Below are 115,343 nucleotides of genomic sequence, written 5' to 3' on the forward strand. Positions count from 1 at the left end.
GGACTGGCCGTGGTGGTCTGCTCCGCCTGGTTCAGCGCGCCGCTGGCGGTCCCCGTCCTCGGGGCCGTCGTGGCCGCGGCCGTCGCCGTGGAGGAACGCCACCGGCACCGCTGACGGGCGGTGCCCCCTCGTCGCGAGGTCGGCGCTCCGGCGCCGCACCTCTGTCCGTCATGCCCTGTCATGCCCTTGACACCCCTGCTCGTCGCTCGGAAAGGAAAGGCCATGTCCCCCATCCCCCGCAGATCCCTGCTCAAGGCGGCCGCCGTGGCCGGCGCCGCCGCCCAGTTCAGCTGGGCCCTGGGAACGCAGAACGCCTCCGCCGCACCCCGGGCCGAAGCCGCCGGCGCGGACCTGGTGACCCTGGACTGGCTGGAGGACGGCGGCCTCGGCGCGGCCCCCGGCTCCACCGTCGGTGTGCCCTGGCCCAGGGGAGCCCACCAGGAGGACCAGACCTTCGCGCTGACCGACACCGACGGACGGCCCGTCCCCGTCCAGTCCTGGCCCCTCGCCTACTGGCCCGACGGCTCCCTCAAGTGGACCGCCCACGCGGTGGCCTCGGGCACCGGCAGCCTCACCCTGACCGCGGGGGCGCCGGCCGCGCCGGAGAAGCAGGTCACCGTCGACCGGCGCGGCGGCACCATCGACGTCTCGACCGGCGTCATCACGGCCCGGATCGGCACCTCCGGCACCACCCTCGTCAAGTCGGTCGTGCGCGGCTCCACCGAGATCGCCCGCAACGGACGCCTGGTCGTCCTGCGCCAGCCCGAGGCCGAGGACGGCGACCAGACCACCGTCCGCACCGAACGCTTCGACGGCGCCGTCTCCGACGTCACCGTCGAGCAGGAGGGCCCGGTCCGCGCCGTCGTCCGCGTCGACGGCAAGCACCGCAGGGGCAGCCGCGGCTGGCTGCCGTTCTCCGTCCGCCTCTACTTCTACGCGGGCGCCGACTCCTTCCGCATGGTGCACACCATCACCTTCGACGGGACGCAGGAACCCGGCAGGGCGAGCGGCGACTTCGTCCGCGGCATCGGCGTCCGCTTCTCCGTCCCGATGCGCGACGAGTCCTACGACCGGCACATCCGCATCGGCGGCGAGGGCACCGGTCTGCTCCGCGAGGCCGTCAAGGGCATCACCGGACTGCGCCGCGACCCCGGGATCGCCGTGCAGCAGGCCCAGTTCGAGGGGAAGAGGCTCCCCGACCCCTCCACCTGGGACCAGCGGGTCACGACCCGCCTGCAGTACATCCCCGAGTGGGGCGACCACACCCTCTCCCAGCTCTCCGCCGACGGCTTCACCCTGCGCAAGCGCACCAAGAAGGGCCACGGCTGGATCGCCGCGGGCGGCGGCCGGCGCGCCTCCGGCTTCGGCTACGTCGGCGGGGTCAGCGGCGGCCTCTCCTTCGGCCTGCGCGACTTCTGGGAGAAGCACCCCGCCCAGCTCGACATCCGCGACGCCCACACCGACGAGGCCGAGGTCACCCTCTGGCTCTGGTCGCCCGAGGCCCAGCCCATGGACCTGCGCTTCTACCACGACGGCATGGGCCAGGACACCTTCCCCGAACAGATCGAGGGCCTCAACATCACCTACGAGGACTACGAGCCCGGGTTCGGCACCCCCTACGGCATCGCCCGCACCTCCGAACTCCTCTTCTGGGCCAACGACTCCACCCCGAGCGCCGAGAGGCTCGCCGAACAGGTCGAGGCCGTCCGCGTCCTCCCGCAGCTCGCCGCCCCGCCCAAGCAGCTCATCGGGGCGGGTGTCTTCGGCAAGGGCCTCTACTCCGAACCGGACCGCTCCACCCCGGCCAAGGCGAGGATCGAGGACCACCTCGACTTCCTCTTCACCTACTACAAGGACCAGGTGGAGCAGCGCCGCTGGTACGGCTTCTGGGACTACGGCGACATCATGCACACCTACGACACCGTCCGGCACCAGTGGCGCTACGACGTCGGCGGCTACGCCTGGGACAACTCCGAACTCTCGCCCGACCTGTGGCTCTGGTACGCCTACCTGCGCTCCGGCCGCGCCGACATCTTCCGCTTCGCCGAGGCGATGACCCGCCACACCGGCGAGGTCGACGTCTACCACCTCGGCAAGTGGGCCGGCCTCGGCACCCGCCACGGCGTCCAGCACTTCGCCGACAGCGCCAAGCAGCAGCGCATCGCCAACACCACCTACCGGCGCTACTACTACTTCCTCACCGCCGACGAACGCGTCGGCGACCTCATGCACGCATGCGTCGACTCCGACGAGACCTTCCTCGCCCTCGACCCGCTGCGCAAGATCCGCACCGAGCCCTACACCCCCGACCGCAACGCCCTGTCGGTCGGCTTCGGCACCGACTGGAGCGGACTGGTCTCCGCCTGGCTCACCGAGTGGGAACGCAAGGGCCCGAAGTGGGAGAAGGCCAGGGCCCGCGTCCTGTCCACCATGGAGACCATCGCCGCCCAGCCCAACGGCTTCGTCCAGGGCAGCGGACTGTACGACCTCGACACCGGGAAGTTCGCCGTCGCCGAGACACCGAAGGTCGAGGTCTCCCACCTGTCGGCCGTCTTCGGCCTCAACGAACTGTGCGCCGAACTCATCGACCTGGTCGACATGCCGGAGTTCGCGGAGGCGTACTACGACTACTGCCGCTACTTCAACGCCACCAAGGCCGAACAGGCGGCACGCTACGGCAGCAACTTCGGCAGCCTGATCCTCTTCCAGGGCCACTCCCGCCTCGACGCCTACGCCGCCGTGCGGACCGGCGACGCGAAGCTGGCCGCGCGGGCCTGGGAGAAGTTCTACAACTCCGACGGGTACAAGGAATCCGCGCCCTGGAAGACCGAGAAGGTGAGCGGACCGACCGCCCTGGTCGCGGGCACCGAGGCCACCTGGGTCTCCACCAACGACACCGCCCTCTACGGCCTCGCCGCCATCGAGAACCTGGCGCTGCTGGGGGACCGGATGCCGTGACGGCACATCCCGGGCGCGGGCGGGCACACTCCGTCCATGGACTGGAACCACTACCGCTTCCGCACACGGTGGACCCTGCCCGCGCCCGCACCCGTCGTCTACCGGACCCTGGCGCGGATCGAGGACTACGCCCTGTGGTGGCCCCAGGTGCGCGACGTCACCCGGCTCGACGACACCAGCGGCAGCCTCCGCATCCGCTCGCTCCTCCCGTACGACCTGTTCCTCACGATGCGGGAGGGGCGCCGCGATCCGGCGGCCGGGGTGCTGGAGGCCGGCATCTCCGGCGACCTCGAGGGCTGGGCCCGCTGGACCGTCACCGCACGGGAGGCGGGCGGCTGCCTCGTCCGCTACGACCAGGAGGTGGACGTCCGCAAGCCGCTGATGCGGCGGCTCGCCGTTCCGGGGCGGCCGGTCTTCCGCCTCAACCACGCGGTGATGATGCGGGCCGGGAGGCGCGGGCTGGCCCGCCACCTGGAAGCGGTTTGAAGGAAGCCCGCCCGGACCTGTATTGTTCAGTGCGTTCCCGGGCGATTAGCTCAGTGGGAGAGCGCTTCGTTCACACCGAAGAGGTCACTGGTTCGAACCCAGTATCGCCCACCGGGAAAGCCGGTCCGTCCCCGACGGACCGGCTTTGTTGTTCCCGCACCCCGACCGGAGCGCCAGGAGCGCCCCGATGCCCCGCTACGCCGCCGCGGGCAGCCCCGGACGCAGCGGCCAGGCCGGGTCCACCACCTCCTCCGCGCCGTTGCGCGCGAACCACGCCTGGAGCCCCCGGGCCTGCGCCGCGTGCCACACCGCCTGGAGGGTGTGCAGCTCGCCGGGGGACAGCCGCTCCAGCCGGGACGCGAACCGCCGCCCGACCGCCCGGGTCACCTCCAGCGCCGCCACCGCGTCCGCCCCCGCGTCGTGCGCGTCCTCCAGCGCGACGCCGTAGTGCGCGCACAGGTCGGTGAGGGTGCGGCGGCCCTTGCGGTAGCGGTCCAGGTGCTTGTCCAGCACCCACGGGTCCAGCACCAGCAGCGGCGACCGCTCGAACCAGCGGTCCAGCGACGACGCGCGGTGCCGGCGCAACTCCCGGTCCAGCAGCGTGAGATCGAACGGCGCGTTCATCACCACCACCGGGCGGCCCACCGCGGCCTGCTCGGCCAGCGCCTGGGCCACCTCGTACATCACCGGCGCCGGCCAGCGGCCGTTGCGGTGCAGGTGTTCCTCCGTCAGCCCGTGCACCTCCGTCGCCGCCGCGGGCACCGGCACGCCCGGATTCACCAGCCAGCGGGTGATCCGCGGCCGGGCGCCCGGGGCGTCCTGGACGACGACCGCGGCCGACACGATCCGGTCGGCCTCGACGTCCACACCCGTCGTCTCCGTGTCGAAAGCGGCCAGCGGCCCTTCGTACCAGCACGCCATACCCACCAACCCCTTGGTCACCATCGGCAGTTGACGCACCGTCCACTGCCCGAACCGGTGATACCCGGCCTGTTTGCGCCGTACGCCGGAAGGAGACAACAGGAGTACGGGTCCTCGCAGTTCAGCGGCCCGCACCGGGGACACCACTGTTCTGGAAGGCTGTTGGCCATGGCCATCGCGCAGCCCGAACGGGGCGGGCTGCTGCCCGAGCGCACGCCACCCTCTCGCGGCACCCTCGCCACCACCGCCTGCATGGAGACGTTGCAGGTCGGCTACCTCCACGCCGTCGCGGCGGCCGCCGGCTGCTCGCTGTCCCAGCCCTTTCCGGACAACGGCATCGACTGGCACGTCAGCCACAGCGCCGCCGGGCACACCGTCGACGACGAGGTCACCATCAAGGTGCAGCTGAAGGCGACCTACCAGGTCGCCCCGAACCCGCCGGGCCGCTCCTTCTCCTTCACGCTCGACAACGCGCACCTGGCGAAACTCGCCCGCACCCCGGTCTCGGTCCACAAGATCCTGGTCGTGATGATCGTGCCGCGCGCGCAGGACGACTGGCTGCGCGCCGGCCACGACCGGCTCGACCTGCGGCACTGCTGCTACTGGACCAACCTGGCCGGACACCCGCTCACCGGCCGCACCCGCACCACCGTGCGGATCCCCACCGCACGCATCTTCGACGACCGGGCGCTGTGCGAGATCATGACGCGGGTCGGGACGGGAGGAACACCGTGACGCACCGCCCGACCGGGGAACCCCTGAGGTCCGTACGCCCCCACCCCGCCGACGCCGTCCTCGACGGCCGGCCGCCCGAGGCCGCCGACATCGACCCCGCCGTGCTCACCGCCCTCCTGCACCGGCACGGCTGGCGGCGGCGCGGCGGCGCCGCCGGACGCTACGGCCGCTGGACCCCGCCCGGACCGGGCACCGGCACCAGCCTGCTGGTGCCGGAGAGCCGCGCCTTCCCCGACAGCGAGGACCTGCTCACCGAGGCCCTGCACGCCCTGTCCCGCAGCGGTACGGCCTCCGCCCGCGAGATCCTGCTCTCCCTCGCCGTGCCCAGCGACGAGATCCAGTGGTGGCGCGACATACCCGCGGGCCCCGGCGGCGCCACCCCCTGGACCGCGGAGGAGCGGCTGCGCTCCGCCGCCCGCAGGACCCTGCTCGCCGCGGCGCTCGCCACCCGCGCGCGGGCCGGGTTCCACGGCGCCCGGCACCGCCGCTCCGCCGCGGCCGTACTGGAGAGCGTCCTGGTCGGGCCCGCACCGGGCGGCCGTCTGCTCACCGCGTTCGCCCCCGTCACCACCGGCCGCTCCCTCGCCGTCCGCCTGCACCACGCGCTGCACGCCACCCGCGAGGCCATCGACTACCGCCGCGCCACCGGCGGCATGGACGCCTTCGACACCGCCGTCGCGGTGGGCGTCAGCCATGAGCTCACCGAGGCCCTGGTCGCCCTGGTCCGGGGCACGGAAGGCGCCCGGATCGGCGTGGCCTGGGCCCCGGCGGCCGGCGTGCCCGAGGGCTGCTCGGCCGCCCCGGAACCCGTCGAGTTCTCACCCGGCGACCTGCCCGTCCTGCGCGAGGCCGGCCGGCGCTACCGGCACGCGGAGCCGTCCGTGACGGTGCGGATCACCGGCGCCGTGGTGCGGATGCACCGGTCGGGACCGCGCGGCGAGGGCATGGTCCGGCTGCGCGTCCTGGCCGGTGCCGAGGTCGGCCACGTCCGGGTCGTGCTCGGCGAGGAGGACTACCGCATCGCCGGGCACGCGCACCTCGTCGGGCTGCCGGTGCGGGTGCGCGGGCGGCTGGAGAGCCGGGGCGGCTTCCGCCGCCTCACCGGCGCCGGAGAGCTGGCCCCGGTGCAGGTCGACGAGGCCGAACGGGACCGGCTGCTGAAGGCTCTCCAGGAGCACCTGGACTACTTCGGCGAGGCCTGCGGCCCGGACTGCGGAGACTGATTTCGCGGAGGGCGCTCCCGGGTCGGTACGATCGCACCCATGCGTGCGCTCCGGTATGGCGCCGCACTCACCCTTCAGTCAGGAGAGACCGGTGTCAGACGTCCGTGTGATCATCCAACGCGATTCCGAGCGGGAAGAACGCGTGGTGACGACGGGCACTACGGCCGCCGAGCTCTTCGCCGGCGACCGCTCGGTCATCGCCGCGCGCGTGGCCGGTGAGCTCAAGGACCTCTCCTACGAGGTCGAGGACGCCGAGACCGTCGAAGGCGTCGAGATCTCCTCCGAGGACGGTCTCAACATCCTGCGCCACTCCACCGCGCACGTCATGGCCCAGGCCGTGCAGGAGCTGTTCCCCGAGGCCAAGCTGGGCATCGGCCCGCCGGTGCGGGACGGCTTCTACTACGACTTCGACGTGGAGAAGCCCTTCACGCCCGAGGATCTCAAGGCCATCGAGAAGAAGATGCAGGAGATCCAGAAGCGCGGCCAGCGCTTCTCCCGCCGCGTCGTCACCGACGACGCCGCCCGCGAGGAGCTGGCCGGCGAGCCGTACAAGCTGGAGCTGATCGGTCTCAAGGGCTCCGCCTCGCACGACGACGGCGCGGACGTCGAGGTCGGCGTCGGCGAGCTGACGATCTACGACAACCTGGACGCCAAGACCGGCGAGCTGTGCTGGAAGGACCTCTGCCGCGGTCCCCACCTGCCCACCACCCGGAACATCCCGGCGTTCAAGCTGATGCGCAACGCGGCCGCCTACTGGCGCGGCAGTGAGAAGAACCCGATGCTCCAGCGCATCTACGGCACCGCCTGGCCGTCCAAGGACGAGCTGAAGGCGCACCTGGAGTTCCTCGCCGAGGCCGAGAAGCGCGACCACCGCAAGCTGGGCAGCGAGCTCGACCTGTTCTCCATCCCGGAGCAGATCGGCTCCGGCCTCGCCGTCTTCCACCCCAAGGGCGGCATCGTCCGCCGGGTCATGGAGGACTACTCGCGGCGCCGCCACGAGGAGGAGGGCTACGAGTTCGTCTACACCCCGCACGCGACGAAGGGGAAGCTCTTCGAGACCTCGGGCCACCTGGACTGGTACGCCGACGGCATGTACCCGCCCATGCAGCTCGACGAGGGCGTGGACTACTACCTCAAGCCCATGAACTGCCCGATGCACAACCTGATCTTCGACGCGCGCGGCCGGTCCTACCGTGAACTTCCCCTGAGGTTCTTCGAGTTCGGCACGGTCTACCGCTACGAGAAGTCGGGCGTGGTGCACGGCCTGACCCGGGCCCGCGGCTTCACCCAGGACGACGCGCACATCTACTGCACCCGCGAGCAGATGTCCGAGGAGCTCGACAAGACCCTCACCTTCGTCCTGAACCTGCTGCGCGACTACGGCCTGACCGACTTCTACCTGGAGCTGTCCACCAAGGACCCGGAGAAGTTCGTCGGCAGTGACGAGGCCTGGGAAGAGGCCACCGAGACGCTGCGCCAGGTCGCCGAGAAGCAGGGCCTGCCGCTGGTCCCGGACCCGGGCGGTGCCGCCTTCTACGGCCCGAAGATCTCCGTGCAGGCCAAGGACGCCATCGGCCGCACCTGGCAGATGTCGACCATTCAGCTCGACTTCAACCTGCCGGAGCGCTTCGACCTGGAGTACACGGCCGCGGACGGCTCCAAGACCCGACCGGTCATGATCCACCGCGCGCTGTTCGGCTCGATCGAGCGCTTCTTCGCGGTGCTCCTGGAGCACTACGCGGGCGCCTTCCCGGCGTGGCTGGCGCCGGTGCAGGCGCTCGGCATCCCGATCGGCGACGCCCACGTCGAGTACCTGGAGAAGTTCGCGGACGCCGCCCGCAAGCAGGGCCTGCGCGTCGAGGTCGACTCCTCCTCGGACCGCATGCAGAAGAAGATCCGCAACGCCCAGAAGCAGAAGGTGCCCTTCATGGTCATCGCGGGCGACGAGGACATGGCCAACGGCGCCGTCTCCTTCCGCTACCGCGACGGCTCGCAGGAGAACGGCATCCCCGTCGACGAGGCCCTCGCGAAGATCGCCAAGGTCGTCGAGGAGCGGACCCAGGTCTGACCGCACGGAGTGACTGAAAGGCCCCCGGGCGATCCCGGGGGCCTTTTCCGCGGGCCCCCGGCCACGCCATATGCTGCACGCATGACGAGTGAGCCGGAGCAGCAGTGGGGAGTGGGCACGCAGGACGCGTTCCAGCGTCTGTGGACGCCCCATCGGATGGCGTACATCCAGGGCGAGAACAAGCCCAGCGGCCCGGGTGCCGACGACGGCTGCCCCTTCTGCGCGATCCCGGCCAAGTCCGACGAGGACGGCCTGATCCTCCGGCGCGGTGAGCGTGTGTACGCGGTGCTCAACCTGTACCCGTACACCGGCGGTCACCTGATGACGGTGCCCTACCGGCACGTGGCCGACTACACGGACCTCACCGCGCAGGAGACGGCGGAGCTCGCCGAGCTCACCAAGCAGGCGATGACGGCGCTGCGCACGGCGTCGGGCGCGCACGGCTTCAACATCGGTATGAACCAGGGCACGGTCGCGGGCGCGGGCATCGCGGCCCACCTGCACCAGCACGTGGTGCCGCGCTGGGGCGGCGACACCAACTTCATGCCGGTGGTCGGCCACACCAAGATCCTGCCGCAGCTCCTGGCGGACACCCGCAAGATGCTGGCGGACGCCTGGCCGACGGGCTGACCGGGGCGAAGGCCCGCACCGGCCGGCCGAACCGGACGCGGGCCCCGGGGCATCCGGCCCGTCCGGCGAGCGCGGACGGGGTCGTTCAGGCCGACGGGGGTGCCGGAGGCGAGACCCCCGGCACCCCCATCTCGACCTTCACGAGGCTCAGGCGTCGTAGACGTCGGCCTTCTTGGGCGCCGCGTCCTGCACCGCCGTGCTCAGCGACGACGACCGCGCACCGAACTTGGCCGTGTCCACGCCGTTCTCCTCCAGCACCTTGATCGCGGCGGAGTGCACCACCCGCAGCACCGGAGTCGCCGCACGCAACGCGTCGTCCGCCATGAACCGGTGCCGCCACGGCTTGTCCGCCCACGCGTGACGCAGACCGAACGGCTCGGGCAGGCTCAGCTTGCCGCCGAGCCAGTACAGCAGCGGCGGGTACCAGGTCAGCGGCGCCCGGGCGGCCAGGCGCACCACCTCGTCCGAGTCGACCAGCGGGAGCTTGACCTTCCGGGTCTCCCAGAACCGGATCGACTTCTGGACCTCCTTCTCCTTGGCCGCGGGACCACTGGTGAACAGCGAGTGCACCGGCCCCAGCGCGTGCCCGGTCACCTCGATGCGCAGCGTCTGGTGCAGCACGGTCACCGTGATCAGCATGGTGATCACCAACTGGCCGTCCCACAGCGTCCACTGCACTCCCAGGTAGTGCCGGTCGCCCGCGCCGAACTGCTGCTTGTTGCAGATCTCCTGCACGGCGTGCGGCTTGACCTGGTACGCCTCGACGTCCGTGCCGTCGGGACGGGACACCGACCCGGCGTTCTCACCGATCGGGGTGACGATCCAGTGGCGCACCGACGGCTTGGGGAAGCCTCCGGTGTGCAGCGGCCCGCGCTCCAGCATGCGCAGCTGGTCGTGGATGGCCCGGACGACGTCCCAGCTGCGGAACGGGTTGATCTCCCGGCCCGGGTCCGCCGGCACCAGGTCCTCGGCGAGCTGCCAGCTGCCCCAGCGCGTGCCCATGCCGAGTATGCCCTTGGGCCCGGCGTAGAACACGGAGTTGGACTGCTGCTCGGCGCTGAGCCGGGCCAGGGACTGGCGCAGCGCCTCGGCCGCCGTCTCACCGGGGCTGCTCGGCACCGCCTCGGGCACCTTGGCGCCGACGCTGCTGCCGGAGAGCAGGCTGCTCCAGCGGTCCCGCAGGTCGTGCGCGGTGCGCTCGCAGATCCGCTTGGCCCAGAACCAGCCCACCACCGGGGCGATCACCGACGCCCGCGCGTACCAGCCCCAGAACCCGTCGAACGGCATGCGGATCAGGAACAGCACGGCGAGCCCGCCCACCGCGACCAGCAGGGTGGTCGCGAGCATGCCGGCCCGCTTGTCCTCGCGCTTGGCCATCGTCGTGCGGATCTGGAAGACCAGCAGCCACACGAGGAGACCGGGCAGGAACAGCAGCCCGCACAGGACCATGATCGCGCTCAGCCAGTTGTCGCGCTCCCGGCGGATGCGGTGCGCCGCGAGCGCGTGCTCCACCACCACCTGCGGCTGGGTGCCGAAGGACTGGATGAGCGGCGCGCGGCCGGAGCCCAGCATCCGGTCGATGACCGCCCGGGAGAACGCCTCGCCCAGGTTCGGCCGGAACAGCGCCAGCCGGGGCTTGCTCACCGCCGATTTGTGCCATTCGTTGTTGGCCTTGAGTATCTCCTCGGCCTCGTTGTCCCGATAGGCGGCCGAGGCCAGCGCGAACGTCGGCGTCTGCCCCTCGTCGCCCGTGCGCGGTACCTGCGGACCGAAGAAATCCGCGTAACCGCTCTCAACGGTCATTCCCGCCCCCGATCGCCGCGACTGTCGTCATGCGGCCTTCCCGACTTCCGTACTGTGCACACCTGTTGATCAGGTATTCAGCGTATCCGCAGCCGTTGTCGTCCGTCGGTGGAAGGCCCAAGCCGCCCCCAGGTGCGGAGTGAAGCGTTCCGAAGTCGTCCGGAACCGAGGCGCGTGCGCGGGCGCCCGCCGGGTCTCCCCGCGGGCGCCCGGCGCAGGCCCGGGCGGGGCCGGCGCGGCCTACGAGGCCTTGCGCGCCTCCTCCTTGACCCGTTCCGCGACCTGGGGCGGCATGGGCTCGTGCCGCGCGTACCGGCGGCTGAAACGGGCGGTGCCGTGCGACAGGGACCGCAGGTCGACGGCGTACCGGCCGATCTCGATCTCCGGGACCTCGGCCCTGACGAGGGTGCGACCGCCGGGCGACTGCTCGGTGCCGAGCACCCGGCCGCGTCGCCCGGACAGATCGCTCATCACGGCGCCGACGTAGTCGTCGCCGACCAGCACGCTCACCTCGGCCACCGGCTCCAGCAGATGGATCCTCGCGTCCGCGGCGGCCTCCCGCAGGGCCAGCGCGCCCGCCGTCTGGAACGCGGCGTCGGAGGAGTCAACCGAGTGCGCCTTGCCGTCGAGGAGCGTCACCCGCACGTCGATCAGCGGATGCCCCGCGGCGACCCCCTTCACGGCCTGGGCGCGTACGCCCTTCTCGACCGACGGGATGAACTGCCGCGGCACGGCGCCGCCCACCACCTTGTCCACGAATTCGATGCCGGAGCCGTTGGGCAGCGGTTCCACCTCGATCTCGCAGATGGCGAACTGGCCGTGCCCGCCGGACTGCTTGACGTGCCGTCCGCGCCCGGCGGCCCTGCCGCCGAACGTCTCCCTGAGCGACACCCGGTGCGGTACGACGTCGACCTGGACGCCGTAGCGGTTGCGCAGCCGCTCCAGGGCCACGTCCGCGTGAGCCTCGCCCAGACACCACAGCACCACCTGGTGGGTGTCCTGGTTCTGCTCCAGGCGCATCGTCGGGTCCTCGGCCACCAGCCGGGCCAGGCCCTGCGAGAGCTTGTCCTCGTCGGGCTTGCTGTGCGCCTGGATGGCCAGCGGCAGCAGCGGATCGGGCATCTCCCACGGCTCCATGAGCAGCGGGTCGTCCTTGGCGGACAGGGTGTCCCCGGTCTCCGCGCGGCTCAGCTTCGCCACGCACGCGAGATCGCCCGCGATCACGTGCGACACCGGCCGCTGCTGCTTGCCGAACGGCGTGGACAGGGCGCCGATCCGCTCGTCGACGTCGTGGTCCTCGTGGCCCCGGTCGGCCAGCCCGTGCCCGGAGACGTGCACCGTCTGGTCGGCGCGCAGGGTGCCGGAGAACACGCGGACCAGCGAGATCCGGCCCACGTAGGGGTCCGAGGAGGTCTTCACGACCTCCGCGACCAGGGGTGCGTCGGGGTCGCACGGCCGGAGCTCGCGCGGCCGGCCGTCGACCGTGGTCACGCCCGGGGTGCCGTGCTCCAGCGGGGTCGGGAAACCGCGCGTGATCAGTTCCAGCAGCTCCACCGTGCCGAGCCCCTGGCGGGCGCCCTCGGCGGCCGGGGCGGCGGCCAGGACGGGGAAGAACGCCCCGCGCGCGACCGCCCGCTCCAGGTCCTCGATCAGCGTCCTGACGTCGACCTGCTCGCCGCCGAGGTAGCGGTCCATCAGGGTCTCGTCCTCGCTCTCGGCGATGATCCCCTCGATCAGCCGGTTGCGCGCCTCCTCGATGAGCGGCGACTGCTCCTCGTCCGGCTCGGACTCCTTGCGCTCACCGGTGGAGTAGTCGAACAGCTTCTTCGACAGCAGTCCGGTCAGGCCGGTCACGGGCGCGTGCCCGTCGGCCCCGGCCGGGCCGTGCAGCGGCAGGTACAGCGGCAGCACGGCGTCGGGGTCGTCCGCGCCGAAGGTCTCCGCGCAGACCCGCGTCATCTCCTCGAAGTCGGCGCGGGCCGCCTCCAGGTGCGTGACGACGATGGCGCGCGGCATGCCGACGGCCGCGCACTCGTCCCACACCATCCGGGTCGAGCCGTCCACGCCGTCCGAGGCGGAGACGACGAACAGGGCCGCGTCCGCCGCCCGCAGACCGGCCCTGAGTTCCCCGACGAAGTCGGCGTATCCGGGGGTGTCCAGCAGATTGACCTTGATGCCGTCCCATTCGACGGGCACCAGCGACAGCTGGACGGAGCGCTGCTGCCGGTGCTCGATTTCGTCGTAGTCGGAGACGGTGCCGCCGTCCTCCACGCGGCCCGCCCGGTTCACCGCTCCCGCGGTCAGCGCGAGAGCCTCCACCAGCGTCGTCTTGCCCGATCCGGAGTGGCCGACCAGCACCACATTCCGTACGGACGCGGGGTGGTCGGCCGCCTGTGCCCTGCCGGCGGCTCCGGGGTGTGTGTGCGCCTTGTCGCCCATGATCCTGCCTCCCGTGCACGGTGAGGTCACTGTGGGCGCGGACCCGCGGAATCCGCGTGCGGTGCGGCTCCGGCGACGCCCGCGGTCATTCGAGCTTTCCACTCCCGTCACGGCGCGTCCATACGAAGGACGTGATCCCGGCGTTCGGCCAGCTCACGGCGGTGCGGGCCGTCCCGGCGGCGGGGCTCGGCGGCGGCGCCCGGGTGCCCCGCCACCGCCCCCGCGCCCGCGTGGCTACGATTGGGCCCGCCGGGTGGCCAGTGGGGCCACGCGGCCCACCGACCGTCGGGAAGGCCATGCTGAACAAGTACGCGCGTGCATTCTTCACGCGTGTCCTCACACCGTTCGCCGCGTTTCTCATCCGGCGGGGGGTCAGCCCCGACACGGTCACGCTCATCGGCACCGCGGGTGTGGTCGCGGGCGCGCTGGTCTTCTACCCCATGGGCGAGTTCTTCTGGGGCACGGTCGTCATCACGCTGTTCGTGTTCTCCGACCTCGTCGACGGCAACATGGCGCGCCAGCTGGGGCGTTCCAGCCGCTGGGGCGCCTTCCTCGACTCCACCCTCGACCGGGTCGCCGACGGGGCGATCTTCGGCGGCTTCGCCCTGTGGTACGCGGGCGGCGGCAACGACACCGTCCTGTGCGCGGTGTCGATCTTCTGCCTGGCCAGCGGCCAGGTGGTGTCGTACACCAAGGCGCGCGGCGAGTCGATCGGTCTGCCGGTCGCGGTCAACGGGCTGGTCGAGCGGGCCGAGCGGCTGGTGGTCTCGCTGGTCGCGGCCGGCCTCGCGGGCCTGCACGCGTTCGGTGTGCCCGGCATCCAGTACCTGCTGCCCGTCGCCCTGTGGATCGTGGCCGTCGGCAGCCTCGTCACGCTGATCCAGCGCGTCGTCACCGTGCGCCGGGAGTCCGCCGAGGCGGAGGCCGCGGAGTCGCAGGAGCCCCAGGGGAGCGAGGCCGCCAAGTGAGCGCCCAGGAGCGCCTGACCGACGCCCTCTACGGCGCCGGCTGGAGCACGGTCAAGCGACTTCCCGAACCGGTCGCCGTCCGCCTCGGCCGGACCATCGCCGACCTCGCCTGGAAGCAGCGCGGCAAGGGCGTGCTGCGGCTGGAGAGCAACTACGCGCGCGTGGTGCCGGACGCGGGCCCCGAGCGGCTCGCCGAGCTCTCCCGCGCGGGGATGCGGTCGTACCTGCGCTACTGGATGGAGTCCTTCCGGCTGCCCGCCTGGAGCGCCGAGCGCATAGCGGACGGCATCGACGTCAAGGACCTGCACCACCTGACCGACGGCATGGCGGCCGGCAAGGGCGTGATCCTTGCGCTGCCCCACCTCGCCAACTGGGACCTGGCCGGCGCCTGGGTCACCACCCGGCTCGGCATCCCGTTCACCACCGTCGCCGAGCGCCTCAAGCCGGAGACGCTGTACGACCGGTTCGTCGCCTACCGCGAGGGCCTGGGCATGGAGGTGCTGCCGCACAGCGGAGGCTCCGCCTTCGGCACGCTGGCCCGGCGGCTGCGCGACGGCGGGCTGGTCTGCCTGGTCGCCGACCGCGACCTGTCCGCCTCCGGCGTCGAGGTGCGGTTCTTCGGCGAGACCGCCCGGATGCCGGCCGGCCCCGCCCTGCTCGCCCAGCAGACCGGGGCGCGGCTGCTGCCGGTGACCCTCTGGTACGACGACTCGCCGGTGATGCGGGGCCGGGTCCATCCCCCGGTCGAGGTCCCCGAGTCAGGTACGCGGGCCGAGAGGACGTCTGTCATGACACAGGCGCTGGCCGATGCCTTCGCCACGGGGATCGCCGACCACCCGGAGGACTGGCACATGCTGCAACGGCTGTGGCTGAAGGACCTCGACCCCGCGCGGGATCAGGCGACGGCCCCCGGGCAGGACCGGGAGGGCACCTCGTGAGGATCGGCATCGTCTGCCCGTACTCCTGGGACGTGCCCGGCGGCGTCCAGTTCCACATCCGCGACCTGGCCGAGTACTTCATCCGCCTCGGCCACCAGGTGTCCGTCCTCGCCCCGGCCGACGACGACACCCCGCTGCCGCCGTACGTCGTCTCGGCGGGCCGCGCGGTGCCGGTGCCGTACAACGGCTCGGTGGCCCGGCTGAACTTCGGTTTCCTGTCGGCCGCGCGGGTGCGGCGCTGGCTCCACGAGGGCGCCTTCGACGTGGTCCACATCCACGAGCCGACCTCTCCCTCGCTGGGCCTGCTGACCTGCTGGGCGGCCGAGGGGCCGATCGTCGCCACGTTCCACACGTCCAACCCGCGCTCCCGCGCGATGATCGCCGCGTACGCGATCCTCCAGGCCGCCCTGGAGAAGATCAGCGCCCGGATCGCGGTGAGCGAGTACGCCCGCCGCACCCTTGTCGAGCACCTGGGCGGCGACGCGGTGGTCATCCCCAACGGCGTCGACGTCGACTTCTTCGCGAAGGCCGAGCCCAGACCGGAGTGGCAGGGCGACACCATCGGTTTCATCGGCCGCATCGACGAGCCCCGCAAGGGCCTGCCGGTACTGATGAAGGCCCTGCCGAAGATCCTCGCCGCCCGCCCGCAGACCCGGCTGCTGGTCGCCGGCCGCGGCGACGAGGAGGAGGCGGTCGAGTCGCTGCCCCGCGAGCTCCGCCCGCGCGTGGAGTTCCTCGGCATGATCAGCGACGAGGACAAGGCCCGCTTCCTGCGCAGCGTCGACCTGTACGTGGCCCCCAACACCGGCGGCGAGAGCTTCGGCATCATCCTGGTCGAGGCGATGTCCGCGGGCGCGCCGGTGCTCGCCTCCGACCTCGACGCGTTCGCCCAGGTGCTCGACCGGGGCGCGGCGGGTGAACTCTTCGCCAACGAGGACGCGGACGCGCTCGCCGAGGCGGCCCTGCGCCTCCTGGCGGACCCGGAGCGCCGCGCGGAGCTGCGCGAACACGGCAGTGCCCACGTCCGCCGCTTCGACTGGTCGACGGTCGGCGCGGACATCCTGTCGGTCTACGAGACCGTGACGGCGGGTGCGGCGGCCGTGGCGGCGGACGACCGCGCGACGGGCCTGCGCGCCAGGTTCGGGCTGGCCCGGGACTAGGACGACGCCGTCGCCGCGCGGCGAGGCAGCCGGGGCGGGAGCCGGCGGGAGGGCGCCGCGGAGCGGCGGGCCGCCGCTGGGAGGGGGCGGGGGAGCGGCCCCCGGCTCGGAACCGGGGCCCGGCGGTACTAGCCTTCCGCCCGTGACCGCAACCCTCATCTGGATCCTCGTCGCCCTCGTCGCCATCGGCCTCTACCTGAGCTGGACGGCGGGGCGGCTGGACCGGCTGCACGCCCGGATCGACGCCGCCCGTGCCGCGCTCGACGCGCAGCTGCTGCGCCGCGCCTCGGTGGCGCAGGAGCTGGCGACCTCCGGAGTGCTCGACCCGGCCGCCTCGATCGTGCTGTACGAGGCGGCGCACGCCGCGCGGCAGGCGGTGGAGGAACAGCGCGAGGTCGCCGAGAGCGAGCTGAGCCAGGCGCTGCGCGCCGTTTTCGCCGACGCCCAGCAGGTGGACGCGGTCCGGGAGGCGCCCGGGGGAGAGGACGCGGCCCTGGAACTCGCCGAGGCCGTGCGCAGGGTGCCGATGGCCCGCCGCTTCCACAACGACGCGGTGCGGGCCGCGCGGGCGCTGCGCCGGCACCGCAAGGTGCGCTGGTTCCGGCTGGCGGGACACGCGCCCTTCCCGATGGCCTTCGAGATGGACGACGAGCCGCCGGCCGCCCTGATCGAACGGGCCGCATAGGGGCCGTTTCCGGCCACGCCCCGCGGATGCCGCCGACCGAAAAGGATCCACCGCCTTCCCATTGGCCCTTGCTGTGGACTGCTCCGCTCACGTTTCCTCGGTGCTGCAGAAACCCCCTCTTTCCCCTCAGCGAGGTCATTCGTGTCCAGCACGCTCACCGAAAACCAGGGTCCCGAGACCGGCACCGCGCGCGTGAAGCGCGGCATGGCCGAGCAGCTCAAGGGCGGCGTGATCATGGACGTCGTCACGCCGGAGCAGGCGAAGATCGCCGAGGACGCCGGCGCCGTCGCCGTCATGGCCCTGGAGCGGGTCCCCGCCGACATCCGCAAGGACGGCGGCGTGGCCCGGATGTCCGACCCGGACATGATCGAGGGCATCATCGACGCCGTGTCCATCCCGGTGATGGCCAAGTCCCGCATCGGCCACTTCGTCGAGGCCCAGGTGCTGCAGTCCCTCGGCGTCGACTACATCGACGAGTCCGAGGTCCTCACCCCGGCCGACGAGGTCAACCACTCCGACAAGTGGGCGTTCACCACCCCGTTCGTCTGCGGTGCCACCAACCTGGGCGAGGCCCTGCGCCGCATCGCCGAGGGCGCCGCCATGATCCGCTCCAAGGGCGAGGCCGGCACCGGCAACGTCGTGGAGGCCGTGCGCCACCTGCGCCAGATCAAGAACGAGATCGCCCGCCTGCGCGGCTACGACAACAACGAGCTGTACGCCGCCGCCAAGGAGCTGCGCGCCCCGTACGAGCTGGTCAAGGAGGTCGCCGGGCTCGGCAGGCTCCCGGTCGTGCTGTTCTCCGCCGGCGGTGTGGCCACCCCGGCCGACGCCGCGCTGATGCGCCAGCTCGGCGCCGAGGGCGTCTTCGTCGGCTCCGGCATCTTCAAGTCCGGCGACCCGGCCAAGCGCGCCGCCGCCATCGTCAAGGCCACCACCTTCTACGACGACCCGAAGATCATCGCGGACGCGTCCCGCAACCTGGGCGAGGCCATGGTCGGCATCAACTGCGACACCCTCCCCGAGGCCGAGCGCTACGCCAACCGCGGCTGGTAACCCCTCATGACCGAAGCACCCGTCATAGGCGTCCTGGCTCTCCAGGGCGACGTACGGGAGCACCTCACCGCCCTGGCCGCGGCCGACGCCGCGGCCCGGGAGGTGCGGCGCCCCGAGGAACTCGCCGAGGTGGACGGCCTCGTCATCCCGGGCGGCGAGTCCACCACGATCTCCAAGCTGGCCGTCCTGTTCGGCCTGATGGAACCCCTGCGCGCGCGTGTACGCGACGGCATGCCCGTCTACGGCACCTGCGCCGGCATGATCATGCTGGCCGACAAGATCCTCGACCCGCGCTCCGGGCAGGAGACCGTCGGCGGCATCGACATGATCGTGCGCCGCAACGCCTTCGGACGGCAGAACGAGTCCTTCGAGGCCGCGGTCGACGTCAGGGGCGTCACCGGCGATCCGGTGGAGGGCGTCTTCATCCGCGCCCCCTGGGTGGAGTCCGTCGGCGCCGCCGCCGAGGTGCTCGCCGAGCACGACGGCCACATCGTCGCGGTCCGCCAGGGCAACGCCCTGGCCACGTCGTTCCACCCGGAACTCACCGGGGACCACCGCGTGCACGGCCTGTTCGTCGACATGGTGCGCGCGAACCGGGCGGCCGAGTCCTTGTAGGATTCCTGCGTTCGTTGCAGAGATGGGTTACGCGAAGGAGACAGGCAGATGTCCGGCCACTCTAAATGGGCCACGACGAAGCACAAGAAGGCCGTGATCGATGCCAAGCGCGGCAAGCTCTTCGCGAAGCTGATCAAGAACATCGAGGTCGCCGCGCGGATGGGCGGTGTCGACCTGGAGGGCAACCCCACCCTCTACGACGCCGTCCAGAAGGCCAAGAAGCAGTCGGTGCCGAACAAGAACATCGACTCCGCGATCAAGCGCGGCGGCGGTCTCGAGGCCGGCGGCGCCGACTACGAGACCATCATGTACGAGGGCTACGGCCCCAACGGTGTCGCGGTGCTCATCGAGTGCCTCACCGACAACCGCAACCGCGCCGCCTCCGACGTCCGTGTCGCGATGACCCGCAACGGCGGCTCCATGGCCGACCCGGGCTCGGTGTCGTACCTGTTCAACCGCAAGGGCGTGGTGATCGTCCCCAAGGGCGAGCTGAGCGAGGACGACGTCCTCGCCGCCGTCCTGGACGCGGGCGCCGAGGAGGTCAACGACCTCGGTGAGTCCTTCGAGGTGCTCAGCGAGGCCACCGACCTGGTCGCGGTCCGCACCGCCCTCCAGGACGCCGGCATCGACTACGACTCCGCCGAGGCCAACTTCGTCCCGACCATGCAGGTCGAGCTGGACGAGGAGGGCGCCAAGAAGATCTTCAAGCTGATCGACGCCCTGGAGGACAGCGACGACGTGCAGAACGTCTTCGCCAACTTCGACGTGAGCGACGAGATCATGGAGAAGGTCGACGCCTGACGTCGCCGAGGGCTGCAACGGCTCGACGGGCCGACGGGACGTTCCCGTCGGCCCGTTCCCTTGCCGGGCGTTGTCGGTGGCACCCGATAGCCTGCACAAACAGGCGATCGAAAGGCAGGGCTCGGCGTGCGCGTACTGGGGGTGGACCCGGGGCTGACCCGCTGCGGCGTCGGCGTCGTGGAGGGTGTCGCGGGCAGACCGCTCACCATGCTCGGCGTGGGAGTGGTGCGCACACCGGCGGACGCCGACCTCGGCCACCGCCTCGTCGCCGTCGAGCAGGGGCTCGAACAGTGGCTGGACGAACACCGGCCCGAGTTCGTCGCCGTGGAGCGCGTCTTCAGCCAGCACAACGTGCGCACCGTGATGGGCACCGCCCAGGCCAGCGCCGTCGCCATCCTGTGCGCCTCCCGCCGCGGCATCCCCGTCGCCCTGCACACCCCCAGCGAGGTCAAGGCCGCCGTCACCGGCTCGGGCCGCGCCGACAAGGCGCAGGTCGGCGCCATGGTCACCCGGCTGCTGCGGCTCGCCGCACCACCGAAGCCCGCCGACGCCGCCGACGCCCTCGCGCTCGCCATCTGCCACATCTGGCGCGCCCCCGCCCAGAACCGCCTCCAGCAGGCCGTCGCCCTGCACACCGCGAAAGCGGCCCAGCCGCCCACCGCCCCGCACGCATCGAAAGGCCGCACCACATGATCGCCTTCGTCAGCGGCACGGTCGCCGCCCTCGCCCCCGACGCCGCGGTGGTCGAGGTCGGCGGCGTCGGCATGGCCGTCCAGTGCACGCCGAACACGCTCTCCACGCTCCGCGTCGGACAGCCCGCGCAGCTCGCCACCTCCCTCGTCGTCCGCGAGGACTCCCTGACCCTGTACGGCTTCGCCGACGACGACGAGCGCCAGGTCTTCGAGCTGCTGCAGACCGCCAGCGGCGTCGGACCCCGGCTCGCCCAGGCCATGCTCGCCGTGCACACCCCCGACGCCCTGCGCCGAGCCGTCTCCACAGGGGACGAGAAGGCGCTCACCGCCGTCCCCGGCATCGGCAAGAAGGGCGCCCAGAAGCTCCTCCTCGAACTGAAGGACCGCCTCGGCGAACCCGTCGGCGCACCCGCCGTCGGCCGGCCGGTCACCACCGGCTGGCGCGACCAGCTGCACGCCGCCCTCATCGGCCTCGGCTACGCCACGCGCGAGGCCGACGAGGCCGTGTCCGCCGTGGCCCCCCAGGCGGAGGCCGCCGGGGGCACCCCCCAGGTGGGGCAGCTGCTGAAGGCGGCCCTGCAGACGCTGAACCGCGCCCGATAGCCCTACGGAGAGCCGAGGCATACGCACATGAACTGGGACGACACGACCGACACGCCCGCCGGCGACCGGCTCGTGGGCTCTGTCGCCGACCGTGAGGACCAGGCCGTGGAGGCCGCCCTGCGCCCCAAGGACCTGGGCGAGTTCATCGGCCAGGAGAAGGTCCGCGAACAGCTCGACCTGGTGCTGCGCGCCGCCCGCGCGCGCGGCGCCACCGCCGACCACGTGCTGCTCTCCGGCGCCCCCGGCCTCGGCAAGACCACCCTCTCGATGATCATCGCCGCCGAGATGGAGGCCCCCATCCGCATCACCTCGGGCCCGGCCATCCAGCACGCCGGCGATCTCGCGGCGATCCTCTCCTCCCTCCAGGAGGGCGAGGTCCTCTTCCTCGACGAGATCCACCGCATGTCCCGGCCCGCCGAGGAGATGCTCTACATGGCGATGGAGGACTTCCGCGTCGACGTCATCGTCGGCAAGGGCCCCGGCGCCACCGCCATCCCCCTGGAACTGCCGCCCTTCACCCTGGTCGGCGCCACCACCCGGGCCGGCCTGCTGCCGCCCCCGCTGCGCGACCGCTTCGGCTTCACCGCCCACATGGAGTTCTACGAGCCGGCCGAGCTGGAGCGGGTCGTCCACCGCTCGGCGAGCCTGCTCGACGTGGAGATCGACGCGGCCGGCGCCGCCGAGATCGCCGGCCGTTCCCGCGGCACCCCCCGCATCGCCAACCGCCTGCTGCGCCGCGTCCGCGACTACGCGCAGGTCAAGGCCGACGGGGTGATCACCCGGGACATCGCCGCGGCGGCCCTCGCGGTCTACGAGGTCGACGCCCGCGGCCTGGACCGGCTGGACCGGGCCGTGCTCGAGGCCCTGCTCAAGCTGTTCGGCGGCGGACCGGTCGGCCTGTCCACGCTCGCCGTCGCGGTGGGGGAGGAGCGTGAGACCGTGGAGGAGGTGGCGGAGCCCTTCCTGGTCCGGGAGGGCCTGCTCGCCCGCACCCCGCGCGGACGGGTCGCCACCCCGGCGGCATGGGCCCACCTCGGCCTCACCCCGCCCCGCGCCCACTCCGCCGGAAACGGACAAGGGGACCTGTTCGGGGCGTGACGGCGAGGACGATGGCCCAGGCAGGAACCCCGGTGCCATGCTGAGCGTTGTTCCCTGCGCGCGGACTCGCTTAGACTCCGCCGATGCCACCGTTGTCGGCGGCATCGCATACCCCCAACCATCAGGCCGTTCACCATCGCGGTCGTGTGAAGGAAGTTCCGACCCGTGAGTCTCCTGACCCTCCTCCCGTTCATTGTGCTCATCGGGGCCATGTTCCTGATGACCCGGTCGGCCAAGAAGAAGCAGCAGCAGGCCATCGACATGCGGAACCAGATGCAGCCCGGTTCCGGAGTCCGCACCATCGGGGGCATGTACGCCACGGTCAAGGAGGTCAACGAGGACACGGTCCTCCTCGACGCCGGCCCGGGTGTGGAACTGCTGTTCGCCAAGAACTCGATCGGCGCCGTCCTCACCGACGACGAGTACAACCGCATCGTCCACGGCATCGAGCACGACCTGAAGTCCGACGCCGACGTCGTCCCCGACGACGCCTCCTCCCTCACCGAGACCGACGACTCCTCCGACGCTGCCGCCGCCTCCGACGACACGCCTGTCGACCTCGGCAAGAAGGACGCGGCCGACGAGCCGGCCGACGCCGACACCACCGACGACGCCAAGGCGGACGCACAGTCGAAGAAGTCCGACGGCGACTCCGAGGCGAAGTAGTCGTGTCCCGGGGCGCGCGGGTACTGCCCGCGCGCCCCTGGACATGCCCAGCTCGCACGGAATCCCGACACCATGTCATGGCCACACCCGCCCCCTGACCCGGGGCGAGGCGGCCCGAGAGGGAGTACGAGAAGGTGGCAGCACCTAAAAAGGGCGGGAACGCGGGCGCCCAGAGCAAGCCGTGGCGCTCGCTGGCCCTGATCCTGATCGCCATCGTGGCGCTCACGGGGGGCATGTTCGCATCCGGGCACACCACTCCGCGGCTCGGCATCGACCTGGCCGGCGGTACGAGCATCACCCTGGCGGCGGTCCCCGAGGCCGGCCAGGAGTCCGCGATCAACAAGACCAACATGGACACGGCGGTCTCCATCATGGAGCGCCGGGTCAACGGTCTCGGTGTCTCCGAGGCGGAGGTCCAGACCCAGGGCACCCGCAACATCATCGTCAACATTCCCAAGGGCACGAACTCCAAGCAGGCCCGGGAACAGGTCGGCACCACCGCGAAGCTCTACTTCCGTCCCGTGATCGCCACCGAACTCGCCGGTGGCGGCGCCGCCCCCACGCCCAGCGCGACCGGCGAGGGCTCGGAGCAGGACACCGGCGGGGACAAGGCGACCGACAAGGCCACGGAGAAGGCCACCGACGGCTCCTCCCCGTCCGCCTCCGGCAGCCCCTCGGCGAGCACCACCACCCAGGGCCGTGCGCTCACCGACGCCCTGAAGGCCGACGAGACGCCCTCCGCCTCCCCGAGCGGCGCTGCCGACGACAAGGCCAGCCCCACCCCCTCCGCGACCGGCGGCACCTCCGAGAGCGAGCTCCAGGCCCAGTACGCCGCGCTCGACTGCACCAAGGAGGACGTCCGCGCCACGGCCGGTGACGGCGCCAAGTCCACCGACTCCACCGTGGCCTGCGGCCAGAACTCCCAGGGCCAGTGGCAGAAGTACATCCTCGGCCCGGCGGCGGTCGACGGCACGGAGGTCGACAAGGCCCAGGCCGTCCTGAACACCCAGACCGGTGCCGGCTGGACCGTCACCATGGACTTCACGGACAAGGGCGCCAAGAAGTTCGCCGACATCACCGGCCAGCTCGCCCAGAAGCAGTCCCCGCAGAACCAGTTCGCCATCGTCCTGGACGGCGAGGTCGTCTCCGACCCCTACGTCAGCCAGGCGCTGACCGGCGGCAACGCCGAGATCTCCGGCAACTTCACCCAGCAGTCCTCGCAGGAACTGTCGAACATGCTGTCCTACGGTGCCCTGCCGCTCTCCTTCCGCGAGGACAGCGTCACCACCGTCACCGCCGCCCTCGGCGGCGAGCAGCTGGAGGCCGGACTGATCGCCGGCGCCATCGGCCTCGCCCTGGTCGTCCTCTACCTGCTGGTCTACTACCGCGGCCTGTCCTTCATCGCGCTCCTGTCGCTGCTGGTGTCCGCCGCGCTCACCTACGTGATCATGTCGCTGCTCGGCCCGACCATCGGCTTCGCGCTGAACCTGCCGGCCGTCTGCGGCGCCATCGTCGCGATCGGCATCACGGCGGACTCGTTCATCGTCTACTTCGAACGGGTCCGGGACGAGATCCGCGAGGGCCGCACCCTGCGCCCCGCCGTGGAGCGCGCCTGGCCGCGCGCCCGGCGCACCATCCTGGTCTCGGACTTCGTGTCCTTCCTCGCCGCCGCCGTGCTCTTCGTCGTCACCGTCGGCAAGGTCCAGGGCTTCGCGTTCACGCTCGGCCTGACCACCGTGCTCGACGTCGTGGTGGTGTTCCTCTTCACCAAGCCGCTGCTGACGCTGATGGCCCGCCGGAAGTTCTTCGCGAGCGGCCACAAGTGGTCCGGCCTCGACCCGCAGGCCCTGGGCGCCAAGCCGCCGCTGCGCCGCACCCGCCGTCCCGTCCGCCCGGCCGCCGGCCCCGTCGACCCGAAGGAGGCGTGAGAGATGTCGAAGCTCGGCAACCTCGGCGCCCGACTGCACCACGGCGAGGTCGGCTACGACTTCGTCAAGAACCGCAAGATCTGGTACGGCATCTCCATCCTGATCACCATCACGGCCATCGTCGGCCTGGCGGTGCGCGGCCTGCACATGGGCATCGAGTTCCAGGGCGGAGCGGTCTTCACCACCCCGAAGAACATGAGCGTCTCGGTCGCCACGGCCGAGGAGTACGCGGAGGAAGCCTCCGGGCACGACGCCATCGTCCAGAAGCTGGGCGACGGCAGCATGCGCATCCAGGTCGCGGGCATCGACACCAACACCTCGGACAGGATCAAGGACACGCTCGCCGAGGACCTCAAGGTCGACGCGGAGCAGATCAACGCCGAACTGGTCGGTCCCAGCTGGGGAGAGCAGATCGCCAACAAGGCCTGGCAGGGCCTCGGCATCTTCCTCATCCTGGTCGTGATCTATCTGGCGATCGCCTTCGAATGGCGCATGGCGGTCGCCGCGTTCGTCGCGCTGATCCACGACATCACCATCACGGTCGGCATCTACGCCCTCGTCGGCTTCGAGGTCACACCGGGCACGGTGATCGGTCTGCTGACCATCCTCGGTTACTCGCTGTACGACACGGTCGTCGTCTTCGACAGCCTCAAGGAACAGACGAGAGACATCACCAAGCAGACCCGCTGGACCTACAGCGAGATCGCCAACCGCTCCATCAACAGCACCCTGGTCCGGTCCATCAACACCACGGTGGTCGCGCTGCTGCCCGTGGCGGGCCTGCTGTTCATCGGTGGCGGTGTCCTCGGCGCCGGCATGCTGAACGACATCTCGCTGTCGCTGTTCGTCGGCCTCGCCGCCGGCGCGTACTCCTCGATCTTCATCGCCACCCCGCTCGTCGCCGACCTCAAGGAGCGCGAGCCGGCGATGCGGTCGCTGAAGAAGCGCATCCTCGCCAAGCGCGCCCAGGCCCCGGCCGGGGGCGAGCCCGAGGACGCCACGGTCTCCGACGGCGACTACGGCGACGAGCCCGAGGACGCCGCACCCGCCGTCGTCGGCCCCCGCGACCAGTCGGCCTCCCGCGGCCGCGGCCGCGGCCGTCCCTCCGGGAAGCGCCGATGACCGGGATCGCGGACCTGCTGCTCAGCCGCATCCGGGACGTGGCGGACTACCCGGAGCCGGGCGTGATGTTCAAGGACATCACCCCGCTCCTGGCGGACCCCGCCGCCTTCACCGCGCTCAGCGACGCCCTGGCGGACATCGCCCGCGACACCGGCGCCACCAAGGTCGTCGGCCTGGAGGCCCGGGGCTTCATCCTCGGCGCCCCGGTCGCCGTCCGCGCGGGCCTCGGATTCATCCCCGTACGCAAGGCGGGCAAGCTCCCCGGAGCCACCCTCAGCCAGGCCTACGACCTGGAGTACGGCTCCGCCGAGATCGAGGTCCACGCGGAGGACATCTCCGCCGACGACCGCGTCCTGGTGGTCGACGACGTCCTCGCCACCGGAGGCACCGCCGAGGCGTCCGTCCAGCTCATCCGCAGGGCGGGCGCCGAGGTCGCGGGCCTCGCCGTCCTGATGGAGCTCGGCTTCCTCGGGGGCCGCGCCCGGCTGGAACCGGTCCTGGCCGGCGCCCCGCTGGAGGCGCTGCTCACGGTCTGACCGGCCGGGGCACGGACGCGGAGCCCCTCACCCCACCACGCGGGCGGACCCGGAGGAATCCGGTGTCCGCCCCGTGCGTTTCCGGGGTAGACGGTCCTCACACGGCTCCGCAGGCGATCCGCAGGCCAGGGATCGCTACCATGGGGTCTCCGGAGCCTCGACCGGGGGACCCGGATCGCGCACGAGGAGTCCTCTTGCCAGACGAGGCCCAGCACCTGACCGCCGCCAAGCCCGAGTCCGCCTCGGCGGCCGCGGCGAAGCCCGCGCCGACCACGCCCCAGGCCAAGAACGACCCCCGCGGGCCGGTCCAGCACGCCCAGGCCGCCCCCGTCGACAAGCCCGAGCAGCCGCGGCCCAAGCCGGCCCCGTCCGAGCGCTCCGCCCCCGTGGTCCGCCCGAACACCGGACAGCCCGCCCGCTCCGGCTCCTCCAACCGCGTCCGCGCCCGCCTCGCCCGGCTCGGCGTCCAGCGCGCCAACCCGTACAACCCGGTGCTGGAGCCGCTGCTGCGGATCGTCCGCAGCAACGACCCCAAGATCGAGAACGCCACGCTGCGCCAGATCGAGAGCGCCTACCAGGTCGCCGAGCGCTGGCACCGCGGCCAGAAGCGCAAGAGCGGCGACCCGTACATCACGCACCCGCTCGCCGTCACCACGATCCTCGCCGAGCTCGGCATGGACCCGGCCACCCTGATGGCCGGACTGCTGCACGACACGGTCGAGGACACCGAGTACGGCCTGGAGCAGCTCCGCCGCGACTTCGGCGACACCGTCGCCCTCCTCGTCGACGGCGTCACCAAGCTGGACAAGGTCAAGTTCGGCGAGGCCGCGCAGGCCGAGACCGTGCGCAAGATGGTCGTCGCCATGGCCAAGGACCCCCGCGTCCTGGTCATCAAGCTCGCCGACCGCCTGCACAACATGCGCACCATGCGCTACCTCAAGCGCGAGAAGCAGGAGAAGAAGGCGCGCGAGACCCTGGAGATCTACGCGCCGCTCGCCCACCGCCTGGGCATGAACACCATCAAGTGGGAGCTGGAGGACCTCGCCTTCGCGATCCTCTACCCCAAGATGTACGACGAGATCGTCCGCCTGGTCGCCGAGCGCGCCCCCAAGCGCGACGAGTACCTCGCCATCGTCACCGACGAGGTGCAGCAGGACCTGCGGGCGGCCCGCATCAAGGCGACCGTCACCGGCCGCCCGAAGCACTACTACAGCGTCTACCAGAAGATGATCGTCCGCGGCCGTGACTTCGCGGAGATCTACGACCTGGTGGGCATCCGCGTCCTCGTGGACACCGTCCGCGACTGCTACGCGGCCCTCGGCACGGTGCACGCGCGGTGGAACCCGGTCCCCGGCCGGTTCAAGGACTACATCGCGATGCCCAAGTTCAACATGTACCAGTCGCTGCACACGACGGTCATCGGCCCCGGCGGCAAGCCCGTCGAACTGCAGATCCGCACCTTCGACATGCACCGCCGCGCCGAGTACGGCATCGCCGCGCACTGGAAGTACAAGCAGGAGGCCGTCGCCGGCGCCTCCAAGGTCCGCACCGACGCGCCGAAGTCCTCCGGCAAGGACAAGGACGCCATCAACGACATGGCGTGGCTGCGGCAGCTCCTCGACTGGCAGAAGGAGACCGAGGACCCGGGCGAGTTCCTGGAGTCGCTGCGCTTCGACCTCTCCCGCAACGAGGTCTTCGTCTTCACCCCCAAGGGCGACGTCATAGCGCTCCCGGCCGGCGCCACCCCGGTCGACTTCGCCTACGCGGTCCACACCGAGGTCGGCCACCGCACCATAGGGGCCCGGGTCAACGGCCGCCTCGTCCCGCTGGAATCCACCCTGGACAACGGCGACCTGGTGGAGGTCTTCACCTCCAAGGCCGCAGGCGCCGGCCCCTCCCGCGACTGGCTCGGCTTCGTCAAGTCGCCGCGCGCCCGCAACAAGATCCGCGCCTGGTTCTCCAAGGAGCGCCGCGACGAGGCGATCGAGCAGGGCAAGGACGCCATCGTCCGCGCGATGCGCAAGCAGAACCTGCCGATCCAGCGGATCCTGACCGGCGACTCCCTGGTCACCCTGGCGCACGAGATGCGCTACTCGGACATCTCCGCGCTGTACGCGGCGATCGGCGAGGGCCATGTCTCCGCGCAGAACATCGTGCAGAAACTGGTCCAGGCGCTCGGCGGCGAGGAGGCGGCCACCGAGGAGATCGACGAGACGGTCCCGCCGGCCCGCGGCCGCTCCCGCAAGCGCCGCTCCAGCGCCGATCCGGGTGTCATCGTCAAGGGCGTCGAGGACGTGTGGGTCAAGCTCGCCCGCTGCTGCACGCCGGTGCCCGGCGACCCCATCATCGGCTTCGTGACCCGCGGCAGCGGGGTGTCCGTCCACCGCAGCGACTGCGTCAACGTCGACTCGCTCTCCCGCGAGCCCGAGCGGATCCTCGAGGTCGAGTGGGCGCCCACCCAGTCCTCGGTGTTCCTGGTCGCCATCCAGGTCGAGGCACTGGACCGCTCCCGGCTGCTGTCGGACGTCACCCGCGTGCTGTCGGACCAGCACGTCAACATCCTCTCCGCGGCCGTCCAGACCTCCCGCGACCGGGTCGCCACCTCCCGCTTCACCTTCGAGATGGGCGACCCCAAGCACCTCGGGCACGTCCTGAAGGCCGTACGGGGCGTGGAGGGCGTCTACGACGTCTACCGGGTCACCTCCGCCCGCAACCGCACGTAGCGCACACGGAAGGGGGCTCCCGCACCACGTGTGCGGGAGCCCCCTTCCGTGTGACCGCGTGATCAGCCGCCGAACTCCTGGAGGCCCTTCAGCGCCTGGTCCAGCAGGGCCTGGCGGCCCTCCAGCTCCCGCTCCAGCTTCTCCGCCTTCGCGGTGTTGCCCTGCGCGCGAGCCTGCTCGATCTGGCCCTTCAGCTTGTCCACGGCGGCCTGGAGCTGACCGGTCAGACCCGCGGCACGCGCGCGTGCCTCCGGGTTCGTCCGGCGCCACTCGGTCTCCTCGGCCTCCTGTAGGGCCCGCTCCACGGCGTGCATCCGGCCCTCGACCTTCGGGCGGGCGTCCCGCGGCACGTGGCCGATGGCCTCCCAGCGCTCGTTGATCCCGCGGAACGCGGCCCGCGCGGCCTTCAGGTCCGTGATCGGCAGGAGCTTCTCGGCCTCCCCGGCCAGCTCCTCCTTGAGCTTGAGGTTCTCGGCCTGCTCCGCGTCACGCTCGGCGAAGACGGAGCTGCGGGCGGCGAAGAAGACGTCCTGAGCGCCGCGGAAGCGGTTCCACAGGTCGTCCTCGTGCTCGCGCTGCGCGCGGCCCGCGGCCTTCCACTCCGACATCAGCTCGCGGTAACGGGCGGCCGTCGGCCCCCAGTCCGTCGAACCCGACAGCGACTCGGCCTCGGCGACCAGCCGCTCCTTGACCCGGCGGGCCTCCTCGCGCTGCGCGTCCAGCTGCGCGAAGTGCTGCTTGCGCCGCTTGGAGAACGCCGACCGCGCGTGCGAGAACCGGTGCCACAGCTCGTCGTCGGACTTGCGGTCCAGCCGCGGCAGACCCTTCCAGGTGTCCACCAGCGCCCGCAGCCGCTCCCCGGCCGCCCGCCACTGGTCGGACCGGGCCAGCTCCTCCGCCTCGGCGACCAGCGCCTCCTTGGCATGACGCGCCTCGTCGGACTGCTTGGCGCGCTGCGCCTTGCGCTCCTCGCGACGCGCCTCCACCAGCTCCACGAGCGCGTCCAGCCGCTTCCTGAGGGCGTCCAGGTCACCGACCGCGTGATGGGCGTCGACCTGCTCGCGCAGATGCCCGATCGCGGTCTGCGCGTCCTTGGACGACAGGTCGGTGGTCTTGACACGCTTCTCGAGGAGGCCGATCTCGACAACCAGGCCCTCGTACTTGCGCTCGAAGTAGGCCAGCGCCTCATCGGGAGAGCCGGCCTGCCAGGAACCGACGACCTGCTCGCCGTCGGCCGTACGCACGTACACGGTCCCCGTCTCGTCGACGCGGCCCCACGGGTCGCTGCTCACAGCGCCTCCTCCACATGATGCCGTCGAGGGGGCCTCGAAGCTCCCCCGGGCATCGTCCACAGTTTCGTCACGGCCAACATAGGCGACCGACGGGATGCCTGTCCGCATCCCGCGCGACCGAAATTTCGCAGTTGGGGGTCAGGATGAGGCGACGGTCGCCTTGTCGATCACGACCGTCGCGTTGGGCGCCCCGTCGCCCGCTCCGGTGCTCTCCCCGGCGTCGGCGATCTTCTTCAGCACCTTCATGCCGGACTCGGAGACGGTCCCGAACGGTGTGTAGCTGGGCGGGAGCTGACTGTCCTGGTAGACCAGGAAGAACTGGCTTCCGCCACTGTCCTTCTGCCCGGTGTTGGCCATGGCGACCGTGCCCGCCGGATAGATGTTGTCCTTCAGGCTTTTGTCCTTCAGGTTCTCGTCCGGGATCGTGTAGCCGGGGCCCCCGGTGCCGGTGCCCGTCGGGTCACCGCACTGCAGCACGTAGATGCCGTTGGTGGTGAGCCGGTGGCACTTGCTGTGGTCGAAGTAGCCCTTCTCCGCGAGGAACGCGAAGGAGTTGACGGTGTGCGGCGCCGCCGACGCCTTCAGCTCCACGTCTATCGCGCCACAGGTCGTGTCGAGCTTCAGGGTGTACTTCGCCGACTTGTCGATGGACATCGCCGGCTCCTTCTTCCAGGTCTCCGACTTGACCTTGCCCTCGGCGGGCTTCTCGCACGGGTCCGGCGCCTTGCTCGGCGCCGAGGCGCTCGGCGTCACCTCCGCGTTCGCGTTGGTCTTGTCGTCGTCCTGCTTCAGCGTCCCGGTCGTGTACAGCGCGAGGCTGCCCACGAGGACGACACCGAGCACGGACGCGACCACCGAGTTGCGGATCCGAGACTTGCGCCGCGCCTCGGTGCGCCGCTGCTGCTGCCGCAAGAACTTCTCCCGGGCGAGCTGACGCCGCCGCTGTTCCTGGCTGACCACCGGGTTCTCTCCTCATGCGTCTCGTGTGCCGGCCGGTACGCGTGCGTGCGTGCGGTGAGCCGACCGCCTGCGTGTGCCCCGTACCGTATATGGGTTCGCTGAGGAAACGGCAGCGCCGGTAGGCTCTGACCACGGGCGCAGCCCCGTCGCAAGCCTCCCGTATCGACACAACGAAGGACGATCGTGCTCATTGCCGGGTTCCCCGCCGGGGCCTGGGGGACGAACTGTTATCTCGTCGCCCCCGCCGCCGGTGAGGAGTGCGTGATCATCGACCCCGGCCACCAGGCCGCCCCCGGAGTCGAGGAGGCGGTCCGCAAGCACCGGCTCAAGCCGGTCGCCGTCGTCCTGACGCACGGCCACATCGACCACGTCGCCTCGGTCGTCCCGGTCTGCGGAGCGCACGACGTACCGGCCTGGATCCACCCCGAGGACCGGTACATGATGAGCGACCCCGAGAAGGGCATAGGCCGCGCCATCGGGATGCCGCTCATGGGCGAGCTGACCGTGGGGGAGCCGGACGACGTCCGCGAACTGACCGACGGCACGAAACTGGAGCTGGCGGGCCTGGAGCTGACGGTCGCGCACGCGCCGGGCCATACCAAGGGGTCGGTGACCTTCGGCCTGCCCGAGGCGGCGGACATCCCGCCGGTGTTCTTCTCGGGCGACCTGCTGTTCGCCGGCTCCATCGGACGCACCGACCTGCCCGGCGGTGACATGGCCGAGATGCTCGACTCGCTGGCCCGCGTGTGCCTGCCGCTCGACGACTCGACCGTGGTGCTGTCCGGCCACGGCCCCCAGACGACCATCGGCCGGGAGCGCGCCACCAACCCGTATCTGCGGCAGGTGGCGTCCGGCCCGGGAGCGGATGTGGACGCTCCCCGACGAGGAATGTGACGAGAGACCTCCGTGAGCACCTTCAAGGCCCCCAAGGGCACGTACGACCTGATCCCGCCGGACAGCGCCAAGTACCTCGCCGTCCGCGAGGCCATCGCCGCCCCGCTGCGCGGCTCCGGCTACGGCTACATCGAGACCCCCGGCTTCGAGAACGTCGAACTGTTCGCGCGCGGTGTCGGCGAGTCCACCGACATCGTGACCAAGGAGATGTACGCCTTCGAGACCAAGGGCGGCGACCGCCTCGCCCTGCGCCCCGAGGGCACGGCGTCCGTGCTGCGCGCCGCCCTGGAGGCCAACCTGCACAAGGCCGGCAACCTCCCGGTCAAGCTCTGGTACTCCGGCTCGTACTACCGCTACGAGCGCCCGCAGAAGGGCCGTTACCGCCACTTCTCCCAGGTCGGCGCCGAGGCGATCGGCGCGGAGGATCCCGCCCTGGACGCCGAGCTGATCATCCTGGCCGACCAGGCGTACCGCTCGCTGGGCCTGCAGAACTTCCGCATCCTGCTCAACAGCCTCGGCGACAAGGAGTGCCGCCCGGTGTACCGGGCCGCGCTGCAGGACTTCCTGCGCGGCCTGGACCTCGACGAGGACACCCTGCGCCGCGCGGACATCAACCCGCTGCGCGTCCTGGACGACAAGCGCGAGTCGGTGCAGAAGCAGCTGACCGGCGCCCCGCTGCTGCGCGACTACCTGTGCGACGCCTGCAAGGCGTACCACGAGGAGGTCCGCGAGCTGATCACGGCCGCGGGCGTGGCCTTCGAGGACGACCCCAAGCTGGTGCGCGGCCTGGACTACTACACGCGCACCACCTTCGAGTTCGTCCACGACGGCCTCGGCTCGCAGTCCGCCGTGGGCGGCGGCGGCCGCTACGACGGCCTGTCCGAGATGATCGGCGGCCCCGCGCTGCCCTCCGTCGGCTGGGCCCTCGGCGTCGACCGCACGGTGCTGGCCCTGGAGGCGGAGGGCGTCGAGCTCGAACTCCCCGCCACCACCAGCGTGTTCGCCGTCCCGCTCGGCGAGGAGGCCCGCCGGGTGCTGTTCGCCAAGGTCACCGAGCTGCGCAAGAACGGCGTCGCCGCCGACTTCGCCTACGGCGGCAAGGGCCTCAAGGCCGCCATGAAGGCCGCCAACCGCTCGGGCGCCCGCTACGCCCTGGTGCTGGGCGAACGCGACCTCGCCGAGGGCGTCGTCCAGCTCAAGGAGATGGAGTCCGGCGAGCAGACCGCGGTCGGCATCAACGAGATCGTGGCGGAGCTGGAGTCCCGGCTCGGCTGAGCCCTCCCCGCGACCCGCCGAGGCGCCGGATGCCCGCCGAGGGCACCGGCGCCTTCGCCGTCAACGCAAGCATCCCGGTTCCCCCGGCCGGATGATCTCGGACGGAACGTCTGTACGGCCGTCCCCCGCGCACCGGCCGAAACCGCACGCCCACGGGCGACCGCCCGGCCTTGCTTATGTCCGCACAACGGCGCATCCACAGCCCCGTACGGCACAATGGCCCTGCCCGAAGCAGGTCCCACCCACTCGTGACGGAATCGGCGTGATGAGCAAGACGACTGTCAGGGACGTCGACATGGAGCCCGAACCCTCGCCCTCGCCGCAGCGCTCCGCCGCCGCGCCGCGCACGGAGGGCGCGAGCCGGGCGTTCGCCCTGCTCCTGGTGATCACCGGCGCGGCCGGTGTGCTCGCCGCCTGGGTGATCACGCTCGACAAGTTCAAACTGCTCGAGGCCAAGGTCAGGGGCGAGACGTTCGTCCCCGGGTGCAGCCTCAACCCCGTCGTCTCCTGCGGCAGCGTGATGGAGAGCGACCAGGCCGCCGTCTTCGGCTTCCCCAACCCGATGCTCGGCCTCGTCACCTACGGCATCGTGGTGTGCGTCGGCATGAGCCTGCTGGCCCGGGCCCGCTTCCCGCGCTGGTACTGGCTCACCTTCAACGCGGGCACGCTCTTCGGCGTCGTCTTCTGCGCCTGGCTGATGTTCCAGTCCCTGTACCGGATCAACGCCCTGTGCCTGTGGTGCTGCCTGGCCTGGGTCGCCACGATCGTCATGTTCTGGTACGTCACGTCGTTCAACGTCCGCCAGGGCTTCCTGCCCGCCCCGGGCTGGCTGAAGGGCTTCTTCGGCGAGTTCACCTGGGTGCTGCCGGTCCTGCACATCGGGATCATCGGCATGCTGGTCCTCACGCGCTGGTGGGACTTCTGGACCAGCTGATCGCCCGTCCCCGGGCTGTCGGTGCGGTGCCTTAGGGTTTCAGCGTGGAGCCCGACCTGTTCACCGCCGCAGCAGAAGAACGCCAGGAGAAGGATCCGACCGGCAGCCCCCTGGCGGTCCGGATGCGCCCGCGCACCCTCGACGAGGTGGTGGGCCAGCAACACCTGCTGAAGCCCGGCTCCCCCCTGCGCAGACTGGTCGGCGAGGGGGCCGGGGGCCCCGCGGGGCCCTCCTCGGTGATCCTCTGGGGCCCGCCCGGCACCGGCAAGACGACCCTCGCCTACGTGGTCTCCAAGGCCACCAACAAGCGCTTCGTCGAGCTGTCCGCGATCACCGCCGGCGTCAAGGAGGTCCGCGCGGTCATCGACGGCGCCCGCCGCGCCTCCGGCGGGTACGGCCAGGAGACCGTCCTCTTCCTCGACGAGATCCACCGCTTCAGCAAGGCCCAGCAGGACTCCCTGCTCCCCGCCGTCGAGAACCGCTGGGTCACCCTGATCGCCGCGACCACCGAGAACCCCTACTTCTCGGTCATCTCCCCCCTGCTCTCCCGGTCCCTGCTGCTCACCCTCGAACCGCTCACCGACGAGGACGTCCGGGGCCTGCTGAAGCGCGCGCTCACCGACGAGCGGGGCCTGAAGGGCGCCGTCACGCTCCCCGAGGACACCGAGAACCACTTCCTGCGCATCGCCGGCGGTGACGCCCGTCGCGCGCTGACCGCCCTGGAGGCCGCCGCGGGGGCCGCCCTCGACAAGGGCGAGCCGGAGATAACCCTGGCCACCCTGGAGGAGACGGTCGACCGGGCGGCCGTGAAGTACGACCGCGACGGCGACCAGCACTACGACGTCGCCAGCGCCCTGATCAAGTCGATCCGCGGCTCCGACGTCGACGCCGCCCTGCACTACCTGGCCCGCATGATCGAGGCCGGTGAGGACCCGCGATTCATCGCCCGCCGGCTGATGATCTCCGCCAGCGAGGACATCGGCCTCGCCGATCCGAACGCACTGCCCCTCGCCGTCGCCGCGGCCCAGGCCGTCGCCATGATCGGCTTCCCTGAGGCCGCCCTCACCCTCAGCCACGCCACCATCGCCCTCGCCCTGGCCCCCAAGTCCAACGCCGCCACCACCGCGATCGGCGCCGCCCTCGACGACGTGCGCAAGGGGCTGGCCGGACCGGTGCCGTCCCATCTGCGGGACAGCCACTACAAGGGCGCCACCAAGCTCGGCCACGGCCAGGGGTACGTGTACCCGCACGACCTGCCCGAGGGCATCGCCGAACAGCAGTACGCGCCGGACGCCCTGAAGGACCGCGCGTACTACGAGCCCACCCGGCACGGCGCGGAGGCGCGGTACGCGGACGCGGTGGAGTGGACCAGGAAGCACCTGGGGCGGAAGCGGTCCTGACCACCCTGTAGACTTGCCCGAAGTGCTGCGTCCCGTGTCCGGCTCCGGTCGGCGCCTCAGGCGGGACATCCAGCCGGATCGTTCGATCCAGGAGCGTCGCGCACCGTCGTAGGTGTCGCGGGCAGCCCACCACCACCCGTCAGTCCCGGGAGCGGTCGGTGGGCCGTTCGTGTGCTGCACGTATGTGCCCAGACCAGGGGAGCGGCTGCCTGACACGTCCTTCGTGGACCTGTCGGGAATTCCCCCGGCTGCGGATGCGACCTCCCGTAACCCTGAGGCAGCCGAAGAGGAAAAGGAAAAGAAGTGGCGAACCAGTCCCGCCCCAAGGTCAAGAAGTCGCGTGCCCTCGGCATCGCGCTGACCCCGAAGGCCGTCAAGTACTTCGAGGCCCGCCCCTACCCGCCGGGCGAGCACGGCCGCGGCCGCAAGCAGAACTCGGACTACAAGGTCCGTCTGCTCGAGAAGCAGCGTCTGCGCGCGCAGTACGACGTGTCCGAGCGCCAGCTCGTCCGCGCCTACGAGCGTGCCTCGAAGGTCCAGGGCAAGACCGGTGAGGCCCTGATCATCGAGCTCGAGCGCCGCCTCGACGCGCTGGTCCTGCGTTCGGGCATCGCCCGCACGATCTACCAGGCCCGCCAGATGGTCGTCCACGGCCACATCCAGGTCAACGGCAAGAAGGTCGACAAGCCCTCCTTCCGTGTCCGCCCGGACGACGTCGTGCAGGTCCGCGACCGTTCCAAGGAGAAGACCCTCTTCACGATCGCCCGTGAAGGCGGCTTCGCCCCCGACGGTGAGACCCCGCGCTACCTCCAGGTGAACCTCAAGTCCCTGGCGTTCCGCCTGGACCGTGAGCCGAACCGCAAGGAGATCCCGGTGATCTGCGACGAGCAGCTCGTCGTCGAGTACTACGCCCGCTGACCCCAGCAGGCGCGCGGTACCCCGGCCCGCCGTCTCCCCGCCCTCCAGGGCGGGCGAGGCGGCGGGCTCTTCTTCACCCGGTACCGGCCCCTTCCGCACCCCGCGGCGGAGCTCCCGTGACTTCGGCGGCGGCGGACGGTAATCCGGTACGGAGTCGTGTCACCGGCGCGATAGGCTCGGTCACACGACTTTCTCGATGTTCAGGCGCGTTTCAAGGGAGCGGGTGCACACAGTGTCCGGTGGCGAGGTGGCCGGAATCCTGGTGGCCGTCTTCTGGGCGATCCTGGTCTCCTTCCTCGCCGTCGCCCTGGCGAGGCTGGCCCAGACGCTCCGGGCGACCACCAGGCTCGTGGCGGAGGTGACCGACCAGGCCGTCCCGCTGCTCGCGGACGCCTCCTCGGCAGTGCGCTCCGCGCAGACCCAGATCGAACGGGTCGACGCGATCGCCTCCGACGTCCAGGAGGTCACCTCCAACGCCTCCGCGCTGTCGACCACCGTGGCCTCGACCTTCGGAGGCCCCCTGGTCAAGGTCGCCGCGTTCGGCTACGGCGTGCGCCGGGCCGTCAGCGGCCGCAAGGAGGAGACTCCGCCGAAGACGCCGCGGCGTACCGTGATCGTGGGCCGCACCGTCCCGGGCACTCGCAGGGAAAAGCGCACCCGGCGAAAGAAGGACTGACCCAGTGTTCCGCCGAACCTTCTGGTTCACCACCGGCGTGGCCGCCGGTGTGTGGGCCACCACCAAGGTCAACCGCAAGCTCAAGCAGCTGACGCCCGAGCACCTCGCCGTCGCCGCGGCGAACAAGGCGATCGAGGCCGGCGGCCGCCTGAAGGACCGCGCGGTCGACTTCGCGCTCGAGGTCCGCGACAACATGGCCCAGCGGGAGGCCGAACTCGGCGACGCGCTCGGGCTCAACGCCCCCGTCGACCGCGAACTCCCCCCGCCCCGGAGCTACGCCGTCATCGAGAACCGCAACAGCTCCAAGTACGTCGAGGGCCCGGCACGGAAGTCGACGTACCCCACGTACCCGTACAACCGGAATGAGGACCACTGATGGAGTCGGCCGAGATCCGCCGCCGCTGGCTGAGCTTCTTCGAGGAGCGCGGGCACACCGTCGTCCCGTCGGCGTCGCTCATCGCGGACGACCCGACTCTGCTGCTCGTCCCGGCCGGCATGGTGCCCTTCAAGCCCTACTTCCTCGGCGAGGTCAAGCCGCCCTTCGACCGCGCCACCAGCGTGCAGAAGTGCGTGCGCACCCCCGACATCGAAGAGGTCGGCAAGACCACCCGCCACGGCACGTTCTTCCAGATGTGCGGCAACTTCTCCTTCGGCGACTACTTCAAGGAAGGCGCCATCAAGCTCGCCTGGGAGCTGCTCACCGGCTCCCTGGACGAGGGCGGCTACGGCCTCGACCCCGAGCGGCTGTGGATCACCGTCTACCAGGACGACGACGAGGCCGAGCAGATCTGGCGCGACGTCGTCGGGGTCCCCGCCGAGCGCATCCAGCGCCTGGGCAAGAAGGACAACTTCTGGTCCATGGGCGTCCCCGGCCCCTGCGGCCCCTGCTCCGAGATCAACTACGACCGCGGCCCCGAGTTCGGCGTCGAGGGCGGACCCGCCGTCAACGACGAGCGGTACGTGGAGATCTGGAACCTCGTCTTCATGCAGTACGAGCGGGGCGAGGGAACCGGCAAGGACGACTTCGAGATCCTCGGGGACCTGCCCAGCAAGAACATCGACACCGGCCTGGGTCTCGAGCGCCTCGCCATGATTCTGCAGGGCGTGCAGAACATGTACGAGATCGACACCTCCATGGCCGTGATCGACAAGGCCACCGAGCTGACCGGCGTCCGCTACGGCGACGCCCAGGCCTCGGACGTCTCCCTGCGCGTGGTCACCGACCACATGCGCACCGCCACCATGCTCATCGGCGACGGCGTCACCCCCGGCAACGAGGGCCGCGGCTACGTGCTGCGCCGCATCATGCGCCGCGCCATCCGCAACATGCGCCTGCTCGGCGCCACCGGCCCGGTGGTCAAGGACCTCATCGAGGTCGTGATCGGCATGATGGGCCAGCAGTACCCGGAGCTGATCACCGACCGCGAGCGGATCGAGAAGGTCGCCCTCGCCGAGGAGAACGCCTTCCTCAAGACGCTGAAGGCCGGCACCAACATCCTCGACACCGCCGTCAGCGACACCAAGGCCGCCGGTGGCGCCGTGCTGCCCGGCGACAAGGCCTTCCTGCTCCACGACACCTGGGGCTTCCCGATCGACCTCACCCTGGAGATGGCCGCCGAACAGGGCCTCTCCGTGGACGAGGACGGCTTCCGCCGCCTGATGAAGGAGCAGCGGGAGCGGGCCAAGGCCGACGCCCGGGCCAAGAAGACCGGCCACGCCGACCTCGGCGCCTACCGCGAGATCGCCGACCGGGCCGGCGCCACCGACTTCATCGGCTACAGCGACACCGAGGGCGAGTCCACGGTCGTCGGCATCCTCGTGGACGGCGCCTCCTCCCCGGCCGCCACCGAGGGCGACGAGGTCGAGATCGTCCTCGACCGCACCCCGTTCTACGCCGAGGGCGGCGGCCAGATCGGCGACACCGGCCGCATCAAGGTCGACTCCGGTGCCGTGATCGAGGTGCGCGACTGCCAGAAGCCCGTCCCGGGCGTGTACGTCCACAAGGGCGTCGTCCAGGTCGGCGAGGTCACCGTCGGCGCCAAGGCCCACGCCGCCATCGACGGCCGCCGCCGCACGGCCATCGCCCGCGCCCACTCGGCCACCCACCTCACCCACCAGGCCCTGCGCGACGCACTCGGCCCGACGGCCGCCCAGGCCGGTTCGGAGAACCAGCCCGGCCGCTTCCGCTTCGACTTCGGCTCCCCGTCCGCCGTACCGACGGCCGTGATGACCGACGTAGAGCAGAAGATCAACGAGGTGCTCGCCCGCGACCTCGACGTGCGCGCCGACGTCATGGGCATCGACGAGGCCAAGAAGCAGGGCGCCATCGCCGAGTTCGGCGAGAAGTACGGCGAGCGCGTGCGGGTCGTCACCATCGGCGACTTCTCCAAGGAGCTGTGCGGCGGCACCCACGTGCACAACACCGCCCAGCTGGGCCTGGTGAAGCTGCTCGGCGAGTCCTCCATCGGCTCCGGAGTACGCCGTATCGAGGCCCTGGTCGGCGTGGACGCCTACAACTTCCTCGCCCGAGAGCACACGGTCGTCGCCCAGCTCCAGGAACTGATCAAGGGCCGCCCGGAGGAGCTCCCGGAGAAGGTCTCCGCCATGCTCGGCAAGCTGAAGGACGCCGAGAAGGAGATCGAGAAGTTCCGCGCCGAGAAGGTCCTCCAGGCCGCCGCCGGTCTCGCCGAGTCCGCCAAGGACATCCGGGGCATCGCGCTCGTCACCGGCCAGGTCCCCGACGGCACGGGCGCCGACGACCTGCGCAAGCTGGTCCTCGACGTGCGCGGCCGCATCCAGGGCGGACGGGCCGCCGTCGTCGCCCTGTTCACCGTGAACAACGGCAAGCCGCTCACGGTCATCGCCACCAACGAGGCCGCCCGCGAGCGCGGCCTCAAGGCCGGTGACCTGGTCCGCACCGCCGCCAAGACGCTCGGCGGCGGCGGTGGCGGCAAGCCGGACGTCGCCCAGGGAGGTGGCCAGAACCCGGCCGCCGTCGGCGAGGCCGTCGACGCCGTCGAGCGGCTCGTGGCGGACACCGCCAAGTGAACGGCCCGGCGAACGAGCAGACGGACGGCCCGGTGATGCGCCGCGGCCGCCGTCTCGCGATCGACGTCGGGGACGCCCGTATCGGGGTCGCCTCGTGCGACCCCGACGGGATCCTCGCCACCCCGGTCGAGACCGTCCCCGGCCGGGACGTGCCGGCTGCCCACCGCAGGCTGCGGCAACTCGTCGAGGAGTACGAGCCGATCGAGGTCGTCGTCGGTCTCCCTCGCTCCCTCAAGGGGGGCGAGGGCCCCGCTGCCGCCAAGGTCCGGGGCTTCGCCCGGGAACTGGCCCGCATGATCGCGCCGGTGCCGGTGCGGCTCCTCGACGAGCGCATGACGACGGTGACGGCGAGTCAGGGACTGCGCGCCTCGGGCGTGAAGTCGAAGAAGGGGCGTTCCGTCATCGACCAGGCGGCCGCCGTGATCATCCTTCAGCAGGCGCTCGAATCCGAACGGGTGTCAGGCAGCCCGCCCGGCGAGGGCGTCGAAGTGGTCATCTGATCGCGATACGGTAACGTTCCGCGCGATGCGGTCGGTGTTCGAACAGCCGCCGCACAGAGAGAGGCGGAACGGACGCCGTGGTCTTCAGGTGGCCGGGTGATCGCCGCCTCGCGGCTCTAGGGGATCGATGACTGAGTATGGCCGGGGCCAAGGCTCCGAACCGTGGCATCCGGACGACCCGTTGTACGGGGACGGCGGATGGAGAGGGCAGCAGGCCCAGCAGTCCCCTTACGACGGCCATCAGCAGCAGCCGCATGACCAGCAGCAGTACGCCGACTGGGGCACGGGCGAGCAGAGCGGATACGACGGACAGCAGTACCCGCAGCAGTACGACCAGCAGTACGCGCCCCAGCAGCAGCACCAGCCGCAGTACGACCAGAACGGCTATCCCGTCGGCGCCCACCCGCAGGACCCGTACGCCGGCGCCCCGGCCGACCCGTACGGGCAGCAGACCGGGACGTACGGCGGGGAACAGGCCGACTACTACGGGACCCCCGAGGCCTACCCGCCGCCCGAGCCGCCCAGCCGCCGCCGCGCCGAACCCGAGCCGGAGCCCGACTGGGATCCCGGCCCCGACCAGGGCGAACACGCCTTCTTCGCGGGCGGTGGCGACGACGATGACGGCGACGACGAGCCGGGCGACCGCCGCGGGCGCGGCGAGCGGCGCGGCCGGGGCGGCAAGGACAAGAAGCGGCGCAGCGGCTGTGCCTGCCTCGTGGTGGTTCTGGTCTTCGGTGGCGGTCTCGCCGGTATCAGCTACTTCGGGTACCAGTTCTACCAGGATCGTTTCGGCAGCGCCCCGGACTTCGCGGGGTCCGGCAACGGTGAACAGGTGACCGTCACGATCCCCAAGGGCTCGGGCGGCTACGCCATCGGCCAGGAGCTCAAGAAGATGGGCGTGGTCAAGAGCGTCGACGCCTTCGTCGCGGCCCAGTCCGCCAACCCGCAGGGCAAGAGCATCCAGGACGGCGTCTACACGCTGCAGAAGGAGATGTCGGCCGCGAGCGCGGTCGAACTGATGCTCAGCCCGAAGAGCCGCAACAACCTGATCATCGCCGAGGGCTGGCGCAACGTCCGCGTCTACGAGCTCATCGACAAGCGCCTCGAACTCGAGAAGGGCGCCACGGCCAAGGTCGCCGAGACCGAGTGGAAGAACCTCGGCCTGCCCGACTGGGCCGTGAACCACGCGGACGTCAAGGATCCGCTGGAGGGCTTCCTCTACCCGTCCAGCTACGCCATCGCCAAGGGCCAGAAACCCGAGGCCGTGCTGAAGCAGATGGTGGCCCGCGCCACCGAGAAGTACGAGGAGCTGGGCTTCGAGGAGAAGGCCGAGAGCCTCGGTCTCGAAGGGCCCTGGGAGCTGGTGACGGTCGCCAGCCTGGTGCAGGCGGAGGGCAAGACCCACGACGACTTCCGCAAGATGTCCGAGGTCATCTACAACCGCCTCAAGACCACCAACACCGAGACGAACCAGGAACTTCAGTTCGACTCGACCTTCAACTACCTCTTGGGTCAGAGCAAGATCGACATCTCCGAGTCGGAGATCAACAGCAACCCCGACCCCTACAACACGTACACCAACAAGGGCCTGCCGCCCGGCCCCATCGGCAACCCGGGCGAGGAGGCCCTGCGGGCCGCGCTCGACCCGACGAGCGACGGCTGGATGTACTTCGTCGCGACGGACGGCATGAACAAGACCGAGTTCGCCAGGAACATCGAGGAGCACCAGAAGCTCGTCGACAAGTTCAACGCGTCGAGGGGCAACTGATGTCCGCCGCCCGCAGGGCCGCCGTACTCGGCTCGCCCATCGCCCACTCGCTCTCCCCGGTGCTGCACCGCACGGCCTACGCGGAGCTGGGTCTGGAGGGCTGGACGTACGACCGGTTCGAGATCGACGAGCAGGCACTGCCCGGCTTCTTCGACACCCTCGGGCCGCAGTGGGCCGGACTGTCGCTGACCATGCCGCTGAAGCGGGCCGTGATCCCGCTGCTCGACTCGGTCAGCGAGACCGCGGCCTCCGTCGAGGCGGTCAACACGGTCGTCCTCGCACCGGACGGCCGCCGCACCGGCGACAACACCGACATCCCCGGCATGGTCGCCGCCCTGCGCGAGCACGGCATCCACAAGGTGGAGTCCGCGGCCGTCCTCGGCGCGGGCGCCACCGCCTCGTCCGCGCTGGCCGCGCTGGCCCGGATCTGCTCGGGCGAGGTCACCGCCTACGTCCGCAGCGAGGCCCGGGCCACCGAGATGCGGCAGTGGGCCGAGCGGCTCGACGTCGCGGTGCGCATCGCCGACTGGGAGGACGCCGAGCAGGCCCTGCACGCCCCGCTGGTCGTCAGTACCACCCCGGCCGGCGTCACGGACACGCTCGCCCGGGCCGTCCCGGAACGCCCGACGGCCCTCTTCGACGTGCTCTACGACCCCTGGCCGACCGTCCTCGCCGCCCGCTGGTCCGCCTACGGCGGCGCCGTGGTCAGCGGCCTCGACCTGCTGGTGCACCAGGCGGTGCTCCAGGTCGAGCAGATGACGGGACGCGCGCCGGCCCCGCTGGACGCCATGCGAGAAGCCGGCGAGAGGGCCCTCGCCGCCCGCTAGGATCCACCTTCGGTTCCGCAGGGGGCGGAACCGGGGGAGGGGAAGGCGTTCCATGTCCGCAGTCGTGCCGCTGGCGTCGGCGAAGTCGCAGATATTCGAGTCCGTGCTGGGCTTCCTGCCCGACTGGGTGCAGATCACGGTGCTGGCGCTGATCGTGCTCGCCGTCGTCGTGTCCTGGGCCGTCAAGATCAAGAGGAAGATCGCGCACCGTCGCGCCGTCCGCACCGGACAGCCGATCCACGCGGCCGCCCGGTACGGCCAGGGCAGCGGCGCCGACTACCTGGGGCCGTACGCCCCGCGGGCCCAGGGCGGCGGGGCCGCCCACCTGACCGCCCACGCGCCGCAGCCCGGCGGCCGGCCGAGCGGGGCCGACTTCCTCGGCACCACCGCCCCGCCGCGGCACGGAGACGGACGTTCCGCCTGATACCTCCGCCGCGCCGCCGGTGACACCGGACGTCCGCCAGATGGACCGGCGGCCGGACCCCGGGCCCGGACGTGGGAGGATCGGAGGTGGCGGACCGGGGCCCGCGCACCCCGTCACGCCACAGCCGTACGCGAAAGAGGCGCGTACGCAGGGCAGTACCGGGGCGCGAGCACGGAGGAGCACCGTTGAGCAGGTTGCGCTGGCTGACCGCGGGGGAGTCCCACGGTCCCGCACTCGTCGCCACGCTGGAGGGGCTTCCCGCCGGCGTGCCGATCACCACGGACATGGTGGCGGACCACCTCGCGAGGCGGCGGCTCGGCTACGGTCGCGGCGCACGGATGAAGTTCGAGCGGGACGAGGTCACCTTCCTCGGCGGCGTCCGGCACGGCCTCACCCTCGGCTCCCCGGTCGCGGTCATGGTGGGCAACACCGAGTGGCCGAAGTGGGAGCAGGTCATGGCGGCCGACCCGGTCGACCCGGAGGTGCTGGCCGGCCTCGCGCGCAACGCCCCGCTGACCCGCCCCCGCCCCGGCCACGCCGACCTCGCCGGCATGCAGAAGTACGGCTTCGACGAGGCCCGCCCGATCCTGGAGCGCGCCTCGGCCCGCGAGACCGCCGCCCGCGTGGCCCTGGGCGCGGTGGCCCGGTCGTACCTCAAGGAGACGGCCGGCATCGAGATCGTCAGCCACGTCGTCGAGCTGGCCGCGGCCAAGGCGCCGTACGGCGTCCACCCGACCCCCGCCGACGTGGAGCGGCTGGACGCCGACCCGGTGCGCTGCCTGGACGCGGACGCCTCGAAGGCGATGGTCGCGGAGATCGACCAGGCCCACAAGGACGGCGACACCCTCGGCGGCGTCGTCGAGGTGCTGGCGTACGGCGTCCCGGTAGGCCTCGGCTCACACGTCCACTGGGACCGCCGCCTGGACGCCCGCCTGGCCGCCGCCCTCATGGGCATCCAGGCCATCAAGGGCGTGGAGGTCGGCGACGGCTTCGACCTCGCGCGCGTGCCCGGCTCCAAGGCGCACGACGAGATCGTCCCGACCGCCGAGGGCATCAGGCGCGCCTCCGGCCGCTCCGGCGGCACCGAGGGCGGACTCACCACCGGTGAGCTGCTGCGCGTACGCGCGGCGATGAAGCCGATCGCGACGGTGCCGCGGGCGCTGAAGACCGTCGACGTCGTCACCGGCGAGGAGACGGCCGCGCACCACCAGCGTTCCGACGTCTGCGCCGTACCGGCCGCCGGCATCGTCGCCGAGGCGATGGTCGCCCTGGTCCTCGCGGACGCGGTGGCGGAGAAGTTCGGCGGCGACAGCGTCACCGAGACCCGCCGCAACGTCACCTCGTACCTCGACAACCTGGCCATCCGATGAGCCCGCTGCTGGTGCTGGTCGGCCCGATGGGCGTGGGCAAGTCCACCGTCGGGCGGCTGCTCGCCGAGCGGCTCGGCGTCGGCTACCGGGACACCGACGAGGACATCGTCGCCGCCGAGGGCAGGACCATCGCCGACATCTTCGTCGAGGAGGGCGAGCCCGCCTTCCGCGCCCTCGAGAAGAGCGCGGTGCGCACCGCGCTCTCCGAGCACGACGGTGTCGTGGCACTGGGCGGCGGCGCGATCCTCGACGCCGACACGCGCGCGCTGCTCGCCGGACAGCGGGTGGTCTACCTGTCGATGGACGTCGAGGAGGCGGTCAGGCGCACCGGCCTCAACGCCGCCCGCCCGCTGCTCGCGGTCAACCCGCGCAAGCAGTGGCGCGAGCTGATGGAGGCCCGCCGGCACCTGTACGAGGAGGCCGCCACCGCCGTCGTGCCCACGGACGGACGCACCCCCGAAGAGGTCACCGAAGCCGCCCTGGACGCACTGGAGTTGAAGGAAGCATGAGCAGCGAGGCAGTGACAAGGATCCACATCGGCGGCACGGCGGGCACCGACCCGTACGACGTCCTGGTGGGCCGTCAGCTCCTCGGCGAACTCGCCGGACTGATCGGTACCAAGGCCAAGCGGGTCGCCGTCGTGCATCCCGAGTCGCTGGCGGAGACCGGTGACGCGCTCCGCGCCGACCTCGCCGCACAGGGCTACGAGGCGATCGCCGTCCAGGTGCCCAACGCCGAGGAGGCCAAGACCGCCGAGGTCGCCGCCTACTGCTGGAAGGCGCTCGGCCAGTCCGGGTTCACCCGCACCGACGTCATCGTCGGCGTGGGCGGCGGCGCCACCACCGACCTGGCCGGATTCGTCGCCGCGACCTGGCTGCGCGGGGTGCGCTGGGTCGCCGTCCCGACCACCGTGCTCGCCATGGTGGACGCCGCCGTCGGCGGCAAGACCGGCATCAACACCGCCGAGGGCAAGAACCTGGTGGGCGCCTTCCACCCGCCCGCCGGTGTGCTGTGCGACCTCGCCGCGCTGGACTCCCTCCCGGTCAACGACTACGTGTCCGGGCTCGCCGAGGTCATCAAGGCCGGCTTCATCGCCGACCCGGTGATCCTCGACCTCATCGAGTCCGACCCCCAGGCCGCCCGCACCCCGTCCGGCCCGCACACCGCGGAACTGATCGAGCGCTCGATCCGGGTCAAGGCCGATGTGGTCTCCTCCGACCTCAAGGAATCGGGTCGCCGCGAGATCCTCAACTACGGCCACACCCTCGGCCACGCCATCGAGAAGAACGAGCGCTACAAGTGGCGCCACGGCGCGGCGGTCTCCGTCGGCATGCACTTCGCCGCCGAACTGGGCCGTCTCGCGGGCCGCCTGGACGACGCCACCGCCGACCGCCACCGCACGGTCCTCGAATCGGTCGGCCTCCCCCTGCACTACCGCTACGACCAGTGGCCCAAGCTGCTGGAGAACATGAAGGTCGACAAGAAGTCCCGCGGCGACCTGCTGCGCTTCATCGTCCTCGACGGCCTCGCCAAGCCCACGGTGCTGGAGGGACCCGACCCGGCCGTGCTGCTCGCCGCGTACGGCGAAGTGGGGGAGTAGCGCCCTCGCCCGGGCACTCATCTCCGCCCCCGGCCGTTCACACAAGGACGACAGGGGGCGGTACCGTTCGGTAGCAAGCGGGGTACCTCCCTGCTGTCATCGCCCCAACGCCTGTACGAGACGGAGTGGCACCGGATGCAGCATGCAGTGGGTTCTCCGCTGCCGCCGCCCCATCACCCGGGGCAGGGACCGGCCGCCGGCTGGTCACCGGCCGCACACCACCCGGGCCAGCACCCGGGCCCCGCCCCGGCACCGGGCTACCCGGCGCCTCCTCCCGCCCCCCTCCCGCCCCCCGCGGGCCCCCGGCACGCCTCGATGCCCCCACCGCCGGACACCACCGGCCACGTGCCACTGCCCCCCGGCGGCCCCGTGGCCATGCCGAGCCCCCCGCAGGCCCCGGCGGCACCCGACCCGGCCGGCACGGCCATCGCCGTGCTGCTCATAGGCCCCGCGGGCGCGGGCAAGACGAGTGTGGCCAAGTACTGGGCGGACCACCGCCGGGTCCCCACCGCTCACATCAGCCTCGACGACGTCCGCGAGTGGGTCCGCTCCGGTTTCGCCGACCCGCAGTCCGGGTGGAACGACAACTCCGAGGCGCAGTACCGCCTGGCCCGCCGCACCTGCGGCTTCGCCGCGCGCAACTTCCTCGCCAACGGGATCTCGTGCATCCTCGACGACGCGGTCTTCCCCGACCGCCCGGTCGTCGGCCTCGGCGGCTGGAAGCGGCACGTGGGCCCCGGCCTGCTGCCCGTGGTCCTCCTGCCCGGCCTGGACATCGTCCTGGAACGCAACGCGGAACGTTCCGGCAACCGCCGCCTCAGCGACGAGGAGGTGGCCCGCATCCACGGCCGTATGGCCGGCTGGTACGGCTCGGGGCTGCCCATCATCGACAACTCCCAGCTGGACATACCGGAGACGGCCCGCATCCTGGACGACGTCCTGGCCCGCTCCATAGCCAGCCCACCCCAGTGGTAGCCGACAACAGCTGACGCAGCCGCACGACTGCCGACAACCAGGTGCCGCCCCCCGCAGCCGCCGACGTACCGGAGCGGGGCGGGGTGGTGGGCCCGCCGCTTACCCGGTCCCCGCCCATGTCCACCGTGTCGGCACCGGAAGGGCGCGACCGCGGCGGGCCCACCGCACCACCCCGCCCCACAACGCGCCGGTCCGCGACGCCCGCGCAACCCCCACTCGGCCCCGCTCGACCGGCGACATCCAGCCACCCCTCCTACGCTCGAATCATGTCAGAGGTCTACGCGGTCCGCCGGACGCGGCTACGGGAATGCTGCAACGCGGGCGGCAGCGCGGCGGCGCTGGTGTCCCGCCCCGCCAACGTGCGTTACCTCGCCGGTGCCGCCCCCGAGGGCGCCGTCCTGCTCCTGGGCAGGACCGAGGACCTGCTGGTGTGCGCCGGCCCGCCCGACGACCGGTCACCGTCACCGCACGGCCGCCCCGACGAGGCACTGCGCCTCCACGTCGTGCCCGGCATCGGCGGAGACCCCGCCGTCGCGGCGGCCGGCCTGGCCCTCGACCAGGGAGTCGACTCCCTCGCCGTCGAGGAGCACCACCTCACCGTCACCCGGCACCGGGAGATCCGTTCCGTGGCCCCCCGCCTGCGCCTGGCAGGCATCGCCGGCGCCGTGGAACAACTGCGGGTGGTCAAGGACGAGGAGGAGATCTCCTGCCTGCGCATCGGCGCGGAGATCGCCGACCAGGCCCTCGGCGAGCTGCTGGAGTCGATCCTCGTCGGCCGCACGGAGCGCCACCTCGCCCTGGAACTGGAGCGCCGCCTGGTCGACCACGGCGCCGACGGCCCCGCCTTCCCCACCTCCGTGGCCACCGGCCCGAACGCCGGCCGCCCCGGTCACCGCCCCACCGACCGGCGCGTCGAGGAGGGCGACTTCCTCTCCGTCTGCCTGGGCGCCACCTACCGCGGCTACCGCTGCGAGATCGGCCGCACCTTCGTCATCGGCACGGCCCCCGCGGACTGGCAGATCGAGCTGTACGACCTCGTCTTCTCCGCGCAGCGCGCCGGACGCGAGGCCCTCGTACCCGGCGCCGCCTGCCGTGACGTGGACCGCGCGGCCCGCCAGGTACTGGACTCGGCCGGGTACGCCGAGGCCCTCCCGGTGATCACCGGCCACGGTGTCGGACTGGAAATCCACGAGGACCCTCAATTGACCCCTGCGGCCATGGGTAAACTGGACGCTTGCGTGCCGGTCACCGTCGAACCGGGGGTCCACCTCCCGGGCCGGGGCGGAGTCCGGATCGATGACACGCTCGTCGTACGCCCCGAGGCGGACGGCGGACCCGAGCTACTCACCATCACGACCAAGGAGCTGCTCGCGCTCTAGCCCCGTGCTGAGCGCCTGCCCCGGCCCCGGCCGTCGTCCACGTCAGTCCAGTCCAGGAGATTCCGCAACCGTGGCTTCCACGAACGACCTCAAGAACGGCATGGTGCTCAAGCTCGAAGGCGGCCAGCTCTGGTCCGTCGTCGAGTTCCAGCACGTCAAGCCCGGCAAGGGCCCGGCCTTCGTGCGCACCAAGCTCAAGAACGTGCTCTCCGGCAAGGTCGTCGACAAGACCTTCAACGCCGGCGTCAAGGTCGAAACGGCCACCGTCGACAAGCGCGACATGCAGTTCTCCTACATGGACGGAGACTACTTCGTCTTCATGGACATGGAGACCTACGACCAGCTCATGGTCGACCGCAAGGCCGTCGGCGACGCCGCCAACTTCCTCGTCGAGGGCTTCACGGCCACCGTCGCCCAGCACGAGGGCGAGGTGCTGTTCGTCGAGCTTCCTGCCGCCGTCGAGCTGACCATCCAGGAGACCGAGCCCGGCGTCCAGGGCGACCGCTCCACCGGCGGCACCAAGCCCGCCACCCTGGAGACCGGCCACCAGATCCAGGTCCCGCTCTTCATCACCACCGGTGAGAAGATCAAGGTCGACACCCGCACCAGCGACTACCTCGGCCGGGTGAACAGCTAACCGTGGCTGCCCGCAACACGGCCCGCAAGCGCGCCTTCCAGATCCTCTTCGAGGGTGACCAGCGCGACGTCGACGTCCTGACGGTCCTCGCGGACTGGATCCGGCACTCCCGGACCGACACCCGGCAGCCGCCGGTGAGCGAGTACACGATGCAGCTGGTCGAGGGCTACGCGGAACACGCGCAGCGCATCGACGAGCTGATCGCGCAGTACTCGGTCGGCTGGACGCTCGACCGGATGCCGGTGGTCGACCGCAGCATCCTGCGGCTCGGCGCCTACGAGCTGATCTGGGTCGACGAGACCCCGGACGCGGTCGTCCTCGACGAGATGGTGCAGCTGGCGAAGGAGTTCTCCACGGACGAGTCGCCCTCGTTCATCAACGGCCTGCTGGGCCGGCTCAAGGAGCTCAAGCCGTCACTGCGCCGCCCGTAGCGCCGCAGCACCAAGGCGCACGAAGCAGAACGAAAACCGCCGGGGTGGCCGGAACCTCACAGTTCCGGCCACCCCGGCGGTACGTTTCTGCGTAACCTTCGCGAAGCGGTCAGGCGTCCTCGTGCGACGCGACCGCGCGACGTGCGTCCGCGTCCAGGACGCCCCAGCTGATCAGCTGCTCGGTCAGGACCGAGGGCGACTGATCGTAGATCACGGCGAGGGTGCGCAGGTCGTCCTGGCGGATCGAGAGCACCTTGCCGTTGTAGTCACCGCGCTGGGACTGGATCGTCGCCGCGTAGCGCTGCAGCGGGCCCGCCTTCTCGGCCGGCACCGTGGCCAGCCGCTCCAGGTCGAGGACCAGCTTCGGCGGCGGCTCGGCGGCCCCGCCCGGGGTCGTCCCCGGCAGCAGCTCCTGCACCGGGACGCCGTAGAAGTCCGCCAGCTCCGCGAGGCGCTGCACGGTCACGGCCCGGTCGCCGCGCTCGTACGAACCGACCACCACCGCCTTCCAGCGGCCCTGGGACTTCTCCTCGACACCGTGGAGGGAAAGGCCCTGCTGGGTGCGGATCGCGCGGAGCTTTGCCCCGAGCTGTTTGGCGTATTCGCTGGACATATAGCTCCCCGGCACTGTGTCGACGCGGCTGGCTGGTTTCCATGCCGCGCGGCTGGTAACTCACTGTGAGGTTACGCAGCGTTACTCTCGTGCGTCAAGCCGAATGGTCCACACCGACGCTTCCGTGGTAGCGGCGGCCGGTTACGCCATTGGGGTGAAAGGGGGTGTCGTTCCGCCCGGAAGCCGACCTGATAGCCTGAACGACGCAATCCGACGTCCTTTAAGGTCCGTCCCGTGAGGCGGAGAAGGAGGTCCGTTTCACATGGACACGCAGCAGTCCGATGCGCGGCCGGTTCTCGAAGGCCCCGACATCGCGCGGGTACTGACCCGCATCGCCCACGAGATCGTCGAGCGCGCCAAGGGTGCCGACGACGTGGTGCTCCTCGGCATCCCGACCCGGGGCGTCTTCCTCGCCCAGCGGCTCGCCGCCAAGCTGGAGCAGATCACCGAGCGCAAGGTGCCGGTCGGCTCCCTCGACATCACCATGTACCGCGACGACCTGCGCATGCAGCCGCCGCGCGCGCTGGCCCGGACCGAGATCCCCGGTGAGGGCATCGACGGCCGCCTCGTCGTCCTCGTCGACGACGTGCTCTTCTCCGGCCGCACCATCCGCGCCGCCCTCGACGCGCTGAACGACATCGGGCGCCCCCGCGCGGTGCAGCTCGCCGTCCTCGTCGACCGCGGCCACCGCGAACTGCCCATCCGCGCCGACTACGTCGGCAAGAACCTCCCCACGTCGCTGCGGGAGACGGTCAAGGTCCTGCTCGCCGAGGAGGACGGTCGCGACACCGTGCTGCTCGGCGCCAAGCAGACCGCCCAGTAGCACATCGGGCGTACGCCGACGGCGTGCGCCGGCTTCGGCACTCCCTCGCGCGTACCCGTCTGCCCGATTTCGCCTGAATGAACTGCCTTACGGAGCCTGACAGATGCAGCGTCATCTCATCTCGGCCGCCGACCTCACCCGCGACGACGCCGTCCTGATCCTCGACACCGCCGAGGAGATGGCCCGGGTGGCGGACCGGCCGATCAAGAAACTGCCCACCCTGCGCGGACGCACCGTCGTCAACCTCTTCTTCGAGGACTCGACGCGGACCCGGATCTCCTTCGAGGCCGCCGAGAAGCGGCTCTCCGCGGACGTCATCAACTTCTCCGCCAAGGGCTCCAGCGTCTCCAAGGGCGAGTCCCTGAAGGACACCGCCCAGACCCTGGAGGCCATGGGCGTCGACGCCGTGGTCATCCGGCACGGCGCCTCCGGCGCCCCGTACCGCCTGGCCACCTCCGGCTGGATCGACGCCCACGTCATCAACGCCGGCGACGGCACCCACCAGCACCCCACCCAGGCCCTGCTCGACGCCTTCACCATGCGCCGCCGCCTCGTCGGCCGCGACGCCGGGCTCGGCCAGGACCTCGCCGGCCGGCGCATCACCATCGTCGGCGACGTCCTGCACAGCCGGGTCGCCCGCTCCAACGTCGACCTGCTGCACACCCTCGGCGCCGAGGTCACCCTCGTCGCCCCGCCGACCCTGCTGCCGGTCGGCATCGACACCTGGCCCTGCGAGGTGTCCTACGACCTCGACCGCACCCTGCCCAAGTCCGACGCCGTGATGATGCTGCGCGTCCAGCGCGAGCGCATGAACGCCGCCTTCTTCCCCACCGAGCGGGAGTACTCGCGGCGCTACGGCCTCGACGGCGACCGCATGGCGCGGATGCCCGAGCACGCCATCGTGATGCACCCCGGCCCCATGGTCCGCGGCATGGAGATCACCGCCGAGGTCGCCGACTCCGACCGCTGCACCGTGATCGAACAGGTCGCCAACGGCGTCTCCATCCGGATGGCCGTCCTGTACCTGCTGCTCGGCGGCAACGAGCCCGCCCTCACCCCCGCCCGTACCACCGGCACCACCGAGGAGAAGTAAGAACCATGAGCAAGATCCTGATCCGTGGTGCGAAGGTGCTCGGCGGGGAGCCGCAGGACGTCCTGATCGACGGCGAGACGATCACGGAGGTCGGCACCGGCCTGCCGGCCGACGGCGCCGAGGTCGTCGAGGCCGACGGCAAGGTGCTGCTGCCGGGCCTGGTCGACCTGCACACCCATCTGCGCGAGCCCGGCCGCGAGGACTCCGAGACCGTTCTGACCGGCACCCGCGCGGCGGCGAGCGGCGGCTACACCGCCGTGTTCGCCATGGCCAACACCTTCCCGGTCGCCGACACCGCCGGCGTGGTCGAGCAGGTCTGGCGGCTCGGCGCGGAGCACGGCTACTGCGACGTACGGCCGATCGGCGCCGTCACCGTCGGCCTGGAGGGCAGCAAGCTCGCCGAACTGGGCGCCATGCACGAGTCCGCGGCCGGCGTCACCGTCTTCTCCGACGACGGCAAGTGCGTCCACGACGCCGTGATCATGCGCCGCGCCCTGGAGTACGTGAAGGCCTTCGACGGGGTCGTCGCCCAGCACGCGCAGGAACCGCGGCTGACCGAGGGCGCCGAGATGAACGAGGGCGTCGTCTCCGCCGAACTGGGGCTCGGCGGCTGGCCGGCCGTCGCCGAGGAGTCGATCATCGCCCGCGACGTGCTGCTCGCCGAGCACGTCGGCTCCCGCGTCCACATCTGCCACCTGTCCACGGCCGGCAGCGTCGAGATCGTCCGCTGGGCCAAGTCCCGCGGCATCCGCGTCACCGCCGAGGTCACCCCGCACCACCTGCTGCTCACCGACGAACTGGTGCGCACCTACAACCCGGTCTACAAGGTCAACCCACCGCTGCGCACCGAGCGGGACGTCATGGCGCTGCGCGAGGCGCTCGCCGACGGCACGATCGACATCGTCGCCACCGACCACGCCCCGCACCCGCACGAGGACAAGGACTGCGAGTGGGCCGCCGCCGCCATGGGCATGGTCGGCCTGGAGACCGCGCTGTCGGTGGTCCAGGAGACCATGGTCGACACGGGCCTGCTGACCTGGGCCGACGTCGCCGACCGCATGTCCTTCGCGCCCGCGCGGATCGGACGGGCCACCGGCCACGGCCGTCCCGTCTCGGCAGGTGAGCCCGCCAACCTCACTCTCGTCGACACGGCATACCGTGGCTCCGTGGACCCCGCGGGCTTCGCCTCGCGCAGCCGCAACACCCCGTACGAGGGCCGCGAGCTGCCGGGCCGTGTCACGCACACCTGGCTCCGGGGCAAAGCCACGCTCGTCGACGGGAAGCTCACGTGACACCTGTAATCCTGCTGGCCGCCGAGAAGGAATCGGCGGAAGTGACCGACTGGGCCGCCCGCATCGGCTGGGTCGTCGGACTCGCCCTGTTCGTCGCGCTCGTCTACTGGCTGATGCGCGAGGGCTGGAAGTGGCGCGGCACCCTCCAGGGCGACCTGCCCGAGCTGCACAGCGCGCCGGACGACCCCGGCCCGGTGAGACTGACCCTGAGCGGCCGCTACCACGGCTCCACCACCGCCGGCCAGTGGCTGGACCGCATCGTGGCCCGCGGTCTGGGCACCCGCAGCCGGGCCGAGCTCACGCTGACGGACGCCGGACTGGACGTCGTACGCCCCGGGGCGAACGACTTCTTCGTCCCGGTGGACGCCCTGCGCGAGGCACGGCTCGACAAGGGCATCGCCGGCAAGGTCCTCACCGAGGGCGGACTGCTGGTGGTCACCTGGGCGCACGGCGAGCGGCTGATCGACTCCGGCTTCCGCTCCGACCACGCGGCCGAGCACAACGAGTGGGTCGAGACCCTCAACCAAATGATCAACAAGACGGAAGGCGCACGATGACAACCTCCACCAGGGGAGCCACCAGGGTTCCCGCCGTTCTCGTCCTGGAGGACGGCCGGATCTTCCGCGGCCGTGCCTACGGGGCGGTGGGGGAGACCTTCGGCGAAGCGGTGTTCTCCACCGGCATGACCGGCTACCAGGAGACCCTCACCGACCCGTCGTACCACCGCCAGGTCGTGGTGATGACCGCCCCGCACGTCGGCAACACCGGCGTCAACGACGAGGACGCCGAGTCGAAGCGGATCTGGGTCTCCGGCTACGTCGTGCGCGACCCCGCGCGCGTGCCGTCCAACTGGCGCTCCCGGCGCTCCCTGGACGACGAACTCGCCGCGCAGGGCGTCGTCGGCATCAGCGGCATCGACACCCGCGCGCTCACCCGCCACCTGCGCGAGCGCGGCGCCATGCGCGTCGGCATCTTCAGCGGCGACGCCGTGCGCGACGACGCGGCACTGCTCGCCCGCGTCAAGGAGACGCCCGAGATGAAGGGCGCCGACCTGTCCGCCGAGGTCGCCACCACCGAGCCGTACGTCGTCCCCGCGATCGGCGAGAAGAAGTTCACCGTCGCCGCGGTCGACCTCGGCATCAAGGGCATGACCCCGCAGCGCATGGCCGAGCGCGGCATCGAGGTCCACGTGCTGCCCGCCACCGCCACCGTGGACGACGTCTACGCCGTCGCCCCCGACGGCGTGTTCTTCTCCAACGGGCCCGGCGACCCCGCCACCGCCGACCACCCCGTCTCCGTGATGCGGGGCGTGCTGGAGCGCGGCACCCCGCTGTTCGGCATCTGCTTCGGCAACCAGATCCTCGGCCGCGCCCTCGGCTTCGGCACCTTCAAGCTGAAGTACGGCCACCGGGGCATCAACCAGCCCGTGCAGGACCGTACGACCGGCAAGGTCGAGGTCACCGCGCACAACCACGGCTTCGCCGTCGACGCCCCCCTCGACAAGGTCTCCGACACCCCGTTCGGCCGTGCCGAGGTGTCCCACGTCTGCCTGAACGACAACGTGGTGGAGGGCCTCCAGCTGCTCGACCGGCCGGCCTTCAGCGTCCAGTACCACCCCGAAGCGGCAGCGGGCCCGCACGACGCCGCCTACCTGTTCGACCGCTTCGTTTCCCTGATGGAGGGCCAGCGTGCCTAAGCGCACCGATATCCAGTCCGTCCTGGTCATCGGCTCCGGCCCGATCGTCATCGGCCAGGCCGCCGAGTTCGACTACTCCGGCACCCAGGCGTGCCGCGTCCTCAAGTCCGAGGGCCTGCGGGTCGTCCTGGTGAACTCCAACCCGGCGACGATCATGACCGACCCGGAGATCGCCGACGCCACCTACGTCGAGCCGATCACCCCCGAGTTCGTCGAGAAGATCATCGCCAAGGAGCGGCCCGACGCGCTGCTGCCCACCCTGGGCGGCCAGACGGCCCTCAACACGGCGATCTCCCTGCACGAGAACGGCGTCCTGGAGAAGTACGGCGTCGAGCTGATCGGCGCCAACGTCCAGGCGATCCACAAGGGCGAGGACCGCGACCTGTTCAAGGAGGTCGTGGAGGAGGTCCGCAGGAAGATCGGCCACGGCGAGTCCGCCCGCTCCTACATCTGCCACTCCATGGACGACGTCCTCAAGGGCGTCGAGGAACTCGGCGGCTACCCCGTCGTCGTGCGTCCCTCCTTCACCATGGGCGGCGCCGGCTCCGGCTTCGCGCACGACGAGGAGGAGCTGCGCCGCATCGCCGGCCAGGGCCTCACCCTCTCGCCGACCACCGAGGTGCTCCTGGAGGAGTCCATCCTCGGCTGGAAGGAGTACGAGCTGGAGCTGATGCGCGACAAGCACGACAACGTCGTGGTCGTCTGCTCCATCGAGAACTTCGACCCCATGGGCGTCCACACCGGCGACTCGATCACCGTCGCGCCCGCGATGACGCTCACCGACCGCGAGTACCAGGTGCTGCGCGACGTCGGCATCGCCATCATCCGCGAGGTCGGCGTCGACACCGGCGGCTGCAACATCCAGTTCGCGGTGAACCCCGAGGACGGCCGGGTCATCGTCATCGAGATGAACCCGCGCGTGTCGCGTTCCTCCGCGCTCGCCTCCAAGGCGACCGGCTTCCCGATCGCCAAGATCGCCGCGAAGCTCGCCGTCGGCTACACCCTGGACGAGATCCCCAACGACATCACGCAGGAGACCCCGGCCTCCTTCGAGCCGACGCTCGACTACGTGGTCGTCAAGGCCCCGCGCTTCGCCTTCGAGAAGTTCCCGAGCGCCGACTCCACCCTCACCACCACCATGAAGTCGGTCGGCGAGGCCATGGCCATCGGCCGCAACTTCACCGAGGCGTTCCAGAAGGCGCTGCGCTCGCTGGAGAAGAAGGGCAGCCAGTTCACCTTCGTCGGCGAGCCCGGCGACAAGCGGGAGCTGCTGGAGGCGTCCGTCCGCCCGACCGACGGCCGCGTCAACACGGTCATGCAGGCCATCCGGGCGGGCGCCACCCCCGAGGAGATCTTCGCGTACACGAAGATCGACCCCTGGTTCGTCGACCAGCTCTTCCTCATCAAGGAGATCGCCGACGAGCTGTCCGAGGCCCCCGAGCTGACCACCGACCTGCTCGCCGAGGCCAAGCGGCACGGCTTCTCCGACCAGCAGATCGCCGAGATCCGGGGCCTGCGCGAGGACGTCGTCCGCGAGGTCCGGCACGCGCTCGGCATCCGCCCGGTCTACAAGACGGTCGACACCTGCGCCGCCGAGTTCGCCGCGAAGACCCCGTACTTCTACTCCTCCTACGACGAGGAGAGCGAGGTCGCGCCGCGCACCAAGCCGGCCGTCATCATCCTCGGCTCCGGCCCCAACCGCATCGGCCAGGGCATCGAGTTCGACTACTCCTGCGTCCACGCCTCCTTCGCGCTGAGCGACGCCGGGTACGAGACCGTGATGGTCAACTGCAACCCGGAGACCGTCTCCACCGACTACGACACCTCCGACCGGCTCTACTTCGAGCCGCTCACCCTGGAGGACGTCCTGGAGATCGTCCACGCCGAGCAGCAGGCCGGACCGGTCGCCGGCGTCGTCGTGCAGCTCGGCGGCCAGACCCCGCTGGGCCTGTCGCAGGCGCTCAAGGACAACGGCGTGCCGATCGTCGGCACCTCCCCGGAGGCCATCCACGCCGCCGAGGACCGCGGCGCCTTCGGGCAGGTCCTCAAGGAGGCCGGCCTGCCGGCCCCCAAGCACGGCACCGCCACCACCTTCGCCGAGGCCAAGGCCATCGCCGACGAGATCGGCTACCCGGTCCTCGTCCGCCCGTCCTACGTGCTCGGCGGACGCGGCATGGAGATCGTCTACGACGAGACCCGGCTGGAGTCCTACATCGCCGAGTCCACCGAGATCAGCCCCTCCCGGCCGGTCCTGGTCGACCGCTTCCTCGACGACGCCATCGAGATCGACGTCGACGCGCTCTACGACGGCGAGGAGCTGTACCTCGGCGGCGTCATGGAGCACATCGAGGAGGCCGGCATCCACTCCGGCGACTCCGCGTGCGCCCTGCCCCCGATCACGCTCGGCGGCTTCGACATCAAGCGGCTGCGCGCCTCCACCGAGGCCATCGCGCGCGGTGTCGGCGTGCGCGGCCTGATCAACATCCAGTTCGCGCTGGCCGGGGACATCCTCTACGTCCTGGAGGCCAACCCGCGCGCCTCACGCACCGTCCCCTTCACCTCGAAGGCGACCGCGGTGCCGCTGGCCAAGGCCGCCGCCCGCATCTCGCTCGGCGCGACCGTCGCCGAGCTGCGCGCCGAGGGCCTGCTCCCGGCGACCGGCGACGGCGGCGAGCTGCCGCTGGACGCGCCGATCTCCGTCAAGGAGGCCGTGATGCCGTGGTCGCGCTTCCGCGACATCCACGGCCGCGGCGTCGACACCGTCCTCGGCCCGGAGATGCGCTCCACCGGCGAGGTCATGGGCATCGACTCCGTCTTCGGCACGGCGTACGCCAAGTCACAGGCCGGCGCCTACGGGCCGCTGCCCACCAAGGGCCGCGCCTTCATCTCGGTCGCCAACCGCGACAAGCGCTCGATGATCTTCCCGGCGCGCGAGCTGGTGGCCCACGGCTTCGAGCTGCTGGCCACCTCCGGCACGGCCGAGGTCCTCAAGCGCAACGGCATCAACGCCACCGTCGTGCGCAAGCAGTCCGAGGGCACCGGACCGAACGGCGAGAAGACCGTCGTCCAGCTCATCCACGACGGCGAGGTCGACCTCATCGTCAACACCCCGTACGGCACCGGCGGCCGCCTCGACGGCTACGACATCCGTACGGCCGCCGTGGCCCGGTCCGTGCCGTGCCTGACGACGGTCCAGGCGCTCGCCGCCGCCGTCCAGGGCATCGACGCGCTGCACCGGGGGGACGTGGGCGTCCGCTCGCTCCAGGAACACGCGCAACACCTGACCGCGGCCCGCGACTAGCACCCCGAGGGGGACACCGGAAACGGTGTCCCCCTCTTCATGAGGACACCATGTACAAGATTCTCTTCACCCTGCTCTTCCGCCGGATGGACCCCGAGCAGGCGCACCACCTCGCCTTCCGCTGGATCCGTCTGCTCGCGCGCGTGCCCGTGCTGCGCACCCTCGCCGCCGCCGTGCTCGCCCCCCGCCACGAGGAGCTGCGCACCGAGGCCCTCGGGCTGCGCCTGCACAGCCCCTTCGGCCTGGCCGCCGGCTTCGACAAGAACGCCGTCGGCATCGACGGCCTGGCGATGCTCGGCTTCGACCACGTCGAGATCGGCACCGTCACCGGCGAGCCGCAGCCCGGCAACCCCAAGCAGCGGCTGTTCCGCCTGGTCGCGGACCGCGCGCTGATCAACCGCATGGGCTTCAACAACGAGGGCTCGCTGGCCGTCGCCGCCCGCCTGGCCTCCCGCACGCCCGTGTTCAGGACCGTCGTCGGCGTCAACATCGGCAAGACCAAGGCCGTACCGGAGTCCGAGGCGGTCGCGGACTACGTGAAGTCCGCCGAGCGGCTGGCGCCGTACGCGGACTACCTGGTGGTCAACGTCTCCTCGCCGAACACCCCCGGACTGCGGAACCTCCAGGCCGTGGACCACCTGCGCCCGCTGCTCACCGCCGTCCGTGAGGCCGCCGACCGCGCGGTCACCGCCCGTCGGGTGCCGCTGCTGGTGAAGATCGCGCCCGACCTCGCCGACGAGGACGTCGACGCGGTCGCCGACCTGGCCGTGGAACTCGGCCTGGACGGCATCATCGCCACCAACACCACCATCGCGCGCGAGGGGCTCGGCCTGCGCTCCGGCCCCTCGTTGGTCGCGGAGACCGGCGGCCTGTCCGGCGCGCCCCTGAAGGCGCGCTCCCTGGAGGTCCTGCGCCGCCTCTACGCGCGCGTGGGCGACCGGATCACCCTGGTGGGCGTCGGCGGCATCGAGAACGCCGAGGACGCCTGGCAGCGCATCCTGGCCGGTGCCACGCTGGTCCAGGGCTACAGCGCGTTCATCTACGAGGGCCCCTTCTGGGGCCGCGCCCTGCACAAGGGGCTCGCCGCGCGGCTGCGCACCAGCCCCTACGCCACGCTCGCCGACGCGGTGGGCGCCGACGTGAGGACAACGGCATGAGTGGTCTGGAACCCTTCGGCGCGCGTCTGCGCCGCGCGATGGACGAGCGGGGCCCGCTGTGCGTGGGCATCGACCCGCACGCCTCCCTGCTCGCCGAGTGGGGCCTGAACGACGACGTGGCGGGCCTGGAGCGGTTCAGCCGCACCGTGGTGGAGGCGGTGGCCGACCGGGTCGCCGTGCTCAAGCCGCAGAGCGCCTTCTTCGAGCGCTTCGGCTCGCGCGGTGTCGCCGTCCTGGAGGACACCGTGCGCGAGGCGAGGGCGGCCGGGGCGCTGGTCGTCATGGACGCCAAGCGCGGCGACATCGGCTCCACCATGGCCGCCTACGCCGAGTCGTTCCTGCACAAGGACGCGCCGCTGTTCTCCGACGCGCTCACCGTCTCGCCGTACCTCGGCTACGGCTCGCTGAGCCCGGCCGTCGCACTGGCCCGGGAGTCCGGCACCGGGCTGTTCGTGCTGGCGCTGACGTCGAACCCGGAGGGCGGCGAGGTGCAGCACGCGGTCCGCGCCGACGGGCGGACCATCGGCGCCACCATGCTCGCGCACCTGGCCCTGGAGAACGCCGGCGAGGAGCCCCTGGGGTCCTTCGGCGCCGTGGTCGGCGCGACGCTCGGCGACCTGTCCTCCTACGACCTGGACATGGGCGGCCCGATCCTCGCGCCCGGCATCGGCGCGCAGGGCGCCACGGCGGCCGATCTGCCGGCCGTCTTCGGGCGCGCGGTGCGCAACGTGGTGCCGAACGTCAGCCGGGGAGTGTTGCGCCACGGTCCCGACGCGGTCGCTCTGCGTGACGCCGCGGAGCGGTTCGCGGAGGAGATCCGGGCCTCCATGACGGCGTCCTGAAGGGGCCGACGAGGGATTCCGTGGTCGCCGGACTCTGGATACATCCTCAAATCCGGGGCAGTATGTCTTAAATGTCCGGCCTGACGGAGGCTGACCAGGACTTTTCCGCTGTTCTCGCTGACTCCGGCGGAGTTGGCCGCTAGTCTCCGACGGAGAGTGAACGGGCAAGCGTGTTGCTCGTGGCTCCCCAGGTGTGGGGCGACTAGGTTCCTCACCGGTCCGTATCCGACAGTTCGACATCCGAGGTGACGTAGGCGTGGCTCTTCCGCCCCTTACCCCTGAACAGCGCGCAGCCGCGCTCGAAAAGGCCGCCGCGGCTCGCCGGGAGCGGGCCGAGGTCAAGAATCGACTCAAGCACTCCGGCGCCTCCCTGCACGAGGTCATCAAGCAGGGTCAGGAGAACGACGTCATCGGCAAGATGAAGGTCTCCGCCCTGCTCGAGTCGCTGCCGGGCGTGGGCAAGGTCCGCGCCAAGCAGATCATGGAGCGACTGGGCATCTCCGAGAGCCGCCGTGTGCGCGGTCTCGGTTCCAACCAGATCGCCTCCCTGGAGCGTGAGTTCGGCAGCACCGGCTCCTGAGTCCCGAGCACTGCGGGATTCCTGGAATAATCGCTGCATGAGTGAACGTCCGCGGCTGACCGTGCTCTCCGGCCCCTCCGGGGTCGGCAAGAGCACGGTCGTCGCCCATATGCGCAAGGAACACCCCGAGGTCTGGCTCTCGGTGTCGGCGACGACCCGCAAGCCCCGCCCGGGCGAGCAGCACGGTGTCCACTACTTCTTCGTCACCGACGACGAGATGGACAAGCTGATCGCCAACGGCGAGCTGCTGGAGTGGGCCGAATTCGCCGGCAACCGCTACGGCACGCCCCGCGCGGCGGTGCTCGAGCACCTGGAGGCGGGTGTGCCCGTGCTCCTGGAGATCGACCTCCAGGGCGCGCGGCAGGTCCGTGAGTCCATGGCCGAGGCCCAGCTGGTGTTCCTGGCCCCTCCCTCCTGGGAGGAGCTCGTGCGCAGGCTCACCGGCCGGGGCACGGAGTCGGCGGAGGTCATCGAGCGCCGTCTGGACGCCGCGAAGACCGAGCTGGCGGCCGAGCCCGAGTTCGACACCACCCTGGTCAACACCTCCGTCGAGGACGTGGCCCGCGAGCTGCTAGCCTTGATGAACGTCGTGTGATCGTGGGCAATCGTCCAACGATCATGCAGACTGCATCTTTCCCATCCATCGGAAGGTAGAGCGTGTCCTCTTCCATCTCCGCGCCCGAGGGCATCATCAACCCGCCGATCGACGAGCTCCTCGAGGCCACGGACTCGAAGTACAGCCTCGTGATCTACGCGGCCAAGCGGGCCCGCCAGATCAACGCGTACTACTCGCAGCTCGGTGAGGGTCTGCTCGAGTACGTCGGTCCCCTCGTCGACACCCATGTCCACGAGAAGCCGCTCTCGATCGCCCTGCGCGAGATCAACGCGGGACTGCTGACCTCCGAGGCCGTCGACGGCCCCGGTCAGTAAGGCCCGGTCAGTAAGTCGTATCAGCGGCTTGCAGCTGACTTTTCCACAGGCCCGGCAGCACGTTGCCGGGCCTGTGGTGTCTGATGGGGGTGGTCGCAGATTTCCGAGGTCCGGGGAGAGACGGTGGACAAGCCGAAGGTCGTACTGGGGGTCAGCGGTGGCATCGCCGCGTACAAGGCCTGTGAGCTGCTCCGGCGGCTGACGGAGTCGGGGCACGACGTGCGGGTCGTCCCCACCGCCTCCGCGCTGCACTTCGTCGGGGCCGCCACCTGGTCCGCGCTCTCCGGCCACCCCGTCTCCACCGACGTCTGGGACGACGTCCACGAGGTGCCGCACGTGCGGATCGGGCAGCACGCCGACCTGGTGGTGGTCGCCCCCGCCACCGCGGACATGCTCGCCAAGGCCGCCCACGGCCTGGCCGACGACCTCCTCACCAACACCCTGCTCACCGCCCGCTGTCCCGTGGTCTTCGCGCCGGCCATGCACACCGAGATGTGGGAGCACCCGGCCACCCAGGAGAACGTGGCGACGCTGCGCGCCCGCGGCGCCGTCGTCATCGAACCGGCCGTCGGCCGCCTCACCGGCGTCGACACCGGCAAGGGCCGGCTGCCCGACCCCGGCGAGATCTTCGAGGTCTGCCGCCGGGTGCTGGCCCGCGGCGTCACCGAGCCCGACCTCCGGGGCCGGCACGTCGTCGTCAGCGCCGGAGGCACCCGCGAGCCCCTCGACCCGGTCCGCTTCCTCGGCAACCGCTCGTCCGGCAAGCAGGGGTACGCCCTCGCCCGCACCGCCGCCGCCCGCGGCGCCCGGGTCACCCTGATCGCGGCCAACACCGCGCTGCCCGACCCCGCCGGGGTGGACATCGTCCGCGTGGGCACCGCCGTGGAACTGCGCGAAGCCGTCCTCGGCGCCGCCGCCGACGCGGACGCGGTCGTCATGGCCGCGGCCGTCGCCGACTTCCGCCCGGCGGTCTACGCGACCGGGAAGATAAAGAAGAAGGACGGCCAGGAGCCCGAGCCCGTCACCCTGGTGCGCAATCCGGACGTCCTCGCCGAGATCTCCGGCGACCGGGCGCGCGCCGGACAGGTGATCGTCGGCTTCGCCGCCGAGACCGACGACGTGCTCGCCAACGGCCGCGCCAAACTGAAGCGCAAGGGCTGCGACCTGCTGGTGGTGAACGAGGTGGGGGAGCGCAGGACCTTCGGCTCCGAGGAGAACGAGGCCGTGGTGCTGGGCGCCGACGGCAGCGAGACCCCCGTCGCCCACGGGCCGAAGGAAGCCCTGGCCGAAACCGTGTGGGACCTGGTGGCCGAGCGCCTCGGATGAGTGATCCGCTCTCCGTCCGGTCCGCCGAATCCTGGCCCGTGAGGGCGTGGCGCCTCTGGTCAAGCTCGCCCGGCATGGGCAGAATGCCCGTGCCGCAGGTCACAGAGCTCTCGCGAGGCGAGACAGGGGACCCCACGGCGAAGCACGACCGATAAACTGTTTCACGGACGGCGTCGGGTGCAGCCCCCGCCGTTCGCCAATGATCAGCCAGCAGCCGCTGCAACCCCAGGGAGCATTGTGTCCCGTCGTCTGTTCACCTCGGAGTCCGTGACCGAGGGTCACCCCGACAAGATCGCTGACCAGATCAGCGACACCATCCTCGACGCCCTGCTCCGCGAGGACCCGACCTCCCGGGTCGCCGTCGAGACTCTGATCACCACCGGCCTGGTGCACGTGGCCGGCGAGGTCACCACCAAGACCTACGCGGACATCGCGACGCTGGTGCGCAACAAGATCCTCGAGATCGGCTACGACTCCTCGAAGAAGGGCTTCGACGGCGCCTCCTGCGGCGTCTCGGTGTCCATCGGCGCGCAGTCCCCGGACATCGCGCAGGGTGTCGACGCAGCGTACGAGGCCCGCGTCGAGGGCGACGAGGACGAACTGGACCGACAGGGCGCCGGCGACCAGGGCCTGATGTTCGGCTACGCGACGGACGAGACGCCGACGCTGATGCCGCTGCCGGTCTTCCTCGCGCACCGCCTGTCCAAGCGCCTGTCCGACGTGCGCAAGAACGGCACCATCCCCTACCTGCGCCCGGACGGCAAGACCCAGGTCACCATCGAGTACGACGGCGACAAGGCGGTCCGTCTGGACACGGTGGTCGTCTCCTCCCAGCACGCCTCCGACATCGACCTGGAGTCGCTGCTCGCCCCCGACATCCGCGAGTTCGTCGTGGAGCCGGAGCTGAAGGCTCTCCTGGACGAGGGCATCAAGCTCGACACCGAGAACTACCGCCTGCTGGTGAACCCCACCGGCCGCTTCGAGATCGGCGGCCCGATGGGCGACGCCGGCCTCACCGGCCGCAAGATCATCATCGACACCTACGGCGGCATGGCCCGTCACGGCGGCGGCGCCTTCTCCGGCAAGGACCCCTCCAAGGTCGACCGCAGCGCCGCCTACGCGATGCGCTGGGTCGCCAAGAACGTCGTCGCCGCGGGCCTCGCCACCCGCTGCGAGGTGCAGGTGGCGTACGCGATCGGCAAGGCCGAGCCGGTCGGTCTCTTCGTGGAGACCTTCGGCACCGCCAAGATCGAGACCGAGCGGATCGAGAAGGCCATCGACGAGGTCTTCGACCTGCGTCCGGCCGCGATCATCCGCGACCTCGACCTGCTGCGCCCGATCTACGCCCAGACCGCCGCCTACGGCCACTTCGGCCGCGAGCTGCCGGACTTCACCTGGGAGCGCACCGACCGCGTCGACGCGCTGCGCGAGGCGGCGGGCCTGTAGGCCCGGCCCCGCTCCGTCCCGAGGCCCGGCTCCCTCGCGGGGGCCGGGCCTCGGCGCGTCCGGAACCGCCCCCACCGGGCAGAGCCCGGCGCCGCTGTCGGTGGCGTTTGGTAAGAATGCAAGCGTGAGCAGCGAGAACGGACGGCAGGACGGCGGCGCGGAGGGTGCGCCGCCCGAGCAGCTCGCGCTCATCCGGGAGAGCGTGCGCAAGGCCAAGGCCCCCCGCGCCAAACCCCGGACCTGGCGGGGTGCCGCCCTGGCCCGGGACCTGCCCGTCGCCCGGGTCCTCGTCGACAAGGGCGTGCTCCATCTCGACCGCTACTTCGACTACGCCGTGCCCGAGGAGCTGGACGCCGACGCCCAGCCGGGCGTGCGGGTGCGGGTGCGGTTCGGGGCCGGGCGGCACCGGGTGCGCGACGGGCGGCGCGAGGGCGGCGGACTGATCGGCGGATTCCTCGTCGAGCGGCTCGCCGAGTCCGACTACTCGGGGCCCCTGGCGGCGCTGGCCCAGGTCGTCTCGCCCGAGCGGGTGCTCAGCGAGGAGCTCCTGGGGCTCGCCAGGGCAGTCGCCGACCGGTACGCCGGCAGCCTCGCCGACGTGCTCCAGCTCGCCGTACCGCCGCGCAACGCCCGCGCCGAGCAACGGCCCTCGCCGGCCCCGCTGCCGCCGCCCCCGGCGCCCGCCCCCGGCTCCTGGGAGCGGTACGAGCAGGGGCCGGCGTTCCTCGAGTCCCTGGCCACGGGAGGCGCCCCACGGGCCGTGTGGAACGCGCTGCCCGGACCCGGGTGGAGCGAGGAGATCGCCCGGGCCGTCGCGGCGACCCTGGCCTCCGGGCGCGGCGCGCTGGTCGTCCTGCCGGACGGACGGGCCGTGGCCCGCGTCGACGCCGCGCTCACCGAACTGCTGGGCCAGGGGCGGCACGCGGTGCTCACCGCCGACGCCGGACCGGAGAAGCGGTACGCGCAGTGGCTGGCCGTGCGGCGGGGATCCGTACGGGCGGTCGTCGGGACGCGGGCGGCGATGTTCGCCCCGGTGCGGGACCTCGGACTGGTCGCCGTGTGGGACGACGGCGACGACAGCCACAGCGAGCAGCACGCCCCGCAGCCGCACGCCCGTGAGGTGCTGCTGCTGAGGGCGGCACAGGACAGGTGCGGCTTCCTGCTGGGCAGCTGGAGCTGCACGGTGGAGGCCGCCCAGCTGGTGGAGACCGGCTGGGCCCGACCGCTGGTCGCCGGGCGGGAGCGGGTGCGGGCCGCCGCACCGATGGTGCGGACCGTCGGGGACGGGGACCTCGCGCGTGACGAGGCCGCCCGTGCCGCGCGGCTGCCGACGCTCGCCTGGCAGGCCGTCAGGGAGGGGCTGCGGCACGGGCCGGTGCTCGTCCAGGTGCCGCGCCGGGGATACGTGCCCCGGATGGCGTGCGCCACCTGCCGTGCGCCGGCGCGGTGCCGGCACTGCTCCGGGCCGCTGGAGGCGCGGGATTCCGGCGATCTGCGGTGCGGCTGGTGCGGGCGCGGGGAGAGCGACTGGCACTGCGGCGAGTGCGGCGGGTTCCGGCTGCGGGCGCAGGTGGTGGGGGCCCGGCGCACCGCCGAGGAGCTGGGCCGGGCGTTCCCCGCGGTTCCGGTGCGCACCTCGGGGCGCGAGCACGTGCTGGACACGGTGCCGGGGGCGCCCTCGCTGGTGGTGAGCACACCGGGGGCGGAGCCGGTGGCCGAGGGCGGCTACGCGGCGGCGCTGCTGCTGGACGGGTGGGCCATGCTGGGCCGCCCCGACCTGCGGGCGGGGGAGGACGCGTTGCGCCGCTGGATCGGCGCGGCGGCACTGGTCCGTCCGCAGTCGGCGGGCGGCACGGTGGTGGTGGTCGCCGAACCGACGCTGCGGCCGGTGCAGGCGCTGGTGCGCTGGGATCCGGTCGGGCACGCGGTGCGGGAACTGGCCGAGCGCGGCGAACTGGGCTTCCCGCCGGTGTCGAGGATGGCGTCGGTGTCGGGGCCGGGCGGGGCCGTGGCCGGGTTCCTGCGCGCGGTCGACCTGCCCGCGCAGGCGGAGGTGCTCGGTCCGATCCCTCTGCCGGTCACCCCGGTGGGCCGCCCGCGACGGCCGGGAGCACCGCCTCCGGGGGAGGAGTGGGAACGCGCCCTCGTCCGCGTCCCCCCGGGCACCGGCGCCGCCCTGGCGGGCGCGCTCAAGGCCGCGCAGGCGGCCCGGATGGCCAGGGGCGGGGACGAAACGGTGTGGGTGCGCATCGACCCGCCGGACATCGGCTGACGCGACGACGTTCGGACGGGCCGGGGAGGGCCCTCGAGTGTGCTGCCGGTTCGCGGCGACACCGGCGCGGGGCGCGGCGGTTCGGCCGGCCGAGCGGACCCGGCGGGACGAAGCCCCAGCGGGGCGTCCGCCGTCGGCCGGTGCGCGGAACGGCCCCGCCCTCCCGGGGCGGTGCGCCGGGAGGGCGGGGCCGTGGAGACGGTGGCTCAGCCGTTGCGAGGGGCCGGGAAGGCCGTGGGGCGTGGTTCGTCGCGCAGGGAGGGACTGCCGGCCGTGGGCTGGGTCGGCATGGAGCGGGCGGCGGGCACCGTCGGCACCGCGGAGACACCGGCGCCCACATTGACGGCGCGGGTGCCCGACGCGTCGGCGGTGCGCTCGGTCTCCCCGGCCGCCGCCTGCGCCGCGGCACGGCGGGCGCCGTAACGGCGGTGGACCGCCTGTTTGGTGACTCCGAGCGCGGAGCCCACCGCGTCCCACGAGAAGCCCAGTGAGCGGTCGAAGTCCACGGCGGCCGTGACCAGGGTCTCGACACTGTCCCGCAGCTCCTGGGCGAGACGGACCGTCGGGGCGGGGGCGCGTCCGTAGACGACGAAGCCCGTGGACGGGCCGGAGCGGCGCGGGCGGTAGACGTTGCCCAGCTGGGCGGTGAGCGTGCGCAGCGCGTCCACCTGCCGGCGGACCCGCTCGATGTCCCGCACCAGCAGGTGCAGGCTGGCCCGAGCCTGGGCGTCGTGGGTTGCGTGGTCGGCCATGAACAAGCCTCTCGAACCGGCGTTGAAAGGAATGAGCCCGCTCGGGGCCCGTGGTCAACTCTTTCTTGACCAACGCGGGAGCGCTCCGCGGGTCACGGGGTGGGGGCGTGGCGGCATATGCGTACGCCCCCGGGTGGGGCGGCGCGCCGCCGTCCCACCCGGGGCGAGCCTGCCTGCCGGGCCCCCGGTACCGGCGGTTCTCCCTGCACGGGTGCCGTGGGCGCCGCCCCCATAGACTGGTGCGCCGCCCGCATCCGCTCCCGCCCGAGAGGCCCCCAGCACCCCATGAAGCTCGTCTTCGCAGGTACCCCCGAGGTCGCCGTCCCCGCCCTGGACGCTCTTCTCGCCTCCGGGCGGCACGAGGTGGCCGCCGTCGTCACGCGGCCCGACGCGCCCGCCGGACGGGGCCGCAGGCTGGTCGCCTCCCCGGTCGCCGAGCGGGCGGAGGAGGCCGGCATCGAGGTGCTGAAGCCGGTCAGGCCCCGGGACCCGGAGTTCCTGGAGCGGCTGAAGGAGATCGGCCCGGACTGCTGCCCCGTCGTGGCCTACGGCGCCCTGCTGCCCAGGACGGCCCTCGACATCCCCGCCCGGGGCTGGGTCAACCTGCACTTCTCGCTGCTGCCCGCCTGGCGCGGCGCCGCGCCCGTGCAGCACGCCATCATGGCGGGCGACGAGATCACCGGCGCCGCCACCTTCCTCATCGAGGAGGGCCTGGACTCGGGACCCGTCTACGGCACCGTCACCGAGGAGATCCGCCCCACCGACACCAGCGGCGACCTGCTCACCCGGCTCGCCCTCGCGGGCGCCGGCCTGCTGGCCGCGACCATGGACGGCATCGAGGACGGCACCCTGAAGGCCGTGCCCCAGCCCGCGGACGGCATCAGCCTCGCCCCCAAGGTCACCGTCGAGGACGCCCGCGTCGACTGGCGCACCCCGGCGCTGCGCGTCGACCGCGTGGTGCGCGGCTGCACCCCCGCCCCCGGCGCCTGGACCACCTTCCGCGGCGAGCGCCTCAAGATCGTCCAGGCCAGGCCGGTGCCGGAGGTGACCGACCTCGCGCCCGGGCAGCTGTCCGCCGGCAAGAACACCGTGCACGTGGGCACCGGCTCGTACGCCGTGGAACTGCTGTGGGTGCAGGCCCAGGGCAAGAAGCCGATGCGGGCGGCGGACTGGGCGCGCGGGGTGCGGATCGCGCCGGGGGAGACCGTCGGCGACTGACGGGCGGGCGGGCCCCCGGCCCGGCCGACGACGTAGGCTGGAGCGCGCACTTCACCCCACTTCCGGAGCACCTTTTTCGTGAGCGAGCAGCCCCGTCGGCCCCGCAAGCAGGCCAAGCCCTACCGCCGGCCCCAGAAGGACCCCGTCCGCATCCTCGCCTTCGACGCCCTGCGGGCCGTGGACGAGCGGGACGCCTACGCCAACCTCGTCCTGCCCCCGCTGCTGCGCAAGGCCCGCGAGAAGGGGGACTTCGACGCGCGCGACGCGGCGCTGGCCACCGAGCTGGTGTACGGCACGCTGCGCCGCCAAGGGACGTACGACGCGGTCATCGCGGCCTGCGTCGACCGGCCGCTGCGCGAGGTGGACCCGCCGGTGCTGGACGTGCTGGGCCTCGGCGCGCACCAGCTGCTCGGGACCCGCATCCCGACGCACGCCGCCGTGTCCGCCACCGTGGAGCTGGCCCGGGTGGTGCTCGGCGACGGGCGGGCCAAGTTCGTCAACGCCGTGCTCCGCAAGATCGCGCAGCACGACCTCGACGGCTGGCTGGAACGGGTCGCGCCGCCCTACGACGACGACCCCGAGGACCATCTCGCCGTCGTCCACTCGCACCCGCGCTGGGTCGTCTCCGCGCTCTGGGACTCCCTGGGCGGCGGCCGGACCGGCATCGAGGAGCTGCTGCGGGCCGACAACGAGCGCCCCGAGGTCACCCTCGTCGCCCGCCCCGGACGCGCCACCACCGGCGAACTCCTCGACGAGGAGGCCGCCGTCCCGGGACACTGGTCGCCCTACGCCGTGCGGCTCACCGAGGGCGGGGAGCCGGGCGCGGTCCCCGCGGTCGCCGAGGGCCGGGCCGGAGTGCAGGACGAGGGCAGCCAGCTGGTCGCGCTGGCGCTCGCGAACGCGCCCGTCGAGGGCCGCGACCGGATGTGGCTGGACGGCTGCGCCGGACCCGGCGGGAAGGCCGCGCTGCTCGCGGCGCTCGCCGCCGAGCGCGGCGCCGTGCTGCTCGCCTCCGAGAAGCAGCCGCACCGGGCCGGACTTGTGGCCAAGGCGCTCGCCGGCAACCCGGGGCCGTACCAGGTCGTCGCCGCCGACGGCACGCGGCCGCCGTGGCGGCCCGGCAGCTTCGACCGGGTGCTGGTCGACGTGCCGTGCACCGGTCTCGGCGCCCTGCGCCGCCGCCCCGAGGCGCGCTGGCGGCGCCGCCCCGAGGACCTGGACGGCTTCGCCCCGCTCCAGCGCGGGCTGCTGCGCACCGCCCTGGAGTCCGTGCGTGTCGGCGGCGTCGTCGGCTACGCCACCTGCTCGCCGCACCTCGCGGAGACCCGCGCCGTGGTCGCCGACCTCCTCAAGCAGATCCCGGACGCCGACCTGATCGACGCCCGTGACCTGCTGCCGGGCGTACCGGACCTGGGCGAGGGCCCCGACGTGCAGCTGTGGCCGCATCTGCACGGGACCGACGCGATGTATCTGGCGCTGATCCGGCGGACCGGCTGACTCCGCGCACGGCGCCGGCACCTCGCCGGCGCCGTCCGTGCGGGCCCGCGGCGGGACCGGGTGGGGGCAACACCCGGACGGCATGGCAGTCTTAACACATGGCCGTGCAGATCAACCCCAGCATCCTGTCCGCCGACTTCGCCCGTCTCGCCGACGAGGCGAAGGCGGTCGAGGGAGCCGACTGGCTCCACGTCGACGTCATGGACAACCATTTCGTCCCGAATCTCACGCTCGGCGTGCCGGTCGTGGAGTCGCTGGCCCGCGCGACGGACACCCCGCTGGACTGCCACCTGATGATCGAGGCCCCCGACCGCTGGGCGCCCCAGTACGTGGAGGCGGGTGCCGGATCCGTCACCTTCCACGTCGAGGCCGCCGCCGCGCCGGTGCGGCTCGCCCGGGAGATTCGCGCCAAGGGCGCCCGCGCCTCCATGGCGCTCAGGCCGGCCACCCCCATCGAGCCGTACGAGGACCTGCTCCCCGAACTCGACATGCTGCTGATCATGACGGTCGAGCCGGGCTTCGGGGGCCAGGCGTTCCTCGACATCATGCTTCCGAAGATCCGCCGTACCCGTGAGCTGATCAGAAAGCACGGTCTGGAGCTCTGGCTCCAGGTCGACGGCGGGGTATCGGCGTCCACCATCGAGCAGTGCGCCGACGCCGGCGCCGATGTCTTCGTCGCGGGTTCCGCCGTGTACGGGGCGTCGGACCCGGCCGAGGCGGTACGTGCACTACGCAACCAGGCCGAGGCCGCCACGGGCAAGGCGTCGTGGGCATGCGACCACTGAGCGTCAGGAACGTGAACGGCTCCCGGCAGGGCTGATCGACCGCGCCGGATCTGCAAGGATGAACGGCGAATCCAGAGTGTGAACAGCAGTGAGGAGATCGCCGTGTCGGGTATGTCGGCGGGCCGGTCAGCCATGCGGATGGGACCCGCTGAGCTGGTGCAGGCGGCGGCCATGGCCCGCCGCTTCTACCTCGAGGGCAAATCCAAGATCCAGATCGCCGAGGAGTTCGGCGTCAGCCGCTTCAAGGTGGCCCGGGTCCTGGAGACCGCCCTCGAACGGGATCTCGTACGGATCGAGATCCGCGTGCCGGCCGAGCTGGACGCGGAGCGCTCCGACGCGCTCCGCGCCCGCTACGGCCTCAGGCACGCCGTCGTGGTCGAGTCCCCGGCCGAGGCCGCGGAGACACCCGACCCCGAGAACCTGGGAGAGGTGGCCGCCGACCTGCTCGGCGAGCTGGTCAACGAAGGGGATGTGCTGGGCCTGGCCTGGGGCCGGTCCACCATCCACATGGCGGCGGCCCTGAACCGGCTGCCGCCCTGCACGGTCGTGCAGCTGACGGGCGTGTACGACGCCGGGACCGCCGAGCGCGGCTCGGTCGAGGCCGTGCGGCGCGCCGCGCAGGTGTCGGGCGGCGACGCCCACCCCATCTACGCGCCGATGCTGCTGCCGGACGCGGCCACCGCTCAGGCGCTGCGCCACCAGACCGGCATCGCGCGGGCCTTCGAGTACTTCGACAAGGTCACGGTCGCCTGCGTCTCCATCGGTTCCTGGGAGCCGGGCATCTCCACGGTGCACGACATGCTCAGCGACGAGGAACGGGCGCACTACGCCTCCCTCGGTGTCGCCGCGGAGATGTCCGCGCACCTCTTCGACGCCGAGGGGCGCCGGGTCGGCCGGGACCTGGGGGAGCGGTGCATCACGGTCAAGACCGACCAGCTGCGCCGGGTCCCCGAGGTCGTCGCGATCGCGGGCGGACAGCGCAAGGGTCCCGCGATCGACGCCGTGCTGCGCTCCGGGCTGGTCACCAGCCTGGTGACGGACACGTCGGCCGCGGACTACCTGATGACGGCGGGCCCCAACCCGCGGTCCGCGCTCAACCGCGCTGACCCGGACGGCCCCTGACGGAGGGTGAGGCGGGGGCGGGCCTGGCAGCATCGGCCCCATGGTGCTGCGACGGGCCCTGTCCCTCCGCCTCCTGGCCTGCCTGCTCGTCCTGTTCGTCCTGCCGGCCGGCTGCTCCACGGCCGGCGACGGCGGGGCGGCGCCCCCGTGGGCCGAGGGCATGGCCACCGTCCGGGAGACCGCCCTGCCCGCCGAGGCGCGGCGCACCCTGGACCTCATCGACGCGGGCGGCCCCTTCCCGTACGAGCGGGACGGCGCCGTCTTCGGCAACTTCGAGGGCCTGCTGCCCCAGCGGCCACGCGGCCACTACCGGGAGTACACGGTGCCCACCCCCGGTTCGCCCGACCGCGGGGCGCGGCGCATCGTCACCGGGCGGGACTTCGAGGGCCTGCTGCCCCAGCGGCCACGCGGCCACTACCGGGAGTACACGGTGCCCACCCCCGGTTCGCCCGACCGCGGGGCGCGGCGCATCGTCACCGGGCGGGACGGCGAGACCTACTACACCGACGACCACTACGCATCCTTCACGGCGGTACTGAGATGACGTACGACCTGGCGGACCGGCTCGTGGTCGCCCTGGACCTCGGCGGGGTCGGCGACAAGGCGGGGCTGATGGACCGGTGCGCCCGCGCGCTGGCGCTGCCCGACTGGTTCGGCCGCAACTGGGACGCCCTCGTGGACTGTCTCTCCGACCACACCGTCTGGCCCGAGGGCGCCGTCGAGCGGGGCCTGCTGATCGTCGTGCACGGCTGGCAGCCGTACGCGGCGGCGCGCCCCGAGGAGTGGGCGACCGCCCGGGAGGTGTTCGCGGAGGCGGCGGACCGGACCGCCTCGCTGACCGTCGCCCTGGCACTCGGAGGATCCCACGAACAGGGCTCTGACCAGCTTGGATGATGCGACCGGGGCGGGCGTTCCGGTCGACATGGGACAATGAAGTACGTGCTCTTCCCCCTGGCTGACCTGTCCGGGGGCCACCTCTGATCGACTGGGATGTGCAGCACGTGCGTTTCCTCAACGACATCCAGCCCGCGTACGACCTGACGTACGACGACGTCTTCATGGTGCCGAGCCGCTCCGCGGTCGGCTCGCGGCAGGGCGTGGACCTCAGCTCCCCGGACGGCACCGGCACCACCATCCCGCTCGTGGTCGCCAACATGACCGCCATCGCCGGGCGCCGCATGGCCGAGACCGTCGCCCGCCGCGGCGGACTGGTGGTCATACCGCAGGACATCCCCATCGAGGTGGTCACGGAGGTCGTCTCCTGGGTGAAGAGCCGCCACCTGGTCCTTGACACCCCGATCGTGCTGGCCCCGCACCAGACCGTCGCCGACGCGCTCGCCCTGCTGCCCAAGCGCGCCCACAACGCGGGCGTCGTCGTCGACGACGGGCACCGCCCGGTCGGCGTGGTCACCGACACCGACCTGTCCGGCGTGGACCGCTTCACCCAGCTCGCCGAGGTCATGTCCCGTGACCTGCTGCTCATCGACGCCGACATGGACCCGCGGCAGGCCTTCAACACCCTCGACGGCGCCAACCGGCGCTACGCCCCCGCCGTCGACCAGGACGGCCGCCTCGCCGGCATCCTCACCCGCAAGGGCGCCCTGCGCGCCACCCTGTACACGCCGGCCACCGACGCGGACGGGCGGCTGCGCATCGCCGCCGCCGTCGGCATCAACGGCGACGTCGCCGGCAAGGCCGAGCAGCTGCTCGCGGCGGGCGTCGACACCCTCGTCATCGACACGGCGCACGGGCACCAGGAGTCGATGATCAGCGCGCTGAAGCTGGTCCGCGACCTCGACCCGCAGGTCCCGGTCGTCGCGGGCAACGTCGTCGCCGCCGCGGGCGTCCGCGACCTCATCGAGGCCGGCGCGGACATCGTCAAGGTCGGTGTCGGCCCCGGCGCCATGTGCACCACCCGCATGATGACCGGCGTCGGCCGGCCGCAGTTCTCCGCCGTCCTGGAGTGCGCGGCCGAGGCGCGGAAGTACGGCAAGCACGTGTGGGCCGACGGCGGCGTGCGCCACCCGCGCGACGTGGCGATGGCGCTCGCCGCCGGCGCGTCCAACGTGATGGTCGGCTCCTGGTTCGCCGGGACCTACGAGTCCCCGGGCGACCTCCAGCACGACGCGAACGGCCGCCCCTACAAGGAGTCCTTCGGCATGGCCTCCGCGCGTGCCGTGCGCAACCGCACCTCCGAGGAGTCCGCCTACGACCGCGCCCGCAAGGGCCTGTTCGAGGAGGGCATCTCCACCTCCCGCATGTTCCTCGACCAGACCCGCCCCGGCGTCGAGGACCTGATCGACTCGATCATCGCGGGCGTCCGCTCCTCCTGCACCTACGCCGGAGCCGGCTCGCTCGAGGAGTTCGCCGAGAAGGCCGTCGTCGGCATCCAGAGCGCCGCCGGCTACGCCGAGGGCAAGCCGCTGCACGCCAGCTGGAACTGACGGCCACCGGCCGCACACGGCCCCCGGGGAACCCGTTGCGCGGGCGCCCGGGGGCCGTGGCACGCCCGCGGCCCCGCGGTCGCCCGGCGGTGCGGCCCGCACAGGCCGGCCGCCCTCGCGCAACGAACACCCGCCCCGTGGCGAGGAACGCAATGATCTTGCGGCGGTGCGCAAGGTTGCTGCATTTCAGCAGCAACGTCCGACCTCGTAGGGTTACGCGCTGTACGTGGTGCGGCGAGGACCCCGCTCGACGGGTCCCGGCTGTCGCGGGACGCCGTCGGTCCCTGCCGCGGAAGACCGGCAGCGACGAAGGAGTCAGCGCGTGCTCGACCAAGGCGCACCCCCGCACAACGGCAGTCCCGCCGCCCCGCCGTCCCCGGGCCTCGGCGCGCGCCTGATGCGTCGCAAGCCGGTGGAACACCTGGTCACCGAGGGTGGCCAGGGTGAGGGAGGCTCCCTGCGCCGCTCCCTCGGACTGTGGCAGCTCACCATGATCAGCATCGGTGCCACCCTCGGCACCGGCATCTTCGTGGTCCTCGGTGAGGCCGTCCCCAAGGCCGGTCCGGCGGTCACGCTCTCCTTCGTCATAGCCGGTCTGACGGCGCTGTTCTCCGCCCTCTCCTATGCCGAGCTGGCCGGCGCCATCCCCGTCTCCGGCTCCTCCTACTCGTATGCATACGCAACGATGGGTGAGCTGGTCGCCTGGATCTGCGGCTGGTGCCTGGTGCTGGAGTACGGCGTGTCGGTCGCCGCCGTCGCCGTCGGCTGGGGCGAGTACCTCAACGAACTGCTCGACGGCACCATCGGCGTCACCATCCCGGCCGCGCTGTCCGCCCCGCCCGGCGACGGCGGCGTCTTCAACCTGCCCGCGCTGATCGTCGTCCTGCTCGCCATGGCGTTCCTGCTGGGCGGCGCCCGCGAGTCGGCCCGCGCCAACACCGTCATGGTCGTCGTGAAGATCGCCGCACTGGTGCTGTTCTGCGCCATCGGCGTCCAGGGCTTCCGCTCCGGCAACTACGACGATTTCATGCCGCTCGGCATGGCCGGCGTCAGCGCCGCCGGGGCCACGCTGTTCTTCTCGTACATCGGCTTCGACGCCGCCTCCACCGCCGGTGAGGAGGCGAGGAACGCCCAGCGCGACCTGCCCCGCGCGATCCTGCTGTCGCTCGTCGTCATCACCGTGCTGTACGTCCTGGTCGCCGCCGTCGCGGTCGGCGCCAAGCCCTGGCAGCACTTCACCGACTCCGAGGCCGCGCTCGCCCAGATCATGCGCGAGGTCACCGGCCAGACCTTCTGGGGCACCCTGCTGGCCTTCTGCGCCGTCGTCGCCATCGCCAGCGTCGTCCTGACCGTCCTCTACGGCCAGACCCGCATCCTGTTCGCCATGGCCCGGGACGGGCTCGTGCCTAAGGCCTTCGCCAAGGTCCACCCGAGGACCGGCACGCCCCGCACCAACACCCTGATCGTCTCCCTGTTCTGCGGAGTGCTCGCCGCGGCCGTCCCGCTCGGCCGGCTCGCCGACGCCACCAGCATCGGCACCCTGTTCGCCTTCGCGCTGGTCAATGTCGCCGTCGTGGTGCTGCGCCGGACACGTCCCGACATGCCCCGCACCTTCCGGGTGCCGCTGTCGCCGGTGCTGCCCGCCCTCGGCTTCGCGTTCTGCGCGTGGATGATGGGCAGCCTGTCCACCGTCACCTGGGTGGTCTTCGGTGTCTGGATGGCCGTCGGGCTCGTGTTCTACTTCGTGTACGGCCACCGCCGCTCCCGGCTCGCCGCCCCGGCCCCGTCAGAAGCGAAGTGAACCACCCGCAGTGCTGAACGATCTCGACGAACGCATCGTGCACGCCCTCGCCGAGGACGCCCGCCGCTCCTACGCGGACATCGGCCAGATGATCGGCCTGTCCGCGCCCGCCGTGAAACGGCGGGTGGACCGGCTGCGCGCGACCGGGGCCATCACCGGGTTCACCGTCCGGGTGGACCCGGCCGCCCTCGGCTGGGAGACGGAAGGGTTCGTCGAGATCTACTGCCGCGGCAACACCTCCCCGGAGACCATCCAGCGGGGCCTGGAGCGCTACCAGGAGGTCGTGGCCGCCTCCACCGTCACCGGCGACGCCGACGCGGTCGCCCAGGTCTTCGCCTCCGACATGCGCCACTTCGAGCGGGTCCTGGAGCGCATCGCGGGCGAGCCGTTCGTCGAGCGAACCAAGTCGGTGCTGGTGCTGTCCCCGCTGCTGCGGCGGTTCTCGTCGGGGTCGCCCACGTAGCACCCGCCGGGAAAACGACGGGCCGGATCCGCTCCGGCCCGTCTAGCATGAGGTCATGACCTGGCGACATTGATCCACCAGCCGCGCCTCCCGAGGGCCGCCTCGGACGCCGTACGTCCTCCACGTCCGGTGTCCGAACCGCCCTTCCGGGAAGGCCTCATGACCACCACGCCCCCGCGTGTGTCCGACGACCGCGTACGACGGCTGACCTCCACGCTGTACGGCTACGCGTTCCTCGAAGACTTCATCCTGCTCTACCCGGTGTACGCGCTGCTGTTCAGCGACACCGGCCTGAGCGTCTGGCAGATCTCCTCCCTGTTCGCCCTCTGGTCGGTGACCGGCGTCCTCCTGGAGGTCCCCTCAGGGGCCTGGGCCGACGCCGTCTCGCGCCGGCTGCTGCTGTGGCTCGGTCCGCTGCTCTCCGCCGCCGGGTTCGCCCTGTGGGTGCTCGTCCCGTCCTACGGCGCCTTCGCCGTCGGCTTCGTGCTGTGGGGCGCCGGCGGGGCGCTCGGCTCCGGGGCGCTGGAGGCACTGGTCTACGACGAACTGGAGCGGCTCGACGCGGCCGACCGGTACGCCCGCGTGATGGGCCGGGCGCGTGCGGCCGGGCTGGTCGCGGTGATGGCGGCGATGGGGCTCGCCGGTCCCGTGCTCGCCTGGGGCGGGCATGCCGCCGTCGGTGCCGCGAGCGTGCTGGTGTGCCTGCTGACGGCGGTGGTCGCCGCGCGGTTCCCCGAGCACCGCTCCCCTGCGGCCGGACACGACAGCTGGACGGCGACGCTGCGGGCCGGACTCGCCGAGGCCCGCGCCGACCGGTCCGTACGCGGGGCGCTGCTGCTCGTCCCCGCGGTGAGCGCGGTGTGGGGCGCCCTCGACGAATACACGCCGCTGCTGGTCAGGGGGACGGGGGTGGCCGACGGCACGGTTCCGTATCTGCTCCTGCTGATCTGGGCCGGCGCCACCGCCGGGAGCCTGCTGGCCGGGGAGGGGGAGCGGACCGGTACGGCCGGGCTGGCCGCCCTGCTGGCCGGGGCCGGTCTCGCCCTGGTCGTCGGGGCGGTCGACGGCAGCCCGGCGGGGCTGGTCCTCGTCGCCCTCGCCTTCGGCGGCTTCCAGGCGGCGACGGTGCTGGCCGACGCCCGGCTCCAGCGGCGCATCGAGGACGGCGGTCGGGCCACCCTGACGTCGGTGGCGGGCCTGGGCACGGAGCTGGCGACGGTCTCGGTCTACGGGGGGTACGCGGTGATCGCCTCGGGCCACGCCCACGGGACCGCCTTCGCGGTGTTCGCGGTGCCGTACCTGGTGACGGCGGGGGTGCTGCTCGTGGGGGGCAAGGGCAGGGGCAGGGGCGGGGTGTGAGGTCTGCGGTGCCCTGTGCGGCCTGAGCGGTGCCGCGCCTACGGTCCGGTGGGTGGGGCGGGGCCGGGGCGGGGGTGTGTGTCCTCGGTCCGGCGCGGAATCGGTGACTCCGTGAGGTGAGGGTGCGGACGCGCCGGCCACTGCGGGCGGACACCCCCGGCCCGTCCCCTCCTCGCCGTACGCGGGCAGCCCGCACGGGGCCGGTGCAACGAATCGCCGTTGTCCCCGTCCCGGACGCAACGAACCGCTCACCCGTGCGCAACGGCTCCGTCTTGTCCGCCCGAGCCGGCCGACCGTACCGTCTATCCGGCCCCCCGAAACCCCCGCGTACCGGTGAGGAACACGCATGCGCACCGCCCTGCTCCAGAGCTCCGGACGGCCCGGATCCGTCGTCGAGAACCTGAAGGTCCTCGACGAGGCGGCCGGCCGTGCCGCCGCCGCGGGCGCCGGCCTGCTCGTCACCTCGGAGCTGTTCCTGACCGGGTACGCGATCGGCGCCGACGTCGCCCGGCTCGCCGAGCCCGCCGACGGCGACGCCGCCGACGCGGTCGCCGAGACGGCCACCCGGCACGGCCTCGCCGTCGCCTACGGCTACCCCGAGCGCGACGGCGACGCCGTGTACAACTCCGTCCAGCTCGTCTCCGCCGACGGCACCCGTCTGGCGAACCACCGCAAGACCCACCTCTTCGGCTGCTTCGAGCGGGACCACTTCACCCCGGGGGACCGCCCCGTCGCCCAGGCGCGGCTCGGCGGACTCACCGTCGGCCTGATGATCTGCTACGACGTCGAGTTCCCGGAGAACGTGCGGGCCCACGCGCTGGCCGGCACCGACCTGCTGCTGGTGCCCACCGCGCAGATGCACCCGTTCCAGTTCGTCGCCGAGTCCGTCGTACCGGTGCGGGCGTTCGAGAACCAGATGTACATCGCGTACGTCAACCGGGTCGGCCGGGAGGGCGAGTTCGAGTTCGTCGGGCTGTCCACGCTGGCCGGCCCCGACGGGGTCGCCCGCGCCCGGGCCGGCCGCGCGGAGGAACTCGTCCTCGCCGACGCCGACCCCGTCCTGCTGGCCGCGTCCCGCGAGGACAACCCGTACCTGCGGGACCGCCGTCCCGGCCTCTACGGGTCCCTCGTCTGAACCTCCCTCGTTCCACCCCCGCAAGGAGTCCGTACCCCATGACGTCCACGGTGCCCAACGCCGTCGAGCACACCGACGAGCAGCAGCCGCCGATCACCATGTTCGGCCCGGACTTCCCCTACGCGTACGACGACTTCCTCGCCCATCCGGCGGGCCTGGGGCAGGTACCGGCGACCGAGCACGGCACCGAGGTCGCCGTCATCGGCGGCGGACTGTCCGGCATCGTCGCCGCGTACGAGCTGATGAAGATGGGGCTCAAGCCCGTCGTCTACGAGGCCGACCGGATCGGCGGGCGGCTGCGGACCGTGGGGTTCGAGGGCTGTGACCCCTCCCTGACCGCCGAGATGGGCGCGATGCGCTTCCCGCCGTCCTCCACGGCGCTCCAGCACTACATCGACCTGGTGGGACTGCGGACCCAGCCGTTCCCCAACCCCCTCGCCGAGGCGACGCCCTCGACGGTCGTCGACCTCAAGGGCGAGTCGCACTACGCCGAGACGATCGACGACCTGCCGCAGGTCTACCGGGACGTGGCGAACGCCTGGAACACGTGCCTCGAAGAGGGCGCCGACTTCTCCGACATGAACCGCGCCATGCGCGAGCGGGACGTGCCGCGCATCCGCGAGATCTGGGCGAAGCTGGTCGAGAAGCTCGACAACCAGACCTTCTACGGCTTCCTCTGCGACTCGCAGGCGTTCAAGTCCTTCCGGCACCGCGAGATCTTCGGCCAGGTCGGCTTCGGCACCGGCGGCTGGGACACCGACTTCCCCAACTCCATCCTGGAGATCCTGCGGGTCGTCTACACCGAGGCCGACGACCACCACCGCGGCATCGTCGGCGGCTCCCAGCAGCTGCCGCTCAGGCTCTGGGAGCGCGAGCCGGAGAAGATCGTCCACTGGCCGTACGGCACCTCGCTGCAGTCCCTGCACCCGGGCGGCGCACCGCGTCCGGCCGTGACCCGGCTGCACCGCACCGCGGGCCACCGCATCACCGTGACGGACGCCGACGGCGACATCCGCACGTACCGGGCGGCGGTCTTCACCGCCCAGTCCTGGATGCTGCTGTCGAAGATCGCCTGCGACGACTCGCTGTTCCCGATCGACCACTGGACCGCGATCGAGCGCACCCACTACATGGAGAGCTCCAAGCTCTTCGTGCCCGTCGACCGGCCGTTCTGGCTGGACAAGGACGAGGAGACCGGGCGGGACGTCATGTCGATGACGCTCACCGACCGGATGACGCGCGGCACTTACCTGCTCGACGACGGCCCCGGCAAGCCCGCCGTGATCTGCCTGTCGTACACCTGGTGCGACGACAGCCTGAAGTGGCTGCCGCTGTCCGCGAACGAGCGGATGGAGGTCATGCTGAAGTCGCTCGGCGAGATCTACCCCAAGGTCGACATCAGGAAGCACATCATCGGCAACCCGGTGACCGTCTCCTGGGAGAACGAGCCCTACTTCATGGGCGCCTTCAAGGCCAACCTGCCCGGCCACTACCGCTACCAGCGGCGCCTGTTCACCCACTTCATGCAGGACGAGCTGCCCGAGGACAAGCGGGGCATCTTCCTCGCCGGCGACGACATCTCCTGGACCGCCGGGTGGGCCGAGGGCGCCGTCCAGACCGCGCTGAACGCGGTCTGGGGCGTCATGCGCCACCTCGGCGGCGAGACCGACCCCACCAACCCGGGCCCCGGGGACGTCTACGACCAGATCGCCCCCGTGCGGCTCCCCGAGGACTGAGCGGGGCCATATTCCGGCGGCCCCGGGCCGGGTCAGTCCGGCAGCGGGGTCAGCAGCATGCGGCCGGCGAAGCCCACCGCCGTGTCCAGGCCCGCGGTGAACTCCCCGGCGACGTCCGGCAGCCGGCGCAGCGCCCACAGGGCGCGGGCCGTGGTCCAGGCGGCGTCCCGGGCGCGCTCCAGGCTCCACGCGCCGAGCAGATGGGTCAGCGGGTCGGCGATCCGCAGCAGTTCGGGGCCCGGCGTCAGCTCTTCGCGGATGCGCTCCTCCAGCGAGACGAGGAGGTCGCCCACTCGGTCGAACTCGTCCTCCAGGTCGCCGGGTTCGCAGGCGAGCGTACGGCAGGTGTCCACGACGGCGAGCGCCAGATCGTGGCCGATGTGCGCGTTGATGCCCGCGAGGGCGAACTGCAGGGGACGTACTCCGGGGTGGTGGCGGAACTGGAACAGCGGGCGCCAGCAGGCCGGTGGCGGCCGCTCCCCGGACACCGCGTCGACGGCGGCCAGATAGCGCTCCGCGAACCGCACGTCCAGCGCGATCGCCGCCCGCGCGTCCGGGAAACGGCCGGCGTCGATGCCCCGGTCCACGGCCTCGGTCACGGCGAGGTAGACGCGGTTGAAGACCGCGACCCCGTCCCGCGCGGGCAGGGCCGCGTCGAGGGCGCGCATACGGGAGATGACCCCGTCCACAGGAGTGAGGACTTGTTCGTATCGCGCCATGAGCGCAGGGTCGCACCTTTACCGTGGGACGAGTGGCGGCGGGCCCGGCGCTTCCCCGGAACGGGGGAACGCGCCCGCCGTGGGGGAGGGGGAGCAGCACTGTGTCAGGCTCGCGTGCCCAGCGGCTGGCCGCACGGAGGGCCGAACGCCGACGCGCCGCCCGGCGCGGCACGATGGTCGCCGCGGCCTCCGTCGTGGTCGCGGTGGGCGCCGTCACCGGGATGATGTCGGCGGTCGGCGACGGAGGCGGCGCGGACACCGCCCGCCCCGAGGTGAGCGTGTCGCCCCGGCTTCAACCGCTGCCCGCCGTGCCGTCGCCCTCCCCGTCGCTCTCCCCGTCGGCGTCGCAGTCCCCTTCCGCCGAGGCCGCCGCGGAGACGGGGCGGGAGGCGAGCCCCGAGCCGTCCGTGTCCCGGACCGAGCAGAAGCGGCGGACCACGTCCCTGCCCGGCCGTCTCTACCGCCACCCCGAGTCCCAGGTGCTGGACTGGCTGCGGGCCAACCCCGACGACCCGCGCCGCGCGGTCATAGCGTCCCGGATCGGCGACCGGCCCGCGGCCGTGTGGTTCGCCGACCCCTCCCCGGACTCCGTCACCTCCCGGGTGCGTGCGGTCGCCTCCGGCGCTGCCGCGCAGGGCCGGACACCGGTGCTCGTGCCGTACGCGATCCCGGACCGGGACTGCGGCGGGCACTCCGAGGGCGGGGCGCCCGATCTGGGTGCCTACGACGCCTGGATCGACCGGTTCGCCGCCGGGCTGGGCACCGGCGAGGTCATCGTGATCCTGGAGCCCGACTCGATCGCCCAGTCCGGGTGTCTGTCCGCCGGTGCACGCGCCGACCGGTTCGCCTCGCTGGCCCGCGCCGGACGGGTGCTGAAGGAGGCCAACCCCCGGGCGCGGGTCTACTTCGACGCCGGGCACTCCGGCTGGAACGCGCCCGCCGAGCAGGCCGCCTGGCTCCGGCAGGCCGGGGCCGCGTCGGCCGGCTCCTCCGACGGCATCTTCAGCAACGTCTCCAACTTCCACGACACGGCCGACGAGGTCGCCTACGACCGGGCGGTGCTCGACGCCCTCGGCGGCCCGCCGGGCCTCGGCGCCGTCATCGACACCAGCCGCAACGGCGCCGGCGCCCCGACCGGCGGCGAGTGGTGCGACCCGGCCGGCCGCAGACTCGGCCGGCCTCCGACGCTCAGCACGGGGGAGGCCCGCATCGACGGCTATCTGTGGGTGAAGCTGCCGGGCGAGTCGGACGGCTGCAAGGGCGCGCCGGGCACCTTCACCCCGTCGTACGCCTACGACCTGGCGCGCTGATCACCTTCGGTGCCGTCGGTGTCGTAGGAGGAGGTGCCCTCGTCGAGCAGCGGTTCCTGCGTCTTGAGGTGGGCGGGCGCGAAGGCGCGCAGCGCGTGGTAGCCGGTGATGACGACCAGGGTGCCGAGCGCGATGCCGCTGAGGGAGAAGGTGTCGGTGAACTCCATCGTGACGTTGCCGACGCCGATGATGATGCCCGCGGCGGCCGGCACCAGGTTCAGCGGATTGCGCAGGTCCACCTTGGCGTTGATCCAGATCTGGGCTCCGAGCAGGCCGATCATGCCGTACAGGATGACGGTGATCCCGCCGAGCACACCGCCCGGGATGGCCGCCACGACCGCGCCGAACTTCGGGCACAGACCGAACAGCAGGGCGAAACCGGCGGCGGCCCAGTAGGCGGCGGTCGAGTAGACGCGGGTCGCGGCCATCACGCCGATGTTCTCGGAGTAGGTGGTGTTGGGCGGGCCGCCGACCGCGGTGGACAGCATGGAGCCGACGCCGTCGGCGGAGATCGCGGTGCCCAGCTTGTCGTCGAGGTTGTCGCCGGTCATCTCGCCGACCGCCTTGACGTGCCCGGCGTTCTCCGCGATCAGCGCGATGACCACCGGCAGGGCGACCAGGATCGCCGACCACTCGAAGGAGGGGGCGTGCAGGTTCGGCAGACCGATCCAGTCGGCGCGGCCGACCCCGGAGAGGTCCAGGCGCCAGTGGTCGGTGACCTTGCCGCTCGCGTCCGCCGAGTGGATCTGCCCGAGGATCCGGTCCAGCGCCCAGGACAGGACGTAACCGAAGACCAGCCCGAGGAAGATCGCGATGCGGGACCAGAAGCCGCGCAGGCAGACCACGGCCAGACCGGTGAACAGCATCACGAACAGGGCCGTCCACTGGTCCTGCGGCCAGTAGGTGGCCGCCGTCACCGGCGCCAGGTTGAAGCCGATCAGCATGACGACGGCGCCGGTGACGATCGGCGGCATCGCGGCGTGGATGATCCGCGCGCCGAAGTGCCGCACCGCGAGCCCCACCAGGAACAGCGCCGCCCCGACCACGAACACCGCGCCGGTCACGGTGGCGCTGGAGCCGCCCTGGGCCCGGATGACGGCGGCGACGCCGACGAAGGAGAGCGAGCAGCCCAGGTAGCTCGGTACCCGGCCGCGGGTGGCCAGCAGGAAGACGACGGTCGCGACGCCCGACATCATGATCGCCAGGTTGGGGTCCAGGCCCATGAGCACCGGGGCGACGAAGGACGCCCCGAACATCGCCACGACGTGCTGGGCGCCCAGGCCCGCGGTGCGGGGCCAGGAGAGCCGTTCGTCGGGGCGGACCACCGCGCCGGGGGCCGGGGTGCGCCCGTCGCCGTGCCGTGTCCACCGGACGCCGAGATCCATGGGGTGTCGCTTTCGTCGTACGTGCAGCGTGTCCGGACCATTGTGGGGGCTGAGCAGGAGTGCTTCGTACAGCCGGTCGAGCAGGCGGGGCGCGCTGAGCGTCTGCTTAGGATGAGGGCGCGCCGCCGTTTCGATGGAGGCGGCATCCGTCCCGCACGTCCCAGGAGCACCGCACCGTGACCGCCGAAGCCCCGCCCGCCCCCGCACCGCCGTACGGCCGGCTGATGCCCGTGACCGTCCACTTCGACGACCTCGACGCGCTGGGTCTGCTGCACAACGCCCGCTACCCGCTGCTGGTCGAGCGGGCGTGGACGGAACTGTGGCAGGACAAGGGCGTCCGCTTCGACGGCGACTGGGCCGCGGCCGGTGACGCCTGCAACGCGGTCAAGGAGTTCCGGATCGGCTACGACGCGCCGGTCACCCGGACCGGCGGCTACGCCGTCCACCTCTGGCTGGACCGGCTGGGCACGACCGGGCTGACCTACGGCTTCCGCTTCTGCTCGGCGGACGGCACGGTCACCTACGCCCGGGGCAGCCGGGTGCTGGTGCGGCTGGACGCCGCCACGCTGCGCCCGGCGCCCTGGAGCGAGGCGTTCAGGGCCGCGGCGCGGGAACTGCTGCGTCCGGACGCGTGATCTTCGTGCGGTCGCCCGCGCGCAGCACGCCCGCGAAGCCCGCGATGCCGCACGACAGCAGCGTCACCAGGACGAACGACACCATCAGGCTGGTCGCCTGGGCCAGCAGGCCGATCGCGCTCGGGGCGATGAGCCCCGAGGTGTAGGTGATGGTGGCGACGCCGGCGATGGCCAGGCTCGGGTTGGAGCCGCTGCGTCCGGCGGCGGCGAAGCACAGCGGCACGACCACCGCGATGCCGAGCCCCATCAGCGCGAAGCCGCCCATCGCCGTCGCCGGGTGCTCCGAGAGGACGATCAGCAGACCGCCGAGGACGGCGACGACACCGCTCGCGCGGACCGTGCGCACCGCGCCGAAGCGGTCCACCACGTGGTCACCGGCGATCCGGGCGATCGCCATGGTGAGGGTGAACCCGGTCGTGCAGGCCGCCGCGAGACCGGGCGAGGCCTCCAGCTGGTCCCGCAGGTACACCGCCGACCAGTCCAGGCTCGCGCCCTCCGCGAACACCGCGCAGAACCCGATCGCGCCGATGACCACCGCGGAACGGGGCGGCAGCGCGAACCGCGGCGGCGGCTCCTCGTCCGCGGCGGGCTGCAGGTCGAGCACCCAGGCGCAGGCGACGACACCCGCCACCGTCAGGACGGCGGCGGCCAGCGCGTGGTGCAGCCGGGCGTCCGAGCCGAGGTGGGCCGCGAGCGTGCCGGCCGCCGAGCCGATGAGCGCACCGGCGCTCCACATGCCGTGCAGCCCCGACATGATCGACTTGTCGAGGCGGTTCTCCACCTCCACGCCCAGCGCGTTCATCGCCACGTCGGACATGCCCGCCGTGGCGCCGTAGACGAACAGCGCCAGGCAGAGGGTGAGCAGGTTCGGGGCGATCGACGGCAGGACGAGCGCCAGCGTCCACAGCGCGATCAGCCCGCGCAGCGCGGTGCGGGCGCCGAAGCGGTGGCTGACGCTGCCGGCCAGCGGCATGGCGACCGAGGCGCCGAGCGCGGGGAAGGCCAGCGCGAGCCCCAGCTGCCCGGCGCTCACCCCGGCGTGGTCCTGGATCCACGGGACCCGGGTGGCGAACGAACCGGTGACGGCGCCGTGCACCGCGAACACGGCGGCCACGGCGTACCGCGCCCGCTTCACCTCATGTGGTGCGTACACCGCTGCACTCATCGCCCCGCCCCTCCCGGTGGTCCGTTCCCGTACGCGCCGCCGTAAACTATCAGGAACCCTGCCTGAAAGATAAGGGGCCCGGGTCCACGGCCCCGGCCCGCGCCCGCCGGTCCTCCCGTCCGACCGGTCCCGCCGATCTGGAAGGATCCCGGCATGGCCGCATCCCCGAGCACCGCCCGAGCCCTCAACGACCGGCTCGCCCTGCGCCTGCTCCAGCGCGAAGGCCCGCTGACGGCAGCGCAGTTGAAGCAGCTGACCGGCCTGTCCCGGCCCACCGTCGCCGACCTGGTGGAACGCCTCGCCGCGGCCGGTGCGATCGGGGTGGTCGGGGAGGCGGGGGAGCAGCGGCGCGGGCCCAACGCCAAGCTGTACGGGATCGTCGCGGACCGCGCGCACCTGGCCGCGCTGGACGTGCGCACCGAGGGCGTCACCGTCGTGGTGTCGGACCTGGTCGGGGAGGTGCTGGCCGAGGCGGCCGCGCCGATCACCCAGGACGCGGGGACGGGACCGGCGGTGGAACAGGCGGTGGCTCTCGTCGAGCGGACGGTGAAGGAGGCGGGCGCCGACCGGCCGCACACCGTGGGCATCGGCGCACCCGGCCTGATCGACCCCGCCAGCGGCGAACTGCGCGACTCCACCGGACTGCCCGAGTGGCACCGCCGCCTGGTCGCCGCGCTCCAGGAACGGCTCCCCGAGGCCCGGGTCAGCGTGGAGAACGAGACCAACCTCGCCGCGCTGGCCGAGCAGCGCGACGGGGCCGCCCGCGACCGGGACACCTTCGTCCTGCTGTGGCTGGGGCACGGCACCGGCGCGGCCGTGATCCTCGACGGCGTCCTGCGCCGGGGCGCCTCGGGCGGCACCGGGGAGATCGGCTTCCTCCCGGTGCCGGGGACGGACGGGCTGCCGTCGGCCACCGACTGCGGGGGCGGCTTCCACTCCCTGGTGGGGTCGGCGGCGGTCGTGGCGCTCGCCGAGGAGTACGGCGTCGCCGCGCCGGGCGGAAGCGCACCGGAGGCGGCCGGCGCGGTACGGGCGGCGGTCGCGGCGGACGGACCCGGCAGCGCGGGGGCGCGGTTCCTCGACACCCTGGCGGACCGGATCGCGGTGGGCGTCGCCTCGGTGGTCGCGCTGCTGGACCCCGGCTGCGTGGTGCTGGGCGGCGAGGTCGGCCGGGCCGGCGGGGCAGCGCTCGCCGCCCGGGTCCAGGACCGCCTCGCCGCCATCTCCCCGCTGCCCGCCGAGGTCCGACCCAGCGCCCTGGGCGGTACGGCGGTCCTGCGCGGCGCGCTGCTCACCGCCCGCGACCGCGCCCAGGAGGACCTGTTCGGAACCCCGGGATAGCCGCGCTGCCCGGAAGCGGTTCCCGCGCCGCTCCGCCGGGACTCAGCGGCGCGGGAACCGCTGGGCCAGGAACTCGTCGAACGTGGTGACGCCGACCGCCCGCTCCGGAGCGAGATGACCGCCGTCGCGGAAGGCGCGGTACGCCGCGCCGCGCAGCGGGACCTTCACCACCGCGCGCCGGCGGCCCGTCGCCTTCAGATAGGCGCGGGCCAGCGAGTCGAACGTGCGGACCTCCGGCCCGCCCAGGTCGTCCACCCGGCCCGCCGGTCCGCCCCGGGCCAGGTCGGCCAGGCGCCGCGCGACCTCCGTGACCTCGACCGGCTGGTCCTTCACCCGGGCCGGCAGCGGCAGCACCGGCAGCCTGGCCAGGCCGTCGAAGAACGTGAGCAGCAGATCGTGGAACTGGGTGGCGCGCAGCACCGTCCAGCCGATCCCGGAGTCCTCGGCCATCCGCTCCACGGCCAGCTTGGACCGGTAGTAGCCGAACGGCACCCGGTCGACACCGACGATCGAGATGTACACCAGGTGGCTCACCCCGGCCCGCCGCGCCGCCGCGATCAGGTTCCGCGCGGCCTTCTCGTCGCCGCCGCGCGGTGACGTGGCGCAGTGCACGACCGTGTCCGCGCCCGTGACGGACGCGTCCAGCGGGCTGCCGCCCTGGCGCAGGTCGACGGCGTAGGGCACCGAGTGCCGGCTGAGCACCCGCACCTCGTGCCCGTCCGTCCGCAGCCGCTCGGCGACGTGCCGGCCGAGGGTTCCGGTCCCGCCGGTCACCAGGATCGTGGTCATCCGTCCAGCCCTTTCCGCCACCGTGCGCCCGCGTCGGCCGGCGCCGTACGGGTCCCAGCTTTCCCGTGATCGGCGCCGCCCGCACCCGCGCGAGCGGGGCGGGCGTGGTGAGGCCCGGCGGCGGGCAAGGGCCGTCGTCACCGCCGCCGGGCCGGTTCCGTGAGGTGGGTCAGCAGGCTCCCTGGTCCCGCCAGACCCCCCATTCGCCGGTGGTGCCGGGCTCCTCGCCCTGCGTCCACCACTGCGCCTTCCAGACGTGCCCGTCGTGCGAGACCACGCTGCCGCCGCCGTACGCCGTCGCCGCGGTCCAGGCCGGTTCCGCGCAGTCGCCCGGCTCACCGGGCGGTGTGGTCGGCGGGTCCGTCGGGGTGGTGCCGGTGCCCGGTTCGACGACGGTCGTCCCGCGCGCCAGGTCACCGGCCAGCGCGTAGGCGGTGCCGCCGATGGTCACCGTCCAGTTGGAGGGCGTGGACACCGGCAGGTAGTAGTTGAACGACAGGTCCACGCTCGCGCCCGGGGCCAGCGACTGCCAGGCCGGCAGCTTCAGCGACACCCGGTGGAAGTCGCCCTTCAGACCGCCCACGTTGCTGCCGCTGTGATCGCTCCTGATCACCTTGGTGCCGAACCCGGACTGGTCGGAGGCGTTCCCGGGAGCGGCGGTCGCGTAGTCGAACTGGAACTCCGTGCCGCCCGGCAGCGCGGTCCTCGTCCGGTTGGTGATGCGCAGCTTCGGCGTGATCGGGTAGTTGGAGTCGCCCAGCTTGAACTCCGTGAACTCCACGTCCACGTCCACGGCCTTCGCGGGCAGCTCCGCGTTCGACTTCTTCGCGCCGTACGGAGCGGCCGACCTGAACTTGTCGTACATCAGCGAGGTGAGGGTGTCGCCCGTCTCGTACTGGCCCTCGGCGGCGTTCCAGTCGTAGTCGCCGGCCAGTTCCCACACCATCGTGCCGCCGATGCCGCGTTCCACGACGTAGTCGGCCTTGGCCGCGACCGACTGCTCGTCCTCGGTGGACAGGAAGACCTTCTTCTCGGCGTTCCACAGCCAGGGCGCGACCAGCGTCGGGTCGTACTTGCGGGTGTACGTGCCGGTCAGCCGGGTGTCCGCCGGGAAGCCGTACTCGGTGACGTAGTCGCCGACGATGCCCTTCTCGAGGTTCTTGGCGTGCCACATCGGGTTGGAGCCCGCCGGAGACTCCTTGCCGTCGGTGTCGAGGTCGTGCCAGAGGTTGTCGATGCCGACGGCGCCGTCACCGCACTTGGCCAGACCGGAACCGGCCGGGCAGGTCGAGGCGGCCGCCCTGCCCCACAGGCCGTCGGTCCCTCCCTGGACGTTCTTGAACCCCCGTGTGTAGTACGGCAGTCCGATGTTGATCCGGCCGGCCGGCATGGAGCCGCGGAAGTAGTGGTAGGCCCAGTCGGTGTTGAGGTAGCCGATGCCGCCGTACTGGGCGCTGCCGTAGACGTTCGCGGCGGCCAGCTCCGCGTCCCGGCCGTCGTCGAACAGGGAGGCGTTCGGGCCGACGTACTCGTTCCAGGCGCCGTGCAGGTCGTACGACATGATGTTGACGTAGTCCAGGTACTTCTGGACCTGGAAGGTCTCCATGCCGCGCAGCAGGTAGCCGGACGAGGGCGCCGCGACCGTCAGCAGGTAGTGCCGGCCGTCCGCCGCGCCCGCCCGGTCCAGCTTCTCGCGCAGCGTCCTCATCAGCGCCGCGTACCCCTTGACCAGCCCGGCCCGGCGGCCGTTGGCGAAGGACCAGTCGAGCGGGTTGCCCGCGTCCTTCATCGTCGTCGGGTACTCGTAGTCGATGTCGACGCCGTTGAAGCCGTACGTCCTGATGAAGTCGACCGCGGAGTCGGCGAAGGTGTCGATGCCCGCCTGGTTGACCGAGCCGTCGGCGTTGGCGGCCATCGAGTAGAAGCCGCCGGAGTCCACGCGCTCGCCGGCCTCGTCGATGTAGCCGCCGGTCTCCGCCCAGCCGCCCACCGAGACCAGCGTCTTGACGTCCGGGTGCTGCTTCTTGAACTTGTTCAGCAGGTTGAAGTGGCCCCGGTAGGGCAGTTGCGGGTCCATCTCGGCACCGGCCACGCCCGGCCAGGTCATCCCCGTCGCGGCGTTGTCGGCGCCGTCGGGGCCGACGGAGAGCTTGTTGCCCTTGTCGATATGCGCGAACGCGTAGTTGATGTGGGTGACCTTGTCCCACGGGATGTCGGAGGCGAGGTAGGCGGGCTTGCCGTCCTTGCCGGTGCGCCAGCCGGTGAAGTAGCCGATCACCCGCCGCTGGTGGTCGGAGCCCATCTTCTCCCGCCCGGCCGAGTCGTAGACCGTGCAGTACGGGACGTCGGCGCCCGGGGTCCGGTACAGGCCGTCGGGGCGGCAGGACTCCTGGTCGGCGGCGTGGGAGACGGTGGCGGGCAGGGCCGCGAGCAGCAGGCCCGCGACGGCGGCGGCGGAAGCGAGCAGCGCGGGTCTCGCCCCGGTGCGTGTGGGGGACGGCACAGTGGGTTCCTCTCCACGGAAGTTGCGCAGACCCTAAGAGGACTAGACCACAGCGTCAATAGGTATGGACCAATTACGGGGTGTCAAGGGGGGCCCGCGCAGGGCGAGTTGCCCCCGGTGCGACGCTCGGCAGCCCCCGGGTCACCGCCTGTGAGCCACTCCACACACCCCACCCGCATGGAGCACGGCCGGCCGTGGCAGACTGGCCCTGTACCAGTAGCAGCGCACTCCGGGGTCGGTGAAAGTCCGAACCGGCGGTTACAGTCCGCGACCCGGTCGCCTCCAGCGACCGGTTGACCAGGTGAAATTCCTGGACCGACGGTTAAAGTCCGGATGGGAGGCAGTGCGCGGCGGGCGGGCATCCATGCGCGCCGCCGTACCGGTTCGCCGACGAGGCGAGCCCTGTCCGGCGTCGCCCCGGTGTCCTCGCCCGTACTTACTGTCGTCATCGACAGCCCCGGAGTCCGTGCCCGAAGAGGCAGGAGGACCCGGGAAGTGTTCACCGGAATCGTCGAAGAGCTGGGCGAGATCACCGCCGTCGAAACCCTCGGCGACGCCTGTCGCTTCCGGCTGCGCGGCCCCGTCGTCACCCAGGGCGCCCGGCACGGTGACTCCATCGCCGTCAACGGTGTCTGTCTCACGGTCGTGGAGCACGAGGGCGACGAGTTCACCGCCGACGTGATGGCCGAGACCCTGAACCGCTCCAGCCTCGGGGCCCTCACCGTCGGATCGCGCGTCAACCTCGAACGCCCCATGGCCGTCGGCGGACGCCTCGGCGGCCACATCGTGCAGGGACACGTCGACGGCACCGGCGAGATCATCGGGCGCGAGCCGTCCGAGCACTGGGAGATCGTGAAGATCTCCCTCCCCGCCGACCTCTCCCGCTACGTCGTGGAGAAGGGCTCCATCACCGTCGACGGCATCAGCCTCACCGTCGTCGACGCCGGATCCGACCACTTCACCGTCAGTCTGATCCCCACCACGCTCGCCCTGACCACGCTCGGCACCAAGCAGCCCGGCGACCCGGTCAACCTCGAGGTGGACGTCATCGCCAAGTACGTCGAGCGGATGCTCGGCGACCGCGCCGCCGGAACGGGGGCGGCCCGGTGAACTGGCTCAACTCCGAGGCGTTCACCCTGTTCGACCAGCACATCAAGTGGTCGGACATGATCGGCAACGTGGTCGGGCTGATCGCCCTCGCCCTCGGCTGGCGCCGCTCCATCTGGACCTGGCCCGCCCAGTTCGTCTCCGGCCTGATCCTCTTCGCGGCCTTCGCCACCGCCCACCTCTCCGGCAGCGCCGGCAAGCAGATCGTCGTCATGCTCGTCGCCGCCTGGGGCTTCTGGCAGTGGAACCGCGGCCGGCGGCAGGCGCAGGACGGCTCCATCGCCGTACGGTTCGCCACCCACCGCGAACGGATCCTCCTGGTGGTCGCCGCGATCGCGGGCACCCTGGCCGTCGGCGGACTGTTCACCCTGTACCCGTCCCTGTCCTGGGACCCCTGGCCGGACGCCTACATCTTCGTCGGCACGATCGTCGCCATGTACGCCCAGGCCCGCGGCATGGTCGAGTTCTGGTTCGCCTGGCTCCTGGTCGACCTCGTCGGCGTCCCGCTGAACTTCGCCAACGGCTTCGCCTTCTCCGGCTTCGTCTACGTCATCTACGGCGCGCTGGTCCTGTGGGGACTGCGCGACTGGTGGCTGCGCTCCCGCGACGCGCGGCCCGCCCTGGAAGGAGCGCCGGCATGAGCGCCCACCCGTCTCCCGCCACCACCCCGGAGCAGAGGGCCTGGGGCGACCCCCGTCGCGCCACGCCCCTCGTCCCGCCCACCCCGTACGGCACCGACGACCTCGAGGACCTCGTGCTCGACCCCGTCCAGCAGGCCGTCGCCGACATGGCGGCCGGCCGGCCCGTCGTGGTCGTCGACGACGAGAACCGCGAGAACGAGGGCGACCTCGTCATCGCCGCCGAGAAGGCGACCGAGGAGATCATCGCCTTCATGATGAGCGAGTGCCGCGGCCTGATCTGCGCCCCCATGGAGGGCGGGGAACTGGACCGGCTGCGGCTCCCGCAGATGGTCGACGACAACACCGAGTCGATGAGGACCGCGTTCACCGTCTCCGTCGACGCCGCTGCCGCCCACGGCGTGAGCACCGGCATCTCCGCCGCCGACCGCGCCACCACGCTCCAGCTGCTGGCGTCCGGCACCGCCGGGCCCGACGACTTCGTCCGCCCCGGCCACATCTTCCCGCTGCGCGCCCGCCCGGGCGGCGTGCTCGAGCGCAACGGCCACACCGAGGCCGCCGTCGACCTCGCCCGCCTCGCGGGCCTGCGCCCGGCCGGCTGCATCGTGGAGATCGCCGGCGAGGACGGCCGCATGCTGCGCCTGCCCGAGCTGATCCCCTTCGCCCGCAAGCACGGCCTGACGATCATCTCCATCGAGGACCTGATCGCCTACCGCCGCTCCGCCGAACCCACCGTCCGCCGCGAGGCCGAGGTCCACCTGCCCACCTCCCACGGCACCTTCACCGCGTACGGCTACCGCTCCACCGTCGACGGCGTCGAGCACGTCGCCCTCGTCCACGGCGAGATCGGCGACGGCGAGGACGTGCTGGTCCGCGTCCACTCCGAATGCCTCACCGGCGACGTCTTCGGCTCCCGGCGCTGCGACTGCGGCCCCCAGCTGGACGCCTCCCTGGACCGCATACGGGCCGAGGGCCGCGGCGTGGTGGTCTACCTGCGCGGACACGAGGGCCGCGGCATCGGCCTGATGTCCAAGCTGCGCGCCTACGAACTCCAGGAGCGCGGCCGCGACACCCTCGACGCCAACCTCGAACTCGGCCTGCCCGCCGACGCCCGCGACTACGGCGCCGGCGCGCAGATCCTCGCCGACCTCGGCGTTCGCGGCGTCCGCCTGATGACCAACAACCCCGACAAGTCCGACGCGCTCGCCCGGCACGGCATCGAGGTCACCGGCCGCGAGCCGATGCCCGTCACCGCGAGCGAGCACAACCTCCGCTACCTGCGCACCAAGCGGGACCGGATGGGCCACGACCTGCCCTGGCTGGACACGCCGACCGTGCCCGCCTGCGGCAACCAGTAACGAGAACCACCAAGGAGAGACGTGAGCGGCAAGGGTGCACCGGAACTGTCCGTGAGCGACGTCGGGGACCTCAGGGTCGCCGTCATCGCGGCACAGTGGCACGAGAAGGTGATGGACGGACTGGTCGACGGCGCCCTGCGCGCCCTGCACGACCTCGGCATCGACGAGCCGACCCTGCTCAGGGTCCCCGGCAGCTGGGAGCTCCCGGTCGTCGCCAAGGTCCTGGCCGGCCGCGGCTACGACGCGGTCGTCGCCCTCGGCGTCGTCATCCGGGGCGGCACGCCCCACTTCGACTACGTGTGCCAGGGCGTCACCCAGGGCCTCACCCAGGTGTCGGTCGACACCGGTGTGCCCATCGGCTTCGGCCTCCTCACCTGCGACACCGAGGAGCAGGCCCTGGACCGTGCCGGACTGCCCGGCTCGAACGAGGACAAGGGCCACGAGGCGGTCACCGCCGCCGTGGCGACCGCGGCGTGCCTGCGTTCGGTATCCGAACCCTGGCGGTGAGCAGTCCCCGTCACCGCGTAGGGTAAGGACCACCATGTCCAAGAAGACGTTCGAGGAGCTGTTCACCGAGCTCCAGCAGAAGGCCGCCCACGGCGATCCCGCCACCTCCCGCACCGCCGAACTGGTGGACAAGGGCGTCCATGCCATCGGCAAGAAGGTCGTCGAAGAGGCCGCCGAGGTCTGGATGGCCGCCGAGTACGAGGGCAAGGAGGCGGCCGCCGAGGAGATCTCGCAGCTGCTGTACCACGTCCAGGTGATGATGGTCGCCCGCGGCATCTCCCTCGACGACGTCTACGCCCACCTGTAACGACCGACGTTCGCACCACACCCCTCCAGACGAAGGAAGCCGACCTCATGCTGCGCATCGCCGTCCCCAACAAGGGTTCACTGTCCGGCCCTGCGGCGGAGATGCTGCATGAGGCCGGCTACCAGCAGCGCCGCGAATCCAAGGAACTGCGGATCGTCGACCCGACGAACGAGGTCGAGTTCTTCTACCTCCGCCCCCGCGACATCGCGATCTACGTCTCCTCCGGCCGCCTCGACATCGGCATCACCGGCCGCGATCTGCTGGTCGACTCCGGTGCCCGGGCCGAGGAGATCCTGCCGCTCGGCTTCGCCCGCTCCACCTTCCGCTACGCCACCCGGCCCGGCACGGCCGGCGGCGTCGCCGACCTCGGCGGCATGACGATCGCCACCTCCTACGAGGGCATCGTCGCCAAGCACCTGGCCGACCACGGCATCGACGCCTCCGTCGTCCACCTCGACGGAGCCGTCGAGACCGCGATCGAACTGGGCGTCGCCGAGGTCATCGCCGACGTCGTCGAGACGGGCACCTCCCTGCGCAACGCGGGCCTGGAGGTCATCGGCGAGCCGATCATGAAGTCCGAGGCGGTCGTCGTCCGCCGCACCGGGGGCGCCGACGAGGCCGACGAGACCGTCGAGCCCAAGGTGCAGCAGTTCCTGCGCCGCCTCCAGGGCGTCCTGGTCGCCCGGACCTACGTGATGATGGACTACGACTGCCGGGTCGAGCAGCTGGAGAAGGCCGTCGCGCTCACCCCCGGTCTGGAGTCCCCGACCGTGTCCCCGCTGCACAACGAGGGCTGGGTCGCCGTCCGCGCGATGGTCCCCTCCAAGGAGGCCCAGCGGATCATGGACGACCTCTACGACATCGGCGCCCGCGCCATCCTCACCACGGCCATCCACGCCTGCCGCCTCTGACCGGGCCCCGGACCACCACCATGTCGGACGTCACCCCGGACCAGCTGCCCGCACTGCCCGTCACCTTCCGTCCGGGCCGCACCCGCACCGTGCTGCTCGCGGCGGGCACCGCGCTGTTCCTGGTCATCACCCTGATCGCGCTCCTGCTGGAGCACCTTAGCCCGGGGGAGCGGATCAGCTTCGTGTTCACCGCCGCGCTGCTGGCCGGTGTGCTGTTCCTGCTGGCCCGGCCGAAGGTCGTCGCCGACGAGGCGGGCGTCACCGTCGTCAACATCGTGAGCCGGCGCCGCCTGGAGTGGGCGGAGATCCTCCAGGTGCACCTGCGTCCCGGTGACCCCTGGGTCTTCCTCGACCTCAGCGACGGCACCAGCATGCCCGCGCTGGGCATCCAGCCGGGCATCGCCAAGCGGCAGGCCATCGCCGACGCGCGCACCCTGCGGGCGCTCGCGGAGGAGCGCTCCACGGCCGGTCCCGGGGCAGCCCGGGGCTGACGCCCGGCGGGTCCACGGGGGTCTGCCCGGACAGGCGTCGGGGACGCTTCGGGAGCGCTTCGGGAACGTCCACCTGCCGCAGTGGCCCGTGTCTTGATTAATCTGGTGGGCGGAGGCGCGCCGACAGCGCCTCCGCCCCTGTCGCCCCGCCCGGAGCGCAGGGGCTCCTGCTACCCGAGGAGTGACCCCCTCCGGCGATGGACGGATCGTCCTGCAGTACCTGCGCCGCCCCCTGCCGACATAGCGCGGACCCGTGCCACACGGTCCACGCGCGTGCGAAGGCGGCGGCATCATGACCACCCCCTTGCTGCTGCTCGCAGCCGCGTTCCTGCTGATCCTCGCCAACGGCTTCTTCGTGGCGGCCGAGTTCGGCCTGGTCACCGTGGAGCGGCCGGACGCCGAACAGGCCGCCGCCGACGGCGACCGCCGGGCCCGGCGGGTCGTCGAGTCGCTGAAGGAACTCTCCTTCCAGCTCTCCGGCACCCAGCTCGGCATCACCATCACCTCCCTCGTCGTCGGCATGCTGGCCGAGCCCGCGCTCGCCGCACTGCTGCACGGCCCGTTCACCGGCATCGGCATCCCCGAGGGCGCCGTCCCCGGGGTCGCCGTCGTCGTGGGCATGCTGCTGGCGTCCGCCGTGCAGATGGTGATCGGCGAACTCGTCCCCAAGAACTGGGCGGTGTCCCGGCCCTTGCAGGTCGCGCGCTTCGTCGCGGGCCCGCAGCACGCGTTCGCCCGGCTGTTCCGGCCGGTCATCGCCGGGCTGAACGCCGTGGCCAACCGTCTGGTGCGCGCCCTGGGCTTCGAGCCCGCCGAGGAGCTGGCCTCCGCCCGCACCCCCGGCGAACTCGTCTCCCTGGCCCGGCACTCCGCCCGGGCCGGCGCCCTGGAACAGGACACGGCGGACCTCTTCGTGCGCACCCTGTCCCTGGGCGAACTGACCGCGCAGCACGTCATGACCCCGCGTGTGAAGGTCAGCGCCCTGCAGTCCTCGGCCACCGCCGAGGACGTCGTCAACCTGACCCGGGCCACCGGTCTGTCCCGCTTCCCCGTCTACCGGGAGCGGATCGACGAGATCGTCGGCATGGTGCACCTCAAGGACGCCCTCGCGGTGCCCGTGCACGACCGGCTGCGCACCCCCGTGGGCCGCATCGCCCGCCCGGCGCTGCTGATCCCCGAGACCCTGCCCGTACGGCCGCTGCTGAAGCGGCTGCGCAGCGAACAGCCCATCGCGGTCGTCGTCGACGAGTACGGCGGCACGGCCGGAGTCGTCACGCTGGAGGACATCGTCGAGGAGATCGTCGGTGAGGTGCGCGACGAGCACGACGGACAGGACGTCCCCGAGCTCGCCGCCGCCCCGCCCGAGGACGGCAACCCGGCGTGGGACGTCGACGGCGGCGTCCGCGTGGACATCCTGCGCCGCATCGGCCTGGAGGTCCCCGAGGGCCCGTACGAGACGGTGGCCGGTCTGGTCGCCGATCTGCTCGGCCGGATCCCGGCCGTCGGCGACCGTGCGGAGCTGCCCGGCTGGCGGCTGTCGGTGCGCCGCGTCGGCCACTACCGGGCCGAACGGGTCCGTCTGGTCAGGACGGCACCGCTGCCCCTGGTGGAGGCGGCCGGATGAGCCTGCTGCAACTCCTGTTCGCCGCGCTGCTCGTGCTCGCCAACGGGTTCTTCGTCGGCGCCGAGTTCGCGCTCGTGTCGGTCCGCCGCAGCCAGATCGAACCGCTCGGCACCGCCCGCGCCCGCCAGGTCCTGTACGGCCTGGAGCACCTGCCGCAGATGATGGCGGCGGCCCAGTTCGGCATCACCGTCTGCTCGCTGACGCTCGGCGCGGTCGCCGAACCGACGGTCGCCCGTCTGCTGGAGCCGGTGTTCGCGTGGATGCACCTGCCGCACGGCATGATCCACCCGCTCGGCTATGTCATCGCGCTCGCCGTCGTGGTCTTCTTCCACCTCGTCATCGGCGAGATGGTCCCGAAGAACCTGGCGATGGCGGCGCCCGGGACGGCCGCGCTGTGGCTGAGCCCCGGCCTGGTCTGGTTCGCCCGGTTGTGCAAGCCGGTCACGTTCGCGCTCGGCGCCTGTGCCCAGGCCGTCCTGCGGCTCTTCCGGGTCGAGCCGAAGGACGAGATCGAGGCCGTGTTCACCAGCGAGCAGCTCAACCGCCTGGTGGAGGACGCCGGTCAGGCGGGTCTCCTCGACCCCGAGGAGGCCGAGCGCCTCGAGGACGCCCTGGAACTGGGCTCCCGCCCGGTGACGGACGTCCTGCTGGACAGCGCGTCGCTGGTGACGGTCACGCCCTCCGTCACCCCGGGGGAGATCGTGGAGCTCACCGCCCGCACCGGGTACTCCCGCTTCCCGGTCGCCGCGGACGGCGGTGCCTTCATGGGCTACCTGCACGTGAAGGACGTACTGGAGCTGGAGGACTCCGGCCGTGCCGTCCCGCAGCGGCTGTGGCGGCCCATGACGACCCTCCGGCCCGAACTGCCGCTGGACGACGCCCTCACGGTGATGCGCCGCGCGGCGACCCACCTCGCCCAGGTGGCCGACGCGTCCGGCAGGGTCCTGGGCCTGGTCGCCCTGGAGGACGTGCTGGAGCTCCTGGTCGGTGAGGTGCGTGACCCGGCCCACCGGGAGGTGACGGTCACGGCCCCGAGGGCGAGCGGGGCACCGGAGGAGGCGATGGCCTGACGGGGAGGGGCGGCGGCATTCGCCGCCGTCCCGGCGGACAGTCCCGGGGGCGCCGGCCGCGACGTCGGCGCCCCTGCCGTCGTCGGCGCCTCCGACGGTCGGCTCCCTCGCCGGCGTCTCACGGCCCCGGCGACGGATCCTGCGGCCCCCGGCCCGACAGCACCTCTCCGTACGCCTGCATGAGGTCCGGCAACCGCAGCGTCGCCAGGTCGTCCCGCGTCAGCGTCCCGGGATACCCCGACAGCCGCAGGTCCCGGTACGCGCAGCTCTTCTCGTACAGCGTCCGCAGGAACCGCCCGTTGCCCAGCTCGTCGATCCAGCCCTGGTCGACCACGTGCCCGGCGATGGAGCGCAGCTCGTCCAGCGCCTCCTCGTCCCACGCGTCCCCGTTCTCGGCGGCCAGCACCTCGCCGATCGCGGTCAGCTCCAGCGGCCGGTACGAGGGGAAGTCCACGCGGGTGGTGAAGCGGGAGGACAGCCCGGGGTTGGCGGCCAGCAGCCGGTCCATGCCCTCCGGATAGCCGGCCAGGATCACCACCAGGTGGTCGCGGTTGTCCTCGGCCCGCTTCAGCAGCACTTGGAGCGCCTCGTCGCCGTACGCGTCGCCCTTGCCGTAGCCGGAGTTGGAGAGCGAGTAGGCCTCGTCGACGAACAGGACCCCGCCGAGCGCGGAGTCGATCAGCTCGTTGGCCTTCACCGCGGTCTGCCCGAGGTACTCGCCGACCAGGTCCGCCCGCTGGGCCTCCACCAGGTGGTCGCCGCCGAGCAGTCCCAGGGCGTAGAAGACGCGGCCCAGGATGCGGGCCACCGTGGTCTTGCCGGTGCCCGAGGGGCCGGAGAAGACGAAGTGGCGTTTCGGCGGATGCACCGGCAGTCCCTGACCGGACCTCAGCCGGGCCATGTTCAGCTGCGCCGACAACGCCTTGACCTGGCGTTTCACCGGCTCCAGGCCCACCATGCGCTCGAGTTCGGCGAGCGCCTCCTCCAGTAACGCGGGGTCGGTGGGGCCGGTGGGCAGGGCGGACGCCGCGGCGCCCGCGCGCTCGCGCACCGAGGGACCGGTGACCGAGGGGAGGGGGCCTTGCGGCGGCTCGGGCTCGGGCAGCCTGAGATCGCGGCCCTCGCTGCCGAAGAGGGGGTCGAGCAGGTCGGGGCCGTCCATGATGTCCTGCCCGGCACCGGTGAGTGTGATCGCGGCGAGGTCGGCGGAGTCACCGTCGTACCCCTCGTACCCGTCGCCCTCGGCGATCGCGGCGAGCCGGGCGGAGGTGTCCATGAAGGCCGGGTCGACCCGGTGCACGGCCCGGTACAGGGGGAGCGCGGCGGCGCTGCGACCGGTTCCCTCGTGGGCGCGCGCCAGCCAGTAGCGCAGCTCCTTGCGCTGGGGCTGCTCGCTGCGGCACCGCATCAGCGCGGCCGACAGCAGGGGTTCGGCCTGCCCGTACATCTCCAGACGCACCCGGGCCATGCCGCCGAACAGGCCCGCCTCGATGCCCAGCATCGGGTCGTCGACCAGCGGCTCGGTGTGCCGGACCAGCTGCTCCCAGTCCTTGACCAGATAGGCGCGGCAGGCGTGCAGGAAGCGCACTTGCGGATCGGTGTCCACCGGGGGCAGTCCGGCGAGCGCCCGGTCCAGCTCGGGGACATGGCGGCCGTCCAGCCAGTGCGAAGCGTGCGCCAGCAGCAGGTCCCGTGGGCTCTCCAGCACCGGCTGCACCCACCAGCCCAGCCAGTACCAGGAGTTGAGGGTGCGGCGGTGCCGGGCGCGCTGTTCGCCGAAGCGCTCGCGGTGCCGGAACATCCTGAGCAGCGCGGTCGTCGTGTCGACGCGCAGCGCGTGCAGCCCGAGCCAGCCGTCGGCCATCCCGGGGTCGATCCGCACCGCGGCCCGGAACTCCTCCTCCGCCTGCGGATAGGCGCCCATCGTGTAGGCGTCCACGCCTCGCAGCCAGGCGAGGTCGGCCGGGGCCTGCGGGCCCTGCGTGCCGAAGTCCATCACGTCCCCCACAAACCGTGCCCCCGTCGGTGTGCCGGCCGGCTCCCGGCCGTCGGCTCCCTTGGTCGAACCGCTGTGCCGCGGACCGGAGTTGCAAGGTGCGCGAAGCAGCGTCCGTAGGTCGCACCGAGGGCATCGTACCTGCGGCGGCGCCACGGCCGTAGGGTGCCGTGCACCTCGAAGGGCGAGGCGGGACGGGACGGAGCGGTGACCCAGGGTGATCGTCATATGCCGCTGAGCGGCCGGAAAACGTGAAGAGGGCAGAACGAAGCCCCCGATCACGGGGGAACAACCGGGGGCTTCGCGTCTGCGGGCGGCTCCCGAAGGGCCGCACATTGAGAACGTAAGACCTGTACGGGCCCCCGGTCAAGCCGAGTTGGGGTACTCCGGCAACTTGTCCGGGACCGCTCTTCACAGGATCACCACATTGCGGATGGCTCGTCACCGTGTGTGAGGGGAGGGGGTGGCTCACCCGTCCCGGCAGGCCCAGGAAGCAGCTCGTATCCCGTCCGCCGCTGAAGCACCAGAAGGTCGGCGAAGGGGCGAGAGGGGTCGCGGGCGAAGTGCTCGCGCTCCGCGCGCACCCATCCGTCCCAGAACTCCCTCTGCTCCTCCCCGTCCCGCGCCTTTCCCCGGGCCCAGGACTCCTCCCGGGGCACCTCTATCCACAGCAGCAGCGCCAGATGCGGGCGCAGCGCCCGGCGTCCCGCGCCGACCCCCTCGACGACGACCACCGGGGCGGGCGGCAGCGGACGGGGCGGGCCGAAGCGGCGGGTCCGCCAGTCGTAGGGGGAGTAGTGCGCGGTCCCGCCACGGCGGAGCGGTTCGACCACCTGGCTCAGCAGCCGCCCCGTCCAGTCGAACAGTTCGTCGTGGCAGGCGATGTCGTCGAGCCGCAGCACCGGCGCGCCGTCCAGCTCCCGCGCCAGCTCACCGGCGAACGTCGACTTCCCGGAGCCGGCGTGGCCGTCGACACCGACGAGCCGGACCGGGCCGCAGGAGGGGGCGAGCCGGCGGATACGGGCGGCGAGAGCGTGAATGGCTGATTCCCGGGGGTTGGGGGGCTGACGCAAGCACTCTAGGCCCCCCTTCCGTACGGACCGGGACAGGTCCCGCCATTGGTCGAGTCCCATGTCGACCGGCGCGGCACGGCCCCGGTGCTGGCAGGATCCGCCCGGCTGCGTTCATAGTTGGCGCACACCCGCTCCATCCGGCGGACGCACGCCGTCCGCCGGCCGTGCACTGGTCCTGTCCCGACTCCGACACCTGGGGGTCCTCCACCCATGAGCAGAGCCGAACTGCCCTCCCGCAGAACCCTCCTGGCCGCTGCGGTGGTCGCCGCCGTCGCCGGGACCGCGGGCCCGGCGTCCGCCGGCACCGTGACCGGCGGGGCCACCGACACCCCGGACGACGGCCCGTCCCGCGCCCGCGCCGTCGACAACCGGGCCTGGACGTCGTACGCCGACTGGCGCAGCGGCACGGCCGACGGGACCCGTGCCGTGGCCGGCGCCCGCCCCGGCCTGGTGATCGCGCGAGCCGCCGGCACCACGGACCACACCGACCCGCACACCGGCCGCACGGCCGCCTGGGAGTACGCCACCTGGACCTCGCCCGTCCACCGCCTCGGCGTCCCCGCGACGGAGGCGATCGTCTCCTGGAACGCCCGCACCCCCGAGGGCACCTGGATCCAGGCCGAACTGAAGGGCACCTACTCCGACGGCACGGACACGCCGTGGTACGTCATGGGCCGCTGGGCGGCGGGGGACCAGGACATCCGGCGCACCTCGGTGGACGACCAGGGCGACGGCAGGAGCAGCGTGTGGACGGACACGCTCGCCGTCGACGACGCCGCCTCCGGCCTGCGCGTGGTCTCCTACCGGCTGCGCCTGACCCTCTACCGCCGCCCCGGCACCGGTCTCACGCCGACCGTGTGGCGGATCGGCGCCATGGGCTCCGACGTCCCCGACCGGTTCACCGTCCCAGCCTCCACGCCCGGCCTCGCCCGGGAACTGACCGTCCCGCGCTACTCGCAGGAGATCCACAAGGGCCAGTACCCGGAGTACGACAACGGCGGCGAGGCCTGGTGCAGCCCGACCTCCTCGCAGATGATCATCGAGTACTGGGGCGGCCGGCTCACCGAGGAGCAACTGTCCTGGGTCGACCCGTCCTACGCCGACCCGCAGGTCTGCCACGCGGCCCGGTACACCTACGACTACCAGTACGCCGGCTGCGGCAACTGGCCGTTCAACGCCGCGTACGCGGCCACCTTCAAGGACCTCCAGGGCGTGGTCACCCGCCTCGGCTCCCTCACCGACCTGGAGACGCTGATCGCGGCGGGCATCCCCGCCATCACCTCGCAGTCCTTCCGCGCGGAGGAGCTGACCGGGGCCGGCTACGGCACGGCCGGGCACCTGATGACGGTCATCGGCTTCACCGCCGACGGCGACGTGATCGCCAACGACCCCGCCTCGGACGACAACGAGGCCGTGCGCCGGGTCTACAAGCGGCGCGAGTGGGAGAACATCTGGCTGCGGACCAAGCGGTACAACGCCTCCGGCAAGGTCGTCTCCGGCACCGGCGGGGTCTGCTACCTCTACTTCCCGGCCCGTCCGACCCCGCGCCAGCGCAGGGCGCTCGCGGCGGTGGGCGTGCGCTGACCCGCCGCGGACGGCGGGCCCCGGACGGCCGGGGTCCGCCGTCGCGTGTGACGAAGCTCTCGGCCGCGGGAGCCGCCCACGCTGGCAAGGTGGACAGGACCGCGGGGGGAGTCCACCGCACCACCGAGACCAGCGAGAAGCCATGACCGCGAACGCAGCCACCGTCACCCGTGCCCGCACCGGCGGGCCCCGGGAGGATGGTCCGAAGATCCTCGAGCACGTCATGGGATGGACCCTCGTCGTGGTCGTCGCCATGTTCGTGACCCAGCTCGGACTGCTCTGACGGCAGCCCGTCCGGCCGGCGTGATCCGGCTCCGCGGCGACCCGCCATACCGCGGCGGGACGTCCCGCCGCCCGCAGGAGACCTGGGTCGACAGTGAACACCAGCCGGCAGTCCGCCGTGCGCCCCGGCGCACGCGGCACCGAGCGCTCTGCCGCGCGCCGCGCCGAACTCATCGCCATCGGACGGTGGCTGTTCGCCGACACGTCGTACGACAGCGGCGGCATCGGCTTCGACGCCGAGGTGCACGCCCTCCGTGACGGTGCGCGCGAGGCGATCGTCGCGACCATCGCCGAGGGCGCCTACGGCCGCACCGGCATCGCGCCGTTGGCGCGGATGGGGCTGCTGTCCTGGGTGTGCGGCGTCGAGGGCGCCGCACTCGCCCGGATCGACCGCGGTGAACTGCCCCGCGAGACCCTGCGCGACCTGCTGGTGAAGACCCTCGGCGGCGCCATGCGCGCCATCGAGGAACTGGACCCCGCCTACCCGGCCCCGGTGCCCGCCCGCCGCGGGGCCTGAGCCGGATCGGGACGGCGGCGGGGGCGGAGGTCCCCCCGTGGAACCCCCGCCCCCGCGCGCCCGGAAGGGCTACCGGATCGCCTTGATCAGCTCCCCGTCGGCGGTGTCGCCGCTCAGCTCCCAGAAGAACGTGCCGCCCAGACCCTGCTCGTCCTTGTAGGCCATCTTGGTCGTGACGGTGGCCGGGGTGTCATAGCTCCACCAGTCGTCGCCGCACTTGGCGTAGGCGGTGCCGGCCACCGTGCCGGTCGCCGGGCACGTGCTCCTGAGCACCTTGTAGTCCTCGATGCCGGGTTCGTACGTGCCCGCCGCCGGGCCCGTCGCGGTGCCGCCGGGTTCCGCCTGCGTGACACCGGTCCAGCCGCGGCCGTAGAAGCCGATGCCGAGCAGCAGCTTCTCGGCGGGGATGCCGAGTCCCTTGAGCTTCGCGATGGTCGCCGAGGAGTGGAAGTCGGCCTTCGGGATGCCGTCGTACGAGGTCAGCGCCGAGTGCGGAGCGGTGGGGCCGGCCGCGTCCCAGGCGCCGAAGAAGTCGTACGTCATCGGGTTGTACCAGTCGACGTACTGGGCGGCGCCCGCGTAGTCCGCCGCGTCGATCTTGCCGCCCGCCGTGGCGTCCGCGGTGATCGCCGCGGTGACGAGGTGGTCGGAGCCGAACGTGGCGCGCAGCGCCGACATCAGCTCCCGGAAGGCGTCGCGGCCGCTGGTGTCGCAGGTGGCGCCGCAGGCGTTCGGGTACTCCCAGTCGATGTCGATGCCGTCGAAGACGTCGGCCCACCGGGAGTTCTCGACCAGGTCGTAGCAGGACCGGGCGAACGCGGCCGGGTCCTTCGCGGCCTCACCGAAGCCGCCGGACCAGGTCCAGCCGCCGAACGACCAGAGCACCTTGAGGTCCGGGTGCTTCTTCTTCAGTTCGAGCAGCTGGTTGAAGGTGCCGCGCAGCGGCTGGTCCCAGGTGTCGGCGACGCCGTCGACGGACTCGGCCGCGGTGTAGGTGCGCTCGGTGGCCGCGTAGGAGTCGCCGATGGCGCACTTGCCGCCGGTGACGTTGCCGAAGGCGTAGTTGATGTGCGTGAGCCTGTCGGCGGAGCCCGACGTCTCGATGTTCTTGACGTAGTACTCGCGGTCGTAGGTGCCCCATTCGGTGAAGTACCCGATGACCTTGGAGCCGGCGGCGGCCTCCTGGGCCGGGGTCGCGGCCGTGGCGGTCGGGGCGCCCGCGCCGGCGAGCAGTCCGGCGCCGAGCACGGCGGCGCAGGCCGCCGACAGGAGCGCCCGCAGGGTGCGGGGGCGGTGGGGGGATGACATCCAGTGTCTCCTCGTGGGGGGAGGGGAACGCGAGTCGGATTGGCATGAACGCGGTGACTCGGTGGAGCGAAACCCTAGGAGGACTAGACCAGTTGGGTCAATGGTGCGGACCAATTCGGGGGGCGGAGGACCCCGCGCGGGTTTCTTGAAGTAAGCGGTCGTTAACAAGTGACTTGCTCCCCGGGATCGGGCATACTCACAGCGCACAGCCGCTGGTCAGCAGCTTCCGAGACCCGGGAGTGCGAGCATCGGCCAGGCACCGATACGACCCCGGCGGAGCCGCCCCCACCCAAGGCGCACGCCGATGTGCCCGAACAGGGAGGAGAGCGTCGCCATGCCCGACCGCGCCCCGCAGCCGGTGGACCGGCAACTGCCCACGGACGAGGCCCGTGACCTGATCTCGCTCGTCCGCGACATCGCCCAGCGCGAGATCGCCCCCGTGGCGGCCGAGGAGGAGGACGCGGGACGCTTCCCGCGCGAGGTGTTCACCCTCCTGTCCGAGTCCGGACTGCTCGGCCTGCCCTACGACGCGGAGTACGGCGGCGGCGACCAGCCGTACGAGGTCTACCTCCAGGTCCTCGAAGAGCTCGCCACGGCACGCCTCACCGTCGGCCTCGGCGTCAGCGTGCACAGCCTCGCCTCGTACGCGCTCGCCGCCTACGGCGCCAAGGAGCAGCGGGCCGAGTGCCTGCCGGCGATGCTCGGCGGCGGTCTGCTCGGCGCCTACTGCCTCTCCGAGCCGGCCTCCGGCTCGGACGCGGCCTCCCTGCGCACCAAGGCGGTCCGCGACGGCGACGACTGGGTGATCGACGGCACCAAGGCGTGGATCACCCACGGCGGAATCGCCGACTTCTACACCGTCATGGCCCGCACCGGCGAGGAGGGCCCGCGCGGCATCACCGCGTTCCTGGTCCCCGGGGACGCCGAGGGGCTCAGCGCCGCCGTGCCCGAGAAGAAGATGGGGATGAAGGGCTCGCCCACCGCCCAGATCCACTTCGACGGCGTGCGCGTCCCCGACGCGCGGCGCATCGGCGAGGAGGGGCAGGGCTTCGCGATCGCCCTGTCGGCGCTGGACGGCGGCCGGCTCGGCATCGCCGCCTGCGCGATCGGCGTGGCCCGGGCGGCGCTCGACGAAGCACTCGGCTACGCGGTCGAGCGGCGGCAGTTCGGCAGGCCGATCGCCGACTTCCAGGGGCTGCGCTTCATGCTCGCCGACATGGCCACCCAGATCGAGGCGGGCCGCGCGCTCTACCTGGCGGCGGCCCGGCTGCGCGACGCGGGGCGGCCCTTCGCCCGGCAGGCGGCCATGGCCAAGCTGCACTGCACCGACACCGCGATGCGGGTCACCACCGACGCCGTGCAGATCCTCGGCGGCTACGGCTACACCGCGGACTTCCCCGCCGAGCGCTACATGCGCGAGGCCAAGGTCCTGCAGATCGTCGAGGGCACCAATCAGATCCAGCGCATGGTCATCGCCCGCCACCTCGTGGGGCCGGAGACACGCTGAACTGACCGAGCCCGCGCCAGGGCGCCGCCAGCCGGGTCCACTCCGGGTCGTGCCGGCCGGGCAGGGTGCGGCCGCGGTCGGCCCAGGTCCGCAGCAGATCGCGGTAGATCGGCGGGTCCGGGGGCTGGGGCGGCGCGGGGACGGCCACCTCCGTGGGCGGCGGCACGAAGACACGGCGTTGACGCCCGGTCGTCGAGTACGTGGGGGTCGTCATGCCTGGGCAACGCGACAGCGGCCGGACGGGTCACCGACCGCCGGAATAGGGCGTGCGTTCGCCGCCGTCCCGGCGGCGGACCGCAGGCGCCGTGCACGGCGGGGGACCGAGGGGAGTCATGCGCGGGGGCGGCGGACGACGCCGCCCCCGCCCGGGTCCACCCGGGGCGGTGACCGCTCAGGCGGCCTGCCGGCGCATCGCCGGGACCCGCATCGGGCGCGAGCCCGGACCGCCGACGTGCGAGAAGGGCTGGGTGCGCCAGTCGAGCCCCTGAGGGAGCGTCAACAGCAGGGCGGTGTCCTGCTCCTGGGGCGTGACGGACTCGTCCGCCGGCCGGGCCTCGGAGGCGCGGCGGCCGGTACCGGCGCAGACCGTGAGCCCGAACGGGTTCCACGGCGAGGCGCACAGCGCGTGCTCCGGCAGGACGTCCTCGTCCGCCAGCAGGGCGATGGGCTGCGCGCAGTCCGGGCACACGACCCGGTACATCTCGAAGGTGTCGTAGGCGTCGAACTCGTCGTCCGGGGCGTCGGGTTCGACGTACTCCGGCTCGGCCTCGACGACCGGCTGCTGCCGCTTGGACGTGGTACGACCAAGGCGCTTAAGACTCTGCATTGGGTTCTCCCCCTCGGGCTGGGCCGTGAAGGCACTGCGGCCTCGACCACAGCAAGCACTTCCCGTCCCCAATCCGGCGTAATCACGAGAACATCACGGAGACCGTTCGAGGCGTGTGGCGTTCGTCACATGCCACTCGCAGGTGCCCCGTGCGGCGGCTCCGTCCCCCCGCAGCACGGGGCCGCCCGGCACATCACGAACCGGGTATGACCTGGTGGCTCCGGTATCCGAGGGGATCAAGCGCACTGTAGGTTCTTGCGCCATGGAGGAGCTGGACCGACAGATCGTGCAGCTGCTCGTCAAGGACGGGCGGATGAGCTACACCGACCTGGGCAAGGCCACGGGCCTGTCCACGTCGGCCGTGCACCAGCGGGTGCGCCGGCTGGAACAGCGCGGCGTCATCCGCGGTTATGCCGCGGTCGTCGACCCGGAGGCCGTGGGCCTGCCCATGACCGCCTTCATCTCGGTCAAACCCTTCGACCCCAGCGCCCCCGACGACATCGCGGACCGCCTCGCCGGCGTCCCCGAGATCGAGGCCTGCCACAGTGTCGCGGGCGACGAGAACTACATCCTCAAGGTGCGCGTGTCCACACCGCACGAACTGGAGGAACTGCTCGCGCGCGTGCGCACGCTGGCCGGCGTCTCGACCCGCACGACGGTGGTCCTGTCCACCCCGTACGAGTCCCGTCCGCCGCGCATCTGACGCGGGGCCGCGCCGGAGGCGGACCTGGGTGCGGGGCGGGCCGGGCGGCGCGCGAAACTGTGGGACATGAGTGAACGCACCGTCCCGCCGCACACCGTCCTGCTCCGCCGCGGCGAGGTCCACAGCCCCGCCGATCCCTTCGCGACCGCGATGGTCGTCGAGCGCGGCCAGGTCGCCTGGGTCGGCTCCGAGGGCGCCGCCGACGCCTTCGCGGACGGGGTCGACGAGGTCATCGACCTGGACGGCGCGCTGGTCACCCCGGCGTTCACGGACGCGCACGTCCACACCACGGCCACCGGCCTCGCCCTCACCGGCCTCGACCTGTCCGACGCCCCCTCGCTCGAGGCCGCGCTGGCCCGCGTCCGGGAGTTCGCCGCCGCCCGCCCCGGCGACCGGGTGCTGCTCGGGCACGGCTGGGACGCCGCCCGCTGGCCCGGCGGCCGGCCCCCCACCCGCGCCGAACTCGACGAGGCCACCGGCGGCCGTCCCCTCTACCTCAGCCGGATCGACGTCCACTCCGCGGTCGTCACCACCGCCCTGCTCGACCTCGTCGGCGCCCGGGACGCCCGCGACGACGGCCCGCTCACCGGGGACGCCCACCACGCGGTGCGTGCCGCCGCCCTCGCCGCCGTCACCCCGGCCCAGCGCACCGAGGCCCAGCGCGCCGCCCTCGCCCACGCCGCCTCCCTCGGCATCGGCACGGTCCACGAGTGCGGCGGCCCGGAGATCTCCTCCGAGGACGACTTCACCGGCCTGCTGCGGCTCGCCGCCGAGGGGAGCGGCCCCCGCGTCGTCGGCTACTGGGCCGAGCAGGACGTGGCCAGGGCGCGGGAGCTGGGCGCGGTCGGCGCCGCCGGGGACCTGTTCGCCGACGGCGCCCTCGGCTCGCACACCGCCTGTCTGCACGAGCCGTACGCCGACGCCGCCCACACCGGCAGCGCCCACCTGGACGCCGCCGCCGTCGCCGCCCACGTCGTCGCCTGCACCGAGGCCGGTCTCCAGGCGGGCTTCCACGCCATCGGGGACGCCGCCGTGAGCACCGTCGTCGACGGCGTGCGGGCCGCCGCCGACACGCTCGGCCTCGCCCGGGTCCGCGCCGCCCGGCACCGCGTCGAGCACGCCGAGATGCTCACCCCCGAGACCGTCGCCGCGTTCGCCGAACTCGCCCTGACCGCCTCCGTGCAGCCCGCCTTCGACGCCCTGTGGGGCGGCGAGGACGGCATGTACGCCCGCCGCCTCGGCCCGGAGCGCGCCCGCACCCTGAACCCCTTCGCGGCACTGCTGCGCGCCGGTGTCCCGCTCGCCTTCGGCTCCGACAGCCCCGTCACCCCGCTCGACCCCTGGGGCACGGTCCGGGCCGCCGCCTTCCACCACACCCCCGAGCACCGGATCTCCGTGCGTGCCGCGTTCACCGCCCACACGCGCGGCGGCTGGCGGGCGACCGGACGCGACGACGCGGGTGTCCTGGTGCCCGGCGCACCGGCCGACTACGCGGTCTGGCGCACCGGTGACCTCGTCGTCCAGGCCCCCGACGACCGGGTGGCCCGCTGGTCCACCGACCCCCGCTCCGGAACCCCCGGCCTGCCCGACCTCACACCGGGCCGTGACCTGCCCGTCTGTCTGCGCACCGTGGTCGGCGGACACACGGTCTTCGTACGGCCGGGCGAGTGATCTGCGAGGGCGGCGCGACGACGATCATGCGTCGCGCCCCCGTCGCGCGACCTGCGGATCCTCCGCGCTGACCAGGCATTTGAACCACATTACGCAGGTCGAACGACTGTTGACAGGCGGCAGCGGGGGGCCGGTAGGTTCGGCCGGGTCCACCACCGGACGCCCGACCGGAGCAGACCTCCCGGCCACTCGTGCCGGCGCCGCTGGGTCAGGGACGGTGTGCCGCACCGGGGCACCGCCACTGGGAGCCAGGCTCAGCGCCCGCGCGGTGCCGGGGGAACGTTCCAGCCGGTCGGGGAGGTGTGACCCCGGGTGGGGCCCGGGCGTTCAGTAGACAACGGCTTCAGGTCGATCCGCAGCCGGCGGATCCCAGGCCGGCCCGAAGGGCGCCGGGCCCCCATCCGCCGCCGTGCGCCCCGACCCTCGCCCCTTGGCCGGCGCGCCCGTGGCGTCGCCGCCCCGAAAGAGGGTATTCCTACCCGATCTTCGGAGAACGACACCACCATACGTACGTCCTGTCACGTCATCACAGGCCCCGACCACTATGGTGGGATCCTGCGCACAGGACATGAAGGGGCAGCAGTGAACGACGGCGAAGGGACCCTCAGGGCAGGATCCCAGGGAAGGGACTTCGGCCCGCTCGGCACGGCTCTGGTGATCATTCCGACCTACAACGAGGCGGAGAACATCAAGGCGATCGTCGGCCGGGTGCGCGAGGCCGTTCCCGAGGCGCACGTTCTCGTGGCCGACGACAACAGCCCCGACGGCACCGGCAAGCTCGCCGACGAACTGGCCGCCGGGGACGACCACGTCCAGGTGCTGCACCGCAAGGGCAAGGAGGGCCTGGGCGCGGCCTATCTCGCGGGCTTCCGCTGGGGCATGGAGCACGGCTACGGCGTACTGATCGAAATGGACGCCGACGGCTCCCACCAGCCCGAGGAACTGCCCCGTCTGCTCACCGCCCTCAAGGGCGCCGACCTGGTGCTCGGTTCGCGCTGGGTGCCGGGCGGCCGGGTGGTGAACTGGCCCAAGTCCCGTGAGTACATCTCGCGCGGAGGCAGCCTCTACTCGCGCGTCGCCCTCGACCTGCCGCTGCGCGACATCACCGGCGGCTTCCGCGCCTTCCGCCGCGAGACCCTGGAGGGCCTCGGGCTGGACGACGTCGCCTCCCAGGGCTACTGCTTCCAGGTCGACCTGGCCCGGCGCGCGGTCAAGGCCGGCTACCACGTCGTCGAGGTGCCCATCACCTTCGTCGAGCGGGAGCTGGGCGACTCCAAGATGAGCCGCGACATCCTCGTGGAGGCGCTGTGGCGGGTCACCGCGTGGGGCGTGGGGGAGCGGGTCGGCAAGGTCCTGGGACGCGGCGACGACAAGCAGGACCGGGCCTGACGGCGATCACCGCCGGTCCCCCTCCTCCCCTTATCCCGCGCTGAGCCGGGCCCAGGCACACTGGGAGCATGACGACTGGCGCTCAGACCCCACACCCCGTCCGGCCCCGGCGCTCCCGGCTGGCCACCGCCCTGCCGCTGGGCGTCGCCGCGTGGCTCGTGCTGGAGGTCTGGCTGCTCACCATGGTCGCCGGGGCGTCGAACGGGCTGGTGGTCCTCCTGGTCCTGGTGGCCGGTCTGGTGCTCGGCTCGGTCGTCGTCAAGCGGGCCGGACGGCGGGCCTTCAAGAGCCTCACCGAGACGCTGCAACAGCAGCAGAACGGCGCGGCCCCCGCACCCGGGCCGAACAGCGAGGGCAACGGCCTGATGATGCTGGCCGGGCTGCTGCTGATCATCCCCGGCCTCGTCTCGGACGCGCTGGGGCTGCTCCTGCTGGTGCCGCCGGTCCAGAAGGCCGTGAGCCGTTACGCCGAGCGGACCTTCGAGCGCAAGCTTCGTGAGGCCACGCGGGGTCCCCTGGGGGACGCCTTCCAGCAGGCCCGTATCCACCGGCCCGACGGCAAGGTCGTCCAGGGCGAGGTCATCCGCGACGAGCCCGGGAGCGGCTCCGGGGACCACACGCCGGAGGGGCCGCGTCCGCCGCTGACGCGCTGAGGCGGGTCCGGACGCTCCGGGCGGCCGGGAAACGCGGACAGGACCGCGGGCGCCGTACTCGGAAGTACGGCGCCCGCGGTCCTGTACCACTGCGCGTCGTGGTTGCGGTCCCCTCCGGGATCAAGCCGACTTTCGGCTGTCCCGGGGGTGAACCGCGATGTTCATCGCACCGGAGCGCAGAACGGCGAGACGCTCCTCGAGGACCTCTTCGAGTTCCTCTCGGGTGCGCCGCTCCATCAGCATGTCCCAGTGCGTACGCGCGGGCTTGGCCTTCTTCTCCTCGGGGCCGTCGCCGTCCACCAGGAGTGCCTGGGCACCGCAGACCTTGCACTCCCACTCCGGCGGGATCTCCGCCTCGACCGAGAAGGGCATCTCGAAGCGGTGCCCCTTCTCGCATGCGTACTCCACGGCCTGGCGCGGGGCCAGGTCGATGCCGCGGTCCGTCTCGTAGCTGGTCACCACGAGGCGCGTGCCGCGAAGAGCTCGCTCACTCATGAATCGTGCCTCCCGGGCTTGTCGCCCACAGGACAGGTGTCGCTGTCGTCGTCATCCGGTCAACGTCCGGTCGGCGGTAAAGATTCCCGTTCCGTGTCCCGTTCCGGGTCATGCGCGCCGTCGTAGCCGCAGCCTTGTCAACCAGTGCAGTACCCACCGGCGCCCGGTTTGTCACATCTGCTAGCAGATGTAACACAGCGTTTCGGCATCTTTGACGCGCAGTAACGGTACGCCTGGCAGGCCAAACGCGTACACTACAGCCCTTTCGTGCCGAGCGCTAAATCCTGTCCGGAACCGGGTTGCCCGCGGCGGCGACGGCGCGGCGCACCGGCACCCGCGCGAGGAGCACGAACCCCAGGACGAAGAAGCCCACCAGGGAGATGATCGCGTCCCGGTAGCTGCCCGTCAGCTGGTAGGTGAGCCCGAACAGCAGCGGCCCGAGCCAGCTCATCCCCCGGTCGCTCAGCTCGTACGCCGAGAAGTACTCGGCCTCCTTGCCGGGCGGCACGAGGTGGGAGAAGAGCGAGCGGGACAGGGCCTGGCTGCCGCCGAGGACCAGGCCGATCCCGCCGGCCAGCGCGAAGAACCACACCGGCGCCCCGGCCGGCAGGAAGTACCCGGCGGCCAGGGTCACGGTCCAGGCGGCCAGCGAGCCGAGGATCGTCCGCTTGGCGCCGTACCGCCGGGCCAGCCGGCCCAGGGCCAGGGCGCCCGCCACCGCGAGCACCTGGACCAGCAGCACGGCCACGATGAGCGTCGACTGCCCGAGCCCCAGTTCCTCGGAGCCGTAGACCGATGCCTGGGAGATCACCGTCTGGATGCCGTCGTTGTAGACCAGGTACGCCAGCAGGAAGGCGAGCGTCAGCGGGTGCCGGCGCATGTCGCGGACGGTCGCCGCGAGCTGCCGGAAGCCCGGCGGGGCGGCCTCCCGCGCGGGGGCGCGGCGGTCCCGCAGCCGGCGCAGCGGCACCAGCGCGAAGGCACCCCACCACAGGCCCGCCGACGCCAGGCAGATGCGCACCGCCATGCTCTCGGAGACGCCGAAGCCGTCGTGGCCGGTGTAGAGGACGAGGTTCCCGACCAGCACCAGGGCCCCGGCCGCGTACCCGAACGCCCACCCGCGCGAGGAGACGGCGTCGCGCTCCTCGGGCGTGGAGATCTGCGGGAGGTAGGAGTTGTAGAGCATCATCGCCACGGACTGCGCCGCGTTGGCCACGACCAGCAGCGCGCCGCCCAGCAGATAGCGCTCGCCGCCGAGGAAGAACATGCCCGCGGTCGCCGCGGCCCCCGTGTAGGCGGCGGCCGCCAGGAGCGGCTTCTTGCGCCCGGAGCGGTCGGCGGCGGCACCCACCAGCGGCATCGCCAGGACGGCCACGATCACCGACAGGGAGACGGAGTAGGCGAAGAAGGAGCCCGCGCGCACCGGGATGCCCAGCGGGTGGACGAACCCGTCCGCGTCCGCCGCCGCCTCGGCGACCGACGTCAGATAGGGGCCGAGGAACACGGTGAGCACGCTCGTGGAGTACACGGAGCACGCCCAGTCGTAGACGTACCAGCCGTGCTGCTCGCGCCGCCGCTCGGCCGCCTCGTCCCCCGCCGGTGACCGCGCCGTGTCGGTGCCCACCCGTCCCCCCTCG

Annotated in this window: 106 protein-coding genes, 1 tRNA gene and 1 riboswitch (1 of these 108 running past the window's edge); of the genes, 88 read left to right on the forward strand and 19 right to left on the reverse strand. The window is 72.1% G+C overall.

Annotated elements, in window-relative coordinates; all coding sequences use genetic code 11:
* From FHX78_RS28950 to FHX78_RS28965, 4 genes are all read left to right on the forward strand, one after another.
* Positions 1–114, forward strand: partial view of a hypothetical protein gene (locus tag FHX78_RS28950; RefSeq protein ID WP_145870335.1) — the end only. The gene continues 465 nt to the left of window position 1, outside the view; only the last 114 of its 579 coding nucleotides appear in the window; its start codon lies off the left edge, out of view; it ends in the stop codon at positions 112–114.
* A 108-nt stretch (positions 115–222) separates the two neighbouring features.
* Positions 223–2,958: an exo-rhamnogalacturonan lyase family protein gene (locus FHX78_RS28955; RefSeq protein WP_145870336.1), complete on the forward strand. Its 2,736-nt coding sequence runs from the start codon at positions 223–225 to the stop codon at positions 2,956–2,958.
* 36 nt (positions 2,959–2,994) lie between these two features.
* The gene (locus tag FHX78_RS28960; RefSeq protein ID WP_145870337.1) at positions 2,995–3,444 is read left to right on the forward strand and encodes an SRPBCC family protein; all 450 of its coding nucleotides are present in this window, start codon (positions 2,995–2,997) and stop codon (positions 3,442–3,444) included.
* Between the two features lie 39 nt (positions 3,445–3,483).
* Positions 3,484–3,555 (forward strand) — tRNA-Val (locus FHX78_RS28965).
* Positions 3,556–3,639: 84 nt separating this feature from the next.
* Here FHX78_RS28965 and FHX78_RS28970 read toward each other — a convergent pair.
* On the reverse strand, positions 3,640–4,365 hold the full coding sequence (locus tag FHX78_RS28970) for a 3'-5' exonuclease (RefSeq protein WP_145870338.1): 726 nt from the start codon (positions 4,363–4,365) through the stop codon (positions 3,640–3,642).
* 168 nt (positions 4,366–4,533) lie between these two features.
* Here FHX78_RS28970 and FHX78_RS28975 point away from each other — a divergent pair, with 168 nt between their 5' ends.
* The 4 genes from FHX78_RS28975 (at position 4,534) to FHX78_RS28990 (ending at position 9,021) form a co-directional block, all read left to right on the forward strand.
* Entirely contained in the window at positions 4,534–5,100 is a 567-nt protein-coding gene (locus FHX78_RS28975; RefSeq protein WP_145870339.1) for a DUF4365 domain-containing protein, read from the forward strand.
* Positions 5,097–6,323, forward strand: a complete 1,227-nt coding sequence (locus FHX78_RS28980; RefSeq protein ID WP_145870340.1) for a hypothetical protein — start codon at positions 5,097–5,099, stop codon at positions 6,321–6,323. Before FHX78_RS28975 ends, FHX78_RS28980 begins: the two co-directional genes overlap by 4 nt.
* Positions 6,324–6,414: 91 nt before the next feature.
* The gene (gene thrS, locus FHX78_RS28985; RefSeq protein WP_145870341.1) at positions 6,415–8,391 is read left to right on the forward strand and encodes a threonine--tRNA ligase; all 1,977 of its coding nucleotides are present in this window, start codon (positions 6,415–6,417) and stop codon (positions 8,389–8,391) included.
* An 81-nt stretch (positions 8,392–8,472) separates the two neighbouring features.
* A complete protein-coding gene (locus tag FHX78_RS28990) occupies positions 8,473–9,021 on the forward strand; it encodes an HIT family protein (RefSeq protein WP_145870342.1) in 549 nt (182 codons plus the stop codon).
* Positions 9,022–9,168: 147 nt separating this feature from the next.
* On the opposite strand, the gene FHX78_RS28995 is transcribed toward FHX78_RS28990, so the two are convergent.
* Both FHX78_RS28995 and FHX78_RS29000 read right to left on the reverse strand, forming a co-directional pair.
* A complete protein-coding gene (locus FHX78_RS28995) occupies positions 9,169–10,824 on the reverse strand; it encodes a hypothetical protein (RefSeq protein ID WP_145870343.1) in 1,656 nt (551 codons plus the stop codon).
* 240 nt (positions 10,825–11,064) lie between these two features.
* Positions 11,065–13,263, reverse strand: coding sequence for an elongation factor G-like protein EF-G2 (locus FHX78_RS29000; RefSeq protein WP_145870344.1), 2,199 nt, complete (start codon positions 13,261–13,263; stop codon positions 11,065–11,067).
* Positions 13,264–13,559: 296 nt separating this feature from the next.
* Here FHX78_RS29000 and pgsA point away from each other — a divergent pair, with 296 nt between their 5' ends.
* The 15 genes from pgsA (at position 13,560) to relA (ending at position 28,851) form a co-directional block, all read left to right on the forward strand.
* A complete protein-coding gene (gene pgsA / locus FHX78_RS29005; RefSeq protein ID WP_145870345.1) occupies positions 13,560–14,231 on the forward strand; it encodes a phosphatidylinositol phosphate synthase in 672 nt (223 codons plus the stop codon).
* Complete coding sequence (locus FHX78_RS29010; RefSeq protein ID WP_145870346.1) at positions 14,228–15,169, forward strand: phosphatidylinositol mannoside acyltransferase; 942 nt, start codon at positions 14,228–14,230, stop codon at positions 15,167–15,169. Before pgsA ends, FHX78_RS29010 begins: the two co-directional genes overlap by 4 nt.
* Positions 15,166–16,329 carry a glycosyltransferase family 4 protein gene (locus FHX78_RS29015; protein ID WP_145870347.1) on the forward strand — a complete coding sequence of 388 codons (1,164 nt, stop codon included), beginning with the start codon at positions 15,166–15,168 and terminating at the stop codon, positions 16,327–16,329. Before FHX78_RS29010 ends, FHX78_RS29015 begins: the two co-directional genes overlap by 4 nt.
* 142 nt (positions 16,330–16,471) lie before the next feature.
* Positions 16,472–17,014, forward strand: coding sequence for a LemA family protein (locus FHX78_RS29020; RefSeq protein WP_145870348.1), 543 nt, complete (start codon positions 16,472–16,474; stop codon positions 17,012–17,014).
* Positions 17,015–17,155: 141 nt separating this feature from the next.
* Complete coding sequence (pdxS, locus tag FHX78_RS29025) at positions 17,156–18,067, forward strand: pyridoxal 5'-phosphate synthase lyase subunit PdxS (protein WP_145870349.1); 912 nt, start codon at positions 17,156–17,158, stop codon at positions 18,065–18,067.
* A gap of 6 nt (positions 18,068–18,073) precedes the next feature.
* A complete protein-coding gene (pdxT, locus tag FHX78_RS29030; protein WP_145870350.1) occupies positions 18,074–18,682 on the forward strand; it encodes a pyridoxal 5'-phosphate synthase glutaminase subunit PdxT in 609 nt (202 codons plus the stop codon).
* 48 nt (positions 18,683–18,730) lie between these two features.
* Entirely contained in the window at positions 18,731–19,483 is a 753-nt protein-coding gene (locus tag FHX78_RS29035; RefSeq protein ID WP_145870351.1) for a YebC/PmpR family DNA-binding transcriptional regulator, read from the forward strand.
* Between the two features lie 126 nt (positions 19,484–19,609).
* Positions 19,610–20,176: a crossover junction endodeoxyribonuclease RuvC gene (gene ruvC, locus FHX78_RS29040; RefSeq protein WP_145870352.1), complete on the forward strand. Its 567-nt coding sequence runs from the start codon at positions 19,610–19,612 to the stop codon at positions 20,174–20,176.
* Positions 20,173–20,778: a Holliday junction branch migration protein RuvA gene (gene ruvA, locus FHX78_RS29045; RefSeq protein ID WP_145870353.1), complete on the forward strand. Its 606-nt coding sequence runs from the start codon at positions 20,173–20,175 to the stop codon at positions 20,776–20,778. Before ruvC ends, ruvA begins: the two co-directional genes overlap by 4 nt.
* A 27-nt stretch (positions 20,779–20,805) precedes the next feature.
* Positions 20,806–21,876 carry a Holliday junction branch migration DNA helicase RuvB gene (ruvB, locus tag FHX78_RS29050; RefSeq protein ID WP_145870354.1) on the forward strand — a complete coding sequence of 357 codons (1,071 nt, stop codon included), beginning with the start codon at positions 20,806–20,808 and terminating at the stop codon, positions 21,874–21,876.
* A 165-nt stretch (positions 21,877–22,041) separates the two neighbouring features.
* Positions 22,042–22,542, forward strand: coding sequence for a preprotein translocase subunit YajC (yajC, locus tag FHX78_RS29055; RefSeq protein WP_145870355.1), 501 nt, complete (start codon positions 22,042–22,044; stop codon positions 22,540–22,542).
* Between the two features lie 134 nt (positions 22,543–22,676).
* On the forward strand, positions 22,677–24,470 hold the full coding sequence (gene secD, locus FHX78_RS29060) for a protein translocase subunit SecD (RefSeq protein ID WP_145870356.1): 1,794 nt from the start codon (positions 22,677–22,679) through the stop codon (positions 24,468–24,470).
* A gap of 3 nt (positions 24,471–24,473) precedes the next feature.
* Positions 24,474–25,592, forward strand: coding sequence for a protein translocase subunit SecF (gene secF, locus FHX78_RS29065; protein ID WP_145870357.1), 1,119 nt, complete (start codon positions 24,474–24,476; stop codon positions 25,590–25,592).
* Positions 25,589–26,128 (forward strand): adenine phosphoribosyltransferase, encoded by a 540-nt coding sequence (locus FHX78_RS29070; protein ID WP_145870358.1) that lies wholly within the window; start codon positions 25,589–25,591, stop codon positions 26,126–26,128. The genes secF and FHX78_RS29070 overlap by 4 nt, the downstream gene beginning before the upstream one ends.
* Positions 26,129–26,322: 194 nt before the next feature.
* Positions 26,323–28,851 carry a GTP pyrophosphokinase gene (gene relA, locus FHX78_RS29075; protein ID WP_145870359.1) on the forward strand — a complete coding sequence of 843 codons (2,529 nt, stop codon included), beginning with the start codon at positions 26,323–26,325 and terminating at the stop codon, positions 28,849–28,851.
* Positions 28,852–28,913: 62 nt separating this feature from the next.
* Here the strand turns inward: relA and FHX78_RS29080 are convergent, their stop codons facing one another.
* Together FHX78_RS29080 and FHX78_RS29085 are read right to left on the reverse strand one after the other, a co-directional pair.
* A complete protein-coding gene (locus tag FHX78_RS29080; protein ID WP_145870360.1) occupies positions 28,914–30,143 on the reverse strand; it encodes a DUF349 domain-containing protein in 1,230 nt (409 codons plus the stop codon).
* Positions 30,144–30,281: 138 nt separating this feature from the next.
* Positions 30,282–31,103: a peptidylprolyl isomerase gene (locus tag FHX78_RS29085; protein ID WP_145870361.1), complete on the reverse strand. Its 822-nt coding sequence runs from the start codon at positions 31,101–31,103 to the stop codon at positions 30,282–30,284.
* Between the two features lie 183 nt (positions 31,104–31,286).
* Between FHX78_RS29085 and FHX78_RS29090 the strand changes: the two genes are divergently transcribed.
* The 19 genes from FHX78_RS29090 to nusB all read left to right on the forward strand — a co-directional run bounded on the left by FHX78_RS29090 (position 31,287) and on the right by nusB (position 50,159).
* Positions 31,287–31,997, forward strand: a complete 711-nt coding sequence (locus tag FHX78_RS29090; RefSeq protein ID WP_145870362.1) for an MBL fold metallo-hydrolase — start codon at positions 31,287–31,289, stop codon at positions 31,995–31,997.
* Between the two features lie 12 nt (positions 31,998–32,009).
* Positions 32,010–33,272, forward strand: a complete 1,263-nt coding sequence (gene hisS, locus FHX78_RS29095; RefSeq protein ID WP_145870363.1) for a histidine--tRNA ligase — start codon at positions 32,010–32,012, stop codon at positions 33,270–33,272.
* Between the two features lie 265 nt (positions 33,273–33,537).
* The gene (locus FHX78_RS29100) at positions 33,538–34,206 is read left to right on the forward strand and encodes a vitamin K epoxide reductase family protein (protein ID WP_145870364.1); all 669 of its coding nucleotides are present in this window, start codon (positions 33,538–33,540) and stop codon (positions 34,204–34,206) included.
* 44 nt (positions 34,207–34,250) lie between these two features.
* Entirely contained in the window at positions 34,251–35,606 is a 1,356-nt protein-coding gene (locus tag FHX78_RS29105; protein ID WP_145870365.1) for a replication-associated recombination protein A, read from the forward strand.
* Positions 35,607–35,909: 303 nt separating this feature from the next.
* Positions 35,910–36,524: a 30S ribosomal protein S4 gene (gene rpsD, locus FHX78_RS29110; protein ID WP_145870366.1), complete on the forward strand. Its 615-nt coding sequence runs from the start codon at positions 35,910–35,912 to the stop codon at positions 36,522–36,524.
* A gap of 232 nt (positions 36,525–36,756) precedes the next feature.
* Positions 36,757–37,200, forward strand: coding sequence for a DUF948 domain-containing protein (locus FHX78_RS29115; RefSeq protein WP_145872203.1), 444 nt, complete (start codon positions 36,757–36,759; stop codon positions 37,198–37,200).
* A 4-nt stretch (positions 37,201–37,204) separates the two neighbouring features.
* Entirely contained in the window at positions 37,205–37,576 is a 372-nt protein-coding gene (locus FHX78_RS29120; RefSeq protein WP_145870367.1) for a hypothetical protein, read from the forward strand.
* Positions 37,576–40,248: an alanine--tRNA ligase gene (alaS, locus tag FHX78_RS29125; protein ID WP_145870368.1), complete on the forward strand. Its 2,673-nt coding sequence runs from the start codon at positions 37,576–37,578 to the stop codon at positions 40,246–40,248. Before FHX78_RS29120 ends, alaS begins: the two co-directional genes overlap by 1 nt.
* A 35-nt stretch (positions 40,249–40,283) precedes the next feature.
* A complete protein-coding gene (gene ruvX, locus FHX78_RS29130; protein WP_145872204.1) occupies positions 40,284–40,748 on the forward strand; it encodes a Holliday junction resolvase RuvX in 465 nt (154 codons plus the stop codon).
* Positions 40,749–40,875: 127 nt separating this feature from the next.
* Entirely contained in the window at positions 40,876–42,516 is a 1,641-nt protein-coding gene (gene mltG / locus FHX78_RS29140; protein WP_145870369.1) for an endolytic transglycosylase MltG, read from the forward strand.
* A complete protein-coding gene (locus tag FHX78_RS29145; protein WP_145870370.1) occupies positions 42,516–43,343 on the forward strand; it encodes a shikimate dehydrogenase in 828 nt (275 codons plus the stop codon). Before mltG ends, FHX78_RS29145 begins: the two co-directional genes overlap by 1 nt.
* 52 nt (positions 43,344–43,395) lie before the next feature.
* Complete coding sequence (locus FHX78_RS29150; protein ID WP_145870371.1) at positions 43,396–43,767, forward strand: hypothetical protein; 372 nt, start codon at positions 43,396–43,398, stop codon at positions 43,765–43,767.
* Positions 43,768–43,952: 185 nt separating this feature from the next.
* A complete protein-coding gene (gene aroC, locus FHX78_RS29155; RefSeq protein ID WP_145870372.1) occupies positions 43,953–45,137 on the forward strand; it encodes a chorismate synthase in 1,185 nt (394 codons plus the stop codon).
* Positions 45,134–45,646, forward strand: a complete 513-nt coding sequence (locus FHX78_RS29160) for a shikimate kinase (RefSeq protein ID WP_145870373.1) — start codon at positions 45,134–45,136, stop codon at positions 45,644–45,646. Before aroC ends, FHX78_RS29160 begins: the two co-directional genes overlap by 4 nt.
* Positions 45,643–46,737: a 3-dehydroquinate synthase gene (gene aroB, locus FHX78_RS29165; protein ID WP_145870374.1), complete on the forward strand. Its 1,095-nt coding sequence runs from the start codon at positions 45,643–45,645 to the stop codon at positions 46,735–46,737. Before FHX78_RS29160 ends, aroB begins: the two co-directional genes overlap by 4 nt.
* A 135-nt stretch (positions 46,738–46,872) precedes the next feature.
* Positions 46,873–47,712: a Pro-rich N-terminal domain-containing protein gene (locus FHX78_RS29170; protein ID WP_145870375.1), complete on the forward strand. Its 840-nt coding sequence runs from the start codon at positions 46,873–46,875 to the stop codon at positions 47,710–47,712.
* Positions 47,713–47,978: 266 nt separating this feature from the next.
* A complete protein-coding gene (locus tag FHX78_RS29175; RefSeq protein ID WP_145870376.1) occupies positions 47,979–49,091 on the forward strand; it encodes an aminopeptidase P family protein in 1,113 nt (370 codons plus the stop codon).
* Between the two features lie 70 nt (positions 49,092–49,161).
* A complete protein-coding gene (gene efp / locus FHX78_RS29180; RefSeq protein WP_006131211.1) occupies positions 49,162–49,728 on the forward strand; it encodes an elongation factor P in 567 nt (188 codons plus the stop codon).
* 2 nt (positions 49,729–49,730) lie between these two features.
* Positions 49,731–50,159 carry a transcription antitermination factor NusB gene (gene nusB, locus FHX78_RS29185; RefSeq protein ID WP_145870377.1) on the forward strand — a complete coding sequence of 143 codons (429 nt, stop codon included), beginning with the start codon at positions 49,731–49,733 and terminating at the stop codon, positions 50,157–50,159.
* 109 nt (positions 50,160–50,268) lie between these two features.
* Here nusB and bldD read toward each other — a convergent pair whose 3' ends face one another.
* Positions 50,269–50,772 carry a transcriptional regulator BldD gene (bldD, locus tag FHX78_RS29190; RefSeq protein ID WP_006131213.1) on the reverse strand — a complete coding sequence of 168 codons (504 nt, stop codon included), beginning with the start codon at positions 50,770–50,772 and terminating at the stop codon, positions 50,269–50,271.
* 262 nt (positions 50,773–51,034) lie between these two features.
* Between bldD and pyrR the strand changes: the two genes are divergently transcribed.
* The 14 genes from pyrR (at position 51,035) to FHX78_RS29260 (ending at position 67,530) form a co-directional block, all read left to right on the forward strand.
* On the forward strand, positions 51,035–51,595 hold the full coding sequence (gene pyrR / locus FHX78_RS29195) for a bifunctional pyr operon transcriptional regulator/uracil phosphoribosyltransferase PyrR (protein ID WP_145870378.1): 561 nt from the start codon (positions 51,035–51,037) through the stop codon (positions 51,593–51,595).
* A 103-nt stretch (positions 51,596–51,698) separates the two neighbouring features.
* Positions 51,699–52,688 (forward strand): aspartate carbamoyltransferase catalytic subunit, encoded by a 990-nt coding sequence (locus FHX78_RS29200; protein ID WP_145870379.1) that lies wholly within the window; start codon positions 51,699–51,701, stop codon positions 52,686–52,688.
* A gap of 5 nt (positions 52,689–52,693) precedes the next feature.
* Positions 52,694–53,980 carry a dihydroorotase gene (locus tag FHX78_RS29205; RefSeq protein ID WP_145870380.1) on the forward strand — a complete coding sequence of 429 codons (1,287 nt, stop codon included), beginning with the start codon at positions 52,694–52,696 and terminating at the stop codon, positions 53,978–53,980.
* The gene (locus tag FHX78_RS29210) at positions 53,977–54,537 is read left to right on the forward strand and encodes a PH-like domain-containing protein (RefSeq protein ID WP_145870381.1); all 561 of its coding nucleotides are present in this window, start codon (positions 53,977–53,979) and stop codon (positions 54,535–54,537) included. The genes FHX78_RS29205 and FHX78_RS29210 overlap by 4 nt, the downstream gene beginning before the upstream one ends.
* Positions 54,534–55,676, forward strand: a complete 1,143-nt coding sequence (carA, locus tag FHX78_RS29215) for a glutamine-hydrolyzing carbamoyl-phosphate synthase small subunit (protein WP_145870382.1) — start codon at positions 54,534–54,536, stop codon at positions 55,674–55,676. The genes FHX78_RS29210 and carA overlap by 4 nt, the downstream gene beginning before the upstream one ends.
* Positions 55,669–58,977, forward strand: a complete 3,309-nt coding sequence (carB, locus tag FHX78_RS29220) for a carbamoyl-phosphate synthase large subunit (RefSeq protein WP_145870383.1) — start codon at positions 55,669–55,671, stop codon at positions 58,975–58,977. The genes carA and carB overlap by 8 nt, the downstream gene beginning before the upstream one ends.
* A 50-nt stretch (positions 58,978–59,027) precedes the next feature.
* Positions 59,028–60,134, forward strand: a complete 1,107-nt coding sequence (locus tag FHX78_RS29225; protein WP_145870384.1) for a quinone-dependent dihydroorotate dehydrogenase — start codon at positions 59,028–59,030, stop codon at positions 60,132–60,134.
* Entirely contained in the window at positions 60,131–60,976 is an 846-nt protein-coding gene (pyrF, locus tag FHX78_RS29230; protein WP_167531881.1) for an orotidine-5'-phosphate decarboxylase, read from the forward strand. The genes FHX78_RS29225 and pyrF overlap by 4 nt, the downstream gene beginning before the upstream one ends.
* Before the next feature lie 256 nt (positions 60,977–61,232).
* Positions 61,233–61,556, forward strand: coding sequence for an integration host factor (locus FHX78_RS29235; RefSeq protein ID WP_003977346.1), 324 nt, complete (start codon positions 61,233–61,235; stop codon positions 61,554–61,556).
* Between the two features lie 37 nt (positions 61,557–61,593).
* Positions 61,594–62,151, forward strand: a complete 558-nt coding sequence (gene gmk / locus FHX78_RS29240; protein WP_145870385.1) for a guanylate kinase — start codon at positions 61,594–61,596, stop codon at positions 62,149–62,151.
* Positions 62,152–62,213: 62 nt separating this feature from the next.
* Complete coding sequence (gene rpoZ / locus FHX78_RS29245; RefSeq protein WP_086728298.1) at positions 62,214–62,486, forward strand: DNA-directed RNA polymerase subunit omega; 273 nt, start codon at positions 62,214–62,216, stop codon at positions 62,484–62,486.
* 123 nt (positions 62,487–62,609) lie between these two features.
* Positions 62,610–63,812, forward strand: coding sequence for a bifunctional phosphopantothenoylcysteine decarboxylase/phosphopantothenate--cysteine ligase CoaBC (gene coaBC, locus FHX78_RS29250; protein WP_145870386.1), 1,203 nt, complete (start codon positions 62,610–62,612; stop codon positions 63,810–63,812).
* A gap of 237 nt (positions 63,813–64,049) precedes the next feature.
* Positions 64,050–65,258: a methionine adenosyltransferase gene (gene metK, locus FHX78_RS29255; protein WP_145870387.1), complete on the forward strand. Its 1,209-nt coding sequence runs from the start codon at positions 64,050–64,052 to the stop codon at positions 65,256–65,258.
* A gap of 124 nt (positions 65,259–65,382) precedes the next feature.
* The gene (locus FHX78_RS29260) at positions 65,383–67,530 is read left to right on the forward strand and encodes a primosomal protein N' (protein WP_145870388.1); all 2,148 of its coding nucleotides are present in this window, start codon (positions 65,383–65,385) and stop codon (positions 67,528–67,530) included.
* 206 nt (positions 67,531–67,736) lie between these two features.
* On the opposite strand, the gene FHX78_RS29265 is transcribed toward FHX78_RS29260, so the two are convergent.
* Positions 67,737–68,282: a hypothetical protein gene (locus FHX78_RS29265; RefSeq protein ID WP_145870389.1), complete on the reverse strand. Its 546-nt coding sequence runs from the start codon at positions 68,280–68,282 to the stop codon at positions 67,737–67,739.
* Between the two features lie 285 nt (positions 68,283–68,567).
* Here FHX78_RS29265 and fmt point away from each other — a divergent pair, with 285 nt between their 5' ends.
* From fmt to FHX78_RS29325, 12 genes are all read left to right on the forward strand, one after another.
* Positions 68,568–69,500 (forward strand): methionyl-tRNA formyltransferase, encoded by a 933-nt coding sequence (fmt, locus tag FHX78_RS29270; protein ID WP_145870390.1) that lies wholly within the window; start codon positions 68,568–68,570, stop codon positions 69,498–69,500.
* A 78-nt stretch (positions 69,501–69,578) separates the two neighbouring features.
* On the forward strand, positions 69,579–70,997 hold the full coding sequence (locus tag FHX78_RS29275) for an RsmB/NOP family class I SAM-dependent RNA methyltransferase (protein ID WP_145870391.1): 1,419 nt from the start codon (positions 69,579–69,581) through the stop codon (positions 70,995–70,997).
* Positions 70,998–71,095: 98 nt separating this feature from the next.
* Positions 71,096–71,782 (forward strand): ribulose-phosphate 3-epimerase, encoded by a 687-nt coding sequence (gene rpe / locus FHX78_RS29280; protein ID WP_145870392.1) that lies wholly within the window; start codon positions 71,096–71,098, stop codon positions 71,780–71,782.
* A 78-nt stretch (positions 71,783–71,860) separates the two neighbouring features.
* Positions 71,861–72,904, forward strand: coding sequence for a sugar-binding transcriptional regulator (locus FHX78_RS29285; protein WP_145870393.1), 1,044 nt, complete (start codon positions 71,861–71,863; stop codon positions 72,902–72,904).
* A 40-nt stretch (positions 72,905–72,944) separates the two neighbouring features.
* Complete coding sequence (locus FHX78_RS29290; RefSeq protein ID WP_145870394.1) at positions 72,945–73,448, forward strand: guanyl-specific ribonuclease; 504 nt, start codon at positions 72,945–72,947, stop codon at positions 73,446–73,448.
* Complete coding sequence (locus FHX78_RS29295; RefSeq protein ID WP_145870395.1) at positions 73,445–73,798, forward strand: barstar family protein; 354 nt, start codon at positions 73,445–73,447, stop codon at positions 73,796–73,798. The genes FHX78_RS29290 and FHX78_RS29295 overlap by 4 nt, the downstream gene beginning before the upstream one ends.
* A gap of 107 nt (positions 73,799–73,905) precedes the next feature.
* Entirely contained in the window at positions 73,906–75,348 is a 1,443-nt protein-coding gene (locus FHX78_RS29300) for a GuaB1 family IMP dehydrogenase-related protein (RefSeq protein ID WP_167532001.1), read from the forward strand.
* A gap of 322 nt (positions 75,349–75,670) precedes the next feature.
* Positions 75,671–77,149, forward strand: a complete 1,479-nt coding sequence (locus FHX78_RS29305) for an amino acid permease (RefSeq protein ID WP_145870397.1) — start codon at positions 75,671–75,673, stop codon at positions 77,147–77,149.
* Between the two features lie 10 nt (positions 77,150–77,159).
* Positions 77,160–77,612, forward strand: coding sequence for an Lrp/AsnC family transcriptional regulator (locus tag FHX78_RS29310; RefSeq protein WP_145870398.1), 453 nt, complete (start codon positions 77,160–77,162; stop codon positions 77,610–77,612).
* 159 nt (positions 77,613–77,771) lie between these two features.
* A complete protein-coding gene (locus FHX78_RS29315) occupies positions 77,772–78,971 on the forward strand; it encodes an MFS transporter (RefSeq protein ID WP_145870399.1) in 1,200 nt (399 codons plus the stop codon).
* Positions 78,972–79,317: 346 nt separating this feature from the next.
* The gene (locus FHX78_RS29320; RefSeq protein WP_145870400.1) at positions 79,318–80,106 is read left to right on the forward strand and encodes a carbon-nitrogen hydrolase family protein; all 789 of its coding nucleotides are present in this window, start codon (positions 79,318–79,320) and stop codon (positions 80,104–80,106) included.
* Between the two features lie 38 nt (positions 80,107–80,144).
* Positions 80,145–81,842, forward strand: a complete 1,698-nt coding sequence (locus tag FHX78_RS29325; RefSeq protein ID WP_145870401.1) for a flavin monoamine oxidase family protein — start codon at positions 80,145–80,147, stop codon at positions 81,840–81,842.
* 32 nt (positions 81,843–81,874) lie between these two features.
* Here FHX78_RS29325 and FHX78_RS29330 read toward each other — a convergent pair whose 3' ends face one another.
* Positions 81,875–82,561: a DUF5995 family protein gene (locus FHX78_RS29330; protein WP_145870402.1), complete on the reverse strand. Its 687-nt coding sequence runs from the start codon at positions 82,559–82,561 to the stop codon at positions 81,875–81,877.
* 173 nt (positions 82,562–82,734) lie between these two features.
* Here FHX78_RS29330 and FHX78_RS29335 point away from each other — a divergent pair, with 173 nt between their 5' ends.
* Positions 82,735–83,871 (forward strand): glycoside hydrolase family 6 protein, encoded by a 1,137-nt coding sequence (locus FHX78_RS29335; protein ID WP_145872206.1) that lies wholly within the window; start codon positions 82,735–82,737, stop codon positions 83,869–83,871.
* On the opposite strand, the gene FHX78_RS29340 is transcribed toward FHX78_RS29335, so the two are convergent.
* Positions 83,853–85,256 (reverse strand): uracil-xanthine permease family protein, encoded by a 1,404-nt coding sequence (locus FHX78_RS29340; RefSeq protein ID WP_145870403.1) that lies wholly within the window; start codon positions 85,254–85,256, stop codon positions 83,853–83,855. The genes FHX78_RS29335 and FHX78_RS29340 overlap by 19 nt on opposite strands.
* A 176-nt stretch (positions 85,257–85,432) precedes the next feature.
* On the opposite strand from FHX78_RS29340, the gene FHX78_RS29345 reads away from it, so the two are divergent.
* Complete coding sequence (locus tag FHX78_RS29345; RefSeq protein WP_145870404.1) at positions 85,433–85,891, forward strand: acyl-CoA thioesterase; 459 nt, start codon at positions 85,433–85,435, stop codon at positions 85,889–85,891.
* Here FHX78_RS29345 and FHX78_RS29350 read toward each other — a convergent pair.
* On the reverse strand, positions 85,851–87,056 hold the full coding sequence (locus tag FHX78_RS29350; protein ID WP_145870405.1) for an MFS transporter: 1,206 nt from the start codon (positions 87,054–87,056) through the stop codon (positions 85,851–85,853). The genes FHX78_RS29345 and FHX78_RS29350 overlap by 41 nt on opposite strands.
* Before the next feature lie 153 nt (positions 87,057–87,209).
* Here FHX78_RS29350 and FHX78_RS29355 point away from each other — a divergent pair, with 153 nt between their 5' ends.
* Positions 87,210–88,397 carry an ROK family transcriptional regulator gene (locus FHX78_RS29355; protein WP_145870406.1) on the forward strand — a complete coding sequence of 396 codons (1,188 nt, stop codon included), beginning with the start codon at positions 87,210–87,212 and terminating at the stop codon, positions 88,395–88,397.
* 42 nt (positions 88,398–88,439) lie between these two features.
* Here the strand turns inward: FHX78_RS29355 and FHX78_RS29360 are convergent, their stop codons facing one another.
* Positions 88,440–89,186, reverse strand: a complete 747-nt coding sequence (locus FHX78_RS29360; protein ID WP_145870407.1) for an SDR family oxidoreductase — start codon at positions 89,184–89,186, stop codon at positions 88,440–88,442.
* A gap of 169 nt (positions 89,187–89,355) precedes the next feature.
* Positions 89,356–91,689, reverse strand: coding sequence for a chitinase C-terminal domain-containing protein (locus FHX78_RS29365; RefSeq protein ID WP_145870408.1), 2,334 nt, complete (start codon positions 91,687–91,689; stop codon positions 89,356–89,358).
* A 220-nt stretch (positions 91,690–91,909) separates the two neighbouring features.
* A riboswitch (FMN riboswitch) is annotated at positions 91,910–92,040 on the forward strand.
* A gap of 144 nt (positions 92,041–92,184) precedes the next feature.
* On the opposite strand from FHX78_RS29365, the gene FHX78_RS29370 reads away from it, so the two are divergent.
* From FHX78_RS29370 to FHX78_RS29410, 9 genes are all read left to right on the forward strand, one after another.
* Positions 92,185–92,799 carry a riboflavin synthase gene (locus FHX78_RS29370; protein ID WP_145870409.1) on the forward strand — a complete coding sequence of 205 codons (615 nt, stop codon included), beginning with the start codon at positions 92,185–92,187 and terminating at the stop codon, positions 92,797–92,799.
* The gene (locus FHX78_RS29375) at positions 92,796–93,437 is read left to right on the forward strand and encodes a nicotinamide mononucleotide transporter family protein (protein WP_145870410.1); all 642 of its coding nucleotides are present in this window, start codon (positions 92,796–92,798) and stop codon (positions 93,435–93,437) included. The genes FHX78_RS29370 and FHX78_RS29375 overlap by 4 nt, the downstream gene beginning before the upstream one ends.
* Positions 93,434–94,792 (forward strand): bifunctional 3,4-dihydroxy-2-butanone-4-phosphate synthase/GTP cyclohydrolase II, encoded by a 1,359-nt coding sequence (locus FHX78_RS29380; RefSeq protein WP_280117374.1) that lies wholly within the window; start codon positions 93,434–93,436, stop codon positions 94,790–94,792. Before FHX78_RS29375 ends, FHX78_RS29380 begins: the two co-directional genes overlap by 4 nt.
* Before the next feature lie 21 nt (positions 94,793–94,813).
* A complete protein-coding gene (ribH, locus tag FHX78_RS29385; protein ID WP_145870411.1) occupies positions 94,814–95,299 on the forward strand; it encodes a 6,7-dimethyl-8-ribityllumazine synthase in 486 nt (161 codons plus the stop codon).
* Positions 95,300–95,333: 34 nt separating this feature from the next.
* The gene (locus FHX78_RS29390; protein ID WP_029383007.1) at positions 95,334–95,606 is read left to right on the forward strand and encodes a phosphoribosyl-ATP diphosphatase; all 273 of its coding nucleotides are present in this window, start codon (positions 95,334–95,336) and stop codon (positions 95,604–95,606) included.
* 47 nt (positions 95,607–95,653) lie between these two features.
* Positions 95,654–96,517: an ATP phosphoribosyltransferase gene (gene hisG / locus FHX78_RS29395; protein ID WP_145870412.1), complete on the forward strand. Its 864-nt coding sequence runs from the start codon at positions 95,654–95,656 to the stop codon at positions 96,515–96,517.
* 20 nt (positions 96,518–96,537) lie between these two features.
* Positions 96,538–97,008, forward strand: a complete 471-nt coding sequence (locus tag FHX78_RS29400; RefSeq protein ID WP_145870413.1) for a PH domain-containing protein — start codon at positions 96,538–96,540, stop codon at positions 97,006–97,008.
* A gap of 292 nt (positions 97,009–97,300) precedes the next feature.
* Positions 97,301–98,632 carry a hemolysin family protein gene (locus FHX78_RS29405; protein WP_145870414.1) on the forward strand — a complete coding sequence of 444 codons (1,332 nt, stop codon included), beginning with the start codon at positions 97,301–97,303 and terminating at the stop codon, positions 98,630–98,632.
* Complete coding sequence (locus FHX78_RS29410; protein WP_145870415.1) at positions 98,629–99,702, forward strand: hemolysin family protein; 1,074 nt, start codon at positions 98,629–98,631, stop codon at positions 99,700–99,702. Before FHX78_RS29405 ends, FHX78_RS29410 begins: the two co-directional genes overlap by 4 nt.
* A 118-nt stretch (positions 99,703–99,820) precedes the next feature.
* Here FHX78_RS29410 and FHX78_RS29415 read toward each other — a convergent pair whose 3' ends face one another.
* Positions 99,821–101,698, reverse strand: a complete 1,878-nt coding sequence (locus FHX78_RS29415; protein WP_145870416.1) for an AAA family ATPase — start codon at positions 101,696–101,698, stop codon at positions 99,821–99,823.
* A gap of 419 nt (positions 101,699–102,117) precedes the next feature.
* Complete coding sequence (locus FHX78_RS29420; RefSeq protein ID WP_145870417.1) at positions 102,118–102,771, reverse strand: uridine kinase family protein; 654 nt, start codon at positions 102,769–102,771, stop codon at positions 102,118–102,120.
* A 210-nt stretch (positions 102,772–102,981) separates the two neighbouring features.
* On the opposite strand from FHX78_RS29420, the gene FHX78_RS29425 reads away from it, so the two are divergent.
* The 3 genes from FHX78_RS29425 (at position 102,982) to FHX78_RS29435 (ending at position 105,154) form a co-directional block, all read left to right on the forward strand.
* Positions 102,982–104,355 carry a peptidase C39 family protein gene (locus tag FHX78_RS29425; RefSeq protein WP_145870418.1) on the forward strand — a complete coding sequence of 458 codons (1,374 nt, stop codon included), beginning with the start codon at positions 102,982–102,984 and terminating at the stop codon, positions 104,353–104,355.
* A gap of 142 nt (positions 104,356–104,497) precedes the next feature.
* The gene (locus FHX78_RS29430; protein ID WP_145870419.1) at positions 104,498–104,638 is read left to right on the forward strand and encodes an SCO1431 family membrane protein; all 141 of its coding nucleotides are present in this window, start codon (positions 104,498–104,500) and stop codon (positions 104,636–104,638) included.
* 93 nt (positions 104,639–104,731) lie between these two features.
* Positions 104,732–105,154, forward strand: coding sequence for a hypothetical protein (locus tag FHX78_RS29435; protein WP_145870420.1), 423 nt, complete (start codon positions 104,732–104,734; stop codon positions 105,152–105,154).
* Positions 105,155–105,223: 69 nt separating this feature from the next.
* Here the strand turns inward: FHX78_RS29435 and FHX78_RS29440 are convergent, their stop codons facing one another.
* Positions 105,224–106,462: a glycoside hydrolase family 18 protein gene (locus FHX78_RS29440; RefSeq protein ID WP_145870421.1), complete on the reverse strand. Its 1,239-nt coding sequence runs from the start codon at positions 106,460–106,462 to the stop codon at positions 105,224–105,226.
* A gap of 334 nt (positions 106,463–106,796) precedes the next feature.
* Between FHX78_RS29440 and FHX78_RS29445 the strand changes: the two genes are divergently transcribed.
* Complete coding sequence (locus tag FHX78_RS29445) at positions 106,797–107,969, forward strand: acyl-CoA dehydrogenase family protein (RefSeq protein ID WP_145870422.1); 1,173 nt, start codon at positions 106,797–106,799, stop codon at positions 107,967–107,969.
* On the opposite strand, the gene FHX78_RS29450 is transcribed toward FHX78_RS29445, so the two are convergent.
* Positions 107,932–108,183 (reverse strand): hypothetical protein, encoded by a 252-nt coding sequence (locus tag FHX78_RS29450; RefSeq protein ID WP_145870423.1) that lies wholly within the window; start codon positions 108,181–108,183, stop codon positions 107,932–107,934. The two genes, FHX78_RS29445 and FHX78_RS29450, sit on opposite strands and share 38 nt — an antisense overlap.
* A gap of 177 nt (positions 108,184–108,360) precedes the next feature.
* Positions 108,361–108,795: a hypothetical protein gene (locus FHX78_RS29455; protein ID WP_145870424.1), complete on the reverse strand. Its 435-nt coding sequence runs from the start codon at positions 108,793–108,795 to the stop codon at positions 108,361–108,363.
* Positions 108,796–109,057: 262 nt separating this feature from the next.
* Here FHX78_RS29455 and FHX78_RS29460 point away from each other — a divergent pair, with 262 nt between their 5' ends.
* The 4 genes from FHX78_RS29460 to fxsA all read left to right on the forward strand — a co-directional run bounded on the left by FHX78_RS29460 (position 109,058) and on the right by fxsA (position 113,211).
* Positions 109,058–109,498 (forward strand): Lrp/AsnC family transcriptional regulator, encoded by a 441-nt coding sequence (locus tag FHX78_RS29460; protein WP_145870425.1) that lies wholly within the window; start codon positions 109,058–109,060, stop codon positions 109,496–109,498.
* 66 nt (positions 109,499–109,564) lie between these two features.
* On the forward strand, positions 109,565–111,169 hold the full coding sequence (locus FHX78_RS29465; RefSeq protein WP_145870426.1) for an amidohydrolase: 1,605 nt from the start codon (positions 109,565–109,567) through the stop codon (positions 111,167–111,169).
* Positions 111,170–111,751: 582 nt separating this feature from the next.
* Complete coding sequence (locus FHX78_RS29470; protein WP_189908608.1) at positions 111,752–112,558, forward strand: polyprenol monophosphomannose synthase; 807 nt, start codon at positions 111,752–111,754, stop codon at positions 112,556–112,558.
* Between the two features lie 68 nt (positions 112,559–112,626).
* Complete coding sequence (fxsA, locus tag FHX78_RS29475) at positions 112,627–113,211, forward strand: FxsA family membrane protein (RefSeq protein ID WP_145870427.1); 585 nt, start codon at positions 112,627–112,629, stop codon at positions 113,209–113,211.
* Between the two features lie 120 nt (positions 113,212–113,331).
* On the opposite strand, the gene FHX78_RS29480 is transcribed toward fxsA, so the two are convergent.
* Together FHX78_RS29480 and FHX78_RS29485 are read right to left on the reverse strand one after the other, a co-directional pair.
* Entirely contained in the window at positions 113,332–113,706 is a 375-nt protein-coding gene (locus FHX78_RS29480; RefSeq protein ID WP_003977404.1) for an RNA polymerase-binding protein RbpA, read from the reverse strand.
* 277 nt (positions 113,707–113,983) lie between these two features.
* Positions 113,984–115,330 carry an MFS transporter gene (locus tag FHX78_RS29485; protein ID WP_145870428.1) on the reverse strand — a complete coding sequence of 449 codons (1,347 nt, stop codon included), beginning with the start codon at positions 115,328–115,330 and terminating at the stop codon, positions 113,984–113,986.
* Between the last annotated feature and the right edge of the window lie 13 nt (positions 115,331–115,343).

The sequence above is a fragment of the Streptomyces capillispiralis genome, from assembly GCF_007829875.1.
In the GTDB taxonomy this organism is placed as follows: domain Bacteria; phylum Actinomycetota; class Actinomycetes; order Streptomycetales; family Streptomycetaceae; genus Streptomyces; species Streptomyces capillispiralis.

Bases quoted from the DNA above. Each gene is read 5' to 3' on its own strand.
- ruvA (WP_145870353.1), top strand. From the start codon at position 20,173: ATGATCGCCTTCGTCAGCGGCACGGTCGCCGCCCTCGCCCCCGACGCC.
- carA (WP_145870382.1), top strand. From the start codon at position 54,534: ATGACAACCTCCACCAGGGGAGCCACCAGGGTTCCCGCCGTTCTCGTC.
- FHX78_RS29070 (WP_145870358.1), top strand. From the start codon at position 25,589: ATGACCGGGATCGCGGACCTGCTGCTCAGCCGCATCCGGGACGTGGCG.
- ruvX (WP_145872204.1), top strand. From the start codon at position 40,284: ATGCGCCGCGGCCGCCGTCTCGCGATCGACGTCGGGGACGCCCGTATC.
- FHX78_RS29430 (WP_145870419.1), top strand. From the start codon at position 104,498: ATGACCGCGAACGCAGCCACCGTCACCCGTGCCCGCACCGGCGGGCCC.
- ruvB (WP_145870354.1), top strand. From the start codon at position 20,806: ATGAACTGGGACGACACGACCGACACGCCCGCCGGCGACCGGCTCGTG.
- FHX78_RS29145 (WP_145870370.1), top strand. From the start codon at position 42,516: ATGTCCGCCGCCCGCAGGGCCGCCGTACTCGGCTCGCCCATCGCCCAC.
- FHX78_RS28960 (WP_145870337.1), top strand. From the start codon at position 2,995: ATGGACTGGAACCACTACCGCTTCCGCACACGGTGGACCCTGCCCGCG.
- FHX78_RS29440 (WP_145870421.1), bottom strand. From the start codon at position 106,462: ATGTCATCCCCCCACCGCCCCCGCACCCTGCGGGCGCTCCTGTCGGCG.
- fxsA (WP_145870427.1), top strand. From the start codon at position 112,627: ATGACGACTGGCGCTCAGACCCCACACCCCGTCCGGCCCCGGCGCTCC.
- FHX78_RS29450 (WP_145870423.1), bottom strand. From the start codon at position 108,183: ATGACGACCCCCACGTACTCGACGACCGGGCGTCAACGCCGTGTCTTC.
- FHX78_RS29410 (WP_145870415.1), top strand. From the start codon at position 98,629: ATGAGCCTGCTGCAACTCCTGTTCGCCGCGCTGCTCGTGCTCGCCAAC.
- FHX78_RS29295 (WP_145870395.1), top strand. From the start codon at position 73,445: ATGACGTACGACCTGGCGGACCGGCTCGTGGTCGCCCTGGACCTCGGC.
- FHX78_RS29350 (WP_145870405.1), bottom strand. From the start codon at position 87,056: ATGAGTGCAGCGGTGTACGCACCACATGAGGTGAAGCGGGCGCGGTAC.
- FHX78_RS29160 (WP_145870373.1), top strand. From the start codon at position 45,134: ATGAGCCCGCTGCTGGTGCTGGTCGGCCCGATGGGCGTGGGCAAGTCC.
- pdxT (WP_145870350.1), top strand. From the start codon at position 18,074: ATGACCGAAGCACCCGTCATAGGCGTCCTGGCTCTCCAGGGCGACGTA.
- FHX78_RS29225 (WP_145870384.1), top strand. From the start codon at position 59,028: ATGTACAAGATTCTCTTCACCCTGCTCTTCCGCCGGATGGACCCCGAG.
- FHX78_RS29455 (WP_145870424.1), bottom strand. From the start codon at position 108,795: ATGCAGAGTCTTAAGCGCCTTGGTCGTACCACGTCCAAGCGGCAGCAG.
- FHX78_RS29000 (WP_145870344.1), bottom strand. From the start codon at position 13,263: ATGGGCGACAAGGCGCACACACACCCCGGAGCCGCCGGCAGGGCACAG.
- bldD (WP_006131213.1), bottom strand. From the start codon at position 50,772: ATGTCCAGCGAATACGCCAAACAGCTCGGGGCAAAGCTCCGCGCGATC.
- alaS (WP_145870368.1), top strand. From the start codon at position 37,576: ATGGAGTCGGCCGAGATCCGCCGCCGCTGGCTGAGCTTCTTCGAGGAG.
- FHX78_RS29445 (WP_145870422.1), top strand. From the start codon at position 106,797: ATGCCCGACCGCGCCCCGCAGCCGGTGGACCGGCAACTGCCCACGGAC.
- FHX78_RS29390 (WP_029383007.1), top strand. From the start codon at position 95,334: ATGTCCAAGAAGACGTTCGAGGAGCTGTTCACCGAGCTCCAGCAGAAG.
- FHX78_RS28955 (WP_145870336.1), top strand. From the start codon at position 223: ATGTCCCCCATCCCCCGCAGATCCCTGCTCAAGGCGGCCGCCGTGGCC.
- FHX78_RS29360 (WP_145870407.1), bottom strand. From the start codon at position 89,186: ATGACCACGATCCTGGTGACCGGCGGGACCGGAACCCTCGGCCGGCAC.
- FHX78_RS29415 (WP_145870416.1), bottom strand. From the start codon at position 101,698: ATGGACTTCGGCACGCAGGGCCCGCAGGCCCCGGCCGACCTCGCCTGG.
- FHX78_RS29205 (WP_145870380.1), top strand. From the start codon at position 52,694: ATGAGCAAGATCCTGATCCGTGGTGCGAAGGTGCTCGGCGGGGAGCCG.
- mltG (WP_145870369.1), top strand. From the start codon at position 40,876: ATGACTGAGTATGGCCGGGGCCAAGGCTCCGAACCGTGGCATCCGGAC.
- FHX78_RS29290 (WP_145870394.1), top strand. From the start codon at position 72,945: ATGGTGCTGCGACGGGCCCTGTCCCTCCGCCTCCTGGCCTGCCTGCTC.
- pyrF (WP_167531881.1), top strand. From the start codon at position 60,131: ATGAGTGGTCTGGAACCCTTCGGCGCGCGTCTGCGCCGCGCGATGGAC.
- gmk (WP_145870385.1), top strand. From the start codon at position 61,594: ATGAGTGAACGTCCGCGGCTGACCGTGCTCTCCGGCCCCTCCGGGGTC.
- pyrR (WP_145870378.1), top strand. From the start codon at position 51,035: ATGGACACGCAGCAGTCCGATGCGCGGCCGGTTCTCGAAGGCCCCGAC.
- fmt (WP_145870390.1), top strand. From the start codon at position 68,568: ATGAAGCTCGTCTTCGCAGGTACCCCCGAGGTCGCCGTCCCCGCCCTG.
- FHX78_RS29150 (WP_145870371.1), top strand. From the start codon at position 43,396: ATGTCCGCAGTCGTGCCGCTGGCGTCGGCGAAGTCGCAGATATTCGAG.
- FHX78_RS29405 (WP_145870414.1), top strand. From the start codon at position 97,301: ATGACCACCCCCTTGCTGCTGCTCGCAGCCGCGTTCCTGCTGATCCTC.
- rpe (WP_145870392.1), top strand. From the start codon at position 71,096: ATGGCCGTGCAGATCAACCCCAGCATCCTGTCCGCCGACTTCGCCCGT.
- secF (WP_145870357.1), top strand. From the start codon at position 24,474: ATGTCGAAGCTCGGCAACCTCGGCGCCCGACTGCACCACGGCGAGGTC.
- FHX78_RS29425 (WP_145870418.1), top strand. From the start codon at position 102,982: ATGAGCAGAGCCGAACTGCCCTCCCGCAGAACCCTCCTGGCCGCTGCG.
- FHX78_RS29380 (WP_280117374.1), top strand. From the start codon at position 93,434: ATGAGCGCCCACCCGTCTCCCGCCACCACCCCGGAGCAGAGGGCCTGG.
- FHX78_RS28975 (WP_145870339.1), top strand. From the start codon at position 4,534: ATGGCCATCGCGCAGCCCGAACGGGGCGGGCTGCTGCCCGAGCGCACG.
- FHX78_RS29340 (WP_145870403.1), bottom strand. From the start codon at position 85,256: ATGGATCTCGGCGTCCGGTGGACACGGCACGGCGACGGGCGCACCCCG.
- FHX78_RS29200 (WP_145870379.1), top strand. From the start codon at position 51,699: ATGCAGCGTCATCTCATCTCGGCCGCCGACCTCACCCGCGACGACGCC.
- FHX78_RS29355 (WP_145870406.1), top strand. From the start codon at position 87,210: ATGGCCGCATCCCCGAGCACCGCCCGAGCCCTCAACGACCGGCTCGCC.
- FHX78_RS29315 (WP_145870399.1), top strand. From the start codon at position 77,772: ATGACCACCACGCCCCCGCGTGTGTCCGACGACCGCGTACGACGGCTG.
- FHX78_RS28995 (WP_145870343.1), bottom strand. From the start codon at position 10,824: ATGACCGTTGAGAGCGGTTACGCGGATTTCTTCGGTCCGCAGGTACCG.
- FHX78_RS29175 (WP_145870376.1), top strand. From the start codon at position 47,979: ATGTCAGAGGTCTACGCGGTCCGCCGGACGCGGCTACGGGAATGCTGC.
- FHX78_RS29320 (WP_145870400.1), top strand. From the start codon at position 79,318: ATGCGCACCGCCCTGCTCCAGAGCTCCGGACGGCCCGGATCCGTCGTC.
- FHX78_RS29170 (WP_145870375.1), top strand. From the start codon at position 46,873: ATGCAGCATGCAGTGGGTTCTCCGCTGCCGCCGCCCCATCACCCGGGG.
- aroB (WP_145870374.1), top strand. From the start codon at position 45,643: ATGAGCAGCGAGGCAGTGACAAGGATCCACATCGGCGGCACGGCGGGC.
- FHX78_RS29325 (WP_145870401.1), top strand. From the start codon at position 80,145: ATGACGTCCACGGTGCCCAACGCCGTCGAGCACACCGACGAGCAGCAG.
- FHX78_RS28970 (WP_145870338.1), bottom strand. From the start codon at position 4,365: ATGGCGTGCTGGTACGAAGGGCCGCTGGCCGCTTTCGACACGGAGACG.
- pgsA (WP_145870345.1), top strand. From the start codon at position 13,560: ATGCTGAACAAGTACGCGCGTGCATTCTTCACGCGTGTCCTCACACCG.
- FHX78_RS29480 (WP_003977404.1), bottom strand. From the start codon at position 113,706: ATGAGTGAGCGAGCTCTTCGCGGCACGCGCCTCGTGGTGACCAGCTAC.
- FHX78_RS29400 (WP_145870413.1), top strand. From the start codon at position 96,538: ATGTCGGACGTCACCCCGGACCAGCTGCCCGCACTGCCCGTCACCTTC.
- FHX78_RS29100 (WP_145870364.1), top strand. From the start codon at position 33,538: ATGAGCAAGACGACTGTCAGGGACGTCGACATGGAGCCCGAACCCTCG.
- FHX78_RS29035 (WP_145870351.1), top strand. From the start codon at position 18,731: ATGTCCGGCCACTCTAAATGGGCCACGACGAAGCACAAGAAGGCCGTG.
- hisG (WP_145870412.1), top strand. From the start codon at position 95,654: ATGCTGCGCATCGCCGTCCCCAACAAGGGTTCACTGTCCGGCCCTGCG.
- FHX78_RS29335 (WP_145872206.1), top strand. From the start codon at position 82,735: ATGGTCGCCGCGGCCTCCGTCGTGGTCGCGGTGGGCGCCGTCACCGGG.
- FHX78_RS29330 (WP_145870402.1), bottom strand. From the start codon at position 82,561: ATGGCGCGATACGAACAAGTCCTCACTCCTGTGGACGGGGTCATCTCC.
- FHX78_RS29460 (WP_145870425.1), top strand. From the start codon at position 109,058: ATGGAGGAGCTGGACCGACAGATCGTGCAGCTGCTCGTCAAGGACGGG.
- FHX78_RS28990 (WP_145870342.1), top strand. From the start codon at position 8,473: ATGACGAGTGAGCCGGAGCAGCAGTGGGGAGTGGGCACGCAGGACGCG.
- FHX78_RS29465 (WP_145870426.1), top strand. From the start codon at position 109,565: ATGAGTGAACGCACCGTCCCGCCGCACACCGTCCTGCTCCGCCGCGGC.
- FHX78_RS29265 (WP_145870389.1), bottom strand. From the start codon at position 68,282: ATGGCCGACCACGCAACCCACGACGCCCAGGCTCGGGCCAGCCTGCAC.